The sequence below is a fragment of the Pseudonocardia bannensis genome, from assembly GCF_012911875.1.
Lineage (GTDB): Bacteria > Actinomycetota > Actinomycetes > Mycobacteriales > Pseudonocardiaceae > Pseudonocardia > Pseudonocardia bannensis.
On record NZ_JAAXKZ010000008.1, the window covers coordinates 1 to 88,701 of the forward strand.

General features: G+C 72.5%; 88 protein-coding genes and 3 pseudogenes. 20 read left to right on the forward strand and 71 right to left on the reverse strand.

The features are described from left to right. Positions 1 to 110: 110 nt before the first annotated feature. Entirely contained in the window at positions 111 to 1,748 is a 1,638-nt protein-coding gene (locus HF519_RS03765) for a long-chain fatty acid--CoA ligase (protein WP_312859878.1), read from the forward strand. Between the two features lie 2 nt (positions 1,749 to 1,750). Continuing rightward, positions 1,751 to 2,800: an alcohol dehydrogenase catalytic domain-containing protein gene (locus tag HF519_RS03770; RefSeq protein WP_169410211.1), complete on the forward strand. Its 1,050-nt coding sequence runs from the start codon at positions 1,751 to 1,753 to the stop codon at positions 2,798 to 2,800. A gap of 109 nt (positions 2,801 to 2,909) precedes the next feature. On the opposite strand, the gene HF519_RS03775 is transcribed toward HF519_RS03770, so the two are convergent. Further along, the gene (locus HF519_RS03775) at positions 2,910 to 3,146 is read right to left on the reverse strand and encodes a winged helix-turn-helix transcriptional regulator (RefSeq protein WP_169410212.1); all 237 of its coding nucleotides are present in this window, start codon (positions 3,144 to 3,146) and stop codon (positions 2,910 to 2,912) included. A gap of 102 nt (positions 3,147 to 3,248) precedes the next feature. On the opposite strand from HF519_RS03775, the gene HF519_RS03780 reads away from it, so the two are divergent. Beyond that, complete coding sequence (locus HF519_RS03780) at positions 3,249 to 4,067, forward strand: NmrA family NAD(P)-binding protein (RefSeq protein ID WP_169410213.1); 819 nt, start codon at positions 3,249 to 3,251, stop codon at positions 4,065 to 4,067. 116 nt (positions 4,068 to 4,183) lie between these two features. On the opposite strand, the gene HF519_RS03785 is transcribed toward HF519_RS03780, so the two are convergent. From HF519_RS03785 to map, 4 genes are all read right to left on the reverse strand, one after another. After that, entirely contained in the window at positions 4,184 to 5,806 is a 1,623-nt protein-coding gene (locus HF519_RS03785; protein WP_169410214.1) for an acyl-CoA synthetase, read from the reverse strand. 57 nt (positions 5,807 to 5,863) lie between these two features. Continuing rightward, entirely contained in the window at positions 5,864 to 6,922 is a 1,059-nt protein-coding gene (locus HF519_RS03790; RefSeq protein ID WP_169410215.1) for a hypothetical protein, read from the reverse strand. An 83-nt stretch (positions 6,923 to 7,005) separates the two neighbouring features. Beyond that, complete coding sequence (locus HF519_RS30915) at positions 7,006 to 7,464, reverse strand: GNAT family N-acetyltransferase (protein ID WP_169410287.1); 459 nt, start codon at positions 7,462 to 7,464, stop codon at positions 7,006 to 7,008. Then, the gene (gene map / locus HF519_RS03800) at positions 7,368 to 8,135 is read right to left on the reverse strand and encodes a type I methionyl aminopeptidase (RefSeq protein ID WP_169410216.1); all 768 of its coding nucleotides are present in this window, start codon (positions 8,133 to 8,135) and stop codon (positions 7,368 to 7,370) included. The genes HF519_RS30915 and map overlap by 97 nt, the downstream gene beginning before the upstream one ends. A 50-nt stretch (positions 8,136 to 8,185) precedes the next feature. Here map and HF519_RS03805 point away from each other — a divergent pair, with 50 nt between their 5' ends. Both HF519_RS03805 and HF519_RS03810 read left to right on the forward strand, forming a co-directional pair. Beyond that, the gene (locus tag HF519_RS03805; RefSeq protein WP_169410217.1) at positions 8,186 to 8,473 is read left to right on the forward strand and encodes a helix-turn-helix domain-containing protein; all 288 of its coding nucleotides are present in this window, start codon (positions 8,186 to 8,188) and stop codon (positions 8,471 to 8,473) included. Positions 8,474 to 8,593: 120 nt separating this feature from the next. Next, a complete protein-coding gene (locus HF519_RS03810) occupies positions 8,594 to 10,906 on the forward strand; it encodes an FdhF/YdeP family oxidoreductase (RefSeq protein ID WP_312859879.1) in 2,313 nt (770 codons plus the stop codon). 13 nt (positions 10,907 to 10,919) lie between these two features. Here the strand turns inward: HF519_RS03810 and HF519_RS03815 are convergent, their stop codons facing one another. From HF519_RS03815 to HF519_RS03840, 6 genes are all read right to left on the reverse strand, one after another. Continuing rightward, entirely contained in the window at positions 10,920 to 11,666 is a 747-nt protein-coding gene (locus tag HF519_RS03815; protein WP_169410218.1) for a hypothetical protein, read from the reverse strand. Between the two features lie 180 nt (positions 11,667 to 11,846). After that, positions 11,847 to 12,854, reverse strand: a complete 1,008-nt coding sequence (locus HF519_RS03820; RefSeq protein ID WP_169410219.1) for an alanine racemase — start codon at positions 12,852 to 12,854, stop codon at positions 11,847 to 11,849. 88 nt (positions 12,855 to 12,942) lie between these two features. Beyond that, on the reverse strand, positions 12,943 to 13,626 hold the full coding sequence (locus HF519_RS03825; protein ID WP_312859880.1) for a TetR/AcrR family transcriptional regulator: 684 nt from the start codon (positions 13,624 to 13,626) through the stop codon (positions 12,943 to 12,945). Positions 13,627 to 13,655: 29 nt separating this feature from the next. Next, positions 13,656 to 14,648: a PDR/VanB family oxidoreductase gene (locus HF519_RS03830; protein WP_169410290.1), complete on the reverse strand. Its 993-nt coding sequence runs from the start codon at positions 14,646 to 14,648 to the stop codon at positions 13,656 to 13,658. 38 nt (positions 14,649 to 14,686) lie between these two features. Beyond that, positions 14,687 to 15,589, reverse strand: coding sequence for a metal-dependent hydrolase (locus HF519_RS03835; protein ID WP_169410220.1), 903 nt, complete (start codon positions 15,587 to 15,589; stop codon positions 14,687 to 14,689). Further along, positions 15,586 to 17,274 carry an SDR family oxidoreductase gene (locus HF519_RS03840; RefSeq protein ID WP_211169508.1) on the reverse strand — a complete coding sequence of 563 codons (1,689 nt, stop codon included), beginning with the start codon at positions 17,272 to 17,274 and terminating at the stop codon, positions 15,586 to 15,588. Before HF519_RS03840 ends, HF519_RS03835 begins: the two co-directional genes overlap by 4 nt. A 193-nt stretch (positions 17,275 to 17,467) precedes the next feature. Between HF519_RS03840 and HF519_RS03845 the strand changes: the two genes are divergently transcribed. Continuing rightward, a complete protein-coding gene (locus HF519_RS03845) occupies positions 17,468 to 18,742 on the forward strand; it encodes a multidrug effflux MFS transporter (RefSeq protein WP_312859881.1) in 1,275 nt (424 codons plus the stop codon). 114 nt (positions 18,743 to 18,856) lie between these two features. Here HF519_RS03845 and yczE read toward each other — a convergent pair whose 3' ends face one another. Next, complete coding sequence (yczE, locus tag HF519_RS03850; protein WP_169410221.1) at positions 18,857 to 19,507, reverse strand: membrane protein YczE; 651 nt, start codon at positions 19,505 to 19,507, stop codon at positions 18,857 to 18,859. A 158-nt stretch (positions 19,508 to 19,665) separates the two neighbouring features. Here yczE and HF519_RS03855 point away from each other — a divergent pair, with 158 nt between their 5' ends. Further along, complete coding sequence (locus HF519_RS03855) at positions 19,666 to 21,519, forward strand: ABC transporter ATP-binding protein (protein WP_246242394.1); 1,854 nt, start codon at positions 19,666 to 19,668, stop codon at positions 21,517 to 21,519. A 479-nt stretch (positions 21,520 to 21,998) separates the two neighbouring features. After that, positions 21,999 to 23,408 carry a selenium-binding protein SBP56-related protein gene (locus HF519_RS03860; protein ID WP_169410223.1) on the forward strand — a complete coding sequence of 470 codons (1,410 nt, stop codon included), beginning with the start codon at positions 21,999 to 22,001 and terminating at the stop codon, positions 23,406 to 23,408. A gap of 18 nt (positions 23,409 to 23,426) precedes the next feature. Here the strand turns inward: HF519_RS03860 and HF519_RS03865 are convergent, their stop codons facing one another. From HF519_RS03865 to HF519_RS03895, 7 genes are all read right to left on the reverse strand, one after another. Then, the gene (locus HF519_RS03865) at positions 23,427 to 24,608 is read right to left on the reverse strand and encodes an MFS transporter (protein WP_169410224.1); all 1,182 of its coding nucleotides are present in this window, start codon (positions 24,606 to 24,608) and stop codon (positions 23,427 to 23,429) included. Next, positions 24,605 to 24,820 (reverse strand): 2Fe-2S iron-sulfur cluster-binding protein, encoded by a 216-nt coding sequence (locus HF519_RS03870; protein ID WP_312859882.1) that lies wholly within the window; start codon positions 24,818 to 24,820, stop codon positions 24,605 to 24,607. The genes HF519_RS03865 and HF519_RS03870 overlap by 4 nt, the downstream gene beginning before the upstream one ends. Positions 24,821 to 24,971: 151 nt before the next feature. Then, on the reverse strand, positions 24,972 to 26,381 hold the full coding sequence (locus HF519_RS03875) for an MFS transporter (RefSeq protein WP_169410226.1): 1,410 nt from the start codon (positions 26,379 to 26,381) through the stop codon (positions 24,972 to 24,974). 88 nt (positions 26,382 to 26,469) lie between these two features. Continuing rightward, on the reverse strand, positions 26,470 to 27,486 hold the full coding sequence (locus tag HF519_RS03880) for a 2Fe-2S iron-sulfur cluster-binding protein (protein ID WP_169410227.1): 1,017 nt from the start codon (positions 27,484 to 27,486) through the stop codon (positions 26,470 to 26,472). Continuing rightward, complete coding sequence (locus HF519_RS03885) at positions 27,486 to 28,502, reverse strand: PdxA family dehydrogenase (protein ID WP_169410228.1); 1,017 nt, start codon at positions 28,500 to 28,502, stop codon at positions 27,486 to 27,488. The genes HF519_RS03880 and HF519_RS03885 overlap by 1 nt, the downstream gene beginning before the upstream one ends. Continuing rightward, positions 28,499 to 28,978 carry an aromatic-ring-hydroxylating dioxygenase subunit beta gene (locus HF519_RS03890; protein ID WP_169410229.1) on the reverse strand — a complete coding sequence of 160 codons (480 nt, stop codon included), beginning with the start codon at positions 28,976 to 28,978 and terminating at the stop codon, positions 28,499 to 28,501. Before HF519_RS03890 ends, HF519_RS03885 begins: the two co-directional genes overlap by 4 nt. Further along, the gene (locus tag HF519_RS03895; RefSeq protein ID WP_312859883.1) at positions 28,975 to 30,228 is read right to left on the reverse strand and encodes an aromatic ring-hydroxylating dioxygenase subunit alpha; all 1,254 of its coding nucleotides are present in this window, start codon (positions 30,226 to 30,228) and stop codon (positions 28,975 to 28,977) included. The genes HF519_RS03890 and HF519_RS03895 overlap by 4 nt, the downstream gene beginning before the upstream one ends. A 62-nt stretch (positions 30,229 to 30,290) precedes the next feature. On the opposite strand from HF519_RS03895, the gene HF519_RS03900 reads away from it, so the two are divergent. Next, positions 30,291 to 31,115, forward strand: coding sequence for an IclR family transcriptional regulator domain-containing protein (locus tag HF519_RS03900; protein WP_312859884.1), 825 nt, complete (start codon positions 30,291 to 30,293; stop codon positions 31,113 to 31,115). Positions 31,116 to 31,177: 62 nt separating this feature from the next. Here HF519_RS03900 and alc read toward each other — a convergent pair whose 3' ends face one another. From alc to HF519_RS03930, 6 genes are read right to left on the reverse strand one after another with little or no spacing between them, the layout of a single operon-like run. Beyond that, positions 31,178 to 32,242 carry an allantoicase gene (alc, locus tag HF519_RS03905; protein ID WP_312859885.1) on the reverse strand — a complete coding sequence of 355 codons (1,065 nt, stop codon included), beginning with the start codon at positions 32,240 to 32,242 and terminating at the stop codon, positions 31,178 to 31,180. Position 32,243: 1 nt separating this feature from the next. After that, positions 32,244 to 33,593, reverse strand: coding sequence for an allantoinase AllB (gene allB / locus HF519_RS03910; RefSeq protein ID WP_169410232.1), 1,350 nt, complete (start codon positions 33,591 to 33,593; stop codon positions 32,244 to 32,246). Then, positions 33,580 to 34,875 carry a glycerate kinase gene (locus HF519_RS03915; protein WP_169410233.1) on the reverse strand — a complete coding sequence of 432 codons (1,296 nt, stop codon included), beginning with the start codon at positions 34,873 to 34,875 and terminating at the stop codon, positions 33,580 to 33,582. Before HF519_RS03915 ends, allB begins: the two co-directional genes overlap by 14 nt. 2 nt (positions 34,876 to 34,877) lie before the next feature. Beyond that, a complete protein-coding gene (gcl, locus tag HF519_RS03920; RefSeq protein ID WP_169410234.1) occupies positions 34,878 to 36,653 on the reverse strand; it encodes a glyoxylate carboligase in 1,776 nt (591 codons plus the stop codon). Between the two features lie 14 nt (positions 36,654 to 36,667). Continuing rightward, positions 36,668 to 37,579: a 2-hydroxy-3-oxopropionate reductase gene (locus tag HF519_RS03925; protein ID WP_169410235.1), complete on the reverse strand. Its 912-nt coding sequence runs from the start codon at positions 37,577 to 37,579 to the stop codon at positions 36,668 to 36,670. Next, positions 37,576 to 38,394, reverse strand: a complete 819-nt coding sequence (locus HF519_RS03930) for a hydroxypyruvate isomerase family protein (RefSeq protein WP_169410236.1) — start codon at positions 38,392 to 38,394, stop codon at positions 37,576 to 37,578. The genes HF519_RS03925 and HF519_RS03930 overlap by 4 nt, the downstream gene beginning before the upstream one ends. A 120-nt stretch (positions 38,395 to 38,514) precedes the next feature. Between HF519_RS03930 and HF519_RS03935 the strand changes: the two genes are divergently transcribed. Beyond that, positions 38,515 to 39,309, forward strand: a complete 795-nt coding sequence (locus tag HF519_RS03935) for an IclR family transcriptional regulator (protein ID WP_312859890.1) — start codon at positions 38,515 to 38,517, stop codon at positions 39,307 to 39,309. A 91-nt stretch (positions 39,310 to 39,400) separates the two neighbouring features. Here the strand turns inward: HF519_RS03935 and HF519_RS03940 are convergent, their stop codons facing one another. The 22 genes and pseudogenes from HF519_RS03940 to HF519_RS04035 all read right to left on the reverse strand — a co-directional run bounded on the left by HF519_RS03940 (position 39,401) and on the right by HF519_RS04035 (position 59,673). Further along, the gene (locus HF519_RS03940; RefSeq protein WP_211169523.1) at positions 39,401 to 39,769 is read right to left on the reverse strand and encodes an allophanate hydrolase-related protein; all 369 of its coding nucleotides are present in this window, start codon (positions 39,767 to 39,769) and stop codon (positions 39,401 to 39,403) included. A 14-nt stretch (positions 39,770 to 39,783) separates the two neighbouring features. After that, a complete protein-coding gene (pucD, locus tag HF519_RS03945; protein WP_169410238.1) occupies positions 39,784 to 42,156 on the reverse strand; it encodes a xanthine dehydrogenase subunit D in 2,373 nt (790 codons plus the stop codon). After that, positions 42,153 to 43,517 (reverse strand): 8-oxoguanine deaminase, encoded by a 1,365-nt coding sequence (locus HF519_RS03950; RefSeq protein WP_169410239.1) that lies wholly within the window; start codon positions 43,515 to 43,517, stop codon positions 42,153 to 42,155. The genes pucD and HF519_RS03950 overlap by 4 nt, the downstream gene beginning before the upstream one ends. After that, positions 43,514 to 43,996, reverse strand: a complete 483-nt coding sequence (locus HF519_RS03955; protein ID WP_169410240.1) for a (2Fe-2S)-binding protein — start codon at positions 43,994 to 43,996, stop codon at positions 43,514 to 43,516. Before HF519_RS03955 ends, HF519_RS03950 begins: the two co-directional genes overlap by 4 nt. A 5-nt stretch (positions 43,997 to 44,001) precedes the next feature. Further along, positions 44,002 to 44,886: an FAD binding domain-containing protein gene (locus HF519_RS03960; RefSeq protein ID WP_169410241.1), complete on the reverse strand. Its 885-nt coding sequence runs from the start codon at positions 44,884 to 44,886 to the stop codon at positions 44,002 to 44,004. Positions 44,887 to 44,954: 68 nt separating this feature from the next. Next, complete coding sequence (locus HF519_RS03965; RefSeq protein WP_169410242.1) at positions 44,955 to 45,443, reverse strand: nucleoside deaminase; 489 nt, start codon at positions 45,441 to 45,443, stop codon at positions 44,955 to 44,957. Next, positions 45,440 to 46,357: a factor-independent urate hydroxylase gene (pucL, locus tag HF519_RS03970; RefSeq protein WP_169410243.1), complete on the reverse strand. Its 918-nt coding sequence runs from the start codon at positions 46,355 to 46,357 to the stop codon at positions 45,440 to 45,442. The genes HF519_RS03965 and pucL overlap by 4 nt, the downstream gene beginning before the upstream one ends. Positions 46,358 to 46,360: 3 nt before the next feature. Next, a complete protein-coding gene (uraH, locus tag HF519_RS03975; protein WP_312859886.1) occupies positions 46,361 to 46,708 on the reverse strand; it encodes a hydroxyisourate hydrolase in 348 nt (115 codons plus the stop codon). Beyond that, positions 46,705 to 47,232 (reverse strand): 2-oxo-4-hydroxy-4-carboxy-5-ureidoimidazoline decarboxylase, encoded by a 528-nt coding sequence (gene uraD / locus HF519_RS03980; protein WP_169410244.1) that lies wholly within the window; start codon positions 47,230 to 47,232, stop codon positions 46,705 to 46,707. Before uraD (HF519_RS03980) ends, uraH begins: the two co-directional genes overlap by 4 nt. After that, positions 47,232 to 49,169, reverse strand: a complete 1,938-nt coding sequence (gene uraD, locus HF519_RS03985) for a 2-oxo-4-hydroxy-4-carboxy-5-ureidoimidazoline decarboxylase (RefSeq protein WP_169410245.1) — start codon at positions 49,167 to 49,169, stop codon at positions 47,232 to 47,234. Before uraD (HF519_RS03985) ends, uraD (HF519_RS03980) begins: the two co-directional genes overlap by 1 nt. Before the next feature lie 426 nt (positions 49,170 to 49,595). Continuing rightward, a complete protein-coding gene (locus HF519_RS03990) occupies positions 49,596 to 50,090 on the reverse strand; it encodes a bifunctional nuclease family protein (RefSeq protein ID WP_169410246.1) in 495 nt (164 codons plus the stop codon). Positions 50,091 to 50,163: 73 nt separating this feature from the next. Further along, complete coding sequence (locus tag HF519_RS03995; RefSeq protein ID WP_169410247.1) at positions 50,164 to 51,591, reverse strand: DUF2252 domain-containing protein; 1,428 nt, start codon at positions 51,589 to 51,591, stop codon at positions 50,164 to 50,166. A gap of 143 nt (positions 51,592 to 51,734) precedes the next feature. After that, entirely contained in the window at positions 51,735 to 52,523 is a 789-nt protein-coding gene (locus HF519_RS04000; protein ID WP_211169510.1) for a citryl-CoA lyase, read from the reverse strand. Between the two features lie 177 nt (positions 52,524 to 52,700). Next, positions 52,701 to 52,877: pseudogene (locus tag HF519_RS33180) on the reverse strand (CoA transferase); the annotation flags it as partial. Positions 52,878 to 52,902: 25 nt separating this feature from the next. Further along, positions 52,903 to 53,196, reverse strand: a pseudogene (locus tag HF519_RS33185) (CoA transferase); the annotation flags it as partial. After that, entirely contained in the window at positions 53,193 to 53,897 is a 705-nt protein-coding gene (locus HF519_RS04005) for a GntR family transcriptional regulator (protein WP_169410249.1), read from the reverse strand. The pseudogene HF519_RS33185 and the gene HF519_RS04005, both read right to left, overlap by 4 nt. 87 nt (positions 53,898 to 53,984) lie before the next feature. After that, complete coding sequence (locus tag HF519_RS04010; protein ID WP_169410250.1) at positions 53,985 to 54,830, reverse strand: oxygen-binding di-iron domain-containing protein; 846 nt, start codon at positions 54,828 to 54,830, stop codon at positions 53,985 to 53,987. A gap of 45 nt (positions 54,831 to 54,875) precedes the next feature. After that, on the reverse strand, positions 54,876 to 56,414 hold the full coding sequence (locus tag HF519_RS04015) for an AMP-binding protein (RefSeq protein ID WP_169410251.1): 1,539 nt from the start codon (positions 56,412 to 56,414) through the stop codon (positions 54,876 to 54,878). A gap of 39 nt (positions 56,415 to 56,453) precedes the next feature. Next, entirely contained in the window at positions 56,454 to 57,665 is a 1,212-nt protein-coding gene (locus HF519_RS04020; protein ID WP_169410252.1) for an acyl-CoA dehydrogenase family protein, read from the reverse strand. A 127-nt stretch (positions 57,666 to 57,792) separates the two neighbouring features. Continuing rightward, positions 57,793 to 58,638, reverse strand: a complete 846-nt coding sequence (locus HF519_RS04025; RefSeq protein WP_169410253.1) for a maleylpyruvate isomerase family mycothiol-dependent enzyme — start codon at positions 58,636 to 58,638, stop codon at positions 57,793 to 57,795. Positions 58,639 to 58,692: 54 nt separating this feature from the next. Continuing rightward, complete coding sequence (locus tag HF519_RS04030) at positions 58,693 to 59,175, reverse strand: VOC family protein (protein ID WP_312859887.1); 483 nt, start codon at positions 59,173 to 59,175, stop codon at positions 58,693 to 58,695. Positions 59,176 to 59,220: 45 nt separating this feature from the next. After that, complete coding sequence (locus tag HF519_RS04035; protein ID WP_169410255.1) at positions 59,221 to 59,673, reverse strand: ester cyclase; 453 nt, start codon at positions 59,671 to 59,673, stop codon at positions 59,221 to 59,223. A 189-nt stretch (positions 59,674 to 59,862) separates the two neighbouring features. On the opposite strand from HF519_RS04035, the gene HF519_RS04040 reads away from it, so the two are divergent. Genes HF519_RS04040 through HF519_RS04050 form a run of 3 tightly spaced genes read left to right on the forward strand, consistent with a single transcriptional unit; the run spans position 59,863 to position 62,169 of the window. After that, positions 59,863 to 61,032 (forward strand): thiolase family protein, encoded by a 1,170-nt coding sequence (locus HF519_RS04040; protein WP_169410256.1) that lies wholly within the window; start codon positions 59,863 to 59,865, stop codon positions 61,030 to 61,032. Beyond that, positions 61,029 to 61,454, forward strand: a complete 426-nt coding sequence (locus tag HF519_RS04045; RefSeq protein ID WP_169410257.1) for a Zn-ribbon domain-containing OB-fold protein — start codon at positions 61,029 to 61,031, stop codon at positions 61,452 to 61,454. The genes HF519_RS04040 and HF519_RS04045 overlap by 4 nt, the downstream gene beginning before the upstream one ends. Positions 61,455 to 61,494: 40 nt before the next feature. Further along, positions 61,495 to 62,169, forward strand: coding sequence for a GntR family transcriptional regulator (locus HF519_RS04050; protein ID WP_211169512.1), 675 nt, complete (start codon positions 61,495 to 61,497; stop codon positions 62,167 to 62,169). 93 nt (positions 62,170 to 62,262) lie between these two features. Here HF519_RS04050 and HF519_RS04055 read toward each other — a convergent pair whose 3' ends face one another. Further along, positions 62,263 to 63,432 carry an acyl-CoA dehydrogenase family protein gene (locus HF519_RS04055; protein WP_312859888.1) on the reverse strand — a complete coding sequence of 390 codons (1,170 nt, stop codon included), beginning with the start codon at positions 63,430 to 63,432 and terminating at the stop codon, positions 62,263 to 62,265. Positions 63,433 to 63,773: 341 nt separating this feature from the next. After that, on the reverse strand, positions 63,774 to 64,115 hold the full coding sequence (locus HF519_RS04060; RefSeq protein WP_169410260.1) for a DUF4333 domain-containing protein: 342 nt from the start codon (positions 64,113 to 64,115) through the stop codon (positions 63,774 to 63,776). A 149-nt stretch (positions 64,116 to 64,264) separates the two neighbouring features. Here HF519_RS04060 and HF519_RS04065 point away from each other — a divergent pair, with 149 nt between their 5' ends. Beyond that, positions 64,265 to 65,845, forward strand: coding sequence for an ATP-binding SpoIIE family protein phosphatase (locus HF519_RS04065; protein WP_169410261.1), 1,581 nt, complete (start codon positions 64,265 to 64,267; stop codon positions 65,843 to 65,845). Beyond that, positions 65,842 to 66,171, forward strand: coding sequence for an STAS domain-containing protein (locus HF519_RS04070; RefSeq protein ID WP_169410262.1), 330 nt, complete (start codon positions 65,842 to 65,844; stop codon positions 66,169 to 66,171). Before HF519_RS04065 ends, HF519_RS04070 begins: the two co-directional genes overlap by 4 nt. On the opposite strand, the gene HF519_RS33190 is transcribed toward HF519_RS04070, so the two are convergent. The 3 genes from HF519_RS33190 to HF519_RS04085 all read right to left on the reverse strand — a co-directional run bounded on the left by HF519_RS33190 (position 66,085) and on the right by HF519_RS04085 (position 68,219). Then, a complete protein-coding gene (locus HF519_RS33190; protein ID WP_169410263.1) occupies positions 66,085 to 66,606 on the reverse strand; it encodes an STAS domain-containing protein in 522 nt (173 codons plus the stop codon). The genes HF519_RS04070 and HF519_RS33190 overlap by 87 nt on opposite strands. 269 nt (positions 66,607 to 66,875) lie before the next feature. Continuing rightward, positions 66,876 to 67,073, reverse strand: a complete 198-nt coding sequence (locus HF519_RS04080; RefSeq protein WP_211169514.1) for an alpha/beta hydrolase — start codon at positions 67,071 to 67,073, stop codon at positions 66,876 to 66,878. A gap of 129 nt (positions 67,074 to 67,202) precedes the next feature. Beyond that, on the reverse strand, positions 67,203 to 68,219 hold the full coding sequence (locus HF519_RS04085) for a sigma-70 family RNA polymerase sigma factor (RefSeq protein ID WP_169410264.1): 1,017 nt from the start codon (positions 68,217 to 68,219) through the stop codon (positions 67,203 to 67,205). Between the two features lie 327 nt (positions 68,220 to 68,546). Here HF519_RS04085 and HF519_RS04090 point away from each other — a divergent pair, with 327 nt between their 5' ends. After that, complete coding sequence (locus tag HF519_RS04090; protein WP_169410265.1) at positions 68,547 to 68,951, forward strand: VOC family protein; 405 nt, start codon at positions 68,547 to 68,549, stop codon at positions 68,949 to 68,951. 117 nt (positions 68,952 to 69,068) lie between these two features. On the opposite strand, the gene HF519_RS04095 is transcribed toward HF519_RS04090, so the two are convergent. From HF519_RS04095 to HF519_RS04110, 4 genes are all read right to left on the reverse strand, one after another. Beyond that, a complete protein-coding gene (locus HF519_RS04095; RefSeq protein WP_169410266.1) occupies positions 69,069 to 69,557 on the reverse strand; it encodes a beta-class carbonic anhydrase in 489 nt (162 codons plus the stop codon). A 320-nt stretch (positions 69,558 to 69,877) separates the two neighbouring features. Then, the gene (locus HF519_RS04100) at positions 69,878 to 70,183 is read right to left on the reverse strand and encodes a hypothetical protein (protein WP_169410267.1); all 306 of its coding nucleotides are present in this window, start codon (positions 70,181 to 70,183) and stop codon (positions 69,878 to 69,880) included. A 379-nt stretch (positions 70,184 to 70,562) separates the two neighbouring features. After that, positions 70,563 to 71,351: an ABC transporter permease gene (locus HF519_RS04105; RefSeq protein ID WP_169410268.1), complete on the reverse strand. Its 789-nt coding sequence runs from the start codon at positions 71,349 to 71,351 to the stop codon at positions 70,563 to 70,565. Then, complete coding sequence (locus tag HF519_RS04110; RefSeq protein ID WP_169410269.1) at positions 71,348 to 72,238, reverse strand: ABC transporter ATP-binding protein; 891 nt, start codon at positions 72,236 to 72,238, stop codon at positions 71,348 to 71,350. Before HF519_RS04110 ends, HF519_RS04105 begins: the two co-directional genes overlap by 4 nt. A gap of 142 nt (positions 72,239 to 72,380) precedes the next feature. On the opposite strand from HF519_RS04110, the gene HF519_RS30925 reads away from it, so the two are divergent. The 3 genes and pseudogenes from HF519_RS30925 to HF519_RS33490 all read left to right on the forward strand — a co-directional run. Further along, positions 72,381 to 73,556, forward strand: coding sequence for a sensor histidine kinase (locus tag HF519_RS30925; protein WP_169410270.1), 1,176 nt, complete (start codon positions 72,381 to 72,383; stop codon positions 73,554 to 73,556). Positions 73,557 to 73,627: 71 nt separating this feature from the next. After that, a complete protein-coding gene (locus tag HF519_RS04120) occupies positions 73,628 to 74,275 on the forward strand; it encodes a response regulator (RefSeq protein WP_312859891.1) in 648 nt (215 codons plus the stop codon). Positions 74,276 to 74,310: 35 nt separating this feature from the next. Further along, a pseudogene (locus HF519_RS33490) lies at positions 74,311 to 74,556 on the forward strand (DUF7010 family protein); the annotation flags it as partial. 62 nt (positions 74,557 to 74,618) lie between these two features. Here the strand turns inward: HF519_RS33490 and HF519_RS04125 are convergent. After that, complete coding sequence (locus HF519_RS04125; protein ID WP_169410272.1) at positions 74,619 to 75,359, reverse strand: metal-dependent hydrolase; 741 nt, start codon at positions 75,357 to 75,359, stop codon at positions 74,619 to 74,621. An 84-nt stretch (positions 75,360 to 75,443) separates the two neighbouring features. On the opposite strand from HF519_RS04125, the gene HF519_RS04130 reads away from it, so the two are divergent. After that, positions 75,444 to 75,848 (forward strand): hypothetical protein, encoded by a 405-nt coding sequence (locus tag HF519_RS04130; protein WP_211169516.1) that lies wholly within the window; start codon positions 75,444 to 75,446, stop codon positions 75,846 to 75,848. A 64-nt stretch (positions 75,849 to 75,912) separates the two neighbouring features. Here HF519_RS04130 and HF519_RS04135 read toward each other — a convergent pair whose 3' ends face one another. The 14 genes from HF519_RS04135 to HF519_RS04200 all read right to left on the reverse strand — a co-directional run. Further along, positions 75,913 to 77,040, reverse strand: coding sequence for a CapA family protein (locus HF519_RS04135; RefSeq protein ID WP_169410273.1), 1,128 nt, complete (start codon positions 77,038 to 77,040; stop codon positions 75,913 to 75,915). Positions 77,041 to 77,058: 18 nt separating this feature from the next. Next, positions 77,059 to 77,604, reverse strand: a complete 546-nt coding sequence (locus HF519_RS04140) for a hypothetical protein (RefSeq protein ID WP_169410274.1) — start codon at positions 77,602 to 77,604, stop codon at positions 77,059 to 77,061. A gap of 182 nt (positions 77,605 to 77,786) precedes the next feature. Then, positions 77,787 to 80,138 (reverse strand): xanthine dehydrogenase family protein molybdopterin-binding subunit, encoded by a 2,352-nt coding sequence (locus HF519_RS04145; RefSeq protein WP_169410275.1) that lies wholly within the window; start codon positions 80,136 to 80,138, stop codon positions 77,787 to 77,789. Beyond that, positions 80,135 to 80,632 (reverse strand): (2Fe-2S)-binding protein, encoded by a 498-nt coding sequence (locus HF519_RS04150; protein ID WP_312859889.1) that lies wholly within the window; start codon positions 80,630 to 80,632, stop codon positions 80,135 to 80,137. Before HF519_RS04150 ends, HF519_RS04145 begins: the two co-directional genes overlap by 4 nt. Next, positions 80,629 to 81,489, reverse strand: a complete 861-nt coding sequence (locus HF519_RS04155; protein WP_169410276.1) for an FAD binding domain-containing protein — start codon at positions 81,487 to 81,489, stop codon at positions 80,629 to 80,631. Before HF519_RS04155 ends, HF519_RS04150 begins: the two co-directional genes overlap by 4 nt. Before the next feature lie 217 nt (positions 81,490 to 81,706). Then, a complete protein-coding gene (locus HF519_RS04160) occupies positions 81,707 to 82,456 on the reverse strand; it encodes a maleate cis-trans isomerase family protein (RefSeq protein ID WP_169410277.1) in 750 nt (249 codons plus the stop codon). Next, the gene (locus HF519_RS04165) at positions 82,453 to 83,292 is read right to left on the reverse strand and encodes a GntR family transcriptional regulator (RefSeq protein ID WP_169410278.1); all 840 of its coding nucleotides are present in this window, start codon (positions 83,290 to 83,292) and stop codon (positions 82,453 to 82,455) included. The genes HF519_RS04160 and HF519_RS04165 overlap by 4 nt, the downstream gene beginning before the upstream one ends. Next, positions 83,289 to 83,543 carry a hypothetical protein gene (locus HF519_RS04170; RefSeq protein ID WP_169410279.1) on the reverse strand — a complete coding sequence of 85 codons (255 nt, stop codon included), beginning with the start codon at positions 83,541 to 83,543 and terminating at the stop codon, positions 83,289 to 83,291. Before HF519_RS04170 ends, HF519_RS04165 begins: the two co-directional genes overlap by 4 nt. 21 nt (positions 83,544 to 83,564) lie before the next feature. Next, the gene (locus HF519_RS04175; RefSeq protein WP_169410280.1) at positions 83,565 to 84,431 is read right to left on the reverse strand and encodes a nitrilase-related carbon-nitrogen hydrolase; all 867 of its coding nucleotides are present in this window, start codon (positions 84,429 to 84,431) and stop codon (positions 83,565 to 83,567) included. Next, complete coding sequence (locus tag HF519_RS04180; RefSeq protein ID WP_169410281.1) at positions 84,424 to 85,533, reverse strand: DODA-type extradiol aromatic ring-opening family dioxygenase; 1,110 nt, start codon at positions 85,531 to 85,533, stop codon at positions 84,424 to 84,426. Before HF519_RS04180 ends, HF519_RS04175 begins: the two co-directional genes overlap by 8 nt. Continuing rightward, positions 85,533 to 86,549 (reverse strand): 2,5-dihydroxypyridine 5,6-dioxygenase NicX family protein, encoded by a 1,017-nt coding sequence (locus HF519_RS04185; RefSeq protein WP_169410282.1) that lies wholly within the window; start codon positions 86,547 to 86,549, stop codon positions 85,533 to 85,535. The genes HF519_RS04180 and HF519_RS04185 overlap by 1 nt, the downstream gene beginning before the upstream one ends. A 33-nt stretch (positions 86,550 to 86,582) precedes the next feature. After that, entirely contained in the window at positions 86,583 to 87,371 is a 789-nt protein-coding gene (locus HF519_RS04190) for an SDR family oxidoreductase (RefSeq protein WP_169410283.1), read from the reverse strand. Between the two features lie 6 nt (positions 87,372 to 87,377). After that, a complete protein-coding gene (locus HF519_RS04195; protein ID WP_169410284.1) occupies positions 87,378 to 87,572 on the reverse strand; it encodes a ferredoxin in 195 nt (64 codons plus the stop codon). Beyond that, a partial coding sequence (locus tag HF519_RS04200) for an NADH-ubiquinone oxidoreductase-F iron-sulfur binding region domain-containing protein (protein WP_211169517.1) occupies positions 87,569 to 88,701 on the reverse strand: 1,133 nt, incomplete at its 5' end. The genes HF519_RS04200 and HF519_RS04195, both read right to left, overlap by 4 nt.

Below are 88,701 nucleotides of genomic sequence, written 5' to 3' on the forward strand. Positions count from 1 at the left end.
CGCCCACGCCCTGACCTGACCTGACCTGACCGGCGGGGTGTGCCGCAAACTCGGACAGGCAACGGGGCGGATGCGCCGCCATGCTCGGGGATCGACCCCTGGGAGGCATCGTGCGCGCGCAGATGATGGACCGCCCGCTGCTGATCAACCAGTTGCTGTGGCGCGGTGAGCACGTCTTCGCCGAGAAGGAGATCGTCACCCGGCTCCCGGGCGCCTACCACCGTTACACCTATGCCCAGCTCGGGCTGCGGGCCCGGCGGCTCGCCCAGGCGCTCACCCGCCTGGGCGTCGGCCCCGGCGACCGGGTCGGCACGCTGGCCTGGAACACCCACCAGCACTACGAGTCGTACTTCGGCGTCCCCTGCATGGGCGCGGTGCTGCACACGATCAACCTGCGGCTGTTCCCCGAGCAGATCGCCTACGTGATCAACCACGCCGCTGACTCCGTGCTGCTCGTCGAACCCGACCAGCTCCCCGTGCTGGAGAAGATCGCGACTCAGCTGCGCACGGTCCGCGCCTACGTCGTGCTCGGCGAGGGCCCCGTGCCCGAGACGTCGCTCGCCCCGGTCCTCGGCTACGAGGAACTGCTCGCCGCGGAGGACGGTGACCTGGTCTGGCCCGAGTTCGACGAGAACACCGCGGCGGCGATGTGCTACACCTCCGCGACCACCGGCGACCCGAAGGGCGTCGTCTACTCCCACCGCAGCGTCGTGCTGCACTCGCTGAACCTCGCGCTGCACGGCTCGATCGGCGTCCGCGAGGAGGCCACGTTCCTGCCGATCTCCCCGATGTTCCACGCGAACTCCTGGGGCATCCCGCACGCCGCGGCCATGCAGGGCACGAAGCTGGTGCTGCCCGGTCCGCACCCCGTGGCCGACGACTACCTGGATGCGATCGAGCGCGAAGGCGTCACGCACGCGGTCGCCGCGGTCAGCGTGGGGGTGATGATCCGGGACGCGCTGCAGCGCCGGGACCGGGACCTGTCCCGCCTGCAGGTGCTCTGGCTCGGCGGGCAGGCCCCGCCGCTCGGGCTCATCCGCTGGTTCCGGGACCGCTACGGCGTCGAGGTCCCGCAGGGCTGGGGGATGACCGAGGCGTCTCCGCTGGCCACGTTCACCGCGGTGAAGAAGCGGATCCGCGAGGCGGGGCAGGACGCGGTGGACCGCACCCTGGTCAAGCAGGGGCTGCCGATGCCCGGCATCGAGGTGCGGCTGGCCGACGAGTCCGGGGCACCGCTGCCCTGGGACGGCGAGACCGTCGGGGAGTTCCTGTTGCGCGGGCCGACGGTGACCGCGGCCTACCACGACGACCCGCGCACCGCGGACAGCTTCGTCGACGGCTGGTTCCGCACCGGCGACGTGGGCGTGATCGACCCGGACGGTTACCTGCAGCTCACCGACCGGGCCAAGGACCTGATCAAGAGCGGCGGGGAGTGGATCTCCTCGGTGGAGCTGGAGAACGCGCTGATGTCGCACCCGGCCGTCGCGGAGGCGGCGGTGGTGGCGGTCCCGGACGAGCGCTGGCTGGAACGGCCGCTGGCCTGCGTGGTCGCCCGCGAGCCGGTGACCGCGGAGGACCTGCGCGCCCACCTGGCGGACCGGTTCGCCAAGTGGCAGCTACCCGACGAGTTCCTGGTCGTCCCCGAGATCCCCAAGACCGGCGTCGGCAAGTCGGACAAGAAGGTGTTGCGGGCGCGGTTCGCCGAACCCGCGAGCCGGGAGGCGCTGCGGGCGCCGGATGGGAGCTGAGGGTGCGCGCGGTGCGTTGGCACGGAGTGGGCGACGTGCGCCTCGACGAGATCGAGGCGCCGGCGCTGCAGGAGGAGTCCGACGCGATCCTGCGCGTCACCACGGCCGCGATCTGCGGCTCCGACCTGCACGTGCTGCACGGCAAGATCCCGAAGGTTCCCCAGGGCATGGTGATCGGGCACGAGTTCGTCGGTGTGGTCGACGCCGTCGGGCCGGGAGTGAGCGCATTCCGGCCCGGGCAGCGGGTCGTCTCGGCGATGTTCGCCGCGTGCGGGCGGTGCGACGCGTGTCTGGCGGGGCGGCACGCCCGCTGCCGGCAGAACCGCACGTTCGGCTACGGCGACCTGTTCGGCGGGCTCGACGGCGGGCAGGCCGAGTACGTCCGGGTGCCGACGGCCGACACCACGCTGTGGGCGATCCCGGACGGCGTGCCCGACACCGACGTGCTGTTCACCGGCGACATCCTGGCCACCGCGTACACGGGCTGCGTCGAGGCGCGCATCGAGCACGGCGATGTGGTCGCGGTGGTGGGTGCCGGTCCGGTGGGGCTGCTCGCGGTGCAGTGCGCACACCTGTTCGCCCCGGCCGCGGTGTACGCGATCGACATGGTGCCCGACCGGCTGGAGCAGGCCCGGAGGTTCGGCGCCGTCCCGATCGACACCACCGCCGGCGACCCGCTCGCCCGGTTGCGGGAGCTGACCGGCGGCAGGCGGGCGACCGTGGTGATCGAGGCGGTCGGCAGCGCGGGCGCGCTGGAGACGGCGTGGCGGATCGCCGACGCCGGCGGGCGGATCGCGCTGGTCGGGGTGCTGACCGACGAGGCGTTCCCGCAGACGGCCGGGCAGACCTGGCTGCGCGGCCTGTCGGTGATCCCGGTCAACGGCCAGCCGATCCGCTACCGCGAGCGACTGGCCGCGCTCGTCGGCGCGGGCCGGCTCGATCCGGCCGCGGTGATCACCGAGACGCTCCCGCTCGACGGTGCCGTCGAGGCCTACGCCCGGCTGGATCGTCGGGAGACGACCAAGGTCGTCCTGGAGGTCTCCCGGCCCTGACCGGATCACACCGTCCCTTTCGGATCTTCGGGGGCCGGGTAGCCGACGATCACGAAGATCTTGATGGTTGCAGGAGCTCCTCGGCCTGCTGCGCGGCCGACCTCGGGGATCAGCCCTGCCTGGCGACCAGCACGTCGGGCACCCTGAGGTTGATCCACTCGATCAGGCCGGTCAGGTGCTCGGTGACACCCTGGCCCCACTCGGTGAGGCTGTAGGACACCTGCGGCGGAGTGGCCGGGATGACCTCGCGGTCGACGAATCCGTCGAGGACGCTGCGGGCCGGGCATTCGGAGTCGAATGCGTCACCCCGCTCCGGGTACCCGACCCCCGCCACCTGCGTGCTCACGTCGACCTCCAGTACTTACCTCAAGGTACGTACTTACTCATGGTGAGTTCCCCGATCTACGGTCGGCCGCGCCACGGGGGACCACCGAGCGAGGAGCTACACATGATCGTCGTGACAGGGGTGACCGGCCGGCTGGGCCGCATCGTCATCGAGGACCTGCTGACCAGGGTCTCGGTCGACCAGCTCGTCGCGGTCGCCCGCCACCCCGAGCAGGCCGCCGAGCTGGCCCAGCGCGGGGTCGAGGTGCGCCGGGGCGACTACGACGACAGGGAGAGCCTCGTCGACGCCTTCAGCGGTGCCGACCGCCTGCTGTTCGTCTCCTCCCCGGAGGTGACGCCGGGGGTGCGGCGGCCGCAGCACGAGAACGTCGTCGACGCGGCGGTGCGGGCCGCGGTGGGCCACATCGTCTACACGAGCGCGATCAAGGCGCACGAGGGCGCGGGGTTCCTCGAGGACCACGGCGTCACCGAGCACCTCATCCGCGACGCCGGGCTGACGTACACGTTCCTGCGCAACACCTTCTACACCGAGGTGTTCGTGAACCCGCCTGCGGTGCAGGCGGCGGTGGACTCCGGCGAGCTGCGCGCCGCCGACGGCGGGAAGCCCCTGAACACGGCCACCATCCGTGACCTCGGCCTGGCGGCCTCGGCCGTGCTGACCGGCCACGGCCACGAGGACACCGCCTACGAGCTGTGCGGCCCGCTGTGGACCTTCCCGGAGTTGGCCGCGGCCCTCTCCGAGGTGTCGGGCAAGCCGGTGGCCTATCGGGAGATCCCGCTCGAGGAGGCCGGCGAGATGGCCTTCGTCTTCGAGCTGGTGCGTGCGGGCTTCTTCGCCGAGCCGTCCGCGGACCTGGAGAAGTTGCTCGGGCACCCGGCCACCGGCATCCGGGGGGCCGTGCAGGAGGTCTTGAGACGCTGAGCCGTCCCGGTACGGACCGCCCCGTGCATGATCGACGTTCGGGAACGGGCCGCCGTGGGATCCGCGGTCGAGCACGCCGAGACGATGATCATGGACGGGGCACGGCGGCGGGAGCGTCAGCCGTTCGGCCCGGCCAGGTTCGCGTGCGCGGCCCGCAGGTCCCGCTTGAGGATCTTGCCGCTGGGGTTCTTCGGCAGCGCGTCGGCGAAGACCACGAACTTGGGCCGCTTGTACCCGGCGAGGTGCTCCCGGGCGTGCGCGTCGACCTGCTCCACGGTCAGCTCGACGCCGGCCTTGGGCACCACGACCGCGGTGACGGCCTCGATCCAGTGCGGGTGGCTGATGCCGAACACCGCGACCTCGGCGACGCCGTCGAGCAGGTAGATCGCCTCCTCGACCTCGCGGCTGGCGACGTTCTCCCCACCGGTCTTGATCATGTCCTTCTTGCGGTCGACGACCGACAGGTAGCCGTCGGGGCTCATGATCCCGAGGTCCCCGGAGTGGAACCATCCGTTCCGGAACGCCGCGGCGGTCTTCTCCTCGTCGTTGTAGTAGCCCAGCGCGGCGTGCGGGCTGCGGTGCACGATCTCGCCGATCTCCCCCGGCGCGACCGGGTTGTCGTCGTCGTCGACCAGCCGGGTCTCCACGTTCAGGGACGCCCGGCCCGCGGTGCCCGCCTTCGGCATCTGCTCGTGCGGGCGCAGGATCGTGGCCAGCGGCGCCATCTCGGTCTGGCCGTAGAAGTTCCACAGCTCCACGTCGGGGAGGCGTCGCTGCAGTTCGCGCAGTACCTCCACCGGCATCGGGGACGCGCCGTAGTAGCCCTTGCGCAGCGACGACAGGTCGGTCGTGTCGAAGTCGGGGTGGCGCAGCAGGGAGATCCACACCGTCGGCGGGCAGAACAGCTTGGTCACCCTCTCCCGCTCGATCGTCGCGAGCAGGGTGGCCGGGTCGGGGCCGGGCAGGATGATGCTGGTCGCGCCCAGGTAGACGTCGACGGAGAAGAAGCAGTCCAACTGCGCGCAGTGGTACATCGGCAGCGAGTGCACCTCGACGTCGTCGGTCGCCATCCCGCCGTCGACGACGCAGCTCACGTACTGCGCGATCAGCGAGCGGCTCGACAGCATCACGCCCTTGGGGCGCGACTCGGTGCCCGAGGTGTACATCAGCCGCAACGGGTCGTCGTCGGCGATGAGGACCCCCGGTTCTCCGGGGTCCGCACCGTCCCCCGCACCGTCGATCCAGCCGTCGACGTCCTCCCAGCCGGCGGCCGGGGTCGCGCCCGCCAGGTTGATCCAGCCACGGACACCGCTGGTGAGCCCGGCGGAGGCCAGCGCCTTCTCCGCGGTCGGGGCGAGCGCGTCCTCGGTGATCATCCCGCTCGCGCCGGAGTGGCCGAGGATGAACGCGATCTCCTCCGCGCCGAGCATGAAGTTGACCGGCACCAGGACGACGCCCAGCTTGGCCGTGGCGAACGTGAGCACCGCGTACTGCCAGGAGTTGTGCGACAGCAGCGCGAGCCGGTCGCCCTTGGCAAGCCCGCGCTCGGCCAGCGCGTGCGCGGCCCGGTTCACGCTCGCGTCGAACTCGGCGAAGGTGACCCGGCGCTCCCCGGCGACGACACCGAGCTTGTCCGGGTAGCGCAACGCGGTGCGCCGCAACAGATCGCCGACGGAGTGCTGGCGGGCGCTGGCGATCGACCCGGCGGTCTCGGGAGTGAACTGCGCGACATCGGCCATGGCCGCATCCTGCCGCACGACGGGGCGCGACAGGCACGGCATCGCCCGCCCGGCCGGTCAGGTGCCGTGGACCGGGTCGGCGTTCTCCCGCTCCCGCAGGTGGTCCAGCTCGTAGGAGATGACCATCAGCGACAGCAGGTCGAACGCGAGCCCGGCCAGCGCGCCGAACTGGTTGGTGGTGAACGCGAACACCTGGGTGAACAGGATGTCGACCAGGATCGCCGCCCGGAACAGCTCGAACGCCTGTCGCCGATGCCGTCGCAGCCGGATCGCCCCGGCGACGGCGAGCACGGCCGAGAGCGCTCCGGACAGGACCGACGCCACGGCCGCGCCCGGCTCGGGACCGAGTTCGAGCGTGCCGCCGACGGCGAGCGCCAGGCCCACCACGACGCCCAGCAGCAGCCGGAGCAGCGCCTGCACGACGAAGATCGTGATCATCGTGACGACGAGCCAGCGCCGGCGCAGCAGCCACTCCGCGGGCGCTGCGAGCCGGGCGGCGACGCGCCGATGGAGCGGGAGCCGCCGCCCCTCACGCTCGGGGAGCACCTCCAGCAGGCGCCGCAGCGCCGCCGCGACCTCCGGTGAGCTGCCGGGAACGGTCCCGCCGCTCTCGACGAGCTCCAACGCGCAGCGGCGCTCCTCCGGCGTGAGGCCCCCGCTCAGCCCGCTGACGGCCGTGAAGGCGGCGTTGGCGTAGCGCTCCGGAGCCTGTGGCGGATGGTGCGACCGGGTGCGCCGCGCCAGGATCACCAGCAGCGCGAAGACGAGATAGATGATCGCCGCGGCCGGACGGTAGAAGTAGTCGGTCGCGCTGGTGACGAACTTGCCCACCTCGTCGACGAACAGGCCGAAACCGATCCCGCCGATCAACGCCGCCCAGGTGCGCAGGCCGGCACCGAAGTAGAACAGCGTCAGCATCAGGGCGCCGAGCATCAGCAGCCCGCCCCAGAGCACATGCGCGATGTGCAGGGTGCCGCCGCCGAGCTGCGGGTAGTCGGCGAGCGCGAGGTAGCCGCGGGTCACCAGCACGGTTGCGATGCCCGCGACCGCGAACAGCTCCAGGTTCCGGCCGCCGCCGGCGATCCTGATCAGCCGGAGGCGTCGTGCCGCCACCATGACCCGACGCTAGCCGCGCGGGCACCGGCGGGGTTACGCCGTCGGGGGTGACCGGATGGGTCCGGATGCGCGACCCCTGCGCGCTACCCCTCGGCGCGGTCCTGTTCGGTGGATCCGGTGCCGCGGGCCCGCTCCAGGGTCAGCAGGTGGGTCGTGCCGCCGTCGTCCTCGGCGATGTCGCGGACGGCGACGAAGCCGACGCCGGCCAGCACTCGCAGCGACGCCGTGTTCGGTGCGGCGACGGTGGCGTGCACGCGCGGCAGGTCCAGCGTCCCGAAGCCGTACGCGACCACGGCGGCGGCCAGTTCCCTGCCCAGCCCGCGCCCCCACGCGGACCGCGCCAGGGCGTAGATGATCTCGTGGCCGCCCGAGACCTCGGTCGGTTTGATCAGCGTCGGGTCGCAGGCCTCACGCCGGGCAACGCTACGGGCCGGCCACCCGGGGCTCAGGCCACGGTCAGGATCCGCGGCCCGTCCTCGGTCACCGCGATGGTGTGCTCGACGTGGGCGGCCCGGCTGCCGTCCGCGGTGCGCAGCGTCCAGCCGTCGGCGTCGTGGCGGTAGCCGTCGCCACCGCCGGCGAGCAGCATCGGCTCGATGGCCAGCACGATGCCGGGCTGCAGCCGCAGGCCGTGACCCGGCCGGCCCTCGTTGGGCACGTGCGGCATCTCGTGCATGGAGCGCCCGACGCCGTGCCCACCGTGGTCGGCGAGCATCCCGTATCCGGAGCCGCGGCCGACCGTCTCGATCGCGTGCCCCACGTCGCCGAGCCGCCCACCGGGCGCGGCGGCGGCGATCCCGGCGTGCAGCGCCCGCTCGGCCGCATCGATCAGCGCGAGGTCGGCCGGGTCCGCCGGGCCGACCACGAAGCTGATCGCGGAGTCGGCGCACCAGCCGTCGAGGTGCACGGCGAGGTCGATGCTCACCAGATCGCCGTCGGCGAGGACCTGCGGGCCCGGGATGCCGTGCACGACCGCATCGTTGACGCTCGCGCAGATCACCGCCGGGTACGGCGTGGGCGCGAACCGCGGGCGGTAGTCCAGGAACGTCGGGGTGGCGCCGGCGCCGGCGATCAGGTCCGCGGCGAGGGCATCGAGTTCGCGTACCTCCATCCCGGCCCGGGCATGCTCACGCAACGCGCCGAGCACCCGCGCCACCACGGCGCCGGCCGCCGCGATGGCGTCCACCTCGCCCGCCGTCTTCAACTCGATCACCCTGCACACCTTTCGACCGCGATAACAATACCGGTATTACTATCACGCTCATGGTTCGCGTGCCGCTGACCCCCGCCGACCGCGAGCGCGGTGAGCGGCTGGGCCGCCTGCTCCGCGAGGCCCGCGCCGACCGCAGCCTGGTCGACGTCGCCGGCGCCGCGGGCATCTCGGCCGAGACGCTGCGCAAGATCGAGACCGGGCGGATCCCGACGCCGGCGTTCTTCACCGTCTCGGCCCTGGCCGGGGCCCTGGACCTGTCGCTGGACGTCCTCGTCGCCGCCACCGCGCCGCCCGGCGCCGCCGGGGCCCGCTCCGGGCGGCCCGCCCCCGCCGCCTGAACGACTGCTCCGTCACACCCGGCCGAGGGAGGGGGCCGGTCCCCGGACGGGCTATCTAGACTCGTCCCGCGTGATCGTTTCGGCGATACGCCTGCCGTAGCCGTACCGCCCGGAGGACCCGTGAGCCCGCTCCCCAGGAACAGCACCGTCGCCCCGGAGCCCGATCTCGAGGTCACCGCCCCGAAGACCGCCGCCGCCGGACTGCCCGCCGTCGCGGTCAGCATGAGGATGGCCGTGCAGCAGATGGGCGTCGCGCACACCGCGCGGAACCTGCTGCGGCTCAACCAGGTGGACGGCTTCGACTGCATGAGCTGCGCCTGGCCGGACCCCGCCCCGGGCGAGCGGCACACCGCCGAGTTCTGCGAGAACGGTGCCAAGGCCGTCGCCGAGGAGGCCACCAAGGAACGCGTCGGCCCGGAGTTCTTCGCCGCGCACAGCCTGACCGACCTCGCCGGGCGCACCGAGCACTGGCTGGGCAAGCAGGGCCGGCTGACCCACCCGATGGTCCGCCGGGCGGGCTCCGAGCACTACGAGCCGATCGGCTGGGACGACGCCTTCGCGCTCATCGGTGCGCACCTGAACGCCCTGACCAGCCCCGACGAGGCGCTGTTCTACACCTCGGGCCGCACCTCCAACGAGGCCGCGTTCCTCTATCAGCTCTTCGCCCGCGCCTACGGCACGAACAACCTGCCGGACTGCTCGAACATGTGCCACGAGTCGACCTCCGTGGGGCTGGCCGACACGATCGGCATCGGCAAGGGATCGGTGTCGCTGCGCGACATCCACGAGGCCGACCTGATCGTCATCTCCGGGCAGAACCCGGGCACGAACCACCCCCGGATGCTCTCCGCGCTGGAGATCGCCAAGCAGGGCGGGGCCAGGATCCTCGCGATCAACCCGCTGCGCGAGGCCGGGCTGCTCAGGTTCGACAACCCGCAGCGCCCGCTCGGGCTGGCCGGGCGGGGCACCGAGCTCGCCGACCACTTCCTGCAGATCCGCTCGGGCGGCGATCTCGCCCTGTTCCAGGCGATCGGGCACCTGCTGCTCCAGGCCGAGGAGGAACGCCCGGGCAGCGTCGTCGACCGGGAGTTCATCGACGAGCACACGGTGGGCTACGAGGCCTACGCCGCCCACGTCCGCGACCTCGACTGGGACGAGGTGCTGGCCGCCACCGGACTCACCCGCGGCGAGATCGAGACCGCCGCGCGGATGTTCGCCGACTCGAAGCGCATCGTGAACTGCTGGGCCATGGGCATCACCCAGCATCACAATGCCGTCGCGACGATCAAGGAGTTCGTCAACGTCGCGCTGCTCCAGGGCATGATCGGCAAGCCCGGAGCGGGGCTGTGCCCGGTACGCGGGCACTCCAACGTGCAGGGCGACCGCACGATGGGCATCTGGGAGCGCGCTCCCGAGTCCTTCCTCGACGCGCTGGGTGCCGAGTTCGGCTTCGAGCCCCCGCGCGCACACGGGCTCGACGCCGTGGCCGCCGTACGCGCGCTGCGCGACGGGAAGGCCAAGGTGTTCCTCGGCATGGGCGGCAACTTCGTCGCGGCGATGTCGGACACCGAGGTCACCGAGGCTGCGCTGCGCTCGGCCGAGCTGACCGTACAGATCTCGACCAAGCTCAACCGCTCGCACGTGGTGTGCGGGAGCACCGCGCTGATCCTGCCCACCCTGGGCCGCACCGAGCGCGACCTCACCGGGGGCACCGAGCAGCGGGTCACCGTCGAGGACTCGATGTCGGCCGTGCACGCCTCCCGGGGCCGGATGAAGCCCGCCGGCGAGCTGCTGCGCTCCGAGGTCGACATCATCTGCGGCATCGCCCGGGCCACCCTGGGCGACCGGCACGGCATCCCGTGGCACGCGTTCGCCGAGGACTACGACGAGATCCGCGAACGGATCGGACGGGTCGTGCCGAGCTGCGAGGGCTACGCGGACAAGATCAGGCAGCGGGGTGGCTTCACACTGCCGCACCCGCCGCGCGACAGCCGGACCTTCCCCACGAAGCAGGGCAAAGCCGTGTTCTCGGTCAGCCCGCTGGCCGCGGTGCGGGTGCCCACCGGGCGACTCGTGCTGCAGACGATCCGCAGCCACGACCAGTTCAACACCACCATCTACGGCCTCGACGACCGCTACCGGGGCATCCACTCCGGGCGCCGGGTCGTCTTCATCAGCCCGGCCGACCTGGCCGAGCTCGGCTTCGCCGCGGGCGAGATCGTGAACCTGATCAGCGAGTGGGACGACGGCGTCCAGCGGCGGGCCGACGGCTTCCGGCTCGTCGAGTACTCCACACCCAAGGGCTGCATCGCCGCGTACTACCCGGAGACGAACCCGCTCGTCCCGCTGGACTCGGTGGCGCTGGAGAGCAACACGCCGACCTCGAAGTGGGTCGTCGTGCGGCTGGAGCGGGCCGGGGCGCCCCGCGGCTGAGGCCCGCCCGGCCCTACGCGGCGGTGATGGGGGTCGCCGGCGGAAGCATGCCGCGGGAGCGGTACTCCAGCACGGTGGCCGCCGGGCGGGGCAGCGCCCACCCGCTGCGGCGCTCCAGCTCGGCCAGCCGGCGCCGGGCCCGCTGGTAGGCCGTGCGCCGCTCCGCGTCGTGCGGGCTCTCCCGGGCCACCGTCAAGAGCTTGACGACCTGGTCGAGCAGAGCGCGCTCGCCCGGGGCGAACCGGGCGGCCCGGATCCGGTCGGCCGCCTGCACCGCGGCGTTCCAGGCCCGCTCGGCGTGCTCCGCGGCGGCGGCGAACCGTTCCGCGTGTGCCCGCCCGGGATAGGCCTCGGTGGCCAGCGCGCTCGACTCGGCGAACGCCTCGACGAACCGTGCGGTCGTCGGCTGCGCGACGTCGGCCAGCGCCGGACGGCGCAGCACCGCTCCGGGGTCGCACTCGAAGTCCACGAACGCCCGGGAGGTGGCGGCGTGCCGGCGGGCCGCGGCCTGCCACCGCGCCCGCGCCGGGTCGTCCGTCGTCGGCCGCAGCACCGTGCGGACCCCGGTGCGCAGGGCCGTCGGCTCGAAACCGCTGGCCCGCAGCAGCGCCCAGATGATCATCAGGGTCACCAACGTCCCCGGAAGCAGCGGCATCCAGTCGAGGAGATCGTGCCAGCCGGCCTCACCGCCCGGCCCGTAGTGGTGGTAGTGATGGTGGTACTCGTGGTCCTCGAAATCGGGCCCGTAGCCGCGAGACATGCCGCGCCTCCTCGCCACCCCGCCGGTGTGTCGCCGGGCGCCCGGGGGCGCCGCTGTCGACGCTAGCCAGTTCCGGGTGGTCGCGGGGCGAACGCGGGGCAGCTTCGATCGGCCGGACGCCGGCCGTAGGCCGGTCGGCCGAGCCCTCTGCACGACCGCCGCGCCGAGGCGGATTCCAGGTCACCAGCCCCGCATGTCCACCGGCCAGCGTTCGGCGACGGTGTCTCCGTCGACCAGGTACATCGCCTCGTGCAGCGCGACGGTGGGGTCGACGTGGGCGGGTGCCAACCGGATCCGGTCGCCGACGCGGATGTCGAGCGCACCCGGCGCGAAGGTCGTGTGCTCGTCGGAGCAGAACCACACCTGCGCACCCGGGATGGCCGGCGGCCCGTGGTCCATGCCGAGGGCCTTGAGCCCGACATCGACCACGGCGTACGTCCCGCTGTCGCCGCCGGACACCGAGATGATCGTGCCCAGCAGCCAGAGCGCCTGTTCGAACGGGAGCCCGAGCTCGCCGTAGGCGGTGTCCATCAGGGCGTACGAGCCGGCCTGGATCTCGGTGGCGCACGTGTTGGCGAGGTAGGTCCCGGTGCCGCCGGCGCTGATCACCTCCCCGCCGACCTGGGCCGCCGCGCCGGTCAGCAACGCCATCGCCTCCCGGGTCATCCGCGCCCGGTCCTCGGCGGACTGCACCAGCATGAGATGGCCCTCGTAGCCCATCACGCCGCGCACCTCGAGACCACTGCGCCGGGCCAGCTCGGCGAGCTCGCCGGCCTTCTCCGGAGGACACCCGCAGCGAGGCAGCCCGACGTTGACGTCGATGAGTACCTCGGACACGCCCCCGGCGGCCGCGGCGGCGATGGTCTCCCGGGAGTCGACCGCCACCGTGACCCGGGCGCCCTCGGCGATCAGCTTCCCGATCCGGCGCGCGTCGAGCACCTCGTTGGCCAGCAGCAGGTCGCCGCCCAGCCCGGCCCTGGCCATCACTTCGGCCTCGCGGATGGTCGCGCAGGTGAAACCGGGATGGCCGTTGTCGCGCTGCCAGCGGGCCAGCGACGTGCACTTGTGCGCCTTCACGTGCGGACGCAGCCGCTCACCGGGCAGGGCGGCGGACATCGTGTCGAGATTGGCGCGCAGCGCGCTCCGCTCGACCAGCAGCGCCGGGGTCTGCAGTTCGTCGACCTGCATCCGGGTCACCGTAGTGAGGCCATACGGTCCACGTCACGCACCACCACCCGGCAGGGTCCCGGCGGCGGCTGGACCGGGCCGCAGCCCGCTACCGGGTGCCGTCCATGATCGTCCCGATCCGACGGGCCACCGCGTCGTCGTGCTCGGCCGTGGTCAGCATCATCGCCAGCAGCTGGTCGACCAGCCAGGCCTGCAGCTGTTCCCGCGGCAGGTCGCGCTCCTGCAGCCAGCTCAGGCACGCGCCCTCGACGACCGAGACCCAGCTGCGAACGGTCAGCAGGAACAGCGGCGAGGGCCTCCCGTTGCCGCTGCGCTCGACGATCAGGTCGACGATGTGGTCGCGCACCCCGTCGACCAGCGCGTCGGTCTCCCCGGTGGAGATCACCGAGCCGCGGCGCAGCAACGCGACGTAGGCGCCTGCGTGCCGCTCGACGACGGACAGGAACTCCCCCAGCGCCGCCCGCAGCTGCCCGACCAGGGTGCCCCCGGACGCCAGGTCGATCCGGGCGATCAGCTCCTGGACCACGGACCCGAGCGCCGCCACGTGCAGTTCCTCGAGGTTGCCGAAGTAGCGGTAGAACAGCGCCCGGGAGACGTCGGCCGCCCGGGCGACGTCGTCGACCGTCACCTCGTCGGGCGGTAACCGGGCGTAGAGCCCCAGCACGGTCTCGATCAGGTGGTCGCGGCGCCGCTGCGGGGTCATCCGCCGCGGGGCGCGCGGCCCGCCGGACGGGTCGGCGTCGAGGCGGGGTGGCATCAGCGGCTCTCTCACGGGGATCGGCGGTGCGCCCATCGTCGCATCTAGAGGTCCAGAACCACCCGGTCGCCCGCGGCCCGCGCCACGCAGAGCGCCATCTTTCCGGGAGCGCTGTGCCCGTCTGCCGGCTCGCCTTCCAGCACCCGCACGTGGCAGGTGCCGCAGAAGCCCTGCCGGCAGGAGAAGGCGACGTCGGGCGCCACGGCCCGCACCGCGTCCAGCGCCGAGCCGTCGGCCGGCACCTCGACGACGCGGCCGCGCCGCGCCAGCTCCAGGGTGAACGGGCGCCCGCCGAGTACCGGCGGTGGGGAGAACCGCTCGGCGTGGAAGGCGTGCCCGGCGGGGACCGCCCGCCGGACCGCGTCGATCATCGGCGGCGGCCCGCAGCAGTACACCGCCGCACCGCCCGGGAGCCCGGCGAGCAGGTCGGCCGCGGCAGGCGGACCGCCGTTCTCGTCGTCGGGACGCAGCCACACCCGGGTCGGGTCCAGGTCGGTGGCGCCGGGGCTCAGCGGAAGCGACGCTCGGTCGCGGCCGGTGTGCACCAGCCGCCAGTCCGCCCCCCGGGCGGCCGCCGCCCGGACCATCGGCAGGATCGGCGTGATGCCGATGCCGCCGGCCAGGAACAGGTACGCCGGTGCGCTGACCAGCGGGAAGGCGGTCCGCGGACCGCGGACGACGACCGGTGTCCCCGGGCGCAGGGCATGCACCTCCATCGAGCCACCCGCACCGTCGGCGAGGCGGCGCACCGCGATCCGGTACGCCGTCCGATCGGCCGGGTCCCCGCACAGCGAGTACTGCCGCACCCGCCCCGACGGCAGCACCACGTCCAGGTGGGCGCCGGGGTGCCACGGTGGCAGCGGACCCCCGCTCCCCCGGGCGAGCCGCAGGCCGACGACCTCGGGGGCCTCGTCGCGCACCTCGGTGACGACGAGCGCGAGGTCGCGGTGCACGGCCGCGACGGCCGGGCGGCGCCGGACGCTGCGCTGCGCCAGCCGCGCGGAGACCGCGACGACGGCGTCGATGCCGCGCATCATCCGGTCCGGGCGCACCCCGGCCGCGTCGCGCGATCCGTTCACCCCGCGCTCCGCGCCTCGGCCGCCCGGGCCGCCGGCGAGGTCGCCAGGTAGGCGACGGCCGTGCTCGTCGACCCGTACTGCGACGGGTGGTAGCCCGGGCGCAGGTAGGTGAGCACGGCCCGGGTCAGCCCGACGATGCCCGGGGTCAGCCCGCGGCGGGCGGCGCGCGCCCAGTCCCGCAACCGGGGCTTCGCCGGCACCGGGTCGTGCGCGAGCAGGAACCGCACGCCGCGCACCCACAGCCCGAACAGGATCGGCGCGGCCGGCAGCATGGCCCGGGCCCGGCGCAGGTAGCGGCCGTCGAGGTGGGCGAACAGGTCGTGCGCCACCGCCCGGTGCTCGACCTCCTCGGCGCCGTGCCAGCGCAGCAGGTCGAGCATCACCGGGTGGACGCCGGCCGTGTCGAGCGCGCGGGCGTCGAGCACCCACTGCCCCAGGTACGCGGTGATGTGCTCGACCGCGGCGGTCAGCGCGATGCGTTCGACCAGCCACTCCTGCGCACGCCGCCCGGTGAGCCCGCGGTCGTCCAGCGCCCGGCGGAACATCCACTCCACCTGGTCGACGTACGGGCTGGTGTCCAGCCCGCGTGCGGCGAAGTGGTCGAGCACGCCCTGGTGCGACGCGGCGTGCATCGCCTCCTGGCCGATGAACCCGCGCACGTCCTCCGCGAGCCGGGGGTCGCGGATCAGCGGCAGGGCCTCGGAGAACAGCCGGACGAACCAGCGCTCGCCCTCGGGCAACAGCAGGTGCAGCACGTCGAGCACGTGGGTCGCGAACGGCTCGCCGGGGATCCAGTGCACCGGCAGCCCCGACCAGTCGAACTGCACGTCACGGGCGTGCAGGGCGACACGCTCGGGCTCGGGGCCGATGCGGGAGCCGGCAGGTTCGGCACTCCTCATCGTGGGCCGATCTCGCGGCGGGCGATCGCACGCAGCAGGCCGGGGGTGAGCCGGGACGCGAGCAGGCCGAGGTGCGCCTCCACCGTCACGGGGGCGAGCGCGACATCGCGCTCGACAGCGCGAACCACCTCGGCCGCGACCCGCTCCGGGGTGTAGTTGCGCTTCTTGTACAGCGCGGTGGTGGCCTGCCGGCGGTGGCTCTCGGTGGCGGCGTCGAGCCCGACGAACCGGGTGGTCGCCGTGATGTTGGTATGCACGAACCCGGGGCACAGCGCCGTCACGCCGATGCCCTGATCGGCGAGTTCGGCGCGCAGGCACTCCGAGAGTGTGAGCACGGCCGACTTGGTGGTGGCATAGGCCGACAGCGTGCGCTGCGGCAGGTAGGCCGCGGCGGACGCGACGTTGACGATGTGCCCGCCCTCGCCGTGCTCGCGCATCTGCGCGGAGAACAGCCGGCAGCCGTGGATGACGCCCCACAGGTTGACGTCGATGATCTTCTGCCAGTCCGCGACGGTGGTGTCGGCGAACGGCCCCGCCATCCCGATCCCGGCGTTGTTCACCACCACGTCGGGCACCCCGTGCTCGGCGGCGACCTGCTTGGCGAACGCCTCCATCGCCACCTCGTCTGCGACATCGACCTGGTAGGCGCTCGCGCGGGCGTCGAGCCGCTCGGCGAGCTCGGCGGTGTGCTGCGCGCTCGGGAGGTCCCGGTCGGCGACGATCACCTCGGCCCCCCGCGCGGCGAAGGCGAGCGCGGTCGCACGCCCGATGCCGCTGCCGGCCCCGGTGACGACGACGAGCCGGTCGGTCCAGCGGCCGTTGCCCGCTCGGGCCCGGCGCAGCGGCACCGTCTCGGGCGCCCCCTCGACGTGCGCGACGAGCTCCTGCACGCACCGGGCGACGACCTCAGGGTGGGTGCGAGGCACCCAGTGCCCGGCCGGGAGCCGGCGGATCCGCAGGTCGTCGACGAAAGGTTCGATCTGGGTCTGCATCGGGGTGGTGACGTAGGAGTCGCCCGTCGGCGCGAGGACCTGCACGGGGACGTCCGTGTGCCGGACCTGCGGGTTCGCCACCCGGGCCGCGATGTTGCAGCGGTAGAGCTCCAGTCCGCGGATGCCGTCGGACGCCGACGGGCGCGGGATCCCGGCGAGCCGGGCGAGCACCCGGCCGAACAGCCCCGACCGCCACGCCAGCTCGGGCAGCACCGGCGCCCGGAAGAACCCGATGTACCAGGACGCGAGCGACTGGCGCAGCTTGTCCCGCGTCCCGCCCCGGCGCCGGTACCAGGCGCCGACGTGGTCCAGGCACGGCCCGGAGATCGACGTGTACGACGCGACGCGCCCACGCAGCCGGGCGTCGGTCACGGCGTGCCAGGTCTGGATGGCGCCCCAGTCGTGCGCGAGCAGGTGTACCGGACGGTCCGGGCTGACCGCGTCGAGGACGGCGGCGAGGTCGTCGGTCAGCCGGTCGAGGTGGTAGCCCGCCCGGGTGCGCGGCGCCTCGGAGGCCCCGGCGCCGCGGACGTCGTAGGTGACGACGTGGTGGGTGTCGCGCAGCGCGGCGACCACGCCGTCCCAGACCGTGTGGTCGTCGGGGTAGCCGTGCACGGCGACGACGGTGGGCGACGCGGGGTCGCCGTGCTCCTGGACCGCGAGCCGGAGCCCGTCGGGGGTGGTCACCTTCATGTTGCGGTCCCTTCCGTCCGGCTCCGCCGTCACTGGCGTATGAGACACGCAGTCATGTTAGAAAAGCCGTCAATAGTGTTCCATGACGTCCGTCACATCCGGGCGAGCCGGGAAACATCGCCCGATCGGGGAGGTTGCACGACGGGGTGGGGTGACAACGGGGTCCGTCCCGCACGAGCGAGGGGGAGGATCCGTGACGACCATCCAGGACCCGGCCGCACCGGCCACGACCGATGGTGACCTGATCGGGCGCGGGCAGCGGACGCGGCTCGCGCTGCTCCTGGGCGCGATCATCGCGCTCGGGCCGCTGACGATCGACATGTACCTGCCGGCGCTGCCGAGCATCACCGCCGACCTGCTGACGACCTCGGCGACGATCCAGCTGACCCTCACCGGGACCCTGATCGGCCTGGCCCTCGGTCAGCTCGTGGTCGGGCCGTTGTCCGACGCGCTCGGGCGGCGGCGACCGCTGCTGATCGGGACCGCGGTGCACGCGCTGGCGTCGGCGCTGATCATCGTCGCGCCCGACGTCGCCGTGCTCGGCGGGCTGCGCGTCCTGCAGGGTGCGGGCGCGGCCGCCGGGGCGGTGGTCGCGATGGCGATCGTGCGCGACCTGTTCACCGGCCGCGCCGCGGCCACCCTGCTCTCCCGCCTGATCCTGGTCATGGGTGCGGCGCCGGTGCTCGCCCCGACGCTCGGCGGCGAGTTGCTGCGCTGGACCCAGTGGCGGGGCGTCTTCGCCGCGCTCGCGGTCTACGGCCTGCTGCTCATCCCGCTCGCGGCGTGGGGACTGCGCGAGACGCTGCCGCCGGAGCGCCGCCGGTCCGCCGGCCTGCGCAACACCCTGCGCACCTACCGCGGCCTGCTGGGCGACCGGACCTTCGTCGGCCTGGTGCTGGTCGCCGGTCTGGCCATGGCCGGGCTGTTCGGCTACATCTCCGGATCGTCGTTCGTCTTCCAGGAGCAGTTCGGCCTCGACCAGCAGCAGTACGGGCTGGTCTTCGGCGCCGGCGCGATCTGGCTGATCGCCGCCACCCAGCTCAACCCCGCCCTGCTGCGCCGCTTCGAGCCACGGCAGATCCTCGTCGCCGCGATGAGCGGCGGCACGCTCGCCGGGCTCGTGCTGTTCGCGACGTCATCGACGGGGATCGGCGGGCTTGTCGGCCTGCTCGTCCCGCTGTGGTCGGTGCTGTTCGCGACCGGGCTGGTCCTGCCGAACGCCCCGGCACTCGCGCTGTCCCGGCACGGCGAGGCGGCCGGAACGGCTGCGGCACTGCTCGGCGCGGTGCAGTTCGGCGTGGGCGCGATCGTGTCCCCCATGGTCGGCGTCCTGGGCAACGACGCGCTGGCGATGGGCACGGTGGTCGCCGCCGCCATGGTGCTGGCACTCGTCGTGCTGTTCGCGGTGGTGCGCCCGAGCCGGCTCGGCGACCTCGACGACGCCGCAGCGGTCGCCGCCGCCCACTGAGTCCTCGCTCCGGGGTGCCCCCGGGACCACCGTGGTCACCGCGCCGAGGCCGACGCCACGGCTGCTCCGGACGGCACGGACGGCCGCGACGTCGCGCCCGGCGTGGTGCGCGGATCAGGCGGGCGGGCACGACGCCGGAGCGGCGGCTCGCTCCCGCACGACGAACACCGGCAGGAACAGCTGGGTGAGCGGGCCGATCGCCAGCGCGTAGAGCACCGTGCCGATCCCGACCGTGCCCCCGAGCAGGAAACCGGCGGTGAGCACGGTCAGCTCGATCCCGGTCCGGACCAGCCGGATCGACGCCCCGGTCCGGGCGGCCAGCCCGGTCATCAGCCCGTCACGCGGGCCGGGACCCAGCCGGGCGCCGATGTAGGCGGCCGACGCGACGCCGTTGAGCACGACCCCGCCGGCCATCAGGGTGATCCGGCCCGCGAGGCCCGACGGGGCGGGCAGCAGCGCCAGCGCCACATCGACCGCGAAGGCGATCACCACGACGTTGGCCACCGTCCCGACGCCGGGGCGCTGACGCAGCGGGACCCACAGCAGCAGCACCACCGCCCCGGTGACCGCGGTGATCGCGCCGAAGCTGAGCGGCGACCGGGTGGCCAGGCCCTCGTGCAGCACGTCCCACGGGTTCAGGCCGAGGGTGCCGCGCACCTGCATCGCCATGCTGGTGCCGTACAGGGCCAGCCCGGCGAGCAGCTGCGGCAGCCGGCGTGCGGGGGCGTGGGTGACGGGGAGCGGACGCAGGTCGATCGGGGCCATGGCTTCATCCTGCGGTGCGGTGGCCCCTGAGCCCATGGCCAATCGGGGACGGGTGGCATCCCGCCGGAATATCGTTGACCTCGATCCAGGTTCAGCTCCTACCGTCGTCTCCGACCGCCCCGGAAGGACGCAGGATGAACATGGACATGAGCGCCTGGATGGCGCTGCACAGCGCGAGCAACGCCCAGAACGGGGCGGGCCGGTTCTCCGCCGCTACGGCCCGCCGCGTCGCGCGCTTCGCGCGTCCGCACCGCCGCCGGCTCGCGGCGTTCCTGCTGCTCAGCGTGGTCGGCGCCGTGCTGGCGGTGGTGACCCCGGTGCTCGCGGGCCGGGTCGTCGACGCCATCGTCGGGGGCACCGCGGTCGGCGTCGTCGCCCAACTGGCGGGGCTCATCGCCGCCATCGCGGTGGCCGAGGCCGGGCTGGGCCTGCTCACCCGGTGGCAGTCGGCGAGTATCGGCGAGGGCCTGATCCTGCAGTTGCGCACCGCGGTCTTCGACCACGTGCAGCGGATGCCGATCGCGTTCTTCACCCGCACCCGAACCGGCGCCCTGGTCAGCCGGCTGAACAACGACGTCATCGGCGCGCAGCGCGCGTTCAGCGACACGCTGTCCGGGGTGGTCGGCAACCTCGTCACCCTCACCCTGACCCTCGTCGTGATGATCGGGATCTCCTGGCAGGTCACGTTGCTCGCGCTCCTGCTGCTGCCGGTTTTCGTGGTGCCGGCGCGCCGGATGGGTGGGCGGCTGGCCCGGCTGCAGCGCGAGGGCGCCGACCACAACGCGGCGATGAGCACGCAGATGACCGAGCGCTTCTCCGCCCCCGGGGCCACTCTGGTCAAGCTGTTCGGACGCCCGGCCGACGAGTCGGCCGAGTTCGCCGCCCGGGCCCGGCGGGTCCGAGACATCGGGGTCCGCACCGCGATGGTGCAGTGGGTGTTCATCACGGCGCTGACCCTCGTCTCGGCCCTGGCGCTGGCACTGGTCTACGGCCTGGGCGGGTTCTACGCGCTGCGCGGCGCGCTCGATCCCGGGGCCGTCGTCGCGCTGGCGCTGCTGCTCACCCGGCTCTACGCCCCGCTGACCGCGCTGGCCAGTGCCCGGGTCGACGTGATGAGTGCGCTGGTCAGCTTCGAACGGGTCTTCGAGGTGCTCGACCTCACGCCGTTGATCACCGATGCACCGGATGCCCGGCCGGTCCCCGACGGTCCGGTCTCGGTGGAGTTCGCGGGAGTCCGCTTCGGCTACCCGGCTGCGTCGGCGGTCTCGCTCGCCTCCCTGGAGGAGGTGGCGACGCTGGACACCCGCGGTGGGGTCGAGGTCCTGCACGACGTGTCGTTCCGCGCCGAGCCGGGACAGCTGGTGGCGCTGGTGGGGTCGTCGGGCGCGGGGAAGTCGACGATCGCGCAGTTGGTGCCGCGGCTCTACGACGTCGACGCCGGCGCGGTGCGACTGTCCGGCATCGACGTCCGGGACCTCTCGGCGGAGTCGCTGCGCGAGACGGTCGGGATGGTGACCCAGGACGGACACCTGTTCCACGATTCGATCCGGGCGAACCTGCTGCTGGCCCGGCCCTCGGCGACGGAGGACGAGCTGTGGGACGTACTGCGCCGGGCCCGGCTCGACGCCCTGATCACCGCCCTCCCCGAGGGCCTGGACACCGTCGTCGGCGAGCGCGGGTACCGGCTGTCCGGGGGTGAGCGCCAGCGGCTGACCATCGCCCGGGTGCTGCTGGCCCGGCCGCGGGTGCTGATCCTCGACGAGGCCACCGCGCACCTGGACTCGACGTCCGAGGCCCAGGTGCAGGCCGCACTGGCCGAGGCCCTCGACGGGCGGACCGCTGTCGTCATCGCCCACCGGCTCTCGACGATCCGGGCCGCGGACCTGATCCTGGTCGTCGAGGACGGGCGGATCGTGGAGCGCGGGACCCACGAGGTCCTGCTCGCCGCCGGCGGCCGGTACGCCGAACTGCACCGGACCCAGTTCGCCCAGCCCGACCCGGTGGCCGCCTGACCGCCCGCTCGCAGCGCGGCGACACCCCGACACGCGCACCGAACCACCGCGACTCGCGGGATGGTCACCTGCTCCCGTTCTCGGCGCCGGGGCGAAATGCGCGGAACCCGGTGGTGCGCAGCGTCGCGGATGGGAACAGAATGGTCACAGGGCGATCACGCGTCGCGCGCCGGTCCAAAGACGGACCGGCAACGTGGCCCCCACCCGTGGGCGACGAGTAGGTCTGGGCCCCGGCAGGCCGGACCTGAGCGGTCCCGTCGGCCGCACGCGGGGGCTGACGGTCCAGGGTCCGCACCGTCACCCCCCTTCAGGCGGTGCCGACCCATCCGGCCCCGCCGGCTGTGCCCGGCCGGCGGGGCGCACCGCATTCGGGGGACGGCACGAACCCCCGCTCGGCGGCCGACACGACCGGCGCCGCAGGCCAGGATGGGGCGGGTACCGACGGTCAGACACGCCCTCCCGGATGCCCGGAGCCAGCCATGACGAACCCGACGGACCCCACCTTCTACCGCAGCCCCGCGGAGGCCGCCGCCGCTCCGCCCGAGCGGCTGGCCTACGTGGTGGCCTTCGACCGCGCCGGGGAACGCCCCGACGCGCTGACCGTGGTCGACGTCGACCGCTCGTCGGACGGGTACGGGCAGGTCATCGGCTGGGCCGACCTGCCGACCCGCGGCGACGAGCTGCACCACTTCGGCTGGAACGCCTGCTCCAGCGCGCTGCTGCACGCCGGGCACGACCACGGCGACGACGGCCTGCAGCGCCGCTACCTGCTGCTGCCAGGGCTGCGCAGCTCCAACGTCCACGTCTACGACACGCAACCGGACCCGACCGCACCGCAGCTGGTCAAGACCATCACCGCGCAGGAGCTGGCGGACAAGGCCGGCTACTCCCGGCCGCACACCCTGCACTGCGGGCCGGACGGCATCTTCCTGTCGTGTCTCGGCGGGGCGAACGGGCAGGACGGGCCGGGCGGCATCGCGCTGCTCGACCACAACACCTTCGACGTGCTGCGGGCCTGGGAGACCGACCGCGGGCCGCAGTACCTGGCCTACGACGCCTGGTGGCACCTGACCCAGAACACGGCGGTCACCAGCGAGTGGGGCACCCCGTCGATGATCGAGGACGGGGTCGACCCGGAGCTGCTGCTCGGCAACAGGTACGGGCACACGCTGCACTTCTGGGACCTGGAGAAGGGCGTGCACCAGCAGGCCGTCGACCTCGGTCCGGAGCATCAGATGGTGCTGGAGCTGCGCCCCGCCCACGACCCGGAGGCGAGCCACGGTTTCGTCGGGGTCGTGGTGTCCACCGCGGACCTGTCCGCCTCGGTCTGGCGCTGGTACCGCGACGGCACCGGCTGGGCCGTGGAGAAGGTGATCACCATTCCGGCCGAGCCCGCCGACCCGGCCGACCTGCCACCCGCGCTGGCCCCGTTCGGGGCGGTGCCGCCGCTGGTCACCGACATCAACCTGTCGGTCGACGACCGGATGCTCTACGTCTCGTGCTTCGGCACCGGCGAGCTCAAGCAGTACGACGTGTCCGACCCCGCACACCCGCGCGAAGCCGGTTCGGTGCGCCTGGGCGGCATCGTGGGCCGCGCCGCGCACCCGGCCGAACCCGACCTGCCGCTGGCAGGAGGCCCGCAGATGGTCGAGGTCAGCCGCGACGGCCGCCGCGTCTACATGACCAACTCGCTGTACGGGTCGTGGGACGACCAGTTCTACCCCGACGGCGTCGGCGCCTGGATGGCGGAGATCGACGCCGACCCGGCGGGCGGTCTGACGGTCGATCCTGAGTTCTTCCCGCACGGTGACGCATTCCGCGGCCTGCGGGTCCACCAGGTGCGGCTGCAGGGCGGGGACGCCTCGTCGGACTCCTACTGCTACCGCTGACGCGGGGCCGGGGCGCGGTCACCGCGACGCGACGCGCCCCCAGACCACGATCACCAGCGCGGCGAGCAGGTAGACGATCGCGACGGCCGCCCAGACGGGGGCGAAGTGCACGCTGCCCTCCACCGCGTGGCCGAAGACGAACGGCCCGGCCGCGAAGCCTGCGTACAGCCCGAACGCGAGCACGCCCGAGGATCCGCCCACGGCGCCACCACGGGCACGGCGCACGACGGCGAGCATGACGACCGCGTTCGAGCCGAGCGCGGTCGCGCCGTGTACCAGCACCGCGGGCCACAGCAGCCACGACAGGTGCAGCGACTCCGCCGCCACCAGCAACAGCGCTCCGGCGGCCGCTGCGACCGCGAGGCCGAACAGCAGCGGGCGCTGCTCGTCGGAGCGGCCCGCGATCCGGGTCCACCCGATCCGCGCAGCGATGCCGGCGGCCCCGGCGACGGCCGCGGTGGCCCCGGCGAGGGTCACCCCGACCCCGAGCGAGTCGTGCGCGAACAGCGGCAGGTAGACGTTGGTGGCCTGCAGGGCCGACGCGGTGAGCACCGTGAACGCGAGCAGCCACCACACGTCAGCGGGAATCCGCCGGCGCGGTCCCCGTTCCGCCGGTCCGACCGGCACCGGGCGCGGTGGCACCGACCGGCGGACCAGAACCAGCCCCGCCGCGGCGAGCACGGCCGCGCATCCGGTCGCGACGCGCCACCCGGCGAGCGCGGCGATCCCGGGGAGCGCGGCGCCGGCGGCGAACTGCGCGAGCTGCACGCCGGACTGCTTGATCCCCACCAGCGGACCGAGTCGCTCGACCGGGACGTGCACCGAGACCAGCCGATTCGTGACCGGGTTGGACACCGACTGCGCCGCGCCCGAGACGATCGCGGCCGCGACCAGCCAGGCCACGCCGGACGCGGCGGAGACGAGCCCGAGCGCCAGCACCGCACCCGCCAGCACGAGCAACGTGACGAGACGCTCGGAGACCCGGTCGACGAGGCCCCCGCCCAGCAGCGCGCCCACCGCCGCCGCGACGAACGTGACCCCGGCCAAGGAGCCGAGCGCCGCCCGGGAGAGGCCGAGCTCGGTCACCAGCAGCGGCGACAGCGCGGTCACCGCGTAGAGCGCCAGCGGACCGGCGCCCATCGTCAGCACGAGCAGGAGCGCGAAACCCCGGGGCGGGGCCGGGGTCGCCAGGTCGGTCACAGGCCGAGCACCAGGCGGGCACTCCGGCAGCGACTCACACAGATCATCATCGTCTCCCCACGCTCACGTTCGGCCGCGGAGAGGATCCTGTCGTGGTGCTCGGGCTCCCCGTCGAGCACCCGGACCTCGCAGGTGCCGCAGAACCCCTCCTCGCACGAGGAGAGCACGTCGACCCCGGCGTCGCGCACGGCGTCGAGGACCGTCCGGTCCACGGCCGGCCCGTATCGCATCGCCCGACCGGGCCGGCGACGTCTGCTGCCGCCGGCCCTGTCCTGTCCGGACGGCTCCGCCGGGCCCGACGGGCCCCGGTCACCGGCCGGTGGGCGGTCGTGGGCCCGAATGCAACCGGCACCGGGACCCGGGTCACGCCCGTGCGCCGTCCTGGGATGCCACCGTCGTCGTGGCCGGCTCCACCGGGTCCGCCACCGCCGCGGTCCGGTTCTTCCGGGTCCCGTACCGGCGGCCGAGGAAGAGCACCGCCAGCCCGGCGACGAGCATCGGCACCGCCATCGCGTAGAACACCGCGCTCGCCGACCAGTTCGCGCCCAGCGCCGCGCCGATCACGATCGGGCCGAGGATGCCGCCGATCCGGCCGATGCCCAGCGCCCAGCCGACTCCGGTGGAGCGCATCGACGCCGGGTAGAACACCGCGGCCAGCGCGATCAGGCTCTTCTGACCGCCGCTGATGCAGCAGCCGGCGAAGAAGTTGGCGATGAGCAGGACCCAGAGCGGCGCGTTGAACGCGAGCCCGGTGAGGGCCACGAACACGAACCCGACCAGGTAGACCACGCCGAGGGTGCCGTAGGCCCCGAGCCGATCCATCGCCGGGCCGGTGACGAACGCGGCGGCGATGCCACCCACGGTGGTGAGCGTGGTCGCGGTGACGACCGTGCTCATGTCGTAGTCCAGCCCCGTCATGATCGTCGGCAGCCAGCTCTGCAGCGCGTAGAACTCCGCGAGGTTGATCGCGAAGATGAACCAGAGCAGCAGGGTGCCGAGCACCCGGTCGCGGGTGAACAGGCTGCTCAGTGCGGCGCGCCGGCCGCTGTCCTCGGCTTCCACGGCGAAGGTCGGCGCCTGCGCGGGAGCCAGCGAGCGGTCCATCCGGCGGAAGACCTGGTGGATGCGCTGCGGGTCGTGCCCCCGGCGGATCATGAACACCGGCGACTCGGGCAGGAAGCGCAGCAGCAGCGGGACCAGCGCGAGCGGCGCCAGCGCGCCGATCCAGAACATCGAGCGCCACCCGTAGACCGGGATCAGCCAGCCCGCGGCCAGCCCGGCGACGACGAAGCCCAGCGAGAAGCCGCAGTAGATGACCAGCACGAACGTGGCTCGCAGCCGCTTCGGGCTGAACTCCCCGGTCATGGCCACGCAGCTCGGTGCGGCCGCGCCCAGGCCCAGCCCGGTGAGGAACCGCAGCACCATCAGCTCGGTCACGCTCCCGGCCCAGACCGCGGCCAGCGTGCACACCCCGAACCCGATGGTGGCCACGACGATGACCCGCTTGTGCCCGAACCGGTCGGACAGCGGGGAGAGCACGAGGTAGCCGACCATCAATCCGACCAGCGCCGAGGAGAAGATCGGGCCGAGCACCTGCCGCGACAGGCCCCACTCCTCGGCGATGTGCGGGGCCATGTAGCTGATGGCCTGGGTGTCGAACCCGTCGATGAACATGACCAGTCCGCACAACGTGATCACGACGTACTGGAACGGGCTGACGCGCCGTTCGTCGACGAAGTCGGGCAACTGCAGGGGACGCGCTTGCAAGGACATCGATGACCTCACTCCCGGGTCGTCGGTGACCCCTGGTGTGGTGGGAAGGGAGAGGTGGATCAGCGCTGGGCCGTCTCCGGCCTGCGGATCAGGCGGGTACGACGGACGGGGCGTCCCCGGACGGGACGAACGCGTCGGAGAAGAACCGGTCGGCGGGCAGCCCGGCGCCGGCCGTGAACTCCGCGCGGGCCGCGGCGGTCATCGCGGGGTTGCCGCAGGCGTAGACCTCGTGGCCGCGCAGGTCGGGGTGGTCGGCGAGCACCGCACGGTGCACGGGGCCGTTGCGTCCGGCCCATTCGGTGTCGGGGTCGGACAGCACCGGGGTGAAGGTGAACCAGTCGTACCGCTGCGCCCACTGTGTGGCCAGGTCGGCGAGGTAGAGGTCCGCCCGCCGCCGGGCGCCCCAGTACAGGTGCAGCGGGCGGCCGTCGCCGCGCTTGCTCTGGTCCTCCACGATGGACTTGACCGGGGCGAAGCCCGTGCCGGTGGCCAGCAGCAGCACCGGGCGGTCGGAGTCGGGGTCGAGACAGAACTCGCCGAAGGGCAGCTCCACCTGCAGGGTGTCGCCCTTGGCCAGGCCGGAGAGGATCTCGCCGGAGAACCGGCCGCCGGGCACCCGGCGCACGTGCAGCAACGCGCCGTCGTTCTGGTGCGGCGGGTTGGCCATCGAGTAGTTGCGGGTGTCGCCGTCCGGCAGCGCCACCGTGAGGTACTGGCCGGCCCGGAACCTCGCGCGGACCCCGGTGGGGAACCGGAGCTGGACCACCGCGACGTCGTCGGCCGGGTGGGTGATCTTGTGGACCTTCGCCGTGACGGTCTTGCGGGCCGGCGGTTCCCGGCGGGCGATCCGTTGCGGGGCGATCTCGACGTCCGTCCGCGGCCGGGCCTGGCACAGCAGGACGCCGTCGGCCGGGCCCTCGAGCTCCCCGCGGCCGCGGACGTCGGCCGTACCGGCGCTCAGCCCGCCCTCGCAGGTCGAGCACACGCCCTTGCGGCAGGAGTACGGCATCGTGAACCCGGCCCGCTCGGCGGCGTCGAGCACGGACTCGCCGGGCTCGCATCCGAACACGATCTCGGTCCCCGCGACGCGGACGTCGTGGGCCATCAGGACACCTCCACAGGTTGGGGGGCTCGCACGCCGCCGACCAGGCGCACCGCGCGGAGCACGGCCTCCGGGTCGGCCACGCCGCGCCCGGCGATGTCGAAGGCGGCGCCGTGGCCGACGCTCGAGAACGCCAGGCCCGCGCCGATGGACAGGGCCGCGGCGGTCCGGCCGGCGAGCAGCTTGACCGGGATGTGCCCCTGGTCGTGGTACATCGCGACGAACGCGTCGAACCCGTCGCGGCGGTCGGGCCCGAGCAGCAGGTCGGCGCCGAGCGGGCCGGTCGCGTCGATCCCGTCGCGGCGCAGCGCGGCGACGGCCGGGGCGGTGACCCGCTCGTCGTCGTCGCCGAACAGGCCGCCCTCACCGGCGTGCGGGTTGATCCCGCACACGCCGATGCGGGGCGCGAGGACCCCCGCGGCGGCCAGGAAGTCCGCCGCGGCCCGCGCGGCCGCCTCGACCAGGTCCGGGGTGAGCCGGTCCAGCGCGTCGCCCAGGCGTTCGTGCAGGGTCGCGTGCACGATCCGCAGTCCGCCCCCGACCAGCATCAGGAAGACCCGGTCGCGCGTGACCCCGGAGAGCTCGGCGAGCAGCCCCGGGTAGCCGTCGAACGGGATGCCCGCCGCGTTGACCGCGGTCTCCGAGTGCGGGCACGCCACGATCGCCCGGCCCCTGCCCCGCGCCGCGGCGTCCACCGCGGCCGCGAGGTAGGCGACGGTCGCCGCGCCGGCCTCGGCGCTGACCGTCCCGGGAAGGAACTCACCGGGCGGCAGCGCCGCGACGGGCAGCAGGTCCAGGACCCCGGACCGCGGTTCCGCGGAACCGTCGGTGTGGCGGATCCGCAGCCCGGCCCGCACCGCGTGCGGCTCGACGACCTCGTGGTCACCCACCACGACGGGAGCCAGGTCCGGCTCGTCGGTCAGCGCCGCGGCTGCCTTGACCGCCACCTCGGGGCCGATGCCGTTCGGGTCGCCGACGGTGAGCAGCACCCGCGGCCGCAGTGGTGCCGCCGCGGTCACAGCGGCAGCGCCAGCAGGGTGTCGATCCGCGAGCTGTCGCAGACGACGACGCGCTCGGCGAGCAGCACGGCGTCGCCGTCGACGAGGTAGCGGTCGAGGTAGCGGCCCGAGGCGAACAGGTCGGTGGTCCCGTCGCGCATGATGCGGACGACCAGGAACGGCGTCTCGCACCGCACGCCCTCGCCGTCCTCGCCGTCGGAGTCCAGGATGAACGGCTGGCCCAGGATGTGCCGGTAGCTGTGCCGCTCGTAGATGTTGGCCTCGCGCAGCGCCGACACCCGGTCGGTGAGCATGCCCCGGGTGTCGGCCCAGATGAGGCCCGCCTCCAGGCCCTCGCGGTGGTTGTCGGCGGTGGTGACGGTGTAGAAGCACTTCTCGGTGAAGAAGTCCGGCCACTCCTCGAGCCGGTCCGAGTCGATGCAGCGGGCGTAGGCGGCCTGGGCCTGGGCGATCAGCCGGAAGACGTCCCCGCTCATGCCTGCACCTCCGGACGGATCCCCATCCCCGCGAGGTAGGCCTTCCAGAAGCCCCGGATCGACGCCTCGGTCACCCGGCTCTCGCTCGACTCGGCGGCCGCGCCCCCCATCTCGAGCACCGCGGCCTCGTCGGAGGCGCCGGCGACCCCGCGCTGCACGAAACCGCCCACGCAGCCGTCCTCCATGGAGATGTAGCCGGCCGAACCGACCAGGTTGGCCTGCTTCAGCCGGACCTTGCGCTGCTCCGGGGTGTCCTCCTCGAACCCGAGGAGCGTCCAGTTCAGCTGGGTGCTCTCGACCCCGCGGGGCAGGATCTGGCGGACCGCGACCGAGTTCTGGATCTGCTGCAGCACGAAGGCGGGAAAGGTCGACAGGATCTGCAGCGTGGTGTCGTCGCCGACCTCACTGAACCCCTCGAGCAGTGACGGGTCGGCGAGCCGGTAGCCGCTGTCGGAGCGGATGTTCTGCTCGGAGTAGGCGGCGTCGCGCTCGGCCTCGCGGTCGATCGCGGAGTAGCTGACGTGGTGCCCGCCGTCCTCGCTGACGATGATCGCGCCGCGCTGGGACAGCCGGTTGATCTCGAACGTCGTGAAGAACAGGTGCAGGATGCTCGCGTGGTAGGAGTCCTTGACGTTCTCCACGTAGAGCTTCCAGTTGTTGGGCAGCATCTGGGTGAAACGGCCGAGGACCACGGGCGTGCGCCCGCCCAGCACCCGCTCGATACGACCCATGATCTCGTCACCGAGGTAGTCCTCGATGTCGTCGACGTCGTCGGAGAAGCTGCCGAACACCAGGCCGTGCACGACCGCGAGGCGTAGCTTGCGCGGGCCGTGGGCCTCCATGCAGAACGACTCGGGCATCCCGCCCTTGCCCTTGATGCCGTCCTTGAACGCCACCCCGGTCAGGTCGCCCTGCAGGTTGTAGGTCCAGGCGTGGTAGACGCAGGTGAAGTCCTTGGCGGTGCCCTTGTCGTCGAGGGCGAGCAGCGCGCCGCGGTGGGCGCAGCGGTTCTCGAACGCGTAGAGCTCGCCGTCGGCGTCCCGGGCGACGATCACCGGGGTGTCGCCGACGAAGCTGGTCCGGAACTGCCCGGGTGAGCTGACCTCCACCTCCAGGCACAGGTAGCTCCAGTACGGGCCGCGGAAGAGCTTCTCCTGCTCCGCGGCGTAGACGTCTTCCCGCTGGAAGGCCCAGTAGGGGATCCGGGTCAGGCCGTCGGGCCAGTCCGGAAGCTCGGTCGTGCTCGTCACCACGCCTCCTCGCGCCGGTGCGCTCCCTTGACGGGAGCCGAAAGTGTTCGTATAACGAACTCGTGTCTATTTCTCGAACAGTAGAGCGGTACGGTTCGGACGGTGTCAAGGACTCGCCGGGATCCGCCGCTCCCGCGCGCGCCCCCGAGGGCATGGCCGGGCTGGCCAAGGGGCTGGCCGTCATCGAGGCCTTCGGGGAGACGTCGTCGCAGCTCACGGTGGCCGAGGCGGCCCGGCTGACGGACGTCACCCGGGCCGCGGCGAGGCGCTGCCTGCTGACGCTCACCGAGCTCGGATATCTGACCCACGACGGCAAGTACTTCCGCCCCACGCCGCGGATGCTGCGGCTCGGCGGGGCCTATCTCGACACCGCGTCGTTGCCCGCACTCGCACAGCCGCATCTCGTCGCCGCGCGGGATGCGCTCGCCGAGTCGGTGTCGCTGGCGGTGTGGGAGGACGGCTGGTCGGTGTTCGTCGCCCGCGCCGAGGCCGAGCGGATCGTCTCCACCGGGGTGCGGGTGGGCGCGCGACTGCCGGGGCACTGCTCGGCGACCGGGCGGGTGCTGCTCGCCGAGCTGCCGGACGAGGCGGTGGCCGGGTTCCTGACCCGGAGCCGACCGGAGCGGCGCACCGCGAAGACGCTGGTCGACCCCGCCGAGATCACCCGGGCGGTCGAGGCCGCCCGCGCCGACGGGTTCGCGATGAGCGACGAGGAGCTCGAGCTCGGGATGCGGGCGATGGCCGTCCCGGTCCTCGACACCCGCGGGCGCACGGTCGCGGCGATGAGCGTCAGCGCGTCGAGCGCCCGGGTCACCGTCGAGGAGATGCGCCGCGACTTCCTTCCGGTCCTGCTCGATCAGGCCACCCGCCTGGGCCGAATGCTGTGACCACCCCCATCAGCGCCCCCGCTCCAGCGCGTCATGGCTCCACAACACGGTCAGGGGTGGGGTCAGGAGCTCGGCTCCTGATCGGGAATCGCCGCGCGGTGGGGGGCGGGTAGGGCCGCCCACCAGCGGCGGGCCAGGGCGGCGTGCGCGTCCGGCGTGATCGTGCCGTGCACGCGCAGCCGGGTGAGCCCACCGTCGGGGTAGACGTCCAGGCGCACATGGGTGGCCGGCCGGGTGTCGTGGACGAGGTAGTGGTGCCGGGTGTCGGGCTGCACGCGCGTGCGGGGCACGGCGTCCCACCACGACGCGGGGTCGTCGAGATCGCCCTTGGCCTCGTCCGCCGCCGACACCTTCACCCAGCCCGGCGCGTTGCCGACGAAGTAGGACGTGTCGACCTCGACGCGGGCGAGCTCCCCCGCGGCGACCAGCCGGAACGTCGCGAAGTCGTTCCCGGGGCCGCGGCGCCGGGCGTTCTCCCAGCCCTCGCCCATGATCCGCGCCCGGCCGGGGGCGATCAGGTTGACCGGCGACGAGTAGAACGCGTCCGAGCAGGCGAGGAGGGTCCCGCCGTTCTCCAGCGCGGCCAGGTCGACCGTCCCGTGCAGCAGTCGCGGATCGGGCAGCACCTCGCCGTGCACGCGCAGCCGGGCCACGCCACCGTCGGGGTAGATGGAGAGCCGGACGTGGGTCCAGCGGCGCCGGTCGGCCACCGGGTAGAGGTTGGCGGTGTCACCGCGCGCCTCGGTCCTCGCGACCAGGGTCTCCCAGCCGGCCTGCCGCAGCTCCTCGGGCGAGGGGTAGCCCTCCACCGAGGTGGCCTCGACCGACACGTGCGGCGGGTAGTTCCCGCGGAAGAACGCGGTGTCGACGACGACGCCGTACACCACCCCGGCCGCGCCCAGCCGGACCACGGCCTCGTCGTGGCCGGGCTCGCGACGCCGGCGGGTCTCCCAGCCGTCGTAGACCTTGCCCTTGTGCCCGAAGCTCTCGGCCGAGAACGTCGGTGCCTCCGGGCGGATGAGGTTCTCCCGCTCGGCGAACAGCTCGTCGTTGGCCCAGACCACGCTGCCGCCCAGGTGCCGCGAGGCGAGGTCGGGCAGTTCGGTGAACGACGCGTCGGTCGGCACGTCAGGCTCCTTCCCGGGTGAGCAACCGGCCGTGCGGCGCGCGGCCGTCGACCGGGACACCCCGCAGCCAGGTGCCACGGACCGCGCCGTGCAGCGTCCGGCCGGCATAGGGGGTCACCGGGTGGCGGTGGTGCAGGGTCGTGGGGTCGACGACGAACTCCGCGTCGGGGGCGAACGCGACGAGGTCCGCGTCGCAGCCGGCGGCGATCCGTCCCTTGCCGGTGAGCCCGGCGATCTCCGCGGGCCGGGTGCACATCCAGCGCGCCACGTCGGCGAGGCCGTGCCCGCGCCGCCGCGCCTCGGTCCACACGGCCGGCAGCCCCACCTGCAGGGACGCGATGCCGCCCCACGCGAGGCCGAAGTCGCCGGAGTCGAACCGCTTGAGCTCGGGTGTGCAGGGCGAGTGGTCGGAGACGACGCAGTCGATGGTGCCGTCGGCCAGGCCCGCCCAGAGCGACTCCCGGTTGGCCGCCTCCCGGATCGGCGGGCAGCACTTGAACCGGGTCGCGCCGTCGGGGATCTCCTCGGCGCTGAAGGTCAGGTAGTGCGGGCAGGTCTCGACGGTGAGCGCGACACCCTCCACACGCGCGGCCGCGATCGTCGGGAGGGCGTCCGAACTGGACAGGTGCAGCACGTGCACCCGGGCGCCGCTGCGCCGCGCCCGATCGACGACCTGGTCGATCGCCAGGTTCTCCGCGCGACGGGGCCGGGACCGCAGGAAGTCGGCGTAGGCCGGACCGTGCGCGGCCGGGGCCTGCTCGACCGCGCCGCAGTCCTCGGCGTGCACGATCAGCAGGCTGTCCAGGGCGTGGACCTCCCGCAGCGCCTCGGTGAGGCCACCCGGGTCCAGCGGCGGGAACTCCGCCACCCCCGACGGCAGCAGGAAGCACTTGAAGCCGAACACCCCGGCCTCGTGCAACGGGGCGAGCTTGCCGACGTTCGCCGGCACGGCACCGCCCCAGAAGCCGACGTCGACGTGGACCTGGTCGGCGGCTGCGGCCCGCTTGACCTGCAGCGCGTCCGGGTCGACGGTCGGTGGGACGGAGTTCAGCGGCATGTCCAGCAGCGTGGTCACCCCGCCGGCCGCGGCGGCCCGGGTGGCGGTGGCGAAACCCTCCCACTCGGTCCGGCCCGGCTCGTTGACGTGCACGTGGGTGTCGACGAGCCCGGGCAGCAGCACCTCGTCGTCGGCGAGTTCGATGCTGCTCGCCGCGGCCGGGGCGTTGTCGAACGGTTCGATCGCGACGATGCGTCCGCCGTCCACCGCGACGCAGGCGGGGCGCATCCCCTCGGCCGTGAGCACCCGGCGGGCACGGACGGTGAGGTCGAGCACGGGGTCAGGAGCGGTCATCGACGGGGCTCCTTCCCGCGCCGTCGCCACCGCCCGGGACAGGGGCACCGGTGGGCCGGCCGTGGCCGGCAGCGGAGCCGGCTCGCTCCACGTCGGGCCCGGGTGGGGCGGTGCGCTCCTGTCGTGGGCCGGCGGGCGCGTCCGCCCCCGCCGCACCGGAGCCGGGCGCGAGCCGGTCGACGGCGATCCGTTCGCCGACCTGGACCAACAGCCCAGCCGCCTCGCTCATGCACCGGCGAGGATCGGGCTGCAACGAGGTCAGCGGGTAGGCCGCGATGATCCCGGCGGCGCGCAGCCGGTCGTGGTCGAGCAGGCAGCGGCCGGCCACCGCCACCACCGGGACCCCCGCCGCCGCAGCGGCCCGGGCCACGCCGACCGGCGCCTTGCCGTGCAGGCTCTGCTCGTCGAGGGACCCCTCCCCGGTCACGACCAGGTCGGCGCCCGCGACGGCACCCGCGAATCCGACGAGATCGAGCATCAGCCCGATGCCGGGGCGGATCTCCGCGCCGAGCACGGCCATCGCGGCGAAGGCGCACCCGCCTGCGGCCCCGGCCCCGGGAGCCCCGGCGAGGTCGCGGCCGGTCACGGCGGCCACCACGCTCGCCCAGCGCTCCAGGCCCTGCCCGAGCACCGCGACGTCCGCCTCCGACGCGCCCTTCTGCGGCCCGTACACCGCGGCGGTCCCGCCCGCGCCGAGCAGCGGGTTGTCCACATCGGAGGCGACCACGACGTCCACGCCGGCGAGACCGGAGTGCAGCCCGGCCAGGTCCAGCGCGGCCAGCTCGCGCAGCGCGGCCCCGCCGTCGGGCAGCGGCGCGCCGCGGGCGTCGAGCAGGCGGGCGCCGAGCGCGCGGAGCAGCCCGGCGCCGCCGTCGGTGGACGCGCTGCCGCCGACGGCCAGCACCACCCGCCGGGCGCCGTGCTCGACGGCGTGGCGCACCACCGTGCCCAGCCCGGCGGTCGTCGCGGTCAGCGGCGCGGGCCTCCCCGCGGGCAGCCGGCGCAGCCCCACCACGTCGGCGAGCTCGACCAGCGCGGTCCCGTCGCGCACCGCGTAGGTCGCCCGTACCGGCTCCCCCGTAGGCCCGGTCGCGTCGACCGGCACCGGCGACCACCCGGCCGCCAGCGCCGCGTCGACGGTGCCCTCCCCGCCGTCCGCGACCGGCGTGCACACCACCTCCACGCCCGGGTCGCCGCGGCGCAGCCCGTCGGCCACCGCCGCCGCGACCTCGGGTGCGGACAGCGAGCCCTTGAACTTGTCCGGGGCGACGACGACGCGCACGGCTAGTCCAGCAGGGCGATCGCGGTCGGCGCGTGCGCGCCGATGGTGGCCGGTTCCTCGAACTCGGCGACGGCGTCGATCTCGGTGCCCATCGATATGTTGGTGACCCGCTCCAGCATCACCTCGACGACCACCGGCACGCCGTGCTCGGCCATCAGCTTCTTGGCGTCGGAGAACGCGCCCTGCAGCGCATCGGGCTCGATCACCCGGATCGCCTTGCAGCCCAGGCCCTCCGCCACCTTGACGTGGTCGACGCCGTACCCGCCGACCTCGGGTGAGTTGATGTTGTCGAAGGCCAGCTGCACGCAGTAGTCCATGTCGAACCCGCGCTGCGCCTGCCGGATCAGGCCCAGGTAGGCGTTGTTCACCACGACGTGGATGTAGGGCAGGTGGAACTGGGCGCCGACGGCCAGCTCCTCGATCATGAACTGGAAGTCGTAGTCGCCGGACAACGCCACCACCGTGGCGCCGGGGTCGGCGACGCACACGCCGAGCGTGGCCGGGATCGTCCAGCCCAGTGGGCCGGCCTGGCCGCAGTTGATCCAGTGCCGCGGTGCGTAGACGTGCAGGAACTGCGCCGCGGCGATCTGGGAGAGCCCGATCGTGCTGACATAGCGGACGTCGCGGCCGAAGGCCCGGTTCATCTCCTCGTACACCCGCTGCGGCTTGATCGGCATGTCGTCGAAGTGGGTGCGCCGCTGCATCGTCCGGCGACGCTCGCGGCACGAGGCCACCCACTCGGCGCGGTCGGGCAGCCGGCCGGCGGCCCGCCGCTCCCGGGCCACTTCGACGAACAGCTCCAGCGCCGCGTGGGCGTCGGACACGATGCCGTAGTCGGGGGCGAACACCCGGCCGATCTGGGTCGGCTCGATGTCGACGTGGACGAACGTCCGCCCGGCCCGGTAGGTGTCCAGCCCGCCGGTGTGCCGGTTGGCCCACCGGTTGCCGATGCCGAGCACGAAGTCCGAGGCCAGCATCGTCGCGTTGCCGTAGCGGTGCGCGGTCTGCAGCCCGACCATCCCGGCCATCAACCGGTGGTCGTCCGGGATGGCGCCCCAGCCCATCAGCGTGGGCACGACCGGCGCCTCGACGAGCTCGGCGAACTCGACCAGCAGGTCGGCCGCGTCGGCGCCCACGATCCCGCCGCCGGCGACGATCAGCGGGCGGTCCGCCCGCTCGAGCATGTCCAGTGCCTTGTCGATCTGTGCCCGGGTCGCGGCGGGCCGGTAGACCGGCAGCGGCGCGTAGGTGTCCGGGTCGAAGTCGATCTCGGCGAGCTGGACGTCGAAGGGCAGGTCGATCAGCACCGGTCCCGGGCGGCCGGACCGCATCAGGTGGAAGGCCTGCTGGAACGCTCCGGGCACCTGGGCCGGTTCCAGGACCGTCATCGCCATCTTGGTGACAGGGGCGGCGATCGACGCGATGTCGACGGCCTGGAAGTCCTCCTTGTGCAACCGGGCCACCGGCGCCTGCCCGGTGAGGCACAGGATGGGGATCGAGTCGGCCCAGGCCGAGTACAGCCCGGTGATCATGTCGGTGCCGGCGGGCCCGGAGGTGCCGACGCAGACACCGATGTTCCCGGCGGCGGCGCGGGTGTAGCCCTCCGCCATGTGCGAGGCCCCCTCGACGTGCCGCGCGAGCACGTGGTCGATGCCGCCGTGGCGGCGCATCGCCGCGTAGAAGGGGTTGATCGCCGCTCCGGGCAGGCCGAACGCGTGCCGGATGCCCTCGCGGTCGAGGATCGCGACGGCCGCATCGATGGCGCTCATCCGAGGCATGGGCGTGCTCCTTCTCAGCTGGGAGGGCCGGCCGACCGGCCGGAGAGCTGCTCGACGAGGGTGAGCAGGGCGGAGTGGTCGAGGCCGCCGTCACCCCGCGCCTTCAGCGACGCCATGAGCTGGGCGACGAGCGCCCCGAGGGGGATCACCACACCGGCCTCGCGGGCGGCGGCGGTGAGGATGCCGAGGTCCTTGTCGTGCAGTTCGACGCGGAAGCCCGGGGTGAAGTCGCGGGCGAGCATCGTGTGGCCCTTACGGTCGAGCACGGTGCTGCCCGCGAGGCCGCCCGCCAGCACCTCGACGGCGGCCGCGGTGTTCACACCGTGCGCCTCGAGGAAGACGACGGCCTCGGCGACGAGCGCGATGTTGCCGGCCACGATGAGCTGGTTGGCCGCCTTGACGGTCTGCCCGGAGCCGTGCGGGCCGACGTGCACGATGGTGCGTCCGACGGCTTCCAGGACCGGCCGGGCGGCCTCGACGTCGGCGGCATCCCCGCCGACCATGATCGAGAGGGTGCCCTCCACCGCGCCCGGCTCGCCGCCGCTGACCGGGGCGTCGAGGACCCGGACGCCGCGCTCGCGGCCGGCCTCGGCGAGGCGGCGGGCGACGTCGGGGCGGATCGTGCTGGCGTCGATGTGCAGGGTGCCGGGCCGCGCGTTCGCGTAGATCCCGTCCGCACCCGTCCCGTCCTGGCCCAGCGCGACCGCCTCGACGTCCGGGGAGTCGGGCAGCATGGTGATCACGACGTCGGCCACGCGGACCGCCTCGGCCACGCTGCCGGCGCCGTGGCCACCCGCGTCCTGCAGCCGGCGCACCGGCTCGGGGCTGCGGTTGTAGCCCACGACGCGGTGACCCGCCTTGATCAGGTTGGCGGCCATCGGGCCGCCCATGATGCCGAGGCCGATGACGGCGACGGTGGTGGTCATGCCCTTCTCCTCTCCCGGGGCAGCCAGTCGAATGCGCCGGCGCTCGCGCCGGACGGCCTGTACTCCAGCCCGACCCAGCCGCCGTAGCCGGCGCGTTCCAGGTCGGTCAGCCAGCGGTCCAGCGGCAGCTCGCCGGTCCCGGGTTCGTTGCGGCCGGGGGCATCGGCGATCTGGACGTGGCCGACCGCGTCGGCGTGCTCGGCGATGGCCCGGTCGACGTCGTCGCCGTTAGTGGCCAGGTGGTACAGGTCGCAGAGGAACGCCACGTGGGACGCGCCCGCGGCGCGCACCCGGTCGACGACCGCGACGGCGTCCGCGGCGGTGCGCAGCGGGTAGGGCTTCGGGCCGCTCAACGGTTCGATCAGGACGGTCGCGCCGATCCGGGCGGCCGCGGCGGCGGCCTCGACGAGGTTCTGCGTGGCGAGCTCGTCCTGCTCCTGGGGGGAGACGTCCTCGGCCCGGTTGCCGTACAGCGCGTTGAACGCGCTCACCCCGAGCTGCTCCCCGATGCCCACGGCGACCGCGAGGTTGTCCAGGAACTGGGCGGACCGCTTGGGCAGCGACAGCACGCCGCAGTCGGCGCCGGCCAGGTCGCCGGCGAAGAAGTTGAGCCCCACCAGCTGCACGCCGGCGTCGCGGACCGCACCGACGAAGGCGTCGACCTCGCGGTCGGCGGGCACCGGCTCCTCGGGCCACGGCCACCAGAACTCGACGGCGTCGAACCCGGCCGCGCGGGCGGCCCCGGGGCGCTCCAGCAGCGGCAGTTCGGTGAACAGGATCGAGCAGTTGACCTCGTACCTGAGCTGATGAGGCATGCTCCCACTTCCGTCATTCGGAAAGCTCATTCTGCAATATGGAAGAGACTAGGATCGGGGTCGTAGACCGTCAAGAGGCGCGCCGGAGTCCCTGCTGGTAGTTTTCGCTTCGTGGAAGAAATCATCCGTGAGGCGGAGGAGTCGCGGCCCGCGAAGGTGCGCGACGTCAACAGCGTGCAGTCGGTGGACCGCGCGCTCGACCTGCTCGAGCTGATGGTCTCGGCCGGCGGGACCCTGGGGCTGTCCGAGCTGGCCGCCCGCTCCGGGCTGCCGCTGCCGACCATCCACCGGCTGGTCCGCACCATGGTCAACCGCGGCTACCTGCGTCAGGAGCCGTCGCGTCGCTACGCGCTCGGGCCGCGCCTGATCCCGCTCGGAGACGCGGCCGGGCGGATGCTCGGCACCTGGGCCCGGCCCCACCTCGACGCGCTGGTCCAGCAGGTGGGCGAGACCGCCAACCTCGCCATGCTCGAGGGCGATTCGGTCGTCTACGTCGCGCAGGTGCCCTCCCCGCACTCGATGCGGATGTTCACCGAGGTCGGCCGCCGCGTGCTGCCGCACTGCACCGGCGTGGGCAAGGCACTGCTGTCCACGCTCCCGGCAGACGAGATCCGCCAGATCGTCCGGCGCACCGGCATGCCCGCACAGACCGAGAAGACGATCACCACCCCGGACGACCTGCTGACCGAGCTCGGACGGATCCGGGAACGCGGCTACGCGATCGACGACGGCGAGCAGGAGATGGGCGTGCGCTGCGTCGCCGTCCCGGTCGGCGACTCCCCGCTGCCGGTGGCCATCTCCGTGTCCGGGCCGTCCGGACGGCTGACCACCGAGCGGGTGGCCGACGTCGGCCGGCTGCTGCTGCGGTCCGCGGACGAGCTGGCGGTCGCCCTGCGGGCGGAATCGCCGGCCTGACCCCGCTCGGCCGGTCATCGAGAACGGCATTGCGGTGGAGGTCCGGGCGGAGAACCGCGGTAACGCCGTTCTCGGTGTACGTCCGTCGTGGTCAACGGCCCTCCTTGTAGTCGCGCCACGATCCGGTCTCGGAGATGTCCGTGAGCGTCGGCGCGGCCCGATACACCCGGCGCAGCACCATCGCCAGGGCCCCCGAGCCGTCCTCGAGCTCGATGACGCCGAGCTCGAGGCCGTCGGGCTCGCCGGGCAGCAGCACCTCGCGCAGCTGCTCGTAGGGCATGTCGTAGACCTCGCCCACCACCCGTGCGCCACCGTCCCCGACGTACTCCAGGGCCGGGTACGCGTCGGCGACGGCGTGAAATCGGTACCTCGGCGCCGTCCGGGTCTTGGCGACCAGCGGGGCGTCACCGACCAGATGATGATCGGCCCCGCCGGCCATCGCCGTGCCGTTGAGGAACATCCTGGGCACCGCCGTCACGTCCCGGTGATGTACTCGGGGCGGACCGGGACCCGGGTCAGCGCCCGCCCCGTGGCCTGCCGGATCGCCGCCACCACCGCGGGGCCGGACGAGATCGTGGGTGGCTCCCCGACCCCCCGCAGCCCGTAGGGGGCGTGCGGGTCCGGGTACTCGAGGACCTCGATCCGCATCGGCGGCATGTCCAGGATCGTCGGGATCAGGTAGTCGGTGAACGACGGGTTCCGGATCTCACCGCCCTTCACCAGGATCTCCTCCATCACCGCCAGCCCCAGGCCCTGCCCGGTGCCGCCCTGGATCTGCCCGATCACCGCCTCCGGGTTGATCGCCTTGCCGACGTCCTGGGTGCAGGCCAGCTCGACGACCTTGACCAGCCCCAGCTCGACGTCGACGTCGACCACCGCACGGTGTGCGGCGAACGCGTACTGCACGTGCGCGAACCCCTGGCCGGCCTCCGGGTCGATCGGTTCGGTGGGCCGGTGCCGCCACTCGACGGTCTCCTCGATCACCTCGTCCCCCAGGATGTCGGCCAGCGCCCCGAGCACGCCCTGCCGGTCGCTCACCACCTTGCCGCCCTCCAGGCGCAGGTCGGCCACGGTGCGGCCGAGCCGCTGCTGCGCCAGGCCGAAGAGCTGCTCCCGGACCTGCTCGCAGGCCGCCTTGACGGCGCCACCGGTCATGTAGGTCTGCCGGGAGGCCGAGGTCGACCCGCCGGAGCCGACACCGGTGTCCTTCGGGTGCACCACCACCTCGTCCACGCCGAGCTCGGTGCGGCAGATCTGCTGCTCGATCGTGACCAGGCCCTGCCCGACCTCGGCCGCCGCGGTGTGCACGGTCACCGCCGGGGCGCCGCCGATCACCTCGAGCCGTACCCGGGCGGTGGAGTAGTCGTCGTAGCCCTCGGAGAAGCCGACGTTCTTGTAACCGACGGCGTACCCGACCCCGCGCACGACGCCCTCGCCGTGCGTGGTGTTGCCGACCCCGCCGGGCAGATCGCGCAGGTCCGGGGCCGTGCCGGCGCCGTGCTCCGGGGGCAGGGGCATCGCCTCCAGCCGGCGCAACAGCTCGGCCACCGGGGCCGGGCTGTCCACGATCTGGCCGGTCGGTGACTCCGAGCCCAGCTCCATCGCGTTGCGGCAGCGCAGTTCGACCGGATCCATACCCAGCGCGGCCGCGAGCTTGTCCATCTGCGCCTCGTAGCCGAAGGCGGCCTGCACCGAGCCGAAGCCGCGCATCGCGCCGCACGGCGGGTTGTTGGTGTAGACGCCGTAGGCGTCGACGTGCACGTTCGGCACCACGTACGGGCCGATGCCCATCGTGCCGCCGTTGCCCACCACCGCCGGGGTGCTGGAGGCGTAGGCCCCGCCGTCGAAGTAGATCTCGCACCTGACGTGGACGAGCTTCCCCTCGCGGGTGGCGCCGTGCTCGTAGCGCATCATCGCCGGGTGCCGGTGCACGTGGCCGAAGAACGACTCCTCCCGGTCGTAGACCATCTTCACCGGCCGCCCGGTGCGCAGCGCGAGCAGGCAGGCGTGCACGTGCATCGAGAGGTCCTCGCGGCCGCCGAACGCGCCGCCGACCCCGGCCAGGGTCAGCCGCACCTTCTCCAGGGGCAGCCCGAGCGCCGCGCAGACCTGCTTCTGATCCACGTGCAGCCACTGGGTGGACACGTACAGGTCGACCCCGCCGTCCTCGGCGGGCATCGCGAGGCCCGACTCCGGGCCGAGGAACGCCTGGTCCTGCATCCCGACCGTGTACTCGCCGGTGACCACCACGTCGGCGGTCGGTGCGGGCTCGCCCTTGCGGATCTTGAGGTGGCGGACGAGGTTGCCGTCCGGGTGGATGGGGGCGCTCTCCCGGCTCAGCCCGGACACCTCGGCCGGCTGATCGTGCACCTGGTTCCAGGTCGGGTGTCCGAGCGCGGCCATCGGGTCGGTGACCGGCTCCCACACGTCGTAGTCGACCCGGATCTTCTTGGCCGCCTGCCGGGCGATCTCCGGGTGGTCGGCGGCGACCAACGCGACCGGTTCACCCTGGTAGCGGACCACGCCCTCGGCGAGCACCGGCTGGTCGGACAGTTCCAGACCGCACACGTTCCTGCCCGGGACGTCCTCGGCGGTGAGCACCGCGTGCACGCCCGGAACGGCGAGCGCCTCGCCGATCTCGATCGACCGGATCCGGGCGTAGGGCCGCGGGCTGCGCAGCGTGACACCCCACAGCATGTCGTCGGTCCACAGGTCGCTGCCGTAGGCGAACTCGCCGGTCACCTTGAGCGCGGCGTCCGGCCGCTGGGCGTTCGCGCCCACGCCGCCGGTGGTCGGGCCCGCCAGCTCGCGCGGGGCGCCGGTAGGTGTTCGGGTGGGTGTGCTCATGAGGTGACTCCGGCTCGGGTGAGGAGGGTCTGATGGCTGCGACGGGCCGCGCAGGCCGACTCGGCCTCGTCGACGGTGACCACGCGGTCGCGTTCGACGACGGATCGTCCGTGGACCAGCAGCAGCTCCAGCGGGGGTGGCGCGCCCAGGACAAGGGCGGCCACCGGGTCGGCGATGTCGATGTGCGGCAGCGTGTCCAGCCGCCACACCGCCAGGTCGGCGAGCTTGCCCGGCTCCAGCGAGCCGATCTCGGCCTCGCGGCCCAGTACCCGGGCGCCGCCCATGGTGGCCATCTCGAGGGCGTCCATCACGGTCAGCGCCCGGGGGCCACCGCGGGCCCGGGCGAACAGCAGGGCGTGGCGCACCTCCTCGAGCAACGAGCCGGCCTCGTTGGACGCCGCCCCGTCGACGCCGAGCCCGACCGGGACACCGGCGTCGCGCAGGTCGCGGGTGCGGCAGATGCCCGCCCCCAGCCGCGCGTTGGACGACGGGCAGTGCGCCACCCCGGTGCGGGTCGCGGCCAGGGCGCGCACGGCCGGGTCGTCGAGGTGGATCGCGTGCGCCAGCCATACGTCCGGCCCCAGCCAGCCGAGGCTCTCCACGTACTCCACCGGGGAGCAACCGAAACGCTCCCGGCAGAACTCGTCCTCGTCGGCGGTCTCGGCGAGGTGCGTGTGCATCCGCACACCCCGGGCGCGGGCCAGTTCCGCGGACCGTCTGATCAGTTCACCGGTCGCCGAGAACGGCGAGCACGGCGCGACGACGATGCGCAGCATCGACTCCGGCGACGGATCGTGGAACCGGTCGATCGCGGTCTCGGTCGCGGTCAGGATCGCGTCGATGTCCTCCACGACGTCGTCCGGGGGCAGCCCGCCAGAGCTGTGCCCGAGGTCCATCGAACCCCGGCTCGGGTGGAACCGCAGACCGACCTCCGCCGCGGCCGCCACCTCTGCCCCGAGCAGGTCACCGCCGTCCCGGGGGAAGACGTAGTGGTGGTCGCTGGTCGTGGTGCACCCGGTGCGGGCCAGCCAGGCCATCGCGGCCCGCGCCGCCGCGTGCGTGATCTCGGCGTCGAGACCGGCCCACACGGGGTACAGCGCGGTCAGCCAGCCGAACAGGGTCTCGTCGACCGCGAGCCCGCGGGTCGCCCACTGGTAGAGGTGCTCGTGGGTGTTCACCAGACCGGGCGTGACCAGGCAGCCGGTGGCGTCCACCCACCGGGCACCCGGGGCGTCCGGCGCCGGACCGGGTCCGACGGCCACGATGTACGCGCCGTGGATCACGACGTGTCCGTCCTCGAACACCGTCCGGCCGGCGTCCACGGTCGCGACGGTGGCGCCTTCCAGCACGACGGTCCTCATGGCCCTGCCTCCGGCACCGCCATCCGGTCGGCCGCCAGCCGCACCGCGTCGAGGATCTTCTCGTAGCCGGTGCACCGACAGAGGTTCCCGGCCAGCGCCTCACGGATCTCGGCGTCCGACGGGCGTTGCGACGTCGCGAGCAGCGCGTGGGTCTGCACGAGCAGGCCGGGGGTGCAGAACCCGCACTGCACCGCGCCCGCCTCGACGAAGGCCTGCTGCACCGGGTGCAGGTCGGGGCCGTCGGCGAGGCCCTCGACGGTGCGCACGTCGCGGCCGCGCCCCTGCCCGGCCGCGACCAGGCACGAGCAGACCGGAACCTCGTCGAGGTAGACGGTGCACGAGCCGCACTCGCCCTGCTCGCAGGCGTTCTTCGAACCGGGCAGTCCCATCCGCTCCCGCAGCACGTAGAGCAGCGACTCGCCCTCCCACACGTCGTCCGCGGTCCGGTCGACGCCGTTGACGGTCATCTGGATGCGCATCGGATCTAGGCCCTTCCGTCGCTGGTGGAGGTGCGGTAGTCGTGCCAGGCCCAGGCCAGCGCCCGGCGGGCCATCACCGCCAGCGAGTGCAGGCGGTAGGCGGCGCTGCCCCGCACGTCGTCGATGGGCGAGGCGGCGTCACGGACCCGGCCGCCGAACTCGGTCGCGAGCGTCTCCGGCAGCTCCGCCCGGGAGTCCCACAGCCCCTCGTCGTCCAGGGCCGCGGAGAGGAAGTCCTCGGCTCCGTGCGCCCGGCGCGGTGTGGGCGCGGCCGAGCCGATACCGGTGCCGACGCGCCGGCGTTCGGGGTGCAGTGCCAGGCCGAAGGCCGACACCGCGATCACCATCGCGTTGCGGGTGCCGATCTTGCAGAACTGCTGCGGCCCGGTCGATGGGGCGATCAGGATCGCCGTGATGAGCTCGTCGCGGTCCAGCGCGTTGCGCTTGACCCCGGTGAAGAAGTCGGTGACCCGGATCTGCCGGGTGCCCCGCACCGAGGCGACCTCGACGACCGCATCGGCCGCGAGCAGTGCGGGGTGCGAGTCGCCGGCCGGGGAGGCGGCGCCGAGGTTGCCACCCACGGTCCCGCGGTTGCGGATCTGCGGCGAGCCGACCGTGCGGGCGGCCATCGCAAGGCCGGGCAGCCGGTCGGCCAGCTCGTCGATCACCCGGGTGTAGCTGACGCCGGCACCGAGCCGGATGTGCCCGTCCTCCGGCGCCCACTGTGCGAGCTCGTCCACCCGGTTCAGGTCCAGCAGCGCGGCGGGGCGGTGCTTGTCGAAGTTGAGCTCGACCATGACGTCGGTCCCACCGGCGATCGGCAGGGCGTGCGGATGCTCCGCCTTCGCCGCCAGGGCCTCGTCCAGAGTGGTCGGCTGGAGGAATTTCATCAGGTGTTCCCCGTTCTCAGGGTTGATGCTTCGGCCCTGACGAGCAGGCCTCAGGGTCGAGCGGGCCCTCAGTACTGGACCCGGTCGGCCTTGGCGAGCCAGGCCTCGAACGGGCGGATGGCGCCCGGGACATCCACGGCGGCGACCTCGGTCTTCCACTCCGACCGCTCGGTGGCGAACAGCCGGTAGAACTCCAGGTCGTCGAAGCCGCCGCGGGCGGCGTCGTAGCGGTCGGCGGCGTAGACGACGCGGTCGACCCGCGACCAGAGCGACGCGGCCAGGCACAACGGGCACGGCTCGCACGAGGCGTACAGCACCGTGCCGGCCAGGCTGAAGTCACCGCGCGCCCGGCAGGCCGCCCGGATCGCGACGACCTCGGCATGCGCGGTCGGGTCGTTGTCGCGGGTGACGCGGTTGACCCCCTGGCCCAGCACCGCCCCGCCCTCGACCACGACGGCCCCGAACGGGCCGCCGCCGTCGGCCACGTTGCCGACCGCGAGCCGCACGGCCTCGCTCAGCCAGCGCTCGTCGGTGCCGACCGTCGTCCCGGCGCTCACGACAGCCCCGCCACGGTCTGCCACGCCGGGCCTGCCGCGGGGGCGTCGTCGCGGGCCACGTTGCACTCGATCAGCCCGTACGGCCGGTCGTCGGCGTGGAACACCTCACCCGGGTTCTCCAGGCCGAAGGGACCCAGGTCGACGAGGAAGTGGTGCTTGTTCGGCGCCGAGAGCATGATCTCGGCGACCTCGGGGTGCGTGACGAGCACCGCCCGGCCCATCTCCCACAGCGTCTGCTGCAGCGCGAGGCTGTGCACCTCGGCGAACCGCGCGAGCAGTATCTGCCGGATGTCGGCGTAGGCCTTGCCCCAGTCGATGCCCCCGTCACCGCCGGTCCCGACGTAGCGCCACCGGGCGACCAGCGAGGTGGCCATGATCCGGTCGCCGGTCTCGCGCAGCGTGGTGTAGCCGTCACGCAGGTAGCCCCGGAACTCCGAACCGGTCGACTTGAGCACCATCAGGTCCTTGAGCCCGGAGACCACCCAGACCCGCTGGTCCGCGCCCGTGCCCTCCACCGTGACCTGGGTCGTCCGGACCTCCTGCCCGCTGCGCACGAACGTGTGCGGGTGCTCGGCCCCGGCGATGTTCACGCGGTTCCAGGCGTACTCCTCGACCACGACCCGCGCCCCATCGACGGGCTCGATGTCGTCGACGAAGTGCGTGGCCAGATCCAGCGCGTAGGTCTCGATCTCACCGAGGCCCTTCTCCTTGGCGTAGGCGTAGCAGGTGTTCTTCTGCGTGTCGGTCGGCAGCACACGTGCCTGGTCGCCGGTGGTGTGCGCGTCGGTGAAGTCCCCGCGCAGCGACGTCGAGACGTTGACGTCGCGGATCTCGTGGCGGTCGGTGTCGCGGTAGATCCGCACGACCCGGTTCTCCGCCTTGCCGTACTGGTTGGGTCCCAGAACGATGGACATCGGTCAACTCCCGCGGTACGTCGAGTAGGCGTAAGGACTGAGCAGCACCGGCACGTGGCAGTGCCGCTCCGGGCCGGGCAGGGCGAAGGTGACGGCGACCTCCGGGTAGAAGCCGCGCTGACCGGTGGCCGCGAAGTAGGCGCCGGTGTCGAGGACGAGCCGGTAGGTGCCCGCCTCGGCGGTGCCGGGGCCGAGGTCACGGGCCCGCCCGTCGGCGTCGGTGTGCGACTTGGCGAGGACGGCGATCACGTCCGAGCCGCCGTCGGACAGCCGCTCCAGGCGCACCGGCACCCCCGCCGCCGGTCTGCCGTGTGCGCTGTCGAGCACGTGCGTGGTCACGGCGCTGGTCACGTTCCCTCCTCCACCAGCCGGGCCAGCCGGCTCCTGTTGATCGCGGCCAGCTCCCGGCGGAGCACGGCCCGTTCGGTCTCGCTGTCGTTGGTGAGCCGGCGGTGCAGGTCGTCGAGGAGGTCCTCGGCGCTGCGTCCGGCTGCCGCGACCAGGTACACCTGGCCGAAGCGCTGCTCGTAGCGCTCGTTGCCGGTCGCGATGGCCCGCCGCGTCGCCGCGTCGGCCCGCCCGACGGCGGACTGCTCGCGGGCCGAGGCCGCGTCGCCGTCGCGGCGCTCCCCGATCCGGGGGTGGCCGTCGAGCGCGTCGTCGAGGTCGGCATCGGTCAGGTCGTCGAGCGCGCGGTCCGCGGCCTCGTAGAGCTCCGCCGGCGAGCCGTAGGGCCGGCCGGCTGCCAGCCGCTGCGCCCACCGGGGCGAGGAGCAGCAGGTCAGCAGCGCCCGCCGCGCCTCCTCCTCGGGCAGCGCGTTGAAGCGGTCGAGGCCGCCGGCCGGCGGGGCGTCCTGTGATGGGCGTCGGTGCATCAGTTCTGCAGGTTCTCGTAGCGCTGGGTGCGGGCGGTGTGGATCGGATTGGCGTCGGCCACCAGGTCGTCGAAGCGGTGGCCGGCGATCTTCGCGATCTCGATCAGTGCGGCGGCGTGCTCCTGCGTGGGCGAGTTGTGCAGCCGGGTCCGCCCCTGCTGCAGGATCTGGTTGCGGTCGCGCACGTCCCGGACGCAGACGATCAGCGGGAAGCCGAACTTCGACTCGTACTCCGAGGTCAGCTCCCGGAACTCCTCGTGGTCCTCGTCGGCGAGCCGGGTGAGCCCCACGGCCTCCTGGTCCCGGGCGGACATCTCCCCGGCCTCGCCCTCGGCGACGGCCTGCGACCCCAGCGCCGGGTAGTGGGTCATGAGATCGCGCTGCTGCTCGGGTGTCGCCCCGAACAGCGCGTCCTGGAACGCCGTGCGCAGGGCGTGCGTGTCGGTGAACGGGCGCTGCGCGTAGGCGTTCTCGACCGCCCAGGTGGGGCCCTGGAAGATCTTGCCGAAGGCCCGGACGAAATCGTCCTTGCTCATCTCGTTGACCTGCGAGAGCCGGATGTCGCCGTGCCCCGGGGTCCCTGCGACCGCGGGCCCGCGGCTCCTGCCCACGTGGTGGAACACGACGTTGAGCAGGATCGCCGTGAGACTGCCCAGCGTGATGCCGCTGCCCAGGATGATCTGCGCCCACGGGGGCACGGCCTTGGCGATGTCGGGCTGGGCGGTGACCAGCAGGGCCAGCCCGAGGCTGGTGCCGACGATGACGATGTTGCGGTGGTCGTTGAAGTCGACCTTGGCCAGGGTCTGGACGCCGACCACCGCGACCGTGGCGAACATCGCGAGGGCGGCGCCGCCGAGGACCGGGTGCGGGATGCCGGCGACGATCGCGCCCGCCTTGGGCAGCAGGCCCAGGATGATCATGAAGAGGCCGGCGGCCGCGACGACGTAGCGGCTCTTGACTCGGGTCAGCCGGACCAGCCCGACGTTCTCGGCGAAGCAGGTGTAGGGGAAGGAGTTGAGGATGCCGCCGAGCGTGGTGGCGAGCCCGTCCGCCCGCAACGCGCGAGCGATGTCGTCCTTGCCGACCTTCTTGTCGACGATCTCCGCGGTGGCGAAGACGTCACCCGTGGTCTCCACCGCGGTGATCATCATGACGACGATCATCGAGATGACCGCGGCGACGCTGAACTGCGGCCAGCCGAAGTAGAACGGCGTCGTGACGCCGACCCAGGCGGACTCGCCGACGGCGGAGAAGTGCGCGTCGCCGAGCGCCCAGGCGACCAGCGTGCCGACGACCAGGCCGACCAGGACCGCGATCGTGGCCATGAACCCGCGGAAGACGCGCTGGATGAGCACGATCAGCGCCAGGGTGCCCAGCGCGTAGGCCAGGTACCTGCCGTTGGTCGGGTCCGGGGACGAGCCACCGCCGACGGCGTCGAGTGCCGCGACCGGCAGCAGGGCGATTCCGATGATCGTGATCACCGTGCCGGTGACGACCGGCGGGAAGAACCGGATCAGGCGCCCGAAGTACGGCGCGATGAGGAAGGTGAACAGGCCGGCCACGATGACCGCGCCGTAGATGACCACCAGCCCCTGGGTCCCGCCGCCGGCAGCGAGCCCGATCGCGATCATCGGGGACACGGCGGTGAACGTGACGCCCTGCAGCAGGGGCAGCTTCACGCCGACCTTCCAGAAGCCGACCGACTGGATGATCGACGCGATGCCGCAGGTGAAGAGGTCGGCGTTGATCAGGTGCACCAGTTGCTGGTCGGTGAGGCCGATGGCGCCCGCCAGCAGGATCGGCACGATGACCGCTCCGGCGTAGAAGGCCAGCACGTGCTGGACGCCGTAGACCGCCAGCTTGCCGGGAGGAAGGAGCTCGTCGACCGGGTGCTTGCGTTTGCGGCGCGGAGTCGGCGCGCTGACCGATCGGGCCATGATGTCACCTCAGGGGGTTGGAGCCTCGACTCTTCCGCTATGCGGAATTACTTTTTCTTATTGCGAGAAGGCTAGGAGGACCCCCGGCGGTCGTCAAGGATTTTCCGTGAGATTGGTCACGTGGCGTGCGCGCCATCGAGGCGGCTCCGCCACATGGGGCAACGACGCTGGGTGAATCGGCCGGTGCGGCGGCGGGAGCGCACCGGCCGCCCGCCCGGGCCGGCATCGAGCCGGCGGCCTCCCGCTGCAGCTCGGCGCGCTGGTGATGGCCACGAACATGACCATCGGGATGTCGCTGTGGATGCGCTACCGCGGGCACGGCTGGAGGAGCATCACCGAGATGGGGGCGTCGATGTACATCCCGTTCATCGTGTTGTTCGTGCCGATGTGATGGAGCCTGATCTCCGGCCACCGCGCGCGGCGGGGTCAACCGGCGGTGTCGCCGAAGTCCTCCGGGGACACCTCGTCGATGAACTGCCGGAACTCCCGCAGCTGGTCGGCCGGCGGGGCGTCCCCGCCGTGCGGGAACAGTTCGGCGATGGGCTGCCCGACCTCGTCGAGGACCGCCTCGTGCACCGCGATCGGGAGCCCGTCGCGAACGGCGACCGCCAGGGCGTCGCTGGGCCGCGCGGGAATGCGGGTGTCCTGGTCGAACACCAGATCGGCCAGGAAGACGCCGTCGCGCAGTTCGGTGATCTCCACCCCCTCCAGGCTGCGGCCCAGCCCGTGCACGATCGGCCCGATCAGATCCTGGGTCAGCGGCGGGTCGCCGTCTGCGCGCGGCCCGAACGCGATCACCTCGGCCTGGGCGGGCCGCAGGAACACCGGGACGCAGCGCTCCCCGTCGATCTCGCCGAGCAGGAGCACCGGCTCCCGGGTTCGGGCGTGGACGATCAACCTCAGCACCCGCATCGCACGCATTCGTCACCCCGATTGGTCCGAAAAGTCCGGGTGCCGGTCTCCGGCACCGGCGGCGCCGTGCCCGAACGCGATCTCACATCCCGTGCTGCACCGGCAGCAGGCCGCGGTCGACGGCCTTCACCAGGGCCTGGTGGTCGGCTTCGGTCTGATCGGCGTAGGCGCGGGCGAAGCGGCACAAGGCGATGTCGAGCTTGTCCGAGGAACCGGCGTAACCCGCGATCATGGACGCGCCGCTCGTGCGGGCATGCCCCTTGGCGAGCAGGTGGCCCACGATGCCGGCGTAGTCGGTGAGAGCGGCGGCGTCGATCGAGTCGAGAGCGACCGAGCCCTTCATGTTGCGGAACTGCCGCACGTAGTACTGGCGCCCGTCCACGGTGGTCCATCCGAGCAGCGGGTCGCTGACGGTCTGCAGGGCCTGCTGGTACTCGACGACCCGCTGGCCCTGATGCGCGTGCCAGGCCGAGTCGCCGTGCACGAACCGCGCCAGGACCGACCGCCGGGCCTGCTTGAGCTGCAGGAAGACCACGTCCTCGGGGCTGCTGCCCTCGAGCAGCGCGACGTAGGCACGCAACCCGACGCTGCCCACGCCGACGACCTTGTGCGCGATGTCGACCAACGTGTAACCCCCGAGCGCGCGCCGCCAGTGCGGGGCGAGGGTCGCCAGGTAGTCGTCGAGCCCGGCCGCGATCCGGTCGGCCTCGGCCGGGGCGACCCGGGTGATCAGCGGCGGTTCCTCGACGATACGCCGGCGGCCTTCGAGCTCCTCGGTGAACCGGGGCAGGGCACGGTCGCTGGTGCGCCTCCGGGCCCGTTTCGTGGCACGCTCGATCTCGGCGCGCAGCGAGGCGTCCGAGGTGGTCTCGTGCAACCGGTCCACGTCGAGGCGCTGGTAGGACCGCGAGAGCAGCGGCTGGTCGGCGAGCTCGCGGACCTCGTTGCGATACGCGGCGACGCAGGAGGCGACCGCGGCCCCGCAGCCGTCCTCGCTCGCCCCGTTCTGCCGCCCGGCCACCCAGATGCTGCTCACGAGCCGGCGCAGGTCCCACTCCCAGGCACCGGGGTGGGCCTCGTCGAAGTCGTTGAGGTCGATGACGAGATCCCGCTCGGGGGAGGCGTAGAAGCCGAAGTTGCCCAGGTGCGCGTCACCGCACACGACCGGGGTTATCCCGGTCGCCGGCAGCCGGGCGACGTCCTCGGCCATCACGATCGCGGTCCCGCGCAGGAACCCGTACGGGGAGGCGACCATCCGGCCGACCCGGATCGGCACGAGCCCGTCCACTCGCCCCTCGTGCGACTCCATGATCAGCTGAACCGGGTCCGGCCGGCCGGGCGGTGACCGCCAGTCGGCCAGCGCCGAACGCGGCACCCGCTTGCGCAGGCCACGTCCGATCTCGTACCGCTCCGCGCGCGAGACGGAGCGGCGACGCAGCGACGCGTAGGTCCCGCCGTCGGCATCGGCCAGCACGACGTGGCCACTCGGGGAGGCGAGTTGATCGGTCATGTCGGCACCCGGATCTGTCGTGCGGACCGTGATCGACGATCCTACGTGCAAGATCGCGGTACGGCGAGGCGAGCGGACCACCGGCGTGCGGCCGACGGCACGTCGCGCCGCCGGTCCGTGCCGGGTGCCCCGTGCGTACCGGTTCAGTCGGCCGGCGGGCCCGGCACGTACTCGGCGCGCTCGTCGACGGCCCGGTAGAGCTGCAGGCCGATGGGGTCACGCATCTCCTCGGCCACGTGCGCCAGCAGCCCGGCGGTCCGGGCGAGCAGCGCGAAGCCACGCGCCAGCTCCGGCGAGAACCCGAGATCGGCCAGTGCCGCGCCGCAGACCCCCGCGCCGTTGACGGGGAGGGTGCGGCCCAGCACCTCGGGGTGCACCCGCTCGACCGCGGCGAGCAGCGACAGGTGCGGTCCCAGCACTCCTTCCCGGGCGGCGATCTCGTAGATCACGGGGGTGCGCGGATCGCCCTCCTTGTGGACCGGGTGGCCGAGGCCCGGGATCGTCTGCCGGCGCTCCCGGTACTGCCGCAGCAGCTGCATGGCGCGGGCGTCGTAGTCCGATTCGTCGCGCAGTTCGGCGGCGCCGGCGAGGCCGTCGGCGAGGAAGCGGGCGACGTCCTCGGTCACCCCGAGGAACCGCGACCCGCCCCCGAGCAGTCCACTCGCGACGGCGCCCTGGATGGACTCGGGCGCGCTGGTCAGCGTCATCCGCGACGCGATGACCATCGGGGTCAGGCCGTGATCGGTCAGGGCGACGAGCACCGCGTTGAACAGCGCGCTCTCGCCGTCGGACGGCCGGCGTCCGGCGACCATCCAGAAGGCCAGTTCGCCGAACGACACCTTCCCCATCAGGTCGCCGGCCACATCCTGGCCCATCAACCGGATGTGGTGCAGGTCGGACGTGCCGAGGCCGGTGCGGTACGTACTGCTCATCAAGGGCTCCTGCGTTCGATCGGCTGAGGGGTGCGGCGGACCGTCACAACGCGCCGTCCGCCCGGAGCGCCTGCGGCTCGGGGCCGCCGAGTCCGAGCAGGTCGCGGTAGATCTCGTCGTGGTGCCGGCCGAGCTCCGGCCCCGGCCGGCCGGCACGCCCGCCTCCTGCATGCAGGTGAGGACGTCGCCGCGGTCGCGTGCCCGGGTCCGGTGCGAGATCAGGACATCGAGCTCCTCCTGCTTCGCACCGCGCGCCTGATGGGGCGCGAACCGGGGAGCGCCGGACAGCTCCGGTCGCCCGATCGCCTGGCAGGAGCGGTGGAACACCGTGTCCCGATCGGCCCCGATCCGCACGTCCGAACCGGCCCGGCCGGTCCGATCCGGACCGTTCCCGGCGTTTCCCGGACACCGTCCTTTCCGGCAGCAGCGCCTCCATCAAGGCGAGCACGGCCTCGTAGATCGCGCAGTCGACCACCTGGCCGCGCCCGGTGCACTCCCGCGCCTGCAGCGCCATGGCCGCGCCCAGGGCCGCGAAGGTCCCGGCCAGGGAGTCCCCGAGCGAGACCCTGACCAGGTCCTGCCCCTGCGGGGTGCGGAGGTTGCACGGGCCGGCGTCGAGCGTCCCGGCCTCGATCACCCGGATGCCGGACAGCGGCCGATCGGCGGTCGTCACGGATCTCCCGCCGAGCCGGACCCGGCGGCGGCATCCGCGGTCGGGTCCCGGCGCAGGTCGGTCCGCCGCAGCGTCACCCGCGCGGCCCGGATGTGGGCGCGCATCGTGGACTCCGCCCAGTCCCCGTCGCCCGCGATGAGCGCCTCGAGGATGTCGCGGTGCTGAGCGAAGCTGCGGGCCAGCTCCTCCCGGGTGTAGTGGTGGAACGTCTCGCGGACCAGCGGCCCCTGGATCAGCACCGGGAGGATGTTGAGGAGCAGCTGGCGGTTGCCGGCCGCCCGGTGCACAGCGGCGTGGAAGGTCAGGTTGAGCTGCGTGAGACGCCGGCAGTGCTGCTCCCCCTCCTCGTCGAGCAGCCGCTCCATCTCCGTGCACAACGCGTCGAGCCGGGCGAACTCCGCCGCGTCGAGCGCACCGCACCGGGCGGCCCGCCGGGCCGCGTAACCCTCGAGCATGACGCGCAGGTCGTAGATGTCGTCGAGGTCTTCCGCGCCCCACCCGACGACCATCGCGCCGCGGTTCGGCTGGATCTCGACGAAACCTTCGGCCTGCAGCCGGCGCAGCGCCTCGCGTACCGGCGTCCGGCTCACCCCGGTGCTCAGCGCGACGTCCTCCTCGCGCAACCAGGTCCCGGCCGGGTACAGACCGGCTGCGATGCCGTCCTGCATGGCCTTGTAGGCCACCGCGGCCGCTCTCGCCATGGGGCTCCTCATGTCGGCGGCTCGACGGGTCGCCCGTGCGGGCGGGCCGGCCCGGTCACCGCGCACCCCGACGGCGCTCGCTGCGGATCACTCGCCACCCATCGCGCGCAGCATCATCTCCAGCACCGCCTGGTCCGGGCACGGTGGCGGCTCGGCCCCGGCCAGGTTGCCGAGCATGTCGAACGCCTGTGCCACCGAGGCGCCGCTGATCACCGCGCTGTGCCCCGACGCGATGGTCGTCATGCCGTGGGCGCGGACCTGGCGGACGCACCGGGCGTACTTCTTCTTCTGGACCATGCTCAGCCACGGCGAGAGCGCGTGCAGGCCGAACATCACCATCCCGCCCCACCACGCCTCCGGGTCCAGGTCGGCGACGTCGCCGACCGGCGACGCGCCGGGACCACCCGGCACCGGCGACGCGAAGGCGTCGGCCGCCCAGTAGACGCCGGTGCTCGTGTCGAACAGCCCGCGTGTGGCGGGCGAGTCGTAGACCGGTGGCCGGACCGCGACCAGCGTGCGGTCGCCGGCGTCGAAGGACTCGCCGTCGTTGACCCAGCGGCAGCGGTTGAGATCGAAGTCGTAGGCGTTGGCGAACCGCTCCACGAGCGTCCAGCTGCAGACCAGGGTGGCGTTCGGACAGGCGTCCATGACCTGGGCCAGGTTGCCGGTGTGGTCGGAGTCGTCGTGGGTGAGGAACACCCAGCGCACGTCCTGCGGTTCGACGAGGCCGAAGACGTCCTGCAGCCACGCCTCCCGGTTCCGCGCCGAGCCGGTGTCGACGATGATCGGCTCGGCCCCCTGGATGACCATGGAATTGAGGTAGACCGAGAGGGGCTGGCCGAGCGCGTGCTGGACGTCCTGGATGAGATGGGTTCCCGGAGCGATCTTCCTGGGCGCCAGGTGCACGCGGACGTCGTCGTCGGCGAGGGTCATGGTCTCGACCTCCGAATTCCTGAAGTGGACCGGAGCGGGAGCCGCTCAGGCCGGGGTCAGCTGTTCGAGATCGGTCTCCCCGCTGGTCCGATCGGTCGGAAGCTGCTTCTTGGCGATCTTCTGGGTCTCGGTCAGCGGCCAGGCGTCCACGAACTCGACGTAGCGCGGCCGCTTGTACGGCGGCAGCCGGTGCTCGCACCAGTCCCGCAGTTCCTCCGGCGTCACCGCGGCCCCCGGCCGGAGCATCACGAAGGCCTTGACGTCCTCCTCGGTGAGCGGCGACGGCACGCCGATCACCGCGCTGGAGGACACCGCGGGATGGGCGTCGATGACGATCTCGACGTCCGCCGGGGACAGGTTCTCCCCGCGGCGGCGGATCATCTCCTTCATCCGGCCGGCGAAGTAGTGGTTGCCGTGCTCGTCGCGGAAGGCCAGGTCACCGGTGTGCAGCCAGCCGTCGCGCAGCACCGCGGCCGACTCCTCGGGCATGTTGTGGTAACCCGGGGTGGTAGCGGGATTGCGCAGCAGCAGCTCGCCGGGCTCGCCGACCGGAACGTCCGCGCCGGTCGCGTCGACGATCCGCGACTCGTTGATGGTGCCCAGCCTCGGGTGCTGCCGCGGCCGCCCCATCGACCCGTACGCCGTGGGCTCGTCGATCGGCACGATGAGGCCGTAGGGGGTCTCGGACAGCGCGTAGCCGATCACCAGACGCAGGCCGAAGCGGTCCTCGATCTCGCGGTGCCGCTCCTCCTTCGGCGCGGGCGCCGAGTAGCAGAACCGCAGCGAGTGGTCCCGCTCGGCGGGCGACGGCTCGCGCTCCATCAGGATCTCGACCATGGCGCCGATGGCGTTGAACACCGTCGCGCCGTAGTCCTTCGCGGTCTGCCAGAACGTGCTGGCCGAGAAGTGCGGCAGCAGGGCCAGCCCCGCGCCGCACCCGTACGACCCGAGCGTGGAGTAGGCCTGGGCGTTGAGATGTGACAGCGGCAGCGTCGTGAGCAGCACGTCGTCGGCGGTGAGACCCAGCCAGTACGGGTAGCCCTCGGCGGCCATCGTGTACATGCCGTGGGTCTCGATGATGAACTTCGGGCGGCCGGTGCTGCCCGAGCTCTGGATGTAGGACGCCGGCTGGCCGGGCGTACAGACCGCGGGCTCGGCGGGCTCGGCCAGGCACAGCGTCGCCACGTCCACCGCGGCCACCGAGTCGGGCACCGGCATCCCGGCAGGGCCGACGACCAGGGTCGCCCCGGTCTCCTCGACCACCGCGCCGAGTTCGGACTCCGCGGCCTTCGGGTTCATCGCAACGCTGACCGCCCCGGTCAGCACCACGCCCAGCCAGGCCCGCAGGAACTCCAGGCCGTTGGGCAGCACGATGACCACCCGGTCCCCCGGCGCGACACCGCGCTCGCGCAGCCCACCGGCGCAGCGACGGGCATCGGCGTACATCTCGGCCCGGGTGGCGGAGCCGTCGGGGGTGCGGCACCAGGGGATGTCCGGCCAGCGCCGCGCGCCCTGCTCGAGGAACTCCGGCAGCGTCAGCACCTCGCCCACGCCGCTGTCCATCGTCTCGTCGGTGGTCCTCATCCGTTTCCTCCGTGGGTCCGCGCCGGAAGCGGTGTCGCGCTACAGCAGGGGCGAGTTGGGCTCCAGCCCACACAGCGCGCGCCCGTAGAACTCCAGGCCACTCGTCGGCGACATGATCGCGTGCACCTTGAGCGCGGCGGCGTCCCGCGCGATCCGCTGCATGGGCGAGCTGCGATGGATCGCCGACGCGCCGGACGCGGCCCGCAGGATCTCCACCGCCTCGGAGTACAGCTGGGTCGCGTACGCAACCTGCGCCCACAGCTGTGCGTGCTCACCGACCGCGTACGCCGACCCCTCCGCGGCGTGCCGGTCGACGATGTCGGCGACCTCGAAGGTCAGGTGGTCGGCCGCCCGGATCCGCATCGCGGCCTCGGCAGCCTGGTGGTGACGGATCGGGGCCTGGCTCTGGTCCCCGTAGGTGGTGTAGGTGATCGGCCGCCCCGGCAGCCGCTCGAGGAACAGGTCCAGCGCCGCCTTGGCCACCCCCGGGAAGCCCAGCGAGCCGGTGGTCAGGATCGTCGAGATGATCGGCGTCCGGTACAACGGCGAGTCCGCGTTGCGGACGGTCTTGAACCGGCCCTCCTTGGCGTCGCCGAAGTGCATCATCCGCTCGGCGGGGACGTAGATGTCCTCCCCGATCACGGTGTTGCTGCCGGTTCCGCACAGGCCGCTGGTCTGCCAGTCGTCGACGATCGTCATGCCCTCGTAGGGCACGAGGAACATGCCGAATCCGGGTGCTTCGGACTCCGGGTCGATGACAGCGCTGCGGATCGCCCACTTCGCGTGCGCGCAGCCGGTGTTGAACGGCCAGCGCCCGCTGAGCCGGTACCCGTCCCCGTCGGAGATCGCGACGGTCCCGCCGAGGGGGAACGACACGGTGATCCGGACGTCGGGGTCGGCACCGAAGATCTCGTCCTGCACCTCGTCGGGGAACAGCGAGGCGAACAGTGTCCCGTCGCTCCACAGACCCGAGACCCATGCGGTGGACGAGCAGCCCTTGCCCAGCTCGCTGTAGACGGCGACCTTCGTGTGCGTGTCGGCCTCGTAGCCACCGAATCGGCGGGGAAGGGTGAGCTTCAGCAGGCCGGCGTCGACCAGGGCGTCGACGTTCTCCTTCGGGAGCCGGCCCTCGTTCTCGCAGCGCTCGGCGTTCTGTCGGAGCAGGGGGACCAGCGCAGCCGCACGCGCGACGAGCTCCTCCCGCGTCGGCGATGTGGTCGTATGCGAACTGCCGGCGGTCATCGTGCTCATGGGAGGTCCTCCACTTCGTCGGGGAGTCGCCGCAGGGGTCGGCAGGGTGGCCGGCCGGGGCGCCGCCGACCGGCTCGGGTCCCCGGAGGCCGGGGACCCGAGCTGACGACCGCGATGCCGGGTGGGATCAGATGGTGAAGAACAGCTTGCGGAAGTTGTCGATCGCGGCCTGGTCGCCGCTGGCCTGGCCACCCTGCAGACGCTGGTAGACGTCCAGGCAGAACTCGTGGCAGGGGAAGGTGAACGACGCGTCGGCCCTTTCCGGCGCACCGGGGGCGAAGGTCAGCGCCCCGTCGGCGATCCGCACCGTCCAGTGCTCGTCGTCGGTCGTGGAGATCTGGACGTCCACGGTGAGGTCCAGGCCCTCGGCCAGCTCGGGGGCGAAGCAGATCTGCATCAGGCCGAACATGAAGGGCACCAGGGTGTCCGACGCCTCGAGGTCGACGAACGCCTCCTTGCCCAGCGCCTTGCGCAGGTCCCAGTTGTGCACCGAGTAGTCCATCAACTGGAACGCCGCCATCATGAACGCCGGGACCGGGCCGACCCACTTGTGCGGGACCAGGCGGCCGGCCCACTCGTCCTCGGTGAGCCGGTCGAAGTAGGAGAACAGCAGCTCGGTGCAGGCGTCGAGGCGGCCGAGGACTTCCCACCGGTAGACGTCGCGGTACTCCAGCGCGCTCTTGCCGAGGCCTTCCCCGTAGGCCCGCATACCGCGCGGCTCCTCGGTCGGCCAGCCGTACTCGCCCTGCTTGAAGTAGCCCAGGTAGCAGTACGCGGCGTCCAGGAGGTGCCCGGCCATGTCCCGGACCTCCCACATGTCACAGGGTGTCTGGGCGTGCCACTCCTGCTCGCTGGCGGCCACGAGCATGTCGAAGGCCTGCTTGTACTCCTGGCGGATCAACCGGATCAGGGTGTCCTTGCCGGCGTACTGGGTGACGTCGACGCGGGCGGGCGGGGAAGAGGTTGTCGTCATTGAGAACTCCTCACGGGGAACGGGGCCCGGATACGGGTGCGCGGGCGGGTCTCGTCAGGTGCCGGCGGCCACGGACGGGACCGGCGCCTTGTCCTCGAACAGCGGCTCGGCCTCGAGGTCCCGCTTCCAGACGGAGAACTCGAGCGAGATGCCGTTGGGGTCGGTGCAGTACAGCGACCGGATGAACCCGTGGTCCACGAGGTCGCTGGCGTCGATCCCGTGATCCCGCAACGAGGACTGCAGCTTGTCCAGGTCGGCGTCGGAGTCCACGGCGATCGAGACGTGGTCGAACAGGATGCCGGAGGCCGGGACGCCCGAGTCCTTCCGCGGCGGGAGCTCCACGTCCTTCCACTCGAAGAACGCCAGGGTGCTGCCGGGGCCCAGGCTGAAGAAGTAGTGCCGGTGCGGGTACTCCGCGTCGGGATCACCGGTCGTCCCGATCAGCTTCATCCCGACCACGTCCCGGTAGAACCGGACCGTCTTGTCCATGTCGTCGGTCACCAACGCGAGATGGTTGACGCCTCGATACGCGACCACTGCCCACGTTCCCTTCTGCTCGTTGCCACCCGTCGGCCACCCGGTTCACGAGACGTGGTCGACCGTCACGCCGATCTGGCGCAGCCAGGAATCACGGTCGAACAGGGTCCGTACCGTGATCACCTCTTCGCCTCTGGTCCGCACCAGCACGGCGCCCGGGACCTCGAAGCGCTCACCGGTGCCGTTGTATGCGATATCCCGCCATGTGAGCCGGCCCGTGAAGCTCCCGGTGAAGGCGACCTCCGCCAGAACCGCCCCGTTGTCCGCCGCGACCGGGCCCGAGACCACCGGCATCGACAGGTCGGGGAACGACGACATCGTGCGCTGGAAGTGGGCCACGGCAGCGTCTCTGGACTGCACGGGTACCGGCCGGAACAGCGAGTGCACCGTGACGTCCGGGGCCAGCACCGCGCCCAGTTCGACGAGATCACAGCTCTCGTGCGCGGCATACCACCGGTCGAACACCCGGAGCGCCAGGTCTTCGTGAGTCACCGTCACCGACGCCCCCGGTTGTATACGATCTGATAGCGTGGACGTTAGCGGGATCACTAATCCGCGTCAACGACGCGAGCAGCGGAATGCCCTGGACGTGGCTCGGCCACCCGGCCCGCGCACGGGCCCGCGGCGACTCGGTGTGGAGGTGCGGGTGCACAGCAGATGCCACGACGGCCCGGCGGATCCGGGTCCATGCTGAGCGCGGACGGGCCGGCGATCGTCGGCATCGGCGAGGAGCTCACCCGCGACGCGGGAGGCCGCAGCGGCCTCGAACTGCAGGCCGGCGCGGTGCGCGCGGCCGTCGCGGACGCCGGGCTGAGCCTGGCGGACGTGGACGCCGTCTACGCGCTGCCGCCCTACTCCGACGCCCACTCCATGTTCGCGCTGACCCTGGCCGAGCACCTCGGCGTCCGCGGCAGCGCCGCGGTCACCGTGGACGCCGGCGGGACGGTCTCCCCGATCACCATGCTCCTGCAGGCCGCGCTGGCGATCCGGCACGGCGCGCACGGCACCGCGGTCTGCGTGTTCGGTGAGGCGGCGCGGACCGGGCGGCGGCACACCGGGACCGGCTGGACACTCGGCGCGGCCATGGGCACCGAGGAGTTCGAGGAGCCGTTCGGCGCGGTCGGTTTCGTGGTGCCCTACGCCCTGCTCGCCTCCCGCTACCTTCACGAGTACGGGGCGACGCGCAGCGCCTTCGCGGCCGTCGCGATGAGCGCGCGGCAGCACGCGGCGTTGCATCCCCTGGCGCTGATGCGGGACCGGCCGATGACCGCGCACGACTACGACGACGCGCCGATGGTCTCGGACCCGCTGTGCCTGCTGGACTGCTCGGTGATCGCCGACGGCGCCGGGGCCGTGGTCGTCTGCGCCGCCGACCAGGCCCGCGACCTGGTTCATCCGCCGGTCACCCTGGCCGGGATCGGGACGTCGGTGACGCACAAGAACGTCAACCAGCTGCCGCCGTTGTCCGCGCTCGGCATGCGGGAGGCGGCCGACAAGGCCTACCGCGGCAGCGGGCTGACGGCCGGCGACATCGACGTGGCCCTGGTTCACGACGCCTTCACGGTCTCGACCCTGCTGACGGTCGAGGGCCTCGGGCTCTGCGGTGCGGGTGAGGGTGCGGACTACGCGCGCGAGGGCGGGCTCGACCTCGGCGGGCCCTGCCCGGTCAACCCTCATGGTGGGCTGCTCTCCCAGGGCCATCTGGGCGGGATCCTGCACCTGACGGAGGCGGTCGTCCAGCTCCGGGGCACAGCGGGGCCACGCCAGGTCCCCGGGGCCCGGGTGGCCGCGGTCGCCGGCAACGGAGCCGTGTTCGGCACGTGCGGGGTGCTGCTGCTGAGCGGGGCGGACCGGTGAGCGGGACCGCCCCCCAGCGCATGGCGGGCAAGCCCGTTCCCGAGCCCTCGGTCACCTCACGGCCTTTCTGGGAGGGGTGTGCCGCCGGGGAACTGCGGCTGCCGCGCTGCCGCGCCTGCGACGGCGTGCACTTCTACCCCCGTTCCGCGTGCCCGGCCTGCGGCGGCACCGATCTGGACTGGGTCCGCTCGGCGGGCACCGGCACCGTCTACGCCACGACCGTCGTGCACCGCTCGTTCTGGGGTGACGCGTGGGCCGACGACGTCCCCTACAACGTCGCGATGATCGAGCTCGACGAGGGCGTGCGCATGGTGTCGGCGGTTGTGGGCGTGCCCGCCGACCAGGTGCACATCGGCATGCGGGTCGGCGTGACCTTCGTACCCCGCGGGGATACTCACCTGCCGTTCTTCGAGCGGCGTTAGTGTTCGTCAACGACGGATTGCGGGTCGGCGAAGGGAATCGATGATGCGCGCGGCCGCCGTGGCCTACCAGGCCATACAATGCGGCATCACCGAAGGCGACTACCCGCCGGGCAGCTGGATCCGGGAGGACGAGGTGGCGGCCCGGGCCGGGGTCAGCCGAACGCCCGTGCGGGAGGCGCTGCGCAAGCTGCACTCCGAGGGCATCGTCGAGCTCCTGCCCAATCGCGGCGCGGTCGTCGTCGGCTGGACCTCGCACGACCTCGACGACATCTTCGACCTGCGGATGATGCTCGAGGGCTACGCCGTCCGACGGGTGGTCGAGGCCCCGAGGGGCGACATCGACCTCCCCGCGCTGAACGCGATGTGCACCGAGATGGAGCAGTTGCTCGACCAGGGCGGCACCGCGAACCACGACCGCATCGGCGAGCTCGCCGTGGCGTTTCACAGCGCGCTGCACCGGGCGTCGGGGAACCGGCAGCTGATGAGCATCCTCCCCGGACTCAACCAGGTCCCGCTCGTGCACACCGCCAACCGGCAGCGCACGCACGAGCAGCTGGCCCGGAGCCTGACCCAGCACCGCGAGATCCTCGAGGCGATCACCGCCGGCGACGCCGACTGGGCCGAGGCGGTCATGCGTGCCCACGTCCGAGCCGCCCGGGCCGCCCTGCGCACCGAGGATTCACGGCCGGCCGACGTGCCGGCGCGCGAGGCCTGACGGCGCGCGGCGCCTGCTTGTCAGGGCGCCGCCCTGGGCGGCGGCCGACCGGCCCGCCCACGCGCTCCGGCGTGGACGGGCCCCGTCGCTCCGCTACAGGAACGGCGTGTCGGGCTCCAGACCGCACAGGGCGCGCCCGTAATGCTCGATCCCCGTCGTCGGCATCATGACGGCGTGGGTCGCGAGGGCCTGCGCGTCGCGGGCCACCAGCTGGATCGCCTGGCTCTCATGAATGCCGGTCGCGCCACTCGCCCCGCGGAGGATCTCGACGGCCTCGGCGAACAGCCGGTTCGAGTAGGACACCATGCCCCACAACAGGGGACGCTCCTCGGGACCGTAGGGCTCACCGCTCGCGGCGTGCCGATCGACGATGTCGGCCGCCTCGAGCATCAGATGATCGCCGGCCCTGATCTTCATTGCGGCCTCGGCGACCTGGTGGTGGGTGACGGCGGCGTCGCTGCGCTGCAGGTAGCCGGTGTAGGCGATCGGCCCCCGCGTCGGGAGCCGCTCCAGGAACAGCTCCATGGCCGCCTTCGCCAGGCCGGGAAAGGTGGACCCGCCGCTGGTGAGGATGTAGGGGATGGCCGGGATGCGGTAGAGCGGCGAGTTCTTGTTGATCTCGCTGCGGTAGATCCCCTCCTTGGCCTCGGCCATGCGCAGCATCCGCTGCTCGGGGACGTGGACGTTCTCTCCGCGGACCGTGTTGCTCCCGGTGCCCCGCAGGCCACTGACGTACCAGTCGTCCTCGATCGTCAGCTCCGAGTACGGCATGAGGAACATGCACACCTCGGGTTGCCCCGGCTCCAGCTCGACGACGGCCGGCTCGGCCACCCACTGCGCATCCAGGCAGCCGCTGTTGAAGGGCCACCGGCCGGAGACGGAGAACCCGTCACCCTGCCGGACCGCCGTGGCGGTCGGGATCAGCGTCGCCGTGCACTTGACGTCCGGGTCCGCGAAGACCTCGTCCTGCACCTGGTCGGGGAACAGCGAGACGATGAAGGCGGCGTCCTCGTAGAGGGTCGTGACCCAGGCGGTGGACCCGCAGCCCCGGGCCAGCTCGCCGAGCACCTGGACCTTCGTCCGGGTGTCGATCTCGAACCCGCCGTAGCGACGCGGACGGGTCAGCTGCAGGAGGCCTGCTTCCTTGAGTGCCTGCAGGTTCTCCTTCGGCACCCGGCGCTCCTCGTGGCACCGGCGGGCGTTGGCCCGCAGCAGCGGAACGAGGTCGGCGGCCCGCTGCACCAGCTCCTCGCGCGTCGGCACCGCGCTGGAGGGTTGAGCCGCCGGGGCATCAGCAACAGTCGTCATGTCCGTCCCTTCTGGACCGGCCGAGACCGGGAGCGCCGAACAGTTCTGATTGCATCCAATTCCGAAGTGCAGTGACGCCATCGTCTTGCCCTACTGCTGGATGTACGGATCCATCCGGCTTCAGACTCCGGAAGTTGTATACGATCGCGGACTGTAGCGACCGTCACACACGGCGTCAACGCTCGGCGGGGCGAGGACGGGCAGGACCGCCCGATGGGTGCGTTCGCTGCCCACCGCGGCCGCGGGCGGGCGCAGAACGGCACGGCGACGACATGCGCCGACGGCGCGCCGGCCGATCAGAACGGGCGGCCGACCTCGTAACTGCCGTCGTCGGACGTGATGGTGACCGGGACGCTCGAGGTGGTCCCGTCGATCGTCGCCGAGCAGAAGAGCGTGAGGTGCAGGATCGCCGGCACACCGGACGGACAGGTCACATTCGTGACCCCACTGATCCGGAAGTCACGGGTGAGCGCTCTGCGGACGTCGTCCTGGACGACCACCGGATCGAGCGGCGACCCCGACCCGGCGGACGCAGCGGAGATCTCGGGCGCGGGCGAACCCACGACCGCGACGGTGCACCCCGTCAGCACCATCGATCCGGCCAGCAGGACACCCTGGGCGAACGCGTTCGCGCGCATGGCGGCTCCCCGCTTCGACAGCGGACGACCAGTCTGGCACGCCGGCCCGGTCCGGAGGGTCCGCGTTCGCCGGCGCCCGATCGAGGTCCCGTTGCCCGGACGACCCCTAGACTCTCGCCATGTCGACGGGGGGCGGAGCTCCCGGCTCCATGAGTGACCGGTTACGTCGGATCGAGGCGGTGACGGACACCGCGCTCGCTCACCTCGACGTCGAGGACCTCCTGACCGAGCTGCTCGACCGGGTACGCGACCTCCTCGACGTCGACACCGCAGCCGTGCTCCTGTTCGACCCCACCGCGCGCGTCCTCGTCGCGACCGCGGCCCGGGGCATCGAGGAAGAGGTCCGGCAAGGGGTGCGTATCCCGCTCGGGAAAGGGTTCGCCGGCCGCATCGCGACCGAGAAGCGACCGGTGATCACCGAGAAGGTCGACCATGCCCACGTGCTCAACCCGATCCTGCGGGACAAGGGCATTCACTCGCTGCTCGGCGTTCCGCTGCTGATCGGCAGCACGGTGATCGGTGTCCTGCACGTCGGGACGCTGTCCACCCGTCACTTCACCGACGAGGACAGCCTGCTGCTGCAGCTCGTAGCCGACCGGGTCGCCCTGGCCACCCACGCCCGCACCATGCAGATCGAACAGGCGGTGGCGACGACGCTGCAGCGCAGCCTGCTGCCCGCGGAGCTACCCACCGTCCCGGGTCTCGAGTTCGCCGCCCGCTACGTCGCCGGCGGCGACGGCGAGGTGGGCGGCGACTGGTACGACGTGTTCGGCCTCCCGTCCGGCTGGCTGTGCATCGTGGTCGGAGATGTCGTCGGGCGCGGTCTCTGCGCTGCCGCCACCATGGGACGGCTGCGCAGCGCGCTGCGCGCGTACGCCCTGGAATGCACGGACCCCGCCCATCTGCTCGACAAGCTCGACCAGCAGATGCGGCACTTCGAGCCCGACACGATGGCGACCGTCCTCTGCGCGATGGTGGAACCGTCCTGCGAGCAGCTGCACCTGTCCTCGGCGGGCCACCCGCCACCGGTGTCGGTCCGCCCCGGCCTGCCTGCCGCGGTACTCGAACTGCCGATCGACCTGCCGGCAGGGGTCGACGCGGGGCGCCCGCGGCACACGAGCACCATGGCCTTCCCACCGGGAACGGACATCTGCCTCTACACCGACGGTCTGATCGAACGCCGGGGCAGCCCGCTCGATGCGGGCCTCGAACGTCTGCGCAGGTCGGTGTTCGCGGGCCCGGCCGAGTCGGTGTGCGCCGCCGTCATGTCCGAGCTACTGGGCGCCGACCACCCCATCGACGACGTCGCCGTCCTCGTGCTGCGCCGGCAGGACCGCGCGGAGATGGGCCCGCTGCACCTCCGGATGCCGGCGGTGCCGGTGTCGCTGGGGCTCATCCGGGCCGCGGTCCGCCGCTGGTTGACGGGCACCGGGGCGGACACCGACGAGATCGCCGGTCTCCTCGTGGCGGTCGGCGAGGCGTGCGCCAACGTCGTCGAGCACGCCTACGGCCCGGGCGGCGGCACGGTGGACGTGCACATGACGATCCAGCCGCCGGACGTGGTCGCCACGATCCGCGATACGGGCCGGTGGCGAGCACCTCGGGGGCAGGTCCGCGGCCGCGGGATCACCCTCATGCGCGGGCTCAGCGACGACGTGCGGATCGAGCAGACCGGAGCCGGTACCCACGTCGTGATCCGTGCCGCCCTCGCCTCACAGGGGCCCCGGTGACGCAGGCGACCGTCGCCGCACACCGCATCCACGACACTGCGGTGCGCATCGCGATCTCCGGTGAGATCGATCTGGCGAACGCGGACGTCGTCCAGCGCCGGATCCTCGGGGTGATCACCAACCAGCTGACCGAGGTCTCGGTCGACCTCAGCGGAGTCACCTACATCGACAGTGCCGGCCTGCGGGTGCTGCTCAGGCTCGGGACCCGGCTCGAGACGCTGCAGATCGCTCTCGAGCTGCTAGTGCCGCCGGATTCGCCGACCCGAAGGGTGATCGAGCTGTCGGGGATGGGAGAGGTTGCCTCCGTGCGGCCCACCCCGGACTGAGGCCGCAGCCGCGCGTGCTTCGGCGCGGAGCGCGGCGAGCGCCTGCTCGACACCGTCGAACATCTCGAACAGGCTGACCGTCCCCGAGGCATCGAACGTGCGGGCCCCGGTCCGCGAAGCGCCGACGAGACAGAACCCGATGTCGACCTCCCCCGCGCGGTACGCCGCGCGAACCAGGACGCTTATTCCGGCCGCGGAGAGGTAGGTCAGCCGCGAGACGTCCAGGAACACCACCCCTGCTGCGGACGACAGGAGACTCACCAGGAGCCGCTCCAGCTGCGGCGCGGTCAGGACGTCGAGCTCCCCCACCAGCCGCACGACCTGCACTCGGGGCGTCAGCCTGTCGACGGTGGCGGTGAACAGCTGCTGCTGCCCCGTGATCTGAACCCGACCGGGCCCGGCGCGCGGCCTCTCGGCGTCGCTGCTGCCCGTCATGCTTTCCTCCGACCCTCGCTCGACACTGGCGACACGAGGTCGCCGACCCACAGATCCAGGACCCGCTCGGCACGGGAGGCCGGATCGGTAGCAAGCCTGACCTCGGTGGCTCGGGCATGCACCGGCCTGACAGGTCGATACGACCGGGCCTTCTCGGCCTCGGGCGCACGATTCCGGAACGTCGCCCCTGATCGGTGACGAGGCCTGACGGGGCCGGCGCCGGTGGCCGTCGGTTTCCCGTCCCGACCGGCTACAGCGGCCGGCTCACCTCAGCATCGGCCGACGTCGGACCGCTCCAGGTGCTCGGTCAGAGCCTGGTTGACGGCCTCGGGCCGCTCGGCGTTCACCAGACGGGCGGCGCCCGGCACGACGGTGAAGGCCGCCCCGGGGATGCCGTCGGCGATCACTTGCACCATCTCCACCGGGGTGGCCGGGCCGTCGGCTCCGGCGATCACCAGGGTCGGCACGGTGATCCGGGCCAGCTGGTCACGGACGTCGAACTCGCCGATGGCCTCGCAGCAACCTGCGTAACCCCCGGGAGGTGGCGCGCAGCATGTCCAGCAGGCAACGCCAGGACGTCACCGGCCCTCCTCGGGCTACTCCTCGAGTCGCAGCGGCAGCCCGAAGAGCGGGAACAGCCTCTCGGCGTCGAGGAACGCGTTGAAACCGAGGAGCCGGTCGCCCGAGAACTCGAGGACCTGCAGAGAGAACGGCTCGTGCCGGCCTCCAGGGCCGCTGGGCCGGTACTGCCCGAACGCCGGTAGACCATTCGCCGAGGCCGGGACGAGGCGTGAGCCGCGGCATTCGGCCCCGGGACCGACCCACCACCGGCGGATGTCGGCAGGCCCGCGCAGCCACAGGTCGTAGGGCGGCATCGACAAGGTGGCGTCCTCGTGCAGCAGGGCGACCAGCGCCTCGATGTCGTACCGCGCGAAGGCGTCCGCGTATCGGGCCAGGAGCTCCTGGAATTCGCCGTCGGGCAGCTGAATCCGCTCGGATGTGCTGAGGTCACGGGCCGACAGCGTCGCCCGGGCTCGCTGGAGCGCGCTGTTGACCGACGCGACCGTGGCGCCGAGCAGCTCGGCGACCTCCGCCGCGCTCCATTGCAGGACCTCTCGCAAGATCAGCACCGCGCGCTGCCGGGGCGGCAGGTGCTGCAGCGCCGCCACGAAGGCGAGGCGGATCGACTCTCGCGACACCGCCAGCTCGGCCGGGTCGGCCCCCGCCGGCAGAACCCGGCTGTCGGGGATCGGCTGGATCCACGTGGCCTCGGCGCGTGGCGGACCCAGCGGCGTCTCCGACGACGACGCGGGACCCAGGTCCATGGGGCGGGCGCGGCGCTGGCTGCCCTCCAGCATCGTCAGGCACACGTTGGTGGCGATGCGGTACAACCACGACCGAAGTGCCGAACGGCCCTCGAAGCGGTCGAAACCGCGCCAGGCGCGCACCAGCGTCTCCTGGACGGCGTCCTCCGCGTCGAAGGCCGACCCGAGCATCCGGTAGCAGTAGGCGGTCAGCTCCACCCGATGCCGTTCGAGCCGGAGCTCCACGCCCCCGGCCTCACCGGTCACCGTGCTCTGGACCGCGCTATCCGCGGCTTCGAGATCAGTCATCCTCTTCGGCCTCTCCGCCTCGGCGCCAGCGCGACGACTGCTGGATGACGGCCATCGTAAGGGGGCGAACCGACAATTCCGGAAGCCCGAGAAATGAGGGATCAAGGTGGATCATGGGCGCTCGACGGCGACAGGGTGGCCGGTGATGACGGCGGCATCCAGCCGCTGGGCTCGGGTATCGGGCTCCGGCGGACGGCAGGTGACCGGAGCCGACGCCGCAACGAGGTAATCGCCGCTCGACCGATGAGTCCGCACCACGGCCCCGGTCTACACAACTCCCGGATCCGGTTTCGGATCCGGTGGCCGACGAGAGAAATGAGACGCCTGGTGGCCACCAAGATCTTCGTCAACCTCCCCGTGAAGGACCTCAGCAGGTCGATCGACTTCTTCACCGCACTCGGATTCTCGTTCGATCAGCAGTTCACGGATGAGAACGCCGGCTGCCTGGTCATCAGCGACGACATCTACGCCATGCTGCTGACCGAGCCGTTCTTCAAGTCGTTCACGAAGAAGGACGTCGCCGACGCCACGAAGAGCACCGAGGCGATCCTGGGCCTCGGGGTCGAGAGCCGGGAGCGCGTCAACGAGCTGGCGGACAAGGCCCTCGCAGCGGGCGGGCAGCCCGCGAACGACACGAACGACCAGGGCTTCATGTACGGACGGAGCTTCCAGGACCCCGACGGTCACATCTGGGAGGTCTTCTACATGGATATGGCCGCGGTCACGGGATGACCGCCGCGCCGCTCGCCGTGGCGTGACCGCGGCGGCAGCCAGACGCCACGACGAACTCGCCCGCGGGGCTGCATCGTCCGAAGATGCAGTCCCGCGGGCGCGTCGGTGCTCGATGTCTCAGACGACCTCGTTGAGCTTCCCGGTGGCGACGTCGAACACGAACCCGCGGATCGAGTCCTTGTTCGGGACGAACGGGTTCGCCCTGATCCGAGCGATCGACTGCCGCACGTCGTCGTCGACGTCGGGGAAGGCCTCGGCGGCCCATTCGGGCTTGATTCCGGTTTCGGTCTGGATCTGCTGCCTGAACCCGTCATCGGTGAAGGTCAGCATGCCGCAGTCGGTGTGGTGGATCAGGATGATCTCCGTCGTGCCCAGCAGCCGCTGGCTGATCGCCAGCGACCGGATCTCGTCGTCGGTGACGACACCGCCCGCGTTGCGGATGACGTGCGCCTCGCCCTCGTCGAGCCCGAGGATGCGGTAGACGTCGAGCCGCGCGTCCATGCACGCCACGACGGCGACATGCTTGGCGGGCGGGAGCGGCAGCGGCCCGGAGAAGGTCTCGGCGTAGCGGGCGTTGTTGGCGAGCAGTTCGTCCGTGACGGACATGGTTCTCTCCCGTGGGATGGGTGCTTCGAATCGCGGGCAGGCGCCCACGACACGTGGAACGCTGCAAGGCCGCGCGGCGACCGCGGCGTGGAGAGGTCGTGGCCGCGCTACGCGGCCGGGCGACAGAACTCGTCGAACTGCATGATGCGGCGGCTGGGCCAGAAGGGCTCGAGCCAGATGCGCATCACGGCATCAGTCAACCGTGCAGGACCGATGGGAGCAAGGGGACGCAGCCTGCGGTCCACCGCACGGGTGGCCCGGTGCGGGTAAAGCCCGCCATCGCCGGGCGGAGGTCTCGGCCGCCCTGCTGTGGCGCGGGGTCAGTCGTCGCGTCGCTCCCGCGCCTCCGCCTCCGCCTCCGCCGAGTCGTCCGCGGTACCTGGGTTGGGCGGCTGGGGTTCGGGCGGTGGCCCCGGCAGGTCGCCGTGACCGGTCACGGTCGCCTGGTCCAGCAGGTCCGCGATGAAACCCTTCTCCCCGGCGGTCCCGCCGCCCGCCACCCCGTCCCCGCCGTCGGTCTCGTCGCTCGCCGCTGCGTCGTCGCGAGCGGTGCCGCGGTCGGTGTCGCGGTCGGTGTCGCGGTCGGGCCGTTCGTCCGGGCCCGCTGTCTCGTCCGGAAGCTCCATGTGCCCACGATGGACCGGTCCGGCCCGCGGCGCACGACGAGAGCTCCGCTGGTCGCGGGCGTTCCCGCTGGTCGGGCGCGTCCTGCGCCGGACCCGGAGTCGACCGGGCCCCCGGCTCCGGTCGGTGCGCCGCCCGAGAACCGGCCGCCGTCGGGTCCCGGCCCATCGGCCGCTGTGCGCTCGCCCGGGGTGAGGTCGGGCCCGGCGCACCCGGCGGCGAGGTGCGCTGGACCGGCGAGAGGAAGCAGAGGCCGGATTCCGGTCCGCGGCCCCCGACGCCGCCTGGTGGCCCGACGGCACCGTCGCGCCACCAGGGCACTGACTCTCGCTCCCCGGGCCCGGCGCACGAGGTACGCCGGGGTGGGTGTGGGCGGCAGGCTCAGGCGACCTCGCGACGCAGGCTGCGCACCACACCCGCGGCCAGGGGCAGCCCGACCCAGACGGCGAGGGCCACCAGCGTCGGCGCGACGACGCCCGTCAGGTCGAACCGGCTGATCGCGGTGAAGGCGCCGAACACGTCGAGCCACCGGGCGGCGTCGCCGAGCAGGACGGGGGCGGCGGCGGCCCAGATCACGGGGGCGACGAAGTAGAGGACCAGGGCCGCGGCGGTTTGCTGCAGCAGCGCACCGAAGGCGGCGCCCATCACGACGTTGCAGGCCACCGAGACGACCCCACCGCCGAGCGTGCGCCCGACCTCCGTCCAGACGGCCCCGTGGCCGGTGGCCAGGCCGCCCGCGAGGGTGGCGACGGCGGCGATCCCGGCCACCACCAGCACCACACCGGCGCTGAGCCCGACCGCCGCGAGGAACTTCGCCGCGATGACACGACCGCGCCGCGGCACCAGGGTGAAGGTGGCCAGGGCGGTGCGCTGGGTCCACTCCGCCGTCATGGCGAGCACCCCGACGACCGGCAGCAGCAGTTGCACCCCGGTCAGGGCGGTGCCGAAGAAGCGGCTGAAATCCGCCGGCTCGTCCGCGGCGTTGACGAGCCGATACACCAGTGCGGCGACCGCGGCGCCGACGACGAGCAGCAGCAGCCAGCGTCCGGCACGGGTGTCGACGGTCTTGCGCAGCTCGATCGCGACGAGCCGGGCCAACGAGGTGGGGCGGCCGGCGACGGCGTGGTCGCGGGACGTGGCCTCGGCGGACGGGTGACCGGTCGTGGTCATGCGGCGTTCTCCTGGCTGGGGTGGGTGGTGCGGGCGAAGAACCAGTTCTCGAGGCCGCGCTCGGTGTCGCGCAGCTCGAGAAGGACCTGGCCGGACGCGGCGGCGGCCCGGCCGACGGCGGCGGCGTCGGCGTCGACGTGCAGAGCTCCGTCGGGACGGGAGGTCGGGGTGAGCCCGGCGGACAACAGGGCCGCCCGGAGTCCGGCGGGGTCGAGACCGCGGACAACGACGCCGGACCCGGCGAGCAGTTCGGTGAGCGCCCCTTGCGCGACGACGCGGCCGCCCCTGATCGCGACCAACCGGTCCACGGTGGCCTCCACCTCGGAGAGCAGGTGGCTGGACAGCAGCACGGTGCCGCCGCCCGCGGCGAACTCCTGCAGCAGACCGCGCATCCACCGGATGCCTTCCGGGTCGAGGCCGTTCGCCGGCTCGTCCAGAACGAGGACGCTCGGATCGCCCAGCAGCGCCTGTGCGATGCCGAGACGCTGGCGCATCCCGAGGGAGTAGGCCCCGACGCGCTGCGCCGCGGCCGCGCCGAGGCCGACGCGCTCGAGCATCGCGTCGGCACGCGCGGCGGGCACCCCGAGTACCGAGGCGGCGAGCCGGAGGGTCTCGCGTCCGGTCCGGCCGGCGTGCTGCGCGGACGCGTCGAGCATGACGCCGATGGTGCGGCCCGGGTTGGGCAGGTCACGGTAGCGACGGCCGCCGACGGTCGCGGATCCGGACGTGGGCGGGGTCAGCCCGACGAGCATGCGCAGGGTCGTGGACTTGCCGGCGCCGTTCGGCCCGAGGAAGCCGGTGATGGTCCCGGGTGTACAGCGGAAGCCGACACCGTCCACGGCGAGGGTGCGCCGGTAGCGCTTGGTGAGGTCGTGTACGTCGATCATGTCGGTGAGCGTCGTCGCGCAGAGGACCTGGTGGCATCGGCATGTGGTCGGCGGCAGGGGGCGACGAAAGTCGGTACCGCCCGCGGCTGCGGTCGACGATCGTCGGACGTGTCCGCCCCACCTTCCTGCTTACGCTGCAACGGTGACCCCGACCCCCGCCCGGCGCCCGTGGTGGAGCCGCCACCGCGAGCGGCTCACCGACACCGTCCTGAGCGGTGTGCTGGTGCTCGCGACCGTGTCGCTGCTGCTCGGGGCCGCCCCGCCCGCGCAGATGTGGCGGTACGCGCTGCTGACCGCGGCGGTCGCGGTCGCCATGTGGTGGCGCCGCCGCTTCCCGCTGGGGGTCGCCGTGGGCGCGGTCGTCGCCGTGGCGCTGGGCGCGTCGGAGTTCTCGGTGGCCGCGGCGCTGTTCACGCTCGCCATCCGGCGCCGCGATCGCGTGCTCGCCCTGGTGGCGGCGGCGTCGACCGCGGCGCTCACCGTCGCGTGGGTGCAGGTGATGCGGCCCCCGGGCGTGGTCAGCGGGCTCGTCGGCATGACGGTGACGCTGGGCATCTTCGTGGGACTGCCGCTGGCGGTGGGCGCCTACGTGGGGATCCGGCGCGACCTGGTCGCCTCGTTGCGCGAGCGGGCCGAACGCGCCGAGGCCGAGCAGCAGCTGCGCGGTGAGCAGGCGCGGCTGTCCGAGCGCTCACGCATCGCCCGCGAGATGCACGACGTGCTCGCCCACCGGATCTCGCTGGTGGCGCTGCACGCGGGCGGGCTCGAGGTGAACCCGTCGTCCCCGCCCGAACAGGTGGAGCGCACCGCCGGCCTGATCGGCGACCACGCCCGCCGGGCGCTCGACGACCTGCGCGGCGTCCTGGGTGTGCTCCGCGCGGACGCCGGCGAGGACCGCGCGGACGGGGCCGATCTGATCCCGCAGCCGACCTTGTCCGGTGTGCCGCGCCTGGTCGAGGCCAGCAGGCAGGCGGGCGTGCCGGCGACGCTCGACGTCGACCTGTCGGCCGAACCTCCCGATCTCGTCGGGCGCACCGTCTACCGAGTGGTGCAGGAGGGCCTGACCAACGTCCACAAGCACGCCCTCGGCGCCACGGTCGCCGTGCGGGTGCACGGGTCCCCGGGTGAGAAGCTCGTGGTGGAGCTGCGCAACGCCCGGGCGGTGGGCAGCGAGCTCGGCGGGCGCCCCGTCGGCGGCGCCGGGGTGGGGCTGCTCGGGCTACGGGAGCGCGTGCACCTGATCGGCGGCACGTTCGAGGCCGGCGAGGACGTCCACGGCGGGTTCGCCGTCCGCGCGTGCCTGCCGTGGCCGGCATGACGCGCGGGGACGGCGCGCGCTCCGCGGGCGCTGCGCGCAGGGACGACGCGCCCTCCGCGGGCTCCACGCGCGTGCTGATCGTCGACGACGACGCACTGGTGCGGGCCGGCCTGACGATGATCCTCGGCAGCGCGGAGAACCTGGAGATCGTCGGCGAGGCCGCCGACGGTGACGAGGCGGTCGAGGCGGTGCGCCGCCACCGGCCGGACGTGGTGCTCATGGACATCCGCATGCCCCGCATGGACGGCCTCGCCGCCACGCAGGCGCTCACCGCGCTCTCCACGCCGCCCCGGGTCGTCGTCCTGACCACGTTCGACCTCGACGACTACGTGTTCCGCGCCCTGCAGGCCGGGGCCAGCGGGTTCCTGCTCAAGGACACCCCACCACGCCGGCTGGTGGAGGCCGTGCAGGTCGTGGCCGCGGGGGAGGCGATGCTCTCGCCGTCGGTCACCGGCCGGCTCATCCAGCACTTCGCCGCGACCGGCGGTGACACCCGCCGCCGGAACGCCCGCGACCGGCTCGCCGTGCTCACCGAGCGCGAGCGCGAGGTGCTCGTCGCGGTCGCCCGTGGGTGCAGCAACGCCGAGATCGGCCGCGAGCTGTACCTCAGCGAGGCCACCGTCAAGGCCCACGTGTCCCGGCTGCTCACCAAGCTCGACGCCACCAACCGTGTGCAGGTCGCGATTCTCGCCCATGACGCCGGACTGCTCGGCGACTGACCACTCGCCGCGCCGCCCGCCCCGAAGGAGAGACGATGACGACCACGGTCGACGACGGCACCGCCGCACGGCTGGACACGCTGCGTGAGGATCTCCGGTTCCGCACCGGGCGCGGTTCGAGCGCCTTGCTCGGCGGCGCCCTGCTGTGGACCGCGTTCGGCGTCCTCGGCTCGGTTCTGCCGGTGGGTCCGGGGCGCAGTCTGGCTTACCTCGTGGGCGCCGGGGCGCTGTTCCCGATCAGCCTGCTCCTGGCCTGGCTACGCGAGCTGGACCCGTTCGCCCAGGGGAACCCTGACCGGGCCCGTGCAGCAGGCCTGCCGGCGCCGTGCGAGGTCGACCGGAGCTACGCCGGAGGCCACGGGATGCGCTGTCCCGGCGTCATCTCGATCATCTCGACGGCATCGAGCCCCAGGGAGTCCAGAGCATCACGAAACGCAGCGGGGGCTCGCCGCGACCCGGGAGTGACTCCGTAGTGCATGGGGATGACCCGGCCGACGCCGAGCAGGCGGGTGGCTGCCGCCGCCTCCAGAGGCCCCATGGTGTGGTGGTCCCCGATGGGAAGCATGGCGACATCGGGCCGATGGATCTCGTGGATCAACCGCATGCCGGAGAAGGCGGCCGTGTCCCCGGCGTGATAGATCCGGCTCCCGTCGGAGAACCCGACGACGAAACCCGCCGCGAGGCCGACATAGGCGAACGGGTCCTCATCCACGCTGGAGCTGTGCGCAGCCGGCGTCATCGTCACCTCGACGCCTTCGAGGTGCACGATGCCGCCGATGTTCATGGTCTGGATGTTCGTGAGGCCCTTCGAGCCCAGCCATTTCCCCAACTCGACGATCGTGGCGATCCGCGGGGACCGTTCTTCGGCGACGGCGAAGATGTCGCCGAGATGATCGTGATGGCCGTGCGTGACCAGAATCAGGTCGACCGCCCCCACATCCTTCCTCTCATCGGGGCAAAGCGGGTTGCCGTAGGTCCACGGATCGATCAGAACGGTCTTCGACTCCGGAGTGGTGAACGTGAACGTGGACTGCCCCAGGTAGGTGATCTGAACCGCGTTCCGGGTGGCCGGCGTCTGCTCCATCTCCTGTGCCCTCCCATCGCACGTGGGTCCCGGCGTCGTGGTGGGGTACCCAGCACCCCGACAGGACGAGGACGGGAGCAGAACGTGGCCGAACAGAACGAGGCCAAGGACGAAGGCGGTGTGCGCACCGGGCCTGCCACCTCGAAATCACTGAAGTACGCCGAGGTGATCACGTCCCCCGACCAGCTCGGGGAGGCACCTGCCGGCGAGACCCTGGTCACCACGAACCACGAGGTGATCCGCAAGTGGGCCGAGGAACGCGAGGCGCAGCCCGCCACGGTGCCGGACACCGAGCACGGCGACCATCTCGGGGTGCTCACGTTCGACTTCCCCGGCTACGGCGGGGAGAACCTGCGCCATGTCAGCTGGGACGAATGGTTCCGCACCTTCGACGAGCGCGGGCTCAACTTCATCTTCCAGGAGAAGAAGAAGGACGGTACGCCGAGCAACTTCTTCCGGCTGGAGAACCCCGAGCGCGAGAACGCCTGAATCCGTGGCACCGATGCCGGCCGCCCGGACGACCGCGGCGTGATCGCCGGAGAAGGAACTCCGGTCACGTACGCTTCGCTCCCGCTCGACGCAGGACGAGCATGCCCTCCGGCCCGAGGTCGACCCGCGCCCCGAAGCCTCGGCTGACGCGGTCGAGAACCGTCCGGAGCCACGCCGCGTCTGCGTCCGAGGCATGCCGGAGCCGCATCTGCCGGGCCTGCATGGGCGCCATGTGCAGCCGGACCAGATTGCCGGTGTCCGGATCGACCGAGACGAAGTACAGCAACCGAAGGTCGTCCCGGTACTTCGCATGGCCGGTGATGCCCTCGTAGTCGTCGATCAGGTCGCCGCAGCCGTAGAGGATCAGCTTGTCGCGGTAGACCTCGATCGGGCGGGGATGGTGCGAGGAATGGCCGTGCACGACGTCGACACCGGCGTCGACGAGCCGGTGGGCGAAGCGGATCTGCTGCCGGGGGATGTCGTAGCCCCAGTTGGATCCCCAATGGATGGAGGCGACGACGATGTCGCCGGTGCCCTTCAGCCGCCGTACCCGGCCTACGACCTGGGCCGCCGCCGCGTCGGAGAGCACGGGTAGGAATCCGACGCCTGCCCGATCCCCGGTCGCCGCCCAGCCTGCCGGAATGCCGCTGGACTCCGTCCCGAACGAGAAGACGAGCACCCGGCCACCCCCGCCGATCGGCAGTCCGGCGGGTCGCCAGGCCTCCGTCGCGTCCCGGCCCGCGCCTGTCGCCGGCAGCCGCGCACCGGCCAGCGCGTCGAGCGTCTCCTGCAGCCCCCGGTACCCGAAGTCCAGAACGTGGTTGTTCGCCAGCACGCAGACGCCGGGCCGGGCCGCGGAGAGGCAGGGGAGATTCGCCGGGCTCATCCGATAGTGCACGGCCTTCCCCGGCGCGAAGTCATCGCTTCGCGTGATGCTCGTTTCCAGGTTCACCACTCGGGCATCGGCCGCGACCTCGTCGAGCACGGGCAGGGCATCGCCCCACGGCCAGGCGAAGTCGACCGGACGCGGGATCGAGCCGTTCACCGCCTGCGCCAACGTGACATAGCCGCGGGCATCCCGGATGGACGCCTCCTGCAGGGCCGGGTCGCCGGGGTGCGGCAGGATCTGGTCGACACCGCGACCGAGCATCACGTCGCCGCAGAGGAACATCGTCACCAGACCATCGCGCATGGATTCCCGCCGGTGCGGTCAGGTGGTGGCCGGGCCTGGGAGTCCCGCCCTGTCCGGCACGACCCGGCTCAACCCGCGCAGCCACGGTTCCGGCGGATCGGGCCACCAGCGGCCGGACGGCAGCCGGGAGAGGATGTCGCGCACGGCCGCCGCGCTCGCCGGGGACGGGACGACCCGGCTCGGCGAGGCGCCTGCCAGCACCCCGAGCCACCAGTGCTTGAGCGTCCCGGGCAGGGAGTCGGGGTCGAGGACGACGTAGTAGTCCGGGAGCAGCGCCTCGCCGTCGCGCAGCGCCGCGAGCACGGCTTCCACCGCGACCTCGACCGTGCCCGGCGGGCGCTCGCCGTCGAAGAAGCCGGTCCAGGCGGAGGCGACGCCGGCGAGCGGATCGGCGTCGTGCACCACGTACGGGGCGTTCGCTCCCGCGACGAGCCGGTCCACCGAGGCGTCGGCCCACCGGCTCGACGCGACCGCCCGCACGTTGGCCAGCCCGGCGAGCCCGGCTACGACCTTCTCGGCGTCGGTGCCGGCGACGATCACAACGGTGCTGTTCGGCCGCCGCATGCGGGCCAGTCTAGATAGGGCATGGGCGGCGAGGGCCGGGATTCCGCTGTCGCCGCGACGTCAGGAGGCGCCGAGCAGTGCGCATGGCTGCAGCCGCGGGCAGGGGATCGCGCAGATCCGGACGACCCGACGAGCGGTCGGCGCGGGCCGGTTCGCGCGGCCCGCGCCGACTGCCCGGGACATCAGCCCTCCAGCCCGGCCTGCTCCAGGAGCGTCCAGATCCTCGATGGCGACAGGGGTGTCGCGGTGAGTCCGGCGGCGATCTCGGGAACCGCGTTCGCGATCGCATTGCCGACCGTCGCCGCCGGCGGCTGGATGCCGCTCTCACCGACGCCCTTGAACCCGCCGGTGATGATCGGGCTCGGGGTGACGTGGTGCTCGATGACGATGTCCGGCACGTCCTCGGACAGCGGGAGCACGTAGTCCAGGTACGAGGTGGCCAGCGGCTGGCCGGTCTCCGGGTCGAAGGCCGCCTCCTCCAGCAGCGCGGTTCCGAGGCCCTGGGCGATGGCTCCGATGATCTGCCCATCCGCGATCAGCGGGTTGACCAGGACGCCACTGTCGTTGACCGTCCAGTAGTCCTCGACGGTCACCTTGCCGGTGTCGAGGTCGACGGCCACCGCGGCGCCGTGCGCCGAGTAGGCGTAGGTGATGCCGGGCGGGTCGAACGAGACCGTCTCCTCGAGGAGGATCTTGTCGGTCTCGCCGCGGCCCCAGCCCATCCAGCCCCGGTGGGCCACATCGCGCCAGGTGACCTCGGCCCCGGTCGTGCCGGCCCGGAACACCGTCCCGTCCAGCTTGACCTCCTCCACTCCGACCCCCAGGGCGCGCGCCGCGAGGCCGAGCATCCGCTCGCGCATGGTGGCACCCGCCGTGATCAGTGCAGCGCCCGCGAGGGGCAGCGACCGGCTCGCCTGGGAGGAGAAGTTGGAGTACGGCGCGGTGGCCGTGTCCCCGAGCTGGACGGAGATCATCTCCAGTGGCACGCCGAGCTCGTCGGCGACGATCTGGGCCAGTGCGGTTTCGATGCCCTGTCCCATCGGCGTGACCCCGGAGAAGACCGTGACGGTCCCGTCCTCGTTCACCCGGATCGTGCCGGTCTCGTAGCCGCTCCAGTGGATCTGGAACATCTCCAGCAGCGCGCTGGGTGCGAAACCGGTGATCTCGACGTTGCCGGTGACGGCGATACCGCGCCGGATCCGGTCGGTCGACGGCCGTCGCCGCGTCTCGCCCATCTCCACGGCCCGGCGCAGGACGGCCGGGTAGTCGCCGGAGTCGTAGGTGAGCATGGTGCCGGTGGTGTAGGGCATCTGCTCGGGTTGGATCGTGTTGAGCAGCCGCAGCTCGTTCGCGTCCCGGCCGAGCTCGCGGGCGGCCTCGTCGATGATCCGTTCCCGGATCCAGGCCGACTCCTGCATGCCGTAGCCGCGGTAGGCGCCGGTCGGGACGGCATTGGTGAACACCGCGGTGACGGTCGCCCCCGCCGCGCCGAACCGGTAGGGACCCTCGATGGTCAGGGCCGCCACCTGGAACGGCCCGCTGCCCGCCGTGCTGAGGAAGGCACCGACGTCACCGTGGATGTGCACGTGCAGGGCGGTGAACCGGCCGTCGGCATCGAGACCGAGCCGACACCGGGCCTGCTGACCACGACCCTGGTAGCTCGCCGTGAGGTTCTCGGTGCGGTCCTCGATCCATTTGACCCGGCGGCCGAGCACCTTGGCCGCCAGGCAGGTCATCGCCTCGTCCGCGTAGAGCGTGGTCTTGCCGCCGAAGGCGCCACCGACGTCCGGGGTGACCACCCGGACCTGATCCACGCGCAGCCGGAGGCCGACCGCCACTTCCTGGCGCACCAGGTGCGGAACCTGCGTACTGGCCCAGACCGTCAGCTGCTCGGTGCTCGGGATCCACTCGGCGAGCACGCCGCGGGGCTCCATCGGGCTGGGGTTGATGCGCTGCACGGCGAACTCGCGCTCGACGACGTGTGCGGCGCCGGCGAACAGTGCGTCCAGCTCCTCGACCGGCGGGCCGAAATGGATGCCACCTGCGACGTTGCCGCCGTGTTCCGGATACAGCAGCGGGGCATCGGGGGCGAGCGCCGCCTCGATCCCGACGACAGCGGGCAAGGGATCGATGTCGATCTCGACGAGTTCGGCGAGGTCCTCGGCGACCGCGCGGTTGCGCGCGACGACCACGCCGAGTGGCTGGCCGACATAGCGCACGGTGCGGATGGCGAGCTCGACGGCGGCCAGGTGCTGGCCGGGGATCCGCCAGGTGGTGGGCAGCGGGTCGGTGAGCCGGCCGATCTCGTCGGGACCGAGCACGAGAACCGCCTCGCCGCTCTCCCTGGCGGCCGAGGCGTCGAAGCGGGTGATCGTGCCGTGCGCGGCAGGGCTGCGGATGATCGCGGCGTGCAGCACCCCGGTCTCGTCGATGTCGTCGACGTAGCGGCCGTGGCCGCGCAGCATCCGGTCGTCGTGCAGACGCGGCATGCGCTTGCCGACGAGGGTGTCCCCGTTGCGGGTCGCGATGGTCATCGCCCGGCCTCCTGCCAGTGGTGCTCGATCGCTGCGCGGATGCCCTGGTATCCGGTGCACCGGCAGACGTGGCCGCCGAGCACCTCGGTCGTGGTCTGCTCGGCCGTCAGGCCCTCGCGCTCGGCTGCGGTGACGCTCATCAGGATTCCCGGGGTGCAGAACCCGCACTGCAGGCCGTGCTCGTCACGCATCGCCCGCTGGAATCCGGAGAGCTCCCCGTCCTGTGCGAGTGCCTCGACGGTCTCGATGCGGCGGCCGTCCGCCTGGACCGCGAGCAGCAGGCAGGAGCGCACCGGCACGTCGTCGACCAGCACGGTGCAGGCGCCGCAGACGCCCTGCTCGCACCCGACGTGGGTGCCGGTGAGCCCGAGGTCGTGGCGGAGGAAGTCGCTGAGCAGCGCACGCGGTTCGGTCTCCGCCGAGCGCGTCACGCCGTTCACGGTCGCGGTCACGGTCCGCATCCGGGCCGGGGCCGGAGTGGTCGGGACAGTCATCGGGAGCCTCCCTGATCGAGTCGGGCTGCGGCGCGGCGGATGACGGCGCGGAGCAGCCCGCGCCGGAACGAGGCGGTGCCGTGGATGTCCGACGGCGGATCCACCTCGGCGCTCGCCGCATCGAGCACCTCGGCGAGATCGCCGGAGAGCCGGTGGCCGACGAGTGCCGCCTCTGCTGCCGGTAGCCGCAGCGGTCGTTCGGCGATGCCGGCACCGGCGAGCCGGGCGGCGGTCACGACGCCGTCCTCGAGCCGGACCCCGAAACACAGACCGACGAACGGGAAGTCGCCGTGGCGGCGGGAGACCTCCTCGAAGCAGAAGCGGAAGCCCTGGTGACGAGGGAACTCGACCGCGGTGAGCAGCTCTTCCGGCCGCCGGGAGGTGGTGAACACCGACTGGAAGAAGCCGGCTGCCTCCTCGGTCCGGCCACCGTCGCGGGCCCGCAGGTGCAGCCGGGCGTCCAGCGCGACCGCGACGGCGGGCAGCTCGGCGGCCGGGTCGGCGTGGCACAGTGACCCGCCGAGGGTGGTCCGGTTGCGGATCTGCGGATGAGCCACCAGCCGGATCGCCTCCGGGACGATCGGCAGCGCGTCGGCGAGCACCGGGTCGCGTTCCAGGGTGGCCAGCCGGGCCATCGCGCCGAGCACGACCGCGTCGTCCGCCACCTCGACGCCGTCGAGGCCGGGCACGCGGTTGATGTCCACGACGACGTCCGGGCGGGCCAGTCGCAGGTTGAGCAGCGGAACCAGGCTCTGGCCACCGGCCAGCACCGTGGCGTCCTGATCCGTCCGGGCCAGCAACTCGACGATCTCGTCGAGCGTGCGCGGTTCCTGATAATCGAACGCAGGAGGTTTCATTCGAACTCCTCGCGAATGTAGTGGGGTACGGCGGCGCGCGAATACGCCGAAGCTTCAGAACGATGTGAATACACTACTGCATACACTTGGAGCGATGTCAATCCCCGAATTCCACCGCACCGTCACGGTAATTCACGCATGGCAATCCGAGCGATTCCGACCCGCAACGTTGCGGAAAAGAACCGCTCCCACCCCACAGGCGTCTACACGGCAGCGGTCATCCGGGCGCCAGCAGCGCCCCGGCATCCGGGACGACGGGATCGAGCGCGAGGGCACGCAGGATCTGCCAGACGGTCGCGACCGCCGAGGAGACCACCGGGATCCCGAGGGCGTCCTGCACCGGCTGGATCGCCGCCAGCGACGGCATCTGGACGCACGCACTCAGCACGAGGGCGTCGACCCCACTGGTGTCGACCTCCTTTGCCAGCCTCTGCAGGTTGGCCGGGTCGAGCCGGCCCACCTCGAGGTTGTCGGCGACCTCCAGGCTCAGCGAGTCGTGCACCTCGATTCCCTCACCGCCGATGTACCCGCAGACCGTCGCGGTGAGCGGCTTCTCGTAGGGCGCGATCACCGAGACCCGCCGGGCTCCGAGGTGGTGCAGTGCGTCGACCAGGGCGCCGGCCGAGGTGAGCACCGGGGCGGTGGGGCCGTCCGGAACAACGGCCGCGGCGGAGAGCCGCTCGGTGCTGGTCCGGTGGTAGCCCGCCCCCCGGGCCATGATCGCGACCAGGCATGCGTAGGCGAGGACGTCCACCCGGGCATCGGCCAGCTCCTCGGCGCAGCGCACCGACTGCTCGTCCATCGCCACCAGCTCGGCCGGCGTGACGTTCTGCATCCGCATCCGCGCGGAGTGGAAGGTGAACCGCTCCGGGTGAGTGCGCTCCCGGGCCCGCAGCATCGCGGGGATCTCGGTTTCCATGGTGGTGTTGGAACTCGGGACGATCATCCCGATCCGGTGCGTGGTCATGCGCGGGCACTGCCTTCCCCGCCGGCCTCCGGGCCCGCGGTGTGGTCGAGGTTCGCCGTTCTCAGTGCCGGTAGCGGCCGGAGCTCGGCGCGCTGCCAGCGGATATGCGCGGGCCTGTCGAGACGGCCGTCCGGGAGGGACTCCAGCTCGATGCCGACCCCCCGCGTGGCCAGCAGCAGAGCGTGGAACCGGTGGTCCGGCTCGCCCTCGCGAACCAGCCCGATCGCGGCGTCGATGAGGTGGAACTCCAGCAGCCGGCGGGTCAGCTCGGGATCCCGGGCGAGCATGGCCTCGAGGAACATCCGGTCGACGTGGGTGAAGTCCTCCGGCGCCTCCGGCCGGGAGAAGTAGAGCCGCTGGTGGCGGTAGATCTTGAGGTGCAGCGAGTGGGTGAGCTCCGCAGTAGCGGCCGGGTAGTGGCGGATGGCCAGATCGTGGAACCTGCGGTGCGCCTCCTGGAAGTCGCGGATCCGGTGCCGGTCGGCCTCCATGCTGTCCAGCTCAGAGCCCATCTTGGCCAGCTCGGCGTCGTCGAGTTCGGACACGATCGCGGCGATCGTCGGCGGCTCGACGAGCAGACGGAGGGCGTAGTACTGCTCCACCTGGGCCACGTTCGTGGGTGCCACCTCCATGCCGCGGTTGGCCTCGGACACCAGGAGACCGTCACCCTCCAGGCGGTGCAGCGCCTCCCGCAACGGTGTGCGGCTGACCTGCAGTTCCGCCGCCAGGACACTCTGCGACATCCGGAACCCCGGCGCGTAGACGCCGTCGATGATGCGCTCCCACAACGTCTGGTAGATCTCCTCGACGGTGTTGCCAGGACGGCGCACCGTCACGGCTTGATCCCGTCGTGGGCGTCCAGCCGGATCGCGAACAGCTCGGTGAACCGCTCCGCGTCCTGTGCCGCGACGATCTCCAACTGCATCGCATCCAGCAGGATGCGATATCCGCTGCGGGGAACCGTCAGCTCCAGGCGCTCACCCTGTTTCGTCCACACTTTCCTGACCTGTACACCGGTGAATTCGTTTGCGATACCGAACGGCTCGCCGGCACGCACGATTCCGTCCTCGAGATCCCCCAGGCTCATGACGCCCCTCCCCTTCTCGTATCAGCCGATACCGATGATCTCAGGCTCGGCGGCATACGCCTGCGGCCGAACACCCGCCAGCACCGGGAGGGCGGTGCGCACCCTGTTCACCTCCGACAACGCGAGGTCGAGCACCTGCCACGCGGGCCCACCCACCCCGAGGTCGGCGAGGACCTCCCCCCAGGGATCGACGACGAGGGCGTGGCCGAAGGTCTCGAACGCATCGGTCCCGTCCTCGCCCCGCACCGTGGCGGAGGCGACGACGAAGGCGGCGCTCTCGATGGCCCGCGCCCGCAGCAGTACCTCCCAGTGCGCCGCACCGGTCTTCTGGGTGAAGGCCGCCGGCACCAGGATCACCTCGGCCCCGGCCAGGGCGAGGCTCCGGTACAACTCCGGGAAGCGGACGTCGTAGCAGATCGTGAGGCCGACCCGGACGCCACCGATCTCGGCGATCATCGGTCGCCGGCCGGCCTGCTCCACCGACGAGGCCTCGAACGACTGTCCACCGATCCGGGCGTCGAACAGGTGGATCTTGTCGTAACCCCCCGCGACGGTGCCGTCCGGCCCGATGACGAGGGCGGTGTTGAAGATGCGGCCTTCATCGTCGCGGCGCTTGAAACCGCCGAGGACCACGGTGGCCGAGGCGCTCTTCGCCGCGGCCCGCAACTCGTCGATCTCGGGTGAGTCGACGGAGAGTGCGGCAGCCCGCATCTCGGTGTTGCTGCCGAGCATCAGGCCGTTCTCCGGGAGCAGCACGAGGTCGGCACCCGGCCCGGCTTCGCCGATCAGCCGGGTCGCGACGGCCAGGTTCGCCGCGACGTCGCGGGTGGGCCGCCACTGCGTGACGGCCACCCGCAACCGGCGCGCATCCGCGGCCGCGTCAGACACCGGCCGGCTCCCGCTCCGGAAGAAGCATGTTGACCACGGTCCACCCGCCGCCCGATGCCTGCATCGGCTCGTAGGCGTAGACCTCGCCCCGCACGCCACCGCCGATCAGCCCGAGCATGATCAGCCAGTTGAGGAACTCGTACTGGCCGTGGTCGAGCAGCGCGTAGGGCTCCAGATTGCCCAGCTCGATGCCCTTGCCCGCGCGCAGCATCTCCAGCACGTAGGTGTCGAACTCCTCGTCCACGTGGCCGAACTTCCCCGGGTCGAGCCAGTGCGACAGGCCGCCGGTCGCCAGCATCGCCACCCGGCGCCCGGACGACCCGACCACCGTCCGCAGCACCTCACCGAAGGCCCGAGCCCCGAAGGGCGAGAACCCGCGGGCGGGCTGGGTGATGATCGGGATGACCGGGATGTCCGGGCGCGGCAGCAGCAGTCGGAGCGGGACGATCAGCCCGTGGTCGAGGTCGATCCGGGTGGACTCCTCGACCTCGAGTCCCTCGGCCCGCACCGCATCCACGATCGCGTGCGCGTAGGCCGGGTCGCCCTGCAGCGTGAGGTCCAGATCGGGGCGCTTGAAGAACGCCATGGACCCGTTGTGCGTCGCGCCGGTCCCGACCACGAAGGCACCCGTGGAGAAGCTCTGGAAGTGGCAGTCCGCCGTCACGATCATGATGTCGGGGTTCGCGGCGGCGATGTCGCGGGCCAGCCGCTCGTACCCGGCGCTCAGCCGCGCCACGGCCTCGGCGGGGTCGATCTCGGGGCGGGCCAGCAGGTCGGGCACGTGCGAGCAGCCGCCGGCGAAGACGACCTCCGCAGGCACGTCGGGGTCGGGCAGTGGGCCGCCCTGCTCGACGTGGAAGCGACCGGTGCTGGCCGAGTCGCCGAGGTCGTCGGCGAACCACCGGCTGACGAGGATGGTGATCCCGTCACCGAGGCCGGCCGAGCGCAGCCGGTCCCGGTCGCCGCCCGCGATGACGGCCGCCCATTCGGAGTCCAGGCCGACCTCTGAGGCGACGGCGGAAGGGTCGCTCCGGAAGCGCGCCAGCAGCTCCGGGTCGCCGGCCAGCGCCAGGATGGCGGTCTCGAGGGTCGCGGCGTCCATCACGCTCGGTCCTCCACGAGACCGCCGTCGCGGACGACCGCCACGTCGTCGATCGTCACGGTGCAGCTGTGCATCGGAATGTCCAGGTGGGCCGGGGTCTCGCGGTTGGCGAACCGGTTGGATCCGGTCGACCACATGAAGTTGCCCGCGGAGGAGCGCAGCTCCTGGCCGTAGAGCGAGCGCGGTTCGTAGACCTCGAACGCCGACCAGCGGGCGACCGGGTGCATGCCCCAGCCCATGTGCGACAGCGCCCAGACCTCGGGGTCGTTCCAGCTCTCGAAGTAGTCGCGCAGCAGGAACGCCTCGGCCCCGCCGCTGACGTCGGTGATGAATCCCTTCTCCACGGTCAGCGTGACGGGCTCGCGGACGTAGCGCTGCCACGGGATGAGCGCGTCGCCGGGCTGCAGCACGAGGGTGCCCTCGGCGGTCCGGTCGTGCGGGAAGCAGGCCACGAATCCGCTGGGCCAGTGATCCCACCGGCTCGGCTCGTCGACGTAGCCCCACTGGTGGGTGACCGGCAGCTCCGAGCCGGAGATGTCGGCGCTCAGGTCGGTCCCGGCGGCGCTGGTGACCCGCAACGTCGTCCCGGCCTTGAGCCGCTTGCCACCCTCCTCGACGACCGAACGCAGCTCGGCCGAGCCCATCAGCCGCTCGAGCACGTCGGGCGGCTCGGCGACGAAGAGCATCCGTTTGCCCGCTCCGGTGATCCGGGTGCGGACATCGGAGTGGATCAGGCCGCCCACGGTCACATCGACGACGAGGTCGCACTCCCCGGCACCGGCCAGCAGGGCCGCGACCTCGCGGCCGTCGGCGGAGTAGGGCGGCAGCATCGGGTTGGACAGGCTGGACGCGGTGAGCACCAGCGCCCCGGCCCCGAGGTCACGGGCCGCCGCCACCGCCGCCTCGACGTACTCGGTCTTCTGCCCCAGCTCGCTGATCACTCCGACGGTCTCGTCGGGCGTGACCGCACACAGCCGGAACTGGTCGACGAACAGTTCCCGGAGAGTCTTCGGCATTGCCTTGTGTGTCCCTTCGTCGTTCGTTGCGGTCTAGAAGGTGGAGCGGATGGCGCCGCCGTCGACAGCCAGCGCCGAGCCGGTGACGAACGCGGAGCGCGGGGAGACCAGGAACGTGACCGCGTCGGCGATCTCCTCGGGTTCGGCCCACCGTCCGAGCGGAATGTTCTCCACGACCTTGGCCAGCTCTTCGTCGCGCGAAGTGCCGTTGGCCTTGGCCTTCGAGCTCAGGATCGACTCCATCCGGCCGGTCCCCGTGGCCCCCGGCATGAGCTGGTTGACCCGCACCCCCCGGGGAGCGAGCTCGAGGGCCATCTGCTTGGCGGTGGCCGACACCGCGGACCGCATGGCCGCGGACAAGACCCCACCGGCCATCGGCTGGCGGACCCAGGTAGAGGTGAGAAAGACGATGCTGCCGCCGCCCTGGTCGACCATCTGGCGGGCGGCGTCGCGCGCCAGCTGAATCACCGGCCGCACGAGCAGGTCGTAGGCGTCCGCCCAGTCCTGCGCAGTGGTGTCCAGGAAGGCCGCGATCCGCGGGCCGGGGGTGTTGAGCACCGCGATGTCGAGCCGGCCGTGCGCGGCGACGACCGCGGGGACGAGCGCCTCGGTCGCCGCCGGGTCCGAGAGGTCGGCGGGATGGGCGCTCAGCGCGCCGGCGACCGGACCGGCCTCGGCGATCGCCGCGTCCACCCGGCCGGCGTCACGGGAGCTGACCGCGACCGTTGCGGCCTCGGCGGCGAGCCGGTGTGCGACGGCGCGGCCGATGCCCTTGCTGGCCGCGGTGACCAGCGCGACCTTGTCCTTGAGTTCCAGATCCACGCCTGCTCAGTCCTCGATCCTGATTGCGTTCTCCGGGCAGCCGGACGCGGCGGTCCGCGCCCGCTCCTCCTCACCCGCCGGCACCAGGCCGTCGTCGCGGGTGGCGGCATAGCCCCACTCGTCGAGCTCGAACACCGATGGGCAGGCGTCGGCGCAGGTGCCGTATCCGGAGCACTTCGTGGAGTCCACGTAGGCCTTCATGCGGGGCCTCCTGGGTTGTAGTGGTGATCGACCGACCGCATGCGATCGGCGACCTGGACCGGGAACTCGGTGACGACGGTGCGCGCGAGGGTGGCGGCACCGTCGAGGAACGCGCAGGCGCCGCGGCGCGGCAACGCGGTGCCCCAGCGGGCCAGGTTGGCCGGCTCCGGACCGGTGGCCCGGCCGTCGCGCAGCGCGCCCAGCGCGTCGCGGATCGAGGCGGTGCCCTTGACGCAGACCCCGCACTGCGCGGCCGACTCCCGGGCGTACCAGGCCGCGATGTCCGCCGCGACCGCCACCGGGTCCTCGTCGGCGCGCAGCGCGGTGATCGCCGCACAGCCCAGCCCGGATCCGGCCGCGCGAACCGCCTCGTAACAGCACGTGACGGTCGCGCGCTCCGCGGCGAGCAGCCCGCCGAACCAGCCGCCCATCACGAACCCGACCGGGCTGCTGGTGAACCCGCCGCCGACCGAGGCGAACAGGTCGGCGACGGACAGTCCGAACGGGACCTCGTAGACCCCGGGACGCGCGCACGCGCCGCTCAGGGTGACCAGGGTGGTCCCTGGCGAGTCGGGCGTGCCGACGGACCGGTAGGCCGCGGCGCCGTGCCGGGCGATCCACGCCGCGTGCGCGAGGGTCTCCACGTTGGACACCAGGGTCGGCGCCCCGCCCACGCCACTCTCGTGCGGACGCGGCGGCTTGGCCAACGGCAGCGCCGGCCCCCCGCTGATCGAACGGCAGGCCGCGGTCTCCTCGCCGGCGACGTAGCTCGGCTCGACGACGTGCACGTCGATCGTGACGCCGGTGGGCAGCGCCCCGGCGGCACGCAGCTCGTCCAGGGCCCTCCCGGCCGCGGTCACCGTGTCCGGGTGCGCGAGGTAGAGCACCACTCGATCGGCGCCGACCGTGCGGGCTGCGAGCAACAGCCCGTCGAGCACCAGGTGTGGGCGGTGGGTGAGCAGCCAGCGGTCCTTGGCAGACGCCGGCTCCCCCTCCTCACCGTTGGCGACGACGACCTTGGGCCCGGTGGCTGCAGCCACCGCAGCCCACTTGACGTGCGCAGGAAACGCTGCCCCGCCGCGGCCCCGCAGGCCTGCACCCCCCAGCTCGGAGATCACGTCCGGGCGGG

Excerpts from the sequence above, each read along its gene's own strand:
- HF519_RS03780 (WP_169410213.1), top strand. The coding sequence starts at position 3,249 with ATGATCGTCGTGACAGGGGTGACCGGCCGGCTGGGCCGCATCGTCATC.
- HF519_RS03785 (WP_169410214.1), bottom strand. The coding sequence starts at position 5,806 with ATGGCCGATGTCGCGCAGTTCACTCCCGAGACCGCCGGGTCGATCGCC.
- HF519_RS03790 (WP_169410215.1), bottom strand. The coding sequence starts at position 6,922 with ATGGTGGCGGCACGACGCCTCCGGCTGATCAGGATCGCCGGCGGCGGC.
- HF519_RS03805 (WP_169410217.1), top strand. The coding sequence starts at position 8,186 with ATGGTTCGCGTGCCGCTGACCCCCGCCGACCGCGAGCGCGGTGAGCGG.
- HF519_RS03815 (WP_169410218.1), bottom strand. The coding sequence starts at position 11,666 with ATGTCTCGCGGCTACGGGCCCGATTTCGAGGACCACGAGTACCACCAT.
- HF519_RS03820 (WP_169410219.1), bottom strand. The coding sequence starts at position 12,854 with ATGCAGGTCGACGAACTGCAGACCCCGGCGCTGCTGGTCGAGCGGAGC.
- HF519_RS03830 (WP_169410290.1), bottom strand. The coding sequence starts at position 14,648 with ATGATGCGCGGCATCGACGCCGTCGTCGCGGTCTCCGCGCGGCTGGCG.
- HF519_RS03835 (WP_169410220.1), bottom strand. The coding sequence starts at position 15,589 with ATGAGGAGTGCCGAACCTGCCGGCTCCCGCATCGGCCCCGAGCCCGAG.
- HF519_RS03840 (WP_211169508.1), bottom strand. The coding sequence starts at position 17,274 with ATGAAGGTGACCACCCCCGACGGGCTCCGGCTCGCGGTCCAGGAGCAC.
- yczE (WP_169410221.1), bottom strand. The coding sequence starts at position 19,507 with ATGGCCCCGATCGACCTGCGTCCGCTCCCCGTCACCCACGCCCCCGCA.
- HF519_RS03855 (WP_246242394.1), top strand. The coding sequence starts at position 19,666 with ATGGCGCTGCACAGCGCGAGCAACGCCCAGAACGGGGCGGGCCGGTTC.
- HF519_RS03860 (WP_169410223.1), top strand. The coding sequence starts at position 21,999 with ATGACGAACCCGACGGACCCCACCTTCTACCGCAGCCCCGCGGAGGCC.
- HF519_RS03875 (WP_169410226.1), bottom strand. The coding sequence starts at position 26,381 with ATGTCCTTGCAAGCGCGTCCCCTGCAGTTGCCCGACTTCGTCGACGAA.
- HF519_RS03880 (WP_169410227.1), bottom strand. The coding sequence starts at position 27,486 with ATGGCCCACGACGTCCGCGTCGCGGGGACCGAGATCGTGTTCGGATGC.
- HF519_RS03890 (WP_169410229.1), bottom strand. The coding sequence starts at position 28,978 with ATGAGCGGGGACGTCTTCCGGCTGATCGCCCAGGCCCAGGCCGCCTAC.
- allB (WP_169410232.1), bottom strand. The coding sequence starts at position 33,593 with ATGACCGCTCCTGACCCCGTGCTCGACCTCACCGTCCGTGCCCGCCGG.
- gcl (WP_169410234.1), bottom strand. The coding sequence starts at position 36,653 with ATGCCTCGGATGAGCGCCATCGATGCGGCCGTCGCGATCCTCGACCGC.
- HF519_RS03925 (WP_169410235.1), bottom strand. The coding sequence starts at position 37,579 with ATGACCACCACCGTCGCCGTCATCGGCCTCGGCATCATGGGCGGCCCG.
- HF519_RS03930 (WP_169410236.1), bottom strand. The coding sequence starts at position 38,394 with ATGCCTCATCAGCTCAGGTACGAGGTCAACTGCTCGATCCTGTTCACC.
- HF519_RS03940 (WP_211169523.1), bottom strand. The coding sequence starts at position 39,769 with ATGTTCCTCAACGGCACGGCGATGGCCGGCGGGGCCGATCATCATCTG.
- pucD (WP_169410238.1), bottom strand. The coding sequence starts at position 42,156 with ATGAGCACACCCACCCGAACACCTACCGGCGCCCCGCGCGAGCTGGCG.
- HF519_RS03950 (WP_169410239.1), bottom strand. The coding sequence starts at position 43,517 with ATGAGGACCGTCGTGCTGGAAGGCGCCACCGTCGCGACCGTGGACGCC.
- HF519_RS03955 (WP_169410240.1), bottom strand. The coding sequence starts at position 43,996 with ATGCGCATCCAGATGACCGTCAACGGCGTCGACCGGACCGCGGACGAC.
- HF519_RS03960 (WP_169410241.1), bottom strand. The coding sequence starts at position 44,886 with ATGAAATTCCTCCAGCCGACCACTCTGGACGAGGCCCTGGCGGCGAAG.
- pucL (WP_169410243.1), bottom strand. The coding sequence starts at position 46,357 with ATGTCCATCGTTCTGGGACCCAACCAGTACGGCAAGGCGGAGAACCGG.
- uraD (WP_169410244.1), bottom strand. The coding sequence starts at position 47,232 with ATGCACCGACGCCCATCACAGGACGCCCCGCCGGCCGGCGGCCTCGAC.
- uraD (WP_169410245.1), bottom strand. The coding sequence starts at position 49,169 with ATGGCCCGATCGGTCAGCGCGCCGACTCCGCGCCGCAAACGCAAGCAC.
- HF519_RS03990 (WP_169410246.1), bottom strand. The coding sequence starts at position 50,090 with ATGCGTGCGATGCGGGTGCTGAGGTTGATCGTCCACGCCCGAACCCGG.
- HF519_RS03995 (WP_169410247.1), bottom strand. The coding sequence starts at position 51,591 with ATGACCGATCAACTCGCCTCCCCGAGTGGCCACGTCGTGCTGGCCGAT.
- HF519_RS04000 (WP_211169510.1), bottom strand. The coding sequence starts at position 52,523 with ATGAGCAGTACGTACCGCACCGGCCTCGGCACGTCCGACCTGCACCAC.
- HF519_RS04005 (WP_169410249.1), bottom strand. The coding sequence starts at position 53,897 with ATGGCGAGAGCGGCCGCGGTGGCCTACAAGGCCATGCAGGACGGCATC.
- HF519_RS04010 (WP_169410250.1), bottom strand. The coding sequence starts at position 54,830 with ATGACCCTCGCCGACGACGACGTCCGCGTGCACCTGGCGCCCAGGAAG.
- HF519_RS04015 (WP_169410251.1), bottom strand. The coding sequence starts at position 56,414 with ATGAGGACCACCGACGAGACGATGGACAGCGGCGTGGGCGAGGTGCTG.
- HF519_RS04020 (WP_169410252.1), bottom strand. The coding sequence starts at position 57,665 with ATGAGCACGATGACCGCCGGCAGTTCGCATACGACCACATCGCCGACG.
- HF519_RS04025 (WP_169410253.1), bottom strand. The coding sequence starts at position 58,638 with ATGACGACAACCTCTTCCCCGCCCGCCCGCGTCGACGTCACCCAGTAC.
- HF519_RS04040 (WP_169410256.1), top strand. The coding sequence starts at position 59,863 with ATGCTGAGCGCGGACGGGCCGGCGATCGTCGGCATCGGCGAGGAGCTC.
- HF519_RS04050 (WP_211169512.1), top strand. The coding sequence starts at position 61,495 with ATGATGCGCGCGGCCGCCGTGGCCTACCAGGCCATACAATGCGGCATC.
- HF519_RS04060 (WP_169410260.1), bottom strand. The coding sequence starts at position 64,115 with ATGCGCGCGAACGCGTTCGCCCAGGGTGTCCTGCTGGCCGGATCGATG.
- HF519_RS04065 (WP_169410261.1), top strand. The coding sequence starts at position 64,265 with ATGAGTGACCGGTTACGTCGGATCGAGGCGGTGACGGACACCGCGCTC.
- HF519_RS33190 (WP_169410263.1), bottom strand. The coding sequence starts at position 66,606 with ATGACGGGCAGCAGCGACGCCGAGAGGCCGCGCGCCGGGCCCGGTCGG.
- HF519_RS04085 (WP_169410264.1), bottom strand. The coding sequence starts at position 68,219 with ATGACTGATCTCGAAGCCGCGGATAGCGCGGTCCAGAGCACGGTGACC.
- HF519_RS04095 (WP_169410266.1), bottom strand. The coding sequence starts at position 69,557 with ATGTCCGTCACGGACGAACTGCTCGCCAACAACGCCCGCTACGCCGAG.
- HF519_RS04100 (WP_169410267.1), bottom strand. The coding sequence starts at position 70,183 with ATGGAGCTTCCGGACGAGACAGCGGGCCCGGACGAACGGCCCGACCGC.
- HF519_RS04105 (WP_169410268.1), bottom strand. The coding sequence starts at position 71,351 with ATGACCACGACCGGTCACCCGTCCGCCGAGGCCACGTCCCGCGACCAC.
- HF519_RS04110 (WP_169410269.1), bottom strand. The coding sequence starts at position 72,238 with ATGATCGACGTACACGACCTCACCAAGCGCTACCGGCGCACCCTCGCC.
- HF519_RS04125 (WP_169410272.1), bottom strand. The coding sequence starts at position 75,359 with ATGGAGCAGACGCCGGCCACCCGGAACGCGGTTCAGATCACCTACCTG.
- HF519_RS04135 (WP_169410273.1), bottom strand. The coding sequence starts at position 77,040 with ATGCGCGATGGTCTGGTGACGATGTTCCTCTGCGGCGACGTGATGCTC.
- HF519_RS04140 (WP_169410274.1), bottom strand. The coding sequence starts at position 77,604 with ATGCGGCGGCCGAACAGCACCGTTGTGATCGTCGCCGGCACCGACGCC.
- HF519_RS04145 (WP_169410275.1), bottom strand. The coding sequence starts at position 80,138 with ATGACCATCGCGACCCGCAACGGGGACACCCTCGTCGGCAAGCGCATG.
- HF519_RS04150 (WP_312859889.1), bottom strand. The coding sequence starts at position 80,632 with ATGACTGTCCCGACCACTCCGGCCCCGGCCCGGATGCGGACCGTGACC.
- HF519_RS04155 (WP_169410276.1), bottom strand. The coding sequence starts at position 81,489 with ATGAAACCTCCTGCGTTCGATTATCAGGAACCGCGCACGCTCGACGAG.
- HF519_RS04160 (WP_169410277.1), bottom strand. The coding sequence starts at position 82,456 with ATGACCACGCACCGGATCGGGATGATCGTCCCGAGTTCCAACACCACC.
- HF519_RS04170 (WP_169410279.1), bottom strand. The coding sequence starts at position 83,543 with ATGAGCCTGGGGGATCTCGAGGACGGAATCGTGCGTGCCGGCGAGCCG.
- HF519_RS04180 (WP_169410281.1), bottom strand. The coding sequence starts at position 85,533 with ATGGACGCCGCGACCCTCGAGACCGCCATCCTGGCGCTGGCCGGCGAC.
- HF519_RS04185 (WP_169410282.1), bottom strand. The coding sequence starts at position 86,549 with ATGCCGAAGACTCTCCGGGAACTGTTCGTCGACCAGTTCCGGCTGTGT.
- HF519_RS04195 (WP_169410284.1), bottom strand. The coding sequence starts at position 87,572 with ATGAAGGCCTACGTGGACTCCACGAAGTGCTCCGGATACGGCACCTGC.